This is a genomic window from Paenibacillus sp. NPDC056722, from assembly GCF_042790635.1.
In the GTDB taxonomy this organism is placed as follows: Bacteria; Bacillota; Bacilli; order Paenibacillales; family Paenibacillaceae; genus Paenibacillus_AQ; species Paenibacillus_AQ agri.
On sequence record NZ_JBHTYV010000003.1, the window covers coordinates 1 to 115,343 of the forward strand.

Sequence of the window (115,343 nt, forward strand, 5' to 3'; positions counted from 1 at the left end):
GGGTTTGGGTTTGGGTTTGGGTTTGGGTTTGGGTTTGGGTTTGGGTTTGGGTTTGGGTTTGGGTTTGGGTTTGGGTTTGGGTTTGGGTTTGGGTTGTGATCCAGTAACGGGATTTTCTCCTGTTATTTTGGATAATATTTGCTTTTCGCCTCAATTAACAGGAATTTCTCCAGTTATTCATCCCCTGTTTGGCAAATAAGCCAATACCGCAGCTTATTAGCTGGAGTTTTTCCTGTTAATACTTTCAAAAGTGCCCAGAAGACAAAATTAGCTGGAACTTTTCCTGTTATTTATCTGAACAATATGGCATATGGCTGTATTGCAATCTGCGTTGGAGAATTTCAGAGCTTAGAGCTGCACACATCAGAGTCGGCACACTTCTGTCCTCACACCTGGTCCTCACACCTGAGTTCGTACACCTAGTTCGTACACCTAGTTCGTACACCTAAGTTCGGACAACCAAAGTCCACACACTCGTCTCTGAACGCACAAAAAAACCGGGGCATCACGCCCCGGCTTTCACACATATACCGTATAGTCTCTTTGCTGCAGCAGGATCTTGGCTCGCTCCATGTCCGTCTCCTGACGGAAGGACAGGCGCATGATCCCGGGAACATCTTCCCGGCTCTCAATAATCTGCACGTTGCTAAGGTTGATACCCTGATCGCCCAGTTCGGTCGCAATCCGTCCGATAATACCCGGATGGTCCGGCACATCAATATGAAGGTCGAACAACGGCGTGATGATGCCCTTACGCCGCTCCGGAAGCTGACTGCGGAAGCTGTTCGCTTCGTGAAAAGCCTGTTCAATCCCCGTTCCATCTCCGGCCTCCAGCAAGCCGATAAAAGCATCGACCTCCTGGTTCCAGTCCTTCAATAGGCGCAGCATTACAGAACGGTTGTTGAGCAGAATATCACGCCAAATCACAGGATCACTGGAAGCAATCCGTGTAATATCACGGAAACCACCCGCAGCTAATGTGCTATATAGCGAATCCTTATTGTCATAAGCATGAATTTGGTTCACCAGCGCCACAGCTATGATGTGCGGCAGGTGGCTAATGGCACCAACGATCTCGTCATGGTGCTCCGGGTCCAGCCTTACAATCTGTGCTTTCGTATGTAAAAGCAGAGATGACAATGAATGATAAGCCTCCTCCGGTACATCAGGTGGAGGTGTTAGTACATAGTATGCGTTCTCGAACAAGAGTGAAGAGGCTGCTTCCACCCCGGAACGCTCGGAGCCTGCCATCGGATGCCCACCAATAAAGTGCACATCCGGCAAATCAAGCGTGAGCGCACATGCGGAGATGCTGGCTTTGGTGCTGCCGACATCTGTAATGATGCAGCCTGGTTTCAGTGGGAGCTTACTGAGCTGAATAAGGTATTCCTCCAGCAGTCCTACAGGTACACATAAAAAAATAAAATCGGCATCAAGTGCCGCTTCCTCGACAGAAAGCGTGGCATGATCAACCACGCCTCTGCTAAGGTATTTCTGAACGAGTTCAGGACGGTGGGCATGGCCTACAACGGTCAGGCCCTCCTTGCCTTTAAAGCAAAGGGCCAGAGAGCCTCCGATCAGACCGACACCGAATATTGCTATTTTTGTCGTCATGTTCTTTGAACTACCTGCCTTCTGTGTTTTCAGTTCACTTATATCACGTTATGCCAGTACACCTTGCTCGGACAACACAGCTTCGAGCGCAGCGATTAGGGCTTTATTCTGCTCAGTGGAACCCACCGTAGCACGAATGTAAGTCGGATACACTTGATGACCTGCTCTGACGATGACCCCTTTGCGAAGTAACGCATCAAAGATCTCCAGTCCAGGTTTACGCACATCCACCATAATGAAATTACCGTGCGCCGGGAAAGATTTCAGACCAAGACGTTCAAACTCCCCTTGAAGCTGCACAATGCCGGCACTGTTAAGACGACGACATTCTTGTACATAGTCCTGATCCTGCAGAGCAGCCAGCGCTGCTGCCTGAGAAACTCTGGTTGTATTGAATGGCTCGCGCACCTTATTGATCAACGAAATGATAGCTGGGCTGGCAACACCGTAGCCAATCCGCAGAGCAGCCAATCCGTAGATTTTGGAGAAGGTACGCAGCACTACAAGGTTAGGATAGGTGCCGAGCAGCTTGATACCATCTGTGTAGGACAGATCGGTAACGTACTCGCAGTATGCCTCATCAAGCACAACCATGACATGTGCAGGCACTGCATCCAGGAAGGCAAGCAGAGCATCATGCGCTACAATGGTTCCTGTAGGGTTATTAGGGTTGCAGATCCAGATGATCTTGGTGCGGTCCGTAACACGGGCCAGGATGCCATCTAGGTCATGTGTCCCGTCGATCAGCGGCACTTCAATTGTAATCGCGCTTTCGATGTCCGCATTGCTCTTATAGACAGAGAAGGTCTGATCAGCCATGATCGTCTCATCGCCAGGCAAGAGGAATGCACGAGTGATCAACGCGATGATTTCGTCGGAGCCACAGCCAAAAATAATATTGTCATTCTTCACGCCAAGATGGGCAGCCAGCGCAGTTGTCAATTCAACAGCCGACCCGTCCGGGTAAAGATACAGATTGTCTAGTTCCTTGATAATCGCGGCTTTCGCGCTGGGCGAAGCCCCGTAAGGATTCTCATTCGAAGCCAGCTTAATAACTTCCTTTAAGCCAAGCTCTCTTTTAACATCTTCAATAGGTTTCCCTGGTTTGTAGACTGGCAAGTCTACGATATTCGGTTTAGGATTCATGAACCGTCCTCGCTCTCCATATTGTAGTTATGGTTTTAATTGTGCCACAAATTCACGAATTTGCAACAGCCCCGCCTGGCGAGTGGAAGGGTTATCCAGCAGAGGAATCACATCCTCCACTTTGCGGACGATCGCACTGCCCACCACAACCCCGTCACATATCTTGGCGAAGCGGGCTACCTGTTCACCCGTCGAGATTCCAAATCCCACAGCAACCGGAAGATCTGTCGCTTCGCGTACGGATTGGATAAAGGCATCGACGCCTTCATGAAAAGATGACCGTTCCCCCGTAACACCCAGCGAAGATACGCAATACACGAAACCGCTGGCCCCATTCACGATTCGGGCGATACGTTCGCTAGAGGTTGGAGCCACCAGCGGTACTAGATTAATTCCAGCGGCGCGGCTGCGATTGCGCATATCCTCTGCTTCCTCGATGGGTAGATCGGGAATAATCAGACCACTGATTTCATGAGCGTCGAGTTCGGCAAAGAAGTTGTCCAGGCCCATTTGCAGCACGGGATTGTAGTAGGTGAACAAAATGAACGGCAGCTGGCTGCCGGCTTGACGCGCTTTGAGCGCGGTCTCCATACAAGTGCGGATATTAACCTGTCCGCGCAGCGCCCGTGTGGAAGCCCGCTGAATAACCGGACCGTCAGCAAGCGGATCGGAATAAGGTACTCCCAGCTCCAGGATATCAGCTCCGGCGGCTTCCAGTTCGGCGATAATGGCCAGTGTCGTCTCCAGATCCGGATCACCCACGGTAAGAAAAGGAATCAACGCCGTACGTCCTTCAGCCTTCAGCTTCCGGAACACCAGATCCATCCGGTTCGTCGTTTCGGTTGTCATGCTTTTTCCGCCCCTTCCGTGTACGCCATAATCGATTCTACATCCTTATCGCCACGGCCGGATAAACAGATGACTACGATATCATCCTTCGTCAAGGTTGGCGCAATCTTCACTACCTGAGCAATGGCGTGAGCCGACTCCAAGGCAGGAATGATACCTTCTGTGACACACAGCAGCTTGAGCGCATCCAGCGCTTCAGCATCGGTGATCGGTACATACTGCGCACGCTTGATATCCTTCAGATAGGAATGCTCTGGTCCAACACCCGGATAATCCAGACCTGCCGATATGGAGTGAGCTTCCTGCACCTGGCCATATTCATCCTGCAACAGATAGCTCATCGAGCCCTGGAAGACCCCATGGGTTCCCTTGCTCATGGTAGCTGCATGATAAGGCGTGTCCACCCCTTTACCCGCTGCTTCAACACCAATCAATCCAACATTTTCATCTTCCACAAAAGGATAGAACATCCCGATGGCATTGCTGCCTCCTCCGATTGCCGCGACCAGCAGATCTGGCAGACGGCCTTCGGCCTCCAGAATCTGACGGCGGGTCTCATCCCCGATCACCCGCTGGAAGTTGCGGACCATCATCGGATACGGGTGCGGTCCTACCGCTGAACCCAGTACGTAGAATGTATCATCTACATGACTGACCCAATAGCGGAGTGCTTCGTTACCGGCATCTTTGAGCGTTCGCGTACCGGAGGTTACAGGAATAACCTCTGCGCCAAGCAGCTTCATGCGGAAAACGTTCAAGGCCTGACGGCGAGTATCCTCCTCACCCATGAATACCTTACACTCCATCCCGAGCAGTGCTGCCACAGTAGCGGTAGCAACACCATGCTGGCCTGCACCGGTCTCGGCGATCACCTTCGTTTTCCCCATCTTTTTAGCCAGAATCCCTTGCGCAATAGCGTTGTTGATCTTATGCGCACCGGTATGGTTAAGGTCTTCCCGCTTCAGATAGATTTTGGCTTCGCCCAGATGCTTGCTAAGGCGTTCCGCGTAATACAACGGCGTCTCCCGTCCGGAGTATTGCTTGAGCAGATAATCTATTTCTTCCTGAAAAGCAGGGTCTGCCGAATGCTTGCGGTAGGCTTCCTCCAGCTCAATCAGTGCATTCATCAAAGTCTCGGGTACGAAGCGGCCCCCGAAAGAACCGAAACGTCCATGCTTATCCGGTACCTGTGTCATGATTGCTTCACCCTTTCCACAAAAGCGGTCATTTTGATAATATCCTTGATGCCGTCGCTCTCTACACCACTGGAGACATCTACGCCGTCCGGCGCGTATTGCTCCAGTAGCTCCCCAACATTGCCGGGATGAAGCCCGCCGGCGACAAACAGCGGCAGTCCATGTGCAGCAGCCGCTTCTCGGTAAGCCGGTATCAGTTCCCAGGCAAAGGTTCGGCCGGAACCCCCACTCTGCAAAGGATCGTAGGTATCCAGCAGGAGCGCATCTACACTCCCTGCGTACAATTCAAGAGAAGCCAGACCTTTACCGGCAGCAGCACCGTCCGTCTCCTGCACCGATAGGGCCTTCCATACCTGAGCTTCAGGAAAAGCAAGCTTCACCGCCCGGCAAAATGCCGGGCTCTCATTCCCGTGCAGCTGAATGACATCCAGCTGCACGACATCAAGCAACTCTCTGAGCTCTGCCAGCTCAGGATTGACAAAGACACCGGCAGCCTTGGGAATGCTGCCGGTCTTCCAATTCCGCAGCTCCGCAATCAGCGCTGCGGCTCTTTCCGTCGTCACGTTTCGACGGCTGGGAGCAAAGACGAACCCGATATAATCCAAAGGCAAGCGCTCCATAGATTTTAGCACTTCAACGTCCTGAAGTCCACAGATTTTTACCTTTGTCTCAGCCATGACGGACACGGCCCTTTCCTTCGGGCAGAGGACCCAGCAGAACATTCACTGCAGTCTCTACATCTGGCTGGCGCATCAAGTACTCTCCGACCAGCACACCCTGCGCTCCTGTTGTGGCTAAATAGGCGATATCCGCAGGTCCGGCAATCCCGCTCTCGCTGATCACCGGCACACCCGCCGGAATTTCTCCGGCCAGCTCTGCTGTGGTGGCAAGCGAAGTCTCGAACGTCCGCAGATTGCGGTTATTGATCCCCAGCAGCACATGTGGGGCCGTTCCTTTTCCGGTATCCAATACAGTCGCAAGCTCGCTGCGATCATGCACCTCAATCAGCACATCGAGACCAAGACTTGCAGCTGTATCTGTGAACGAAGCCAGCGCTGTCGGTGTAAGGATAGCCGCGATCAGCAGCACCGCGTCCGCGCCAAGCAGGCGGGCTTCATAGATTTGCTTCTCATCGATGATAAAATCCTTACGCAGCAGCGGTAGTGCAACAGCCTCACGAACCTGCTGCAGATAAGCGCCGCTGCCTTGAAAATATTCCTTGTCCGTCAGCACGGACAAGCAATCCGCGCCTCCTGCTTCATAACCCCTGGCAATGGCAACAGGATCGAAATCAGCACGGATCAACCCTTTGGACGGTGACGCCTTCTTCACTTCGGCGATCAGCCCCATTTCCCGGTTCCTGCGGCTCACCAGGGCTTCACGGAAGCCTCTGGTTCCCGGCAGTGCTGCAATATCGCGTTCAGCCTGGGCTAGCGAAAAGCTGGCCGCCAGCGTCTCTACTTCTTTAATTTTGGTGGCAACAATTTTATCAAGATACATAGTTAAGTTCCTCCGTCATCGCTACAAGCTGTTCCAGCTTGGATAATGCCTGCCCTGAATCTACTACTGCCTTAGCCTTCTCCACGCCTCCGGCCAGCGTATCGGCAAGACCTGCTACATAGATGCAGGCTCCCGCATTTGCCAGAACAATATCCCGGTATGGGCTGACTTGGCCTTGCAGTACCGATGTAATAATTGCTGCATTCTCAGCTGCATCTCCACCCAATACGTCTTCCAGCGGATGCATGGTGAGACCCAGCTCCTGTGGCGTCACCTCATAGGTGCTAACCACACCATTCTTTAGCTCCGACACCAGTGTCGGTGCCGAGATACTGATCTCATCCAGACCATCCAGGCTGCTGACGACCATAGCCCGCTTGGAGCCAAGCTCCTTCAGTACAGTCGCTATGGTTGCTGTCTTGCTGCGGTCATAGATGCCAAGAAGCTGGCGGTCTGCACCAGCGGGGTTAGTTAGTGGACCAAGCATGTTAAATACTGTACGAACACCCAGCTCACGGCGTGGTGCCGCCGCATGCCGCATGGAGGGATGATAGATCTGTGCGAACAGGAAGCAAATGCCGATACTGTCCAGACATTGACGTGCCTGCTCGGCATTGAGATGGATATTAACGCCCAGAGCTTCCAGCACATCAGCACTGCCAGCGCGTCCTGAGGCCGAACGATTGCCGTGCTTGGCGACCCTTACAGACGCTGCAGCCGAAATAATCGCCGAGACTGTGGAAATGTTGAACTTATGAATACCCGAGCCGCCTGTGCCGCAAGTGTCCAGTAGACGGGCACTCTCTGTAGATACATGCGTACCGAAGCCGCGCATCGCTTCCGCAAACCCGGTAATTTCATCTACGGTTTCCCCTTTAATCCGCAGTGCGGTTAGTAGGCCACCAATCTGTGCAGAAGATGCCTTTCCGTCCATAATCGCGCCCATAATGTCCCGCGCCTCGTTACGGGAAAGATCCTTGCCTTCTATCAAACCGGCGAGTCCCGATTGTATCAATTTCGTTGCCTCCATGCTCTCTTCCTCCTGTTCAGTTGAATGATTCTATCAAGGGGTATATTCATACATGTAATCCTGATTGATTACCTGTTTCTCTTTGACTTGTGCCGGAAACATCGCTTCTGCCATCCGGATCGCCTTCAGCATGCCTTTCGCCTTGTTCATTGTTTCTTCGTACTCTTTCTCGGGAACGGAATCCCACACAATTCCCGCCCCAGCCTGCACATAGGCTCTGCCTTCACGGAAAATAATGGTGCGGATCGTGATGCAGGAGTCCATGTTACCGGAAAACCCGAGATAACCTATAGCGCCTGCATAAGCGCCCCGTGCTTCCTGTTCCAGCTCCGCGATGATTTCCATCGCCCGTAGCTTCGGTGCGCCAGAGACTGTTCCCGCTGGCAAGCAGGAAAGGAAGGCATCGAAGAAATCTTTGTCCTCGGCCAGTGTGCCCGACACTCCGGAGACCATATGCATAACATGCGAGTATTTCTCAATCTCCATGAATGAATCGCATTTTACGGTGCCGAATTTCGAGACCCGCCCAAGATCATTACGTCCAAGATCGACGAGCATCAGATGCTCGGCGCGCTCTTTTTCATCCTCCAGCAATTCGGCAGCCAGCGCACGGTCCGCAGCTTCATTTGCACCTCTGGGACGGGTTCCGGCGATCGGCCGTGTCTCCACCCTGCTGCCATCCACTTTAACCAATGCCTCTGGCGAGGTGCCGACGATGATCTCCTCATCCATTTTCAGATAATACATATATGGTGAAGGATTAAGTGTTCTCAGCAGACGGTAGACATGAAGCGGTGAGACCTCAGTTTCAATATGCAGCCGTTGTGACAGCACCACTTGAAAAATATCTCCGGCCCGGATATACTCCTTGGCCTGCTCCACATTGTTCATATACTGTTCCTTCGTCAGATTTGAGTGGATATCTCCCAGCTCAATATCTTCAGGAAGACTGCGCTTGTTAACGTTCTCCTTGGGCCCTTCTTTCTGCAATTCTTCGGCCATTTCCTCCAGACCCGCACTAAGAGCCTCATAACTTACGCGAATGTCTGCATCAGTGTCGCCGTCCTTAATATGCAGATTGCCAATCAGCAGAAGCTGCTGTTTCACATGATCGAACACAATAATCCGGTCGCAAAACATAAAACGAATATCATCCATCTTCAGATCATCATTAGCATGCGGGGAGAGCTTCTCGTAATACTGCAGCAGATCATATCCGAAGAATCCGATAGCTCCACCTGTAAACGGAGGCATCTCAGGCAGCTTGGGACTACGGTAGGAACGAAGTAGCGCCTTAAGCTCCTCTATCGGCTTGCCTTTCAGGTGCTTTTTCTCACCGCCAACCTCTACCTCGATCACTCCCTTTTTGCCGGAGATCAACAGGAACGGGTCGCTGCCAATGAAGGAATACCGGGCCCACTGGATGCCGCCCTCCACACTTTCAAGCAAAAATGCGTGGTCACGTGAAGCAAAACGCTGGAAGAGCCGGATCGGCGTCTCCATATCGGCAAGCAGCCGTTTTACGACAGGGATCAGATTATAGTCCCGCGACAGTGCCACTACTTGTTCAACACTCGGATTCGTCATTGGGTTACCTCCTGAGGGAATGGTTGGTTTATAAAAATCAAAAAAACCTCTACCGAAGTAGAGGTTTGTGTAAGTAAGTATATGAAATAGAGCATAGGACAATCAGCAGCGCATTTACAGAAATATCCCTAAATGGCTGCACTGAATACACTTATCCCGTAATCAGTCAACTCAAAAAAAGAATCTTTCTCACTCTATGCTCTCAGCTAATCTCATCTAAATCCTGTACTCAACTCAGCTATACTCATCTCAACTAAACTAAACTCTGCTATACTCGGCTAACTACACTATACATGATGACAGAGGTCACTGACAACCCCGAATCATTAATTTATGACTTGGTCTGTGATAAGTCTGGACGAAGCTTGCGCGCTTCATTCAAATAAACATGATGGATCTCACGCTGTGCCTTCTCCGTATTAACCTGTACCATCAGACGGATACATTGGGGCAGGCTGCCCTTGACCGGAATCTCAACGGCACACATCAGCGGCACCATTTCCCAGCCTTCCATCTCCCGAATGGCTCGGGCCGGGAATGTAGCATCCAAGTCCTCAGTCATCGTAATCCAGACACTGCAAATATCCTCGGCAATAACATCATTGCGTTCTACGATCTCCCGCAATAGCACAACGGTCTCCCGCAGAATCTCTGCCTCTTCATTGCCCGTCACGGTTGTTGCTCCGCGAATCCCCCGGTTTACCACGGGCTCCCCTCCTTCTTGAGCTGTGCAATAACCTCGCGTACCAGCGATGCCTGCACATCATCCACAATACTTACCGCCCCGATATCATCCGGTACGATAAAGGTCATTCGACCTTCTTTGAATTTCTTGTCATGCATCATCGCTTCCATCAGCTCGTCCTCACTGTACTCGGCAGGAAGAGTGACTGGAAGTCCAAGTGACGTCAGCATGGAGACCGTCTCATCATAGATAGATTTGTCACGACCCAGCTTCACAGCCAGAAGTGCCGAACCTGCCATTCCAATAGCAATGGCTTCCCCATGCAGGAATACTCCATAGCCGCCAACCGCTTCAATCGCATGGCCAATTGTGTGTCCAAGGTTCAGAATGGCACGCAGACCCTGCTCACGTTCATCGGTTGACACAACCTGAGCCTTAATGGCACAGCCGCGTTCTAACGCATAACCTAGAGCTTCAGGCTGCAGTGCCAGCAGTTCAGCCGCATGCTCCCGACACCAGTAAGCAAAATCCTTATCCAGGATGAGGCCATGCTTCACTACTTCCGCAAGGCCGGAAGAGACTTGACGTGCCGGTAATGAAGCCAGCGTATCCAAATCATAGAGCACCATTGACGGCTGATAAAAAGCACCGATCATATTCTTCGCCAGCGGATGATTCACTGCCACCTTGCCGCCTACACTACTGTCATGTGCCAGAATCGTTGTAGGAATTTGGAGGAATCCGATTCCCCGCATGTAAGTTGCGGCCACGAAGCCTGCCAAATCACCAACAACACCACCGCCCAGGGCCAGCACCGCCGAACGGCGGTCCAGTCCAGCCTGGATAGCTGTAGTCATTACCTCTTCATAGACGGCCAGCGACTTGGAAGCTTCACCAGCTGCAATAATGTGATGAACAACAGTATATCCATAGTCCCTCAAGGCAGCTTCCAATGCTGGAAGGTAGCGCGGGGCTACTTCTGAATCGCTGACGATCAGCAGCGGGCTGCGAACCGGGAATCCGGCCTCCGCACATCGCTCGCCAATCTCTGCCAGCAGGCCGCTGCCGATATGAATCGGATAAGAACGTTCACCCAATTCCACCCTGATGCTGCGCATGACTAGTAACGCTCCAGTTGGGCGAGGTAGTTGTCATAGTTGGCCTTGATTTCTTCCATGGAATCTCCACCGAATTTGTCAAGGAAGCCTTTCGCAATCTCCCATGCCACAACATTCTCCAGAACTACACATGCTGCTGGCACTGCACAGGCATCCGAACGTTCAACTTGGGCCGTGAACGGCTCCTTCGTGTCAATATCCACGCTTTGCAGTGGCTTGTAGAGCGTAGGGATTGGCTTCATAACGCCGCGAACCACTACCGGCATGCCGTTGGTCATGCCACCTTCAAAACCGCCCAGACGATTGCTCGCCCGGTAGTACCCTTTGGAGGCCTCGTAGGCAATCTCGTCATGCACCTGCGAACCGCGCAGCTTGCCTGCTTCAAAGCCGATACCGATTTCCACGCCCTTGAACGCATTGATGGACATTACCGCTCCGGCAATGGCACCATCCAGCTTGCGATCAGACTGAACATGGCTGCCTAGTCCGATAGGAAGACCTTCAACAATACACTCGACGATACCTCCGATGGAGTCGCCTTCTTCTTTGATCTTGTCTATGTAGGACTCCATTTTTTGTTCTGTCTCTTTATCCACAACTCTTACAGAGGATTCCTCTGTACGGGCGATCAATTCATCGATAGGCAGATCATTCGCAGGCGCTTCAATCTCGCCGATTCGAATAACCTGTCCAGCAATTTTCACGCCAAACGCCGCCAGAAACTGTCTGGCTACCGCGCCGCAGGCCACTCTTGCTGCCGTCTCACGTGCGCTGGAGCGCTCCAGTACATTACGAAGGTCGGTATGGTTGTACTTCAAACCACCGTTAAGATCCGCATGACCTGGACGTGGGCGATTAACCCGGCGTTTCTCTTCGTCGCTGCCAGGAATCGGCTCGATGTTCATGATATTTCTCCAGTGCGTCCAGTCCTTATTCTCTACAACTAGCGCTACTGGCGCACCTGTGGTGTAACCATGACGTACCCCCCCAACAATCTGGGCGGTATCTTTCTCAATTTGCATCCGCCGGCCACGGCCATATCCTTTTTGACGGCGCTGCAATTGGAAATTCAACTCTTCAAAATTCAGTGTAAGATTGCTTGGCAATCCCTCGATAATGGCAGTAAGCTGGGGGCCGTGCGTTTCCCCCGCTGTTAAATAGCGTAAACTCATGCTGCGTTCCCCCTTCACACTTTTAAACTGTAAACCGCTAAAATGTTGATGATCTTTGCTCATTATAGTATAGGGAATCCGCTTTGACAAGGAAGTCAGTTCCTTGTAGAGATCCTTCCAGGAAGTTAAAAAGCGCCGCCTATACCCTTTTGGGTATAAACGACGCCGCTCTGGGCCCGGATGATGCAGATCAGCTTCCGACACGCCGTCTGCCCTCGGGCAAGACTTTATTGTCCGCCTCTAGCTGTAACAGGGTCTTAAGCTGCACATCATCCATGCCGAGAATTTGCCCGCACTCACGAACGGTAATGAAACCGCGCCGATAGGCGGCAATAACCTTACTTTTGTCCATCAGTTAAACGACCTTTCGCTTCGTACTGAGAATGCTATCTAAGATCCAGTATCGCTGGAACCAGTGCAAACTATACGTACAGGCTGCTTAAAAGATGGAAAAGAAGATTTTATTTTTTCCGGTAGAAGAACGTTTCCGTCGTTTCAAAGCCATACTGGCCCGGGGTGAAAATCTGCTCCGTGCTGCCGACAAAAAGATACCCGCCGGGACGAAGGCTTTGCGCGAATTTGTGATACAGCTTATGCTTCGCTTCCTCCGTGAAATAAATCATCACGTTGCGGCAAATAATGAGGTCGAACCCGTCATCGAACTTGTCCAGCAGCAGATTCTGCTTGCGGAAATCAACATGCTTCTTCAGAGAATCGCTGACCTTGAGAACCGGACCTTCCGGTGCAAAATAGCGGGCCGCCACATCCTGTGGCACATCCTTAATGGAACGCTCCAGATACAGCCCCTGCTTCGCCTTTGCTAAGGCACCATCATCAATGTCTGTAGCAAGAATACCCGTCTGCCCCAGAATGCCCTTATCAGACAAGATCATCGCCAGCGTATACGGCTCTTCCCCGGTCGAACAGGCAGCGCTCCACAGCTTCAGCTTGCGGCTGGAACGTTCCAGTTCTGGAAGGATGACATCCCGTAACACTTCCCAGCGATTAGGATTACGCCAAAATTCGGAGACATTGATCGTCATCCGATCCAAAAATTCGTAGAATAAGGCCTTGTCCTTAAGCATCGCCGCATAGAAATCGGTGAAGCTTCTATAATTATTTTTCATCCGCAACGTGGTCAGACGACGCTTCATCTGCGCTTCTTTGTACTGAGCCAGGTCGATACCTGTGCTCTGCTTGACGTTATGAATAAACCCGAGATAATCCGGGTCTGTTGTTACTGTTTGATTATCAAGATCAGACATTCTATCTCCTGCCTCCCGCCCGAAACTTACATCCAGACTGCGATGTCTTTGTTATACTGCACCAATTCTTCGGGAGCAAAGAAATTGGCGATTTCCCGTTCCGCACTTTCCGGCGAATCGGAGCCATGAATCAAGTTAAGCGGGGTGTGACTGGCAAAATCACCGCGGATTGTTCCCGGCAATGCCTCCCCAACCTTGGTCTTGCCGATGAGCAGACGGCTCAGGGCAATCACATCATCGCCTTCCCAGACCATTGCAAATACAGGACCAGACGTAATGAAGCCCACCAGCTCATGGAAAAAATCCTTGCCTTCATGTTCTGCATAATGTCTCTTGGCCTGCTCTTCCGTAACTTGAATCAGCTTGGCAGCAGCCAGCTTAAAGCCCTTATCTTCCAGACGGGCTACAATCCGCCCGATCAATCCGCGCTGAACACCGTCCGGCTTAATCATCAGATATGTTTTTTCCATAGGTCACTCTCCATTTTCCTATACATAGGATGGGTGTTTATGAGAATTTAAGGAAGTATATACTTTCTGATATTAGCAGAAACCGGGCAATATGTGAACGCTTAAATCATTTAATAAGCCCGACCTGTTACGAAAAAAGCAATATCACGAAGGCTTCGCTTCGTCTTGTTATTCGGCAGTGCTTCAAGCGCAGTCAGAGCCTTCTCAATATAACGGGAAGCCAGATCCTCGGCCCTGGTAATCCCCTCTCCCGACAGAATCAGGTCGATGGCACGGCCTACCCCTCTTTGACCTTTGCGAATAGCATCCAGCTCTTCTAGCAGAGGAAGCCGCAAGCGCTCATCCTCCAGGCTATAAATGACAGGAAGCGTGATGTTGCCCTGTCGCATATCACTACCCGGCGGCTTTCCGATTTGTTTCTCCGTCCCGGAAAGATCGAGCAGATCATCACGGATCTGAAACGCCATACCGACGTTGTATCCGTAATTATAGAGCAGCCGCGCCACCCCTGGCTCCGCATCTGCAGCAAGCGCGCCAAGCTGGCAGCTGATCGCAATCAGCAGCGCTGTCTTACGGCGGATGCGCCGCAGATAATGGCGTACACTCTGCCCGCTGTTAAAAAAATCCCGGATCTGCTCCATCTCTCCGATAGACATTTCCACCATCGCTCTGGATAAAATCTCATGAATGCGCGGATTCTTCAGTTCAGTAGTCATCACAAGCGCCTTGGCGTAGATATAATCCCCTGTGTACATGGCAATTTTATCATCCCACTTGGCTTTGACCGTTTGCTCACCGCGGCGCAGCTCGGCATCATCTATGACATCATCATGTACCAGTGAAGCGCTGTGAATCAGCTCCAGAGGAACAGCCACCCGCTTCAGCTTCTCCAGGTCATAGGCTCCGAATTTGCCGCCCATGAGTACAAAGACAGGGCGCAGGCGTTTGCCCCCAGCCTTCAGCAGATGCAGCGAGGTCTCGGTCAGCAGTTCGTCGTCACCCTGAACACTGCGGTACAGTTCTTTTTCAATCTGGTCCATATCCTTATTTAGCATGCCAAATATTTGCAGTCGTTTCATTCCTTCACCCGTGTCAGCAGATTGTGGCTCCAAAGCTCCATCTTCACTTCCTGCGGCAGCAGGCCCATTTCATAGGCATAGCGGAAATAGAGGTTCAAACCTTCCTGCTGCCTTTCTTCAAAGTCATAACACAAATTGCGGAAGTATCCGTACCAGTAAGCCTCCGTACCGCCAACCGTACGCATGGCTTCGGACACAATCGGAGCAAGATCACGCACCCCACGCCGTTTGCTCTCAGCAAAGGCTTCTGCGATCTCCGCGACCGCAGCGAATTTGTTACGCGCCGCATCCCGGTTCACAGCCCAGACTGCAAAGGTCATGCCAAGTCCGGTCCACTTTTTCCAGAACTCACCGAGATCTGTCACCAAATACCCCTTATTCTGCCAGGAAGCCTTGATGGCATTATCACCGATCAAGAGACAGGCGTCGGCGACCTCCATCATTGCGTCCAAATCAGGTTCTGCACTTATGTACTGCGGGCGTCCTCCGATAGCCTTCTGCATAATTATCTTCAACAGATTGGTCGAAGTTGCCGATGTGTTGGTAACCGCTATGATTCCATCCGCAATTTCTTCCAGCGGCTTCTTGGAGAACAGCAGGATGGACCTTACAGGTCCGTCTGAACTGACCGACAGAGAGGGAAGCAACAATAGACGGTCACTGGCCTCAGCATAGGCGAAGGAGGAAAGTGCACCCACATGAATGCTCCCCTCACTCATGCCCCGGTTCAGGACGGCTGGCACTTCACTGACCATTGTCGCCGGATGTTTCAGGGAAGAAGGATGAAAGTTGTGAAAGACCGGCCATGAGTTGGTATAACTTATTTTTCCAATTACAGTAGCACTGTTGCTCATCTCTTTACTCCCCCCATCTACGGAATAGATGATGTTCAATATTTAAGTTATCCAGTACCTTGCCGACCATGAAGTTAATCAGATCGTCCATGCTCTGCGGTCCGTGATAAAATGCCGGCATGGCCGGAATGATGCGAACACCCAAACGTGCCAGTTTCAGCATATTTTCCAGATGTATCGCATGCAGTGGCGTCTCGCGTGGTACCAGCACCAGCGGCCGTCCTTCCTTCAGCATGACATCCGCCGCACGACTCATCAAGTTATCAGAAGCGCCATTGGCTACTGCGGAGAGTGTGCCCATGGAGCACGGCATTATAATCATGCCTTCCACACGAAAAGATCCGCTGGCGATCGAAGCTCCGATATCGGCAACAGGGTGATAATGCAGAGAACCGGGATGGCCTTTGAACGTATCGTTCAAAAAACCTTCCCGGTCTGTGACGGCGAAGCCCAGCTCCTCCTTAAATACACGCCAGCCGGCAGTACTTACCACAAGATGTACGGTATGCCCCATGGACAGCAGGGTCTCCGTCAGGCGAACGCCGTATACCGCGCCGCTCGCCCCCGTAATGCCCACAACAAAACTTTTAGGTGTAGAAGTAATCATTTATAGTATTGCACCACCAGGTCAATCAATGTGAATGAGAAGACGACGATGCTGAGCACGCCGTTCATGGTGAAGAAAGCAGTCTGCAAACGACTTAAGTCATTTGGGGTAACAATATAGTGCTCATAGAACAGTATAATGTACGCAATAATCATTCCAGCTGCATACCACCAGCTCAAATTGGTCATGAAGAGCAAAGAAATGAAGCCAACACTGGTCAAAATATGAAATACGCGGGCGATAACCAGCGCCTTAGCCACGCCAAACCGCACAGGAATGGAATGCAGTCCTTCCTTCTTGTCGAACTCCACATCCTGACAAGCATAGATAACATCAAAGCCTGCAAGCCAGAAAACAATCGTAAAATAGAATACCATGGAGGTAATATCAACAGTTCCTGTTACTGCCACCCAGCCGCCGAGTGGAGCTAGCGCCACAGTCAATCCAAGAATAAGATGACATGCCCAGGTAAAACGTTTGGTAAAAGAATAAAAAACAAGTAAAAAGACGGCTATCGGTAATAACTTCATCGACAGCGGATTCAGCTTATAAGCAGCCCAGAAGAGCAAAAAGAACGAAACAGCGATAAAGATGACGACTTCCCCGACCTTGAGCAGGCCTGCCGGGATGGCTCGTCCCGCTGTACGTGGATTTTTGGCGTCACTGACCCGGTCAATTAACCGGTTTAAGCCCATAGCCGCGCTTCGTGCGCCAAACATTGCCACAACAACCCAGCCAATCTGCGCCCAGGACGGCAGCGTACCAAACATAACCACCGAACCGAGTAATGCGCCCATAAATGCGAAGGGCAAAGCAAATACTGTATGTTCAAACTTGATCATTTGCAAAAAGATGCCGATTTTCTTAAACATCTCACTTCTCCTTGAGCCCAATGTGTAGTGCCGCGATGCCTCCGGTCAAGGGGAAGGATTCCACTTTGTTCAGTCCGGTTTCACGGAAAATAGCAGCCAACTGCTCCCGGTCAGGGAACAGAGCCAATGATTCGGGCAGCCATCTGTACTGCTCATAGCGCTTCGCAAACAGCTTGCCCATTAAAGGAAGGATTCTTTGGAAATAAAAATAATACACACCCTTGAAGGGCTGTGTCATCGGCTTGGACAGCTCAAGACACACAACCATGCCGCCCGGCTTCACCACGCGCTGCATCTCTTTCAAGACTTGCACAGGATCAGGCACATTGCGGAGGCCAAAGCCGATTGTTGCATAGTCGAAGGAATTATCGCCGAACGGCAGCTCCATCGCATTGCCTTCGACCAGCGAAATACGGTCCTGCAGGCCGCGCTCCTCTATCTTACGTTGACCAACCGCCAGCATGCCCGCACTGAAGTCGAGACCCATCACAGAGCCCGTTTCACTCTTCTCGGCCAGGGCGATGCTCCAGTCACAGGTACCGCAGCACAGATCTACAGCGGTATCTCCGTGACGCATAGCCATTTTCTTCATTGCAAATTTCCGCCACGACTTGTGGCGCCGGAAGCTTATAATATCATTCATGACATCATATTTGCCGGCAATACTCTCGAATACAGAATGTACAAATTGCTCCTTAGGTTTGACTCCGTCCCCCTGGACGGAAGCCGTTGTCTTCTCCATCGTCATCATTACCCCTCCACGGCTGCTTGTCCCGGAATTTCTATCTGCAGCAGGAAGACATCAAGCAAGGCATTTAGTTCAGTAAGAAGCCCCTCATCCTTTACTCCCTGCAGCAGTCCCTGTATGGACTGGATACATTGATGCAGCTTGTCCGTCAGCAGGGAATCACATTTATACTTCATCATAAGCTTCTTCCAATCCTTCAGATCGAATTCTCTTCCCCGCAACAACCGCTGCTCCTCTTCAGACGCCGTCTCCAGCATCTTCCAGTAGCTGTAACTGTCCAGTGCTTGAGAGAGATCATTGCTGCGTCGCAGTTCCGTAGCCAGCGCCTCACACAGGCTGATTTCGGCGAGTAGCTTCTCCCACAATCCGGCAAGTACGGGCTCGATCTTAGGTGTAAAAGAAAGAAACAGCACCATGTTGAGCTGTGCCTTGTACCGCAAATATTCATCAGCAGAAAGCAGCATGCCCTTCATCTTTCTGTAGAGCTGGGCTTTAGTGATATTAAAGTCGGCAATTGCGTTACTTAGTGTACCGACAAGCTCCACTTCACCGCGCTTTGACAGCAAATGGTAGAACCAGCTGCTGAAATAATCACCAGCCAGCACTTTCAATTGACGAGAGCGCATAAGATCGCCGCCAGGATCATTCTCCGACCGATCAATTCCCTCATGGGTATCAAGACCAAGCTGCGCCAGCGCAGTTACCAGCGTGTACAGCTCACTGTTCTGTCCTTCAGCAGAGGAGCCCCGGTTCAGAAAAATATATAACAAATGACTCCGGCCATCGGAAAACGGCGGCAATTCCGTGTGCCGCTGGATCATGTCGTAGTCAGTGTAGGGTTTAGCCAGTTGCGGTATGCGGTACGGTTTCATTTCAGCCTCCGAAGCCATTGACGTTATTACTATATCTTTGCTCACAATCTTGTCTATTATATCACATGTTTTTTTGTGACGCACGATAAGGCGTCCTAGTTTCTTTTACCCAGATCAGGGAGAAATGAACTGGTTTTTCCACAGGTCGCTTTCGCTAATCCTGAAACTGCTTTTAAGATGTTCCGAGAGGGGACGATTCCCCGTGTTCAGAAGTTCCTTTTGCAGTTCTCCCGACCATTCCCGCCGGCGAATGTCTCCAGCCAACAGTAATCTGCGTGTCTGGGTCCACTTGTCTTCGGCAACGACACGCAGCAGTAGCTGATTCACGTTGGTGGTATCCTGAATAGCAAAAGCAACCGCCTGAGCCATATTACGATACAGCTCCTCTGGATCGTGATCATTGCCTGTTACCATCAGATCCAGGGATAACACCCCGTTCTCCCAGCCAACACTGCCAATGGTTAGCGTCAGGGGGAGCGTACCTATAGCATCCACAAGGTTAGTGTCATCCAGCACCATATCGCTGTCTTCACTGAAGGTCTCAACCGCTCCGCGATCCTGCCGGAGGGATGATTCCAGATCTGCCAGCCGCGGCAGCAGTATAGCCGAGCCAGCAGTCAACAGCAGCAAGGCACCGATCCACCAAGTTTTATTCATAGTCACGCCCCCCTCCTATCCATCGTTTCCGCCTCATTGTCTGTTTATACGAAAAGACATACTGAATCAATTTCATAATGCGGATTCCACTTATGGATTTATGAACTCGATTCATACTTACTTATATTTCGAAAAAAAGCAGGCTATGCCTGCTTTTCAGCTCTCGCTCTCCAGTTGTCCGTGTTTACTCCATATTTCGGCTTTTCCGCGGATTTTCATCGCTGAGGTATGATCGGTAAACTGGGCGATTAGCACCTCGCCTTTATCCAGCTTTTCTGTATGGTGAAACCGTGTGTCCAGACCACGTGTCAATCCAATCACCTGTACTCCGTTTTCCTTAGCCTTGATCACGATGTAGTCGCTTCCTGAGGGAAGCGGGTTCCCGCCATTCTTGTTCTCCGTCATCTCTGATCCTCCTCTGAGCCTATTGGTCTGCCCTAATACTGCTTCCAAAAACAAATGCCGCCTGGGAGGGCGGCATCGTGTTTGTCGAAAAATCGGGTCGATATGTAGAAATCTTTATTTGATTCCGTCTTTAAGCGCCTTACCCGGTTTGAACGCTGGGACCTTGCTAGAAGGAATTTCGATTTCTTCACCAGTTTGAGGGTTACGGCCTTTACGTGCAGAACGCTCGCGCACTTCAAAGTTTCCGAATCCAACCAGTTGAACTTTGTCACCGTTTTGCAGAGCTTCCGCGATGGCTTCAAAAACAGCATCTACCGCTTTAGTAGCATCTTTCTTGGGAAGTTCAGTTGCTTCAGTAACAACATTGATCAAATCAGATTTATTCATATCTTTTCACCTCCCTGGGCAAATTTCCGGTATCATTCACTCTTTCCGTTTCAACGCAAAATATACGTGATAATCCCGTTTATTAAAGTACAATGGCGCCCTTAGACCCTAAAAGCGCAACAAACTTATAGTAATACAGCCCATCCATAATTTCAAGGCGTTACTTAAAAAAGGAGCAGAAAGTATCAGCCGGGATCGGGATGTTGCATGATTTCCTAGCCCTATGCTGACATAAAAGCAACTGTAACAAGCAAAAAAGAGCAGGATGATCCCTGCTCTTTCAGTGTGTCTATTCCGTTAAAGAATGATAGCAATCAGTCCGCCCGAGCCTTCGTTGATGATCCGGCCCAGCGTTTCCTGAAGTTTATAGCGGGCATTGTCCGGCATCATCGCAATCTTGCCCTGAATACCCTCGCGGACGATGGAGTGCAGTGACCGTCCAAAGATATCAGACTCCCAGATCTTGATCGGATCGTTCTCGAAATCCTGCATCAAATAGCGGACCAGCTCTTCACTCTGCTTCTCCGTCCCGATAATCGGCGAGAATTCCGACTCGACATCGACGCGGATCATATGAATGGATGGTGCTGTTGCTTTGAGCCGGACCCCGAAGCGCGAGCCCTGCCGGATCAGCTCCGGCTCATCCAGCGCCATTTCAGCTAGTGAAGGTGCGGCTATACCATAGCCTGTGGTCTTGACCATCTCCAGCGCCTCGGAGAAGCGATCATACTCGCGCTTGGCGTGTGAGAACTCCTGCATAAGCTGCAGCAGATGATCCTTACCGCGAATTTCGACCCCGACCACTTCCACCAGAACCTGATCGTACAGCTCTTCTGGAGCAAACAGGTCAATCTCGGCTACCCCTTGCCCCATGTTCATCCCACTGAGGCCGGCTCTTTCGATAAAATCATATTCCGTGAACTGGGACACCAGCCGATCGACATCGCGCAGGCGGCGAATGTCTTTGACCGTATCGCGAACTGAATTCTCATAGCTGCTGCGCAGCCAGTGGTTCTCGCCAAGGACCATCACCCAGCTCGGCAAATTCACATTCACTTCATGCACAGGGAACTCGTAAAGTACTTCGCGCAGGACGCCGGTCACATCATCCTCCGACATGCTGGCTGCACTAAGGGTCATGACCGGAATATCGTATTTGAGGGCAAGTTCGCTGCGAAGCTGCTGCGCTTCCTCACTGCGAGGACGGGTAGAGTTGATGACAAGCACAAACGGCTTGCCTACTTCCTTCAATTCGGCAATGACGCGTTCTTCCGAATCCACATATGAAATGCGGGGGATTTCGGCGATGGTGCCGTCGGTAGTAACTACTACGCCCAGTGTGGAATGCTCTTGAATGACTTTGCGGGTACCAATCTCCGCCGCTTCCTGGAACGGAATCGGTTCCTCGAACCACGGCGTCGAGATCATCCGCGGACCGTTCTCGTCTTCATAGCCTTTGGCCCCATCAACTGCATAACCAACACAGTCGACCAGCCGGACGTTTACCTCCAGCCCTTCCGCGACCTTGATTTGCACCGCATTGTTAGGGACGAATTTCGGTTCTGTTGTCATAATCGTTTTGCCGGCTGCACTTTGCGGAAGCTCATCAACTGCTCTTACCCGATCTGCTTCACTCGTGATGTTGGGCAAAACAATGGTTTCCATGAAGCGCTTAATAAATGTTGATTTACCCGTGCGGACCGCGCCGACGACGCCAAGATAAATATCTCCGCCGGTTCGCTCGGCAATGTCCTTGAAAATATCGACTTTTTCCAAAAGAGATCCCCTCCTCATATACTTCCGAAGAAAAAATGCCTGCAGAGCATCGACTTCGCGTTCCGCCGGTAATCATGTCCCTAAGCAGGACACTAACCGGACCTTCGTATGCCCGCTCGTAGCTTAGCCGCTTGGCGATACGGAACGTACGGTCCCGCGCTAAACTCCGAATGCTCGGACATGCATTTGGACTAGTATCATCATATGTATCCGGTACGGATTTATGACCTGCTTTCGCGCAATTTCGTATAAAATCATAAAAAGAGGACTCTGCGCTTAGGGTGCGGGCCGGCCAAACGCCCGGAAGCTTTCTCATCAATCATATGAGGAGGGCAACTCTGATAGAACCGTATAACTAAGGTCACAAAAAGAAACAGCCACCCAACAAGGGCAGCCGTATTCAGAGGGCAATTTGATTTGTAATTAAACTCAACCCGGAGGCTGTGGAACAGGTTGACCATTGATCCACTGGTAGGGAAGAGACTTCACAGGGACATAATAGGAGGCCTGCTCCAGTTCAAGTCGCAAATCCTGCCCATCTTTATGTTCTCCACCATTCTTGTCGATAGCGTTCATAATATCGAATACATAATCAACGTACACCGTGCCTTCACGATCCATAATAAATTCAAGAGGCTGGCCGGAGTATACGCTGTTCAGGGTAATGGAGGCCGAGCCCGCCTTCTTGGCATCAATGGTATGCAGACCAGGGTATAACTCCTCTGCTACCGGCAGCTTGCCCCCATGAGAAGACTTGTAGCGGTTCACTTGGCGCTGGACATCATTAACCTTCTGTACGGTCACTAGGTCCATGACTTTCACCTTAGGATCAGTTTCTTCATCCAGGAGTAGAAAATAAGCACTGCCGCCCTTCTCAAAGGCGGTGGCCGGGATGTCGTCCAGATAACCATTTTTGTTCAGCTTGTCCAAATCAATTCTGAACTTCTCATATCTTGGTGTCGTCTCGTCAGCATTCAGGATCGGGAGCAGTTCCTCCTCCTGCTGGTAATCGTCAACCGCAGCTTGTATCCGCTTGACACTCTCACGGTAATTCACCCCTGACTGCCGTTCCGTTTCCCCTGGATACATACAGCCGGAAAGAGGAAAAGACAGCAGCAGCAACAGTCCCATGAGGCTTCCAGCCGCTCTGAGCCCCTTCCTTTGCAAGATGTATTTCAACAGATGTTCCCCTTTCTCTATGAATGTATCTGCTCATTATTACCATAGCTCGTCTTCTTCCCCGCGCCGGGCGGCTTCCAGTTTCCGCCGGACCGCAGCTTTGAACGGGTCCTCCGGCACAATGACCGTGACGTCACCCCATACAGCGGCCTGACAGGCCAGGCGCTGCCCCTGCCCGATGGCGCTTCCAAGCTTTCGCCGTTCCGCCTCTGAAGGCGGTCTTACACCTTCTGCCTGCTCGGGATCTATTGTAACCTTGCACATCAGGCAGCCGGCCTTGCCGCCGCAACGTGTTGCGATCGTTACACCAGCCTTGCGGGCAGCTTCCAGTAGAGTTACACCCCGGTTCACAACCGCATGACGCCCGTCAGGTTGAAACACTACTGTACTTCCTTTTTGCGATATCATGCTGTCCTTCCTTTCCTTACGCATTTGCCCTCGTAATATCCAGTTGCCCTTCCAGTACAGACATGTGGGACGGTCCCCATTGATGATGTTGGATGAGTTCCTGTAAGGGAGGCAAATGGCGCGGCATATCCATTCTCATCACGGAAGAGATGGCTTTATAACGATCTGCACGACTTCTAAGGATATTGAAAACCAACTCGTGCGCCAATGGCATCAGCCTCAGCATTCCGATCTCTGGAATTACTTGCAATGAGGCATGGCGCAATAAGCGGACTGTCTCTACAGAATAACGGGAAAGTCCTCTGTAAATCTGAAAACCGCACACAAGCTCCACACTCATCCCGCCGATCCGGTAATGACTGAGTAAGGAATAGCAGCCGTTGCTACGGTCTTCCACAGGATTATCTACAGCATAAGCGCTCATGGCCTCATGAAGCCGCTCAGCGGCCCCCATGTCGGCATACAGGTCAATGTCCTGCGGCTTTCTCCCCAGCGCCACTCCATGCAGCAGCAGCCCGCAGCTCCCGCCCAGCATCCAGATCGGAGGGTTGTCCTCCCATGTGAAATCCAGTAAATCGGCTACGCTACGTAAGGCCGCCAGCAGTTCCAGAGATATCTCTGTTTCGGCCATATCATCACATCCATCCCTACAAAATCGTGATACGATTCCTTCAGAACTTGTCTATGAAGTTAGTCCATGTTGTTATGTAACTGCTTACATAATTGAAGCTGCCCCGCCTAAAATACCGATCACCATTGTCAGAAAAGCAATGACCGACAGAATAGCCCGAACTACGCCCTTAGTCTTACTGCGGGCGAAGGTAATCAGGAATACAGACAATCCCATCACTAGGATCGCAATCAGGGACAACCACATTTTTGTCATTGGATCCATGGCTGAACTCCTCCCATTCGGCTGCAATGTATAGGGACTATTATATCATGAAAGATATCCAATTCTGCAAAAAAAAGAGCAAAAGTACCGGAATACTGCTGATTCCAGAATCTTTTGCTCTTTTGCCAGGCCATAACGCTATTTTTTCAGGATCAGTTTCATTAAAGACTCCATCGAGCCTGAAGTAGCCCCGCCTTTTTGGACAGCATTAACAATACTCTTTACCGTCTCTTCACTGACCGGTACTTTGGCCATTGATGACACCTGCTTGATCAACTGGCGGAGCTGGGCTTCATTCTGCGTGGTTCCCGGCTTGACAGTACCGGCAAGTTTTTTGATGGCGCCTTCGGTGATGTTTTTCCCCGTCTTCTTGTTAATGGCGTTCAAAGCGTCCTTGGAAAAATTTTTGCTCACTTCTCATCCCTCCTCCGTCAATCCCCAATAACAACATATGAGGATATCCGGCAAAAGGTGAACCTAATCAGGAGTGCCATTGTTCCCAAGTTTCCTGCGAGATAGCTTCCATTTCCGTCTTGCGGTCGCGGCCCATCAGTGCTTCCACAGCCTTACGCGGACTTCTTTCCTTGAACAGAACATGATAGATCTGATCGGTAATCGGCATTTGCACACCGAGCTTCAGTGAAATGGCATAGGCTGCTTCCGTCGTGCGAATACCTTCCACTACCATGCCCATGGAATCCAGCACCTCAGCCAGAGGCTTGCCCTGACCCAGCAGTGACCCTGCACGCCAGTTGCGGCTGTGCTGACTGGTGGCTGTAACCACAAGGTCCCCGATTCCAGCCAGACCAGCAAACGTAAGCGGATTCGCTCCGAGCTCTACCCCGACCCGGGAGATCTCGGCCAAACCACGGGTCAATAGCGCAGCTTTAGCATTGTCGCCAAACCCCAGACCATCAGAAAGACCTGCGCCAAGTGCAATGATGTTCTTAAGCGCTCCGGCCAGTTCTACCCCTACCAGATCACGGTTCGTATATACCCGGAAATCATTATTGATGAACAGTTCTTGCGCAGCGGCTGCACGTTTGTCGTCATTGGAAGCCACGACAACCGTTGTCGGACAAAGGCGCACAACTTCTTCAGCATGACTTGGCCCGGAGAGCACCACTACCTGTCCTTCAGGACAGCCTAGCTCTTCGGATATCACGGTAGACATGCGCTTCATCGTTTCCGATTCGAAGCCTTTGGTCGCATGAACGCAGAGCATATCTTCCTTCCAGAAGGGCTTCAGACTGCGCGCAACCTGCCGCATGCCCGAAGAGGGGGCCACAATAACCACAGCGCTGGAGCCAGTTACGGCGCTCTCCAAATCCGTTGTCGCAATAATGTTAGCCGGCAGATTAATTCCCGGCAAATAATGATGATTGGTATGGGATGTATTAATTTCAGCAGCCTGATCAGGGTTGCGCGTCCACAGATAAACCTCCCGGTGGTTGGCTGCCAGCACACTTGCCAGCGCCGTCCCCCAGCTTCCCGCGACCAGCACAGAAACTTTATCAGACAACGCGGTTTCCTCCTTTAACCTTGGAGCCGATCTTGTTCTCACGGCCCCCGGCGATCTTCACAATGTTGGTCCGATGACGCCAATAAGCAAAGATAGCAATAACAATGCTTGTCCACAGAATCGGCGGCGTATAATCAGTCAACAACAGAAAGAGTGGTGTCAACGCTACAAAAATAAGCGAACCCAGAGATACATATCGGGTAATGACAATAGCTAAAATGGCGATGATCCCGGCGGACAGCGCAGGCCAGAACGCAAACGTAGCCATCACACCGATCGTAGTAGCAATGCCTTTGCCCCCGCGAAAATGAAAATACACCGGCCAATTATGCCCCACAATGGCAGCAATTCCGCAGAGTGCCGCTGCCCAGGTGCCCCAGCCGAAAAGCCAGGTGCCCAGCCATACTGCGGCAATCCCTTTCAGTACATCCAGCACCAGCACCAATATCGCAGGACCTTTACCAAGAACCCGTAAGGTATTGGTTGCACCTGCATTGCCGCTCCCATACTGACGGATATCAATGCCTTTCAGCAGCTTCGCAAGCAGTACACTAAAGCTGACGGAGCCAAGCAAATAGCTGACAACGATAACCAGAATTTCAAGCGCCACGCTTCTTCTCCCCTAACCTTCGTCTGATTTGCGCCGTGTAAAGAGTCTGATCGGCGTTCCTTCGAAATTAAACGCCGCCCGGATTTTATTCTCCAGATAACGTTCATAGGAGAAATGCATCAGCGACGGATCATTGACAAACACGACAATCGTCGGAGGCTTCACGGCAACCTGTGTTGCATAGTTGATGCGCAGACGACGTCCTTTGTCCGTTGGCGGCGGATTAATGGCAACAGCATCAGAGATCACATCATTAATCAGATGCGTCGTAATCCGAAGCGCATGCTGCTGTGCCGCGTGTTGAACTACAGGCAGCAGCTTTTGCAGACGCTGTTTGGTCAGTGCGGACAAGAAAACTACAGGAGCATAACTCATGAACAGGAAATGATCGCGAATCTTGTTCTCAAAGTTCTGCATCGTCTTGTCATCTTTCTCTACCGCATCCCACTTGTTCACTACAAATATAGATGCTTTACCCGCATCATGAGCATAACCGGCAATATGCTTGTCCTGATCAATAATGCCCTCTTCGCCATTAATAACGACGAGCACAACATCCGCGCGCTCAATCGCACGCATTGCACGCATTACGCTGTATTTCTCGGTATTTTCATATACCTTACCGCGCTTACGCATACCCGCAGTATCAATCAGCACGTAACGCTGTCCGTCCCGTTCAAATGGCGTATCGATCGCGTCCCGCGTTGTACCAGCAATATTGCTGACAATAACGCGCTCTTCTCCCAGGATGGCATTGACCAGCGAGGACTTACCAACATTCGGACGGCCGATCAGAGCAACACGAATCACATCGTCATCATATTCCTCTTCCGTTGGCTCTGGGAGGCGCTCCGTAACCGCATCCAGCAAGTCTCCCAGACCGGTACCATGGCTTCCCGAAATACCGATTGGATCGCCAAATCCGAGGCTGTAGAATTCATAGATATCTTCCGTACGCTTCATGTTATCCACTTTATTGATGGCTAGCACCACCGGCTTGCCGGAACGGAACAGAATTTGAGCAACTTCCTCATCGGAATTCGTTAATCCGCTTTTGGCCTCGCACATAAAGACGATGACATCAGCTTCCTCAATCGCCAGTTCCGCCTGAACGCGGATCGATTTCAGAATTGCATCTTCACCGTCAATTTCAATCCCACCAGTATCAATTACACTGAACGAAGTACCGTTCCAGTCCGAAATACCATAGATCCGGTCACGTGTAATCCCCGGTTTATCTTCTACAATGGCTAATCTGTCGCCGATCAACCTGTTAAAAATCGTCGATTTCCCGACGTTAGGCCTCCCAACGATCGCCACTACGGGTCTTGCCATATTCATTCCTCCTGTCTTCCTTACGTTACTCATCATAGCAAAAAACTATAAAATTGGCTAACCGTATCTTCGGGTAGTATCCACTTCTACCGTTCAGCCAAAAGCACCAGTAAAAACACAATCGGCGAACCCCCGTATTGAGGGTTCGCCGATTACTTTACCCGGTTAGATTCCCCATCCCTGAAAAGACGGGGTATCCGATTCTTTCTGGGTTAAGGGATTAGTTGCCCTTGAATTTGTCCAACTTGTCGCCGAAACGCTCAGCAAGTGTGAAGCTGAGGCCTTCGTTGCTCAGAGAAACATTTGGATTGTTAAGCACTTCTTTAGGTGCTCTGTCTCTGCTTGGTCTTTCCGGTTTAGCGGAAGGAGCAGGAGCTTCCTCAGTTTCTTTGATGCTCAGGCTAACGCGTTTTTCGGACGGGTTGAAGTCAAGTACTTTCACTTGAACTTCTTGTCCTTCTTTCAGCACTTCATGTGGAGTGCCGATATGTTTGTGGGAAATTTGCGAGATGTGAACAAGACCTTCAACACCTGGAAGCAATTCCACGAATGCGCCGAAGTTCACCAGACGTTTAACTTCGCCGGTAACAACATCGCCGATATTGATTTTGCCTGCTGCAGAATCCCAAGGACCTGGAGCAGCTGCTTTGATGCTCAGGCTGATTTTTCCTTTTTCAGGATCAACCTTAAGTACTTTAACAGTTACTTTATCGCCTTCGGATACCACGTCAGATGGTTTATCAACATGGTTCCAAGCAATTTCGGATACGTGTACAAGACCGTCTACTCCGCCCACATCAACAAATGCGCCGAATTGAGTCAGACGTTGTACAGTACCTTCAAGTACTTGGCCTTCAGTAAGTTCAGCCATGATTTTTTGCTTGTTGGCTTCGAATTCTTCTTCAAGAACTTCTTTAGCCGACAGGATTACCTTGCTGTTCTCACGGTCAAGTTCTTTGACTTTCACACGCAGGGTACGTCCTTTGTAGTCGCTGAAATCTTCAACGAAGTGACGCTCAACCATGGAAGCTGGAATAAATCCGCGCGCGCCAACATCTGCTACCAGACCGCCCTTAACTACGTCGGCCACAGTAACTTCGAAAGCTTCTTGGGAAGCAAAATACTTCTCAAGATCTTCCCATGATTTTTCGCTGTCGATTGCACGTTTGGAGAGCACAAGGCTTTCCTTGTTGTCGTTGATGCTGACAACTTTGCACTCTACTTCCTGTCCAACTTCGACAGCTGCAGCAGCGTTGTCAAGTTGTACAGAAGAAAGTTCGCGAATTGGAATCACACCGTCGTATTTATATCCAATGCTTACATAAGCTTGGTTATCTTCGATTTTGACGATTGTTCCTTTCACGGTATCGCCTTTTTTCAAAGAAATGATTTCCAAATCTTCCTGGTTAGTCACTTCTTCGTTGTTTCCAGCAGCTTCCACAGCTTCTGTTGTTTCTACGGTTTCGTTGTTCTCAACATTCTCCGCAGCTTCCTGATTTCTAATTTCCTCAGACATGTGATTACCCTCCTCGATTCAAAACCCCATTTATTTAAACCCGCGTAGAGCAGAGTTCAAAACAATCATTACCTTAAAATCTTACCACTAGGATACCGGATTTGAAACCTAGCTTGCGCTTGGTTTTCCAGTCTCCATCATCTCATGAATCCGAGACATAATGACATCAGTAACGGCATCCAGAGAATCGCTTCCTGCTCCCTCGAAGGAACTGAGGTCAATGGGAGCTCCATAAACTACAGTCATCCGGCGAAAAGGCTTGTACTCGCCGATAATCGCCGCCGGAATAACAGCCGCTCCGCTGCGAAGCGCAAAGCTTGCTGCACCTTTCTTCGCAGCTCCAGCATCGGAGTTGCGGGTACCTTCGGGGAAAATGCCCATTACATTACCACTACGAAGTGTAGTAAGGGCTGTCTTAATGGATTCTTTGCTTACACCGCCACGCTTGACAGGAAAAGCGCCCAACTGTCTGATGAGCCAGCCCAGAACAGGAACCTCGAAAAGCTCCGCCTTTGCCATATACTTCACCTTACGCTTCAATTTAATGCCAATCGTCATGGGATCAAGCAGGCTGATGTGGTTCGCGCAGAGTAGTACCCCGCCTTCCTTTGGCACATTGTCTCTCCCTATGATTCTTAATGGAAAGACAATAGCGTAGATCACACGGAGTATTCCAACGCAAATGTTATAAATCATAAATGATTTCTCTCCCCGTCAACATAAGATCTGCAGTGTGACACGATGGCCTCTACAACCTGAGTGATATCCATTAACGTCGTATCCAGAAGAATCGCATCTTCCGCACGACGCAGCGGCGATATTTCCCGTCCTTCATCCAGACGGTCACGCTGGGCAATATCATGTTCAAGCTGCTGCAGAGTCACCTCTTCCGTATCCCTGAGCTCCTTGTAACGGCGAAGCGCGCGCTCCTCCACACTGGCCGTCATGAAAATCTTCACTTCGGCATCCGGCAGCACGGTCGTACCGATATCGCGGCCGTCCATCACAACCCCCTTACGCAATGCCATCTGGCGCTGCAGGTGACTGAGCCTGGATCTTACACCCTCGATCTTGGAATACTGCGACACTAGGCCGCTGACCTGAAGACTGCGGATATATGGGGTCACGTCTTCCCCATTGATCGACACCTTCTGCCTGTCCTTCTCCGGAATCAGTTCCATCTCCATGCCGTTAACGGCTCGGTTGACTTCGCTCTCATCTTCCGGCACAATGCCTTCACGGATCATATACCAGGTTATCGCCCGGTACATTGCCCCTGTGTCAACATAAATGTAAGAAAGATTCTGGGCAACCAATCGGGCAACAGTACTCTTGCCTGCCCCGGCAGGTCCGTCGATAGCGACGTTAATTCTGTCGTTAATATGTGTACCCTGCCTATCCAACGGGGCATTCCTCCTCAAACACGCTTTCATAAGAAAAGCATCTGGCGATGACATTTCAAATCAGCATTGACTTCATACCGGCAAGGTGCTCCCGCCGATATTATCAAGAAAAAAGCAGGCATTGCCTGCGACTTATGAAATTATACCACAGTTTGTACGTCAGTGCAAAACCGCACAGGTCGTATCACACCAGAAAAAAGCCCTATCTGTTGCGGAAATCGAACTGACGCTCAAAGCAGTAGCGGATTATTTTCTGGCGTTCGGTATCGGAAATCGCAGCAAACTTCAGCATCGCCAGACTACGCCCGTTCTCCAGCGTTTTGATCCGCACCACCTCGCCCTCAAAATTCACATGTTCTGATGTACCGTTGCGGTAAGGAACTAATAACCAGCAAGAAAGTTTGTCCTCTACATCGAGCTTTACCTTGGCATCGGTCAGAAAGGAAGTTCCTCCTCCGCCGACATCCTCCGTCCGTACGAGAAAACGGTTGCCATTGCTGCTCTTCACAGCTAGCTCCAATTCTGCGCTTACCCGTAAAAAGCTCCGCCGCTGGATCTTGAAAATGGATTCTGGTGCAGGCTTGCGCACCCGAACCATCCGGATTACATCCTCCTTGAAACCTACAACGTGGGTGTAAAAGTAATTTTTAATGCCGCCCTCAGTCATAAAGTAGACCGAAAGCTCGTCCCCAACCGTCAATTTCTTCAGCCTCCCGCTGCCCTCTTGCATCGGGATTTCAATCAAAAAAGCTTCATCTTCCGTCTCTGCGATTCTCGATCTATATTCAACTTCTGCTTCGACAGCATCACTGGAAGCGACTTGAATGTATAGATTGTCGTTGATTTTGGGATACAAAGGTGTCACCGCCACATGAATTAGTAAGATATTCTAATTCTGATTATAGCATGGCCTTTTGCAGCCCGGGTGAGAAATATATTCGTGATGGCAAGAAAAAAGGGCGGCAGCCCTTTAAGGGTGCGCCCTGCTTGATTGGCTCTCTTTTCCGGAAGGTCATCCGTTATTTTTTCTGAGCCCCAGAGGAGGTTCTGATCTGTTCAACCGATTCTTCGGTACCATCCTCTGCATTCAGATAGATACGGTATTTGGAGCCATTAATCGCTCCGCCGAACTCATAAGTCAGCACTTCTGTGGAATCATCGTTCTTAATCCAGGCTAAGCGGTTATAGCTTTCCTTAAAATCTTTATTCAGCAATTTCCTTGCTTCTGCCAAAGAAAGCTTCGGCTTCGGAATCTCCCGTTTTTCTTTATGTTGATTCACATAGTCACTGGCTTCAAACCCGGTTGCTTCCCCTGTGTCGAGTCCGACACGGACGGTTATTTTCTCCGGATAAATCAGGACGTCACCCTGCTTCGTAACATATGTCAGGTTCCCCATGTTATCGTACTGATCGGCACTTACAGCTGTCATATGAGGAAAGCCCTTCTTATTCAGGAACTGTTCTGCTTTGATCACCGCTTCTTTCATGGAGACCTTAGCAGGCCCTACCTCGCGGTTATTGTGGTAAGAGATCAGCAGACCGCCATTTTTGGTGAAATCCATACTGATGAGCTGTTTTTGATTTGAGCCGGTAACCGTGGCAGTATAAGACTCCCACTCCGTACCCTTCCCATTCTCTCGAACATCCACTTTGGCATTAGACCCGGCATCGGCGAATTTGATCGCCATACTTCGAATCTGTTCAGGGGTTACGGGAGCACCACCCAGTTTCTTGACAGAGCGTTTCTCATAAATACTTGCGACGGAAGGACCCCAATCCAGCTCCGGGTATTCGCCAACCCGCTTGTCCACGGTCTTGAACCCGTCGATAATCGTGTTGTCCTCCGATTTGTTCTCTGTCGCCAGGGCTGTCTCCACATCCATCCAGCGCAAGCGGTTGCTGATAACCTTATTCTGTACGTCCTGCAAGTTCTTCGAGATTTCACCCGAGTTGGTGTAGAGTGTCTTCAAGTTTTGAAGTTCACCATCAGTAAGAGGTTTTTTGGTAAAATCCCGCACGGCGGCTTTATAAGAGAAGTTAGAGATTTTGGAGAGGAACTCCTCCGTCTTGCTGAAAGGCAGTAAGGTCAGCGGCAGTTGGTTGATTTCATTCTGCGCCTCGCTGGTCAGACGCCATACGTTAACAAGACCTTTACGGTGCGTCCCGCTGGATGCAGAGTTGACCGCAAGCGTATTTCCCAGCTCACCGTGCAAGCGTTCCACATGATAAGAAAGGTCGTGAAAGGCCCGCTGATACTGGTTCTCTGCCTTAAGCAAAATTGAGTTCTTCTCCTGATTCTCCTGGTATCCCCACACAAGCGCTCCAAGCAACAGCAGCGCGGTCAAGGGGAACATTACAGCACTTAATCTTTTGTACATATGGCTGCAAGACTCCTTTCGATAGCTAATTGCCGTTAGTTTGACAATAACCGAGAAGTCTTATGCATAAAAAGAACCAGCTTTACCGTTCACACAAAAAAATCCCCGCATAATGTGGGGACCCGGCGCAGCAAAGATAGTTCTATCATAACAGTCTCCTGCCGTTTAAATTCTCTCTTCAATATGAAAGCCACTGCTGTTGCTGCACAGGCATTGCCTGAAGCCGGTTTGAATGACACCCTGCTCTTTGACCCCTCTTAAAATATAGGTCTCCCCGCAGTTTTTGCAAATGATTCGAACCTTTACCCGCAAAAAAAGACACCTCGCTACTCTGTGGAATTCCTTGCTGAGGAATTGCTTTTAGAGTAAGTGTGCCCAAATTTGCTACATGTTAATCTCTTCTTCTCGCTTCAGAACCCGGAATGGGGATCGATTGTTAGCCCGGGCAACCTTGCCCATTCCCCCATACCACAGGAAGGCCATTAGAGGAACGATAAACCAAATCCAGTAGTTTGCTGTTGTGTTCAAAATAAAATCGTAGATCCCATGCCAGATCCATGGGAGAACCAGTGAAATGGCCAGAATCCACCGCGTTCTGGCCCCTTTTGAGAACTTGGCCCTGCCCATGTGATATCCCATAATTACACCGAACATGGCGTGTCCGGAGACAGGAAGCAGGGCGCGCAGAAACATGGAGCCGATGGAGGCATGGCTGTACCAGGCGTACATTACATTTTCTATTGTTGCAAAGCCGAGCGAGATCGCTACGGCATATAGTATTCCATCATATGGCTCGTCAAATTCGGTATGGTTGTAAATCATATGGTACAGCACAAACCACTTCAGGCATTCTTCCACGCCGGCCGATATGAGGAAAGATTCCACATACGGACCGTCGCCCCAGCCCAGCATAAGTCCTCTTTGAATAATCATTACCGGAAAAACGATCAGAAAACCAAGAAGAAACACTTTGATAACCATGTGCAATGGTTCCTGATCATACTTGTCTTTCAGATAGAAAAAAGTTAGCAGAGCTAGTCCTGGCGCCACTGCCGACGAAATAATCGATAAGATAAGCACCGAACAACCTCCCTGCATGTTAAGAACCGGGCACATGCCCAGCTCTGTTAATCCAATTTTCAACTAAAAAGCTACCTGTTCCATAAAGCAAAACAGGGCTGACAAGCAAGCTTCAGCCCTGTCTCTCTCTGATTATTCCTGCCGTTTAAAGTGCGTGCAGAGCACTTCCACTGCATTCTCCGCCATAACAGTCTTACCGTATTCAGCCAGTACAGCGTCTGTAATCGATGACGAATCACCAAATTCAGACAGCACGGCCACTAGACCAGATAAAACAGATTCTTCGTATTCCTTCGGATCGAAGTAGAGATACCATTTATCATTATAAGAATACAGTTTTCCCCCGGAAGTAATGTTGCCGATGAGTACATGGGCCGCTTCAATCAGAACCTCAAAATCGCGGAATGCATATACAATGGAGTCGCTTTGTTCAAGAGTAACTTCCATTTCGTAAATCTCTTCGGGCAATTCATCCTCCCCGGACGCACCGTACTGATGGTGATCATATTTTCCCCGGGTCACAATAACGACCATGCCTTGTGCGGGCAAAGCGAACACTTCCACGGCCAGCGGACCTGTAGCGTCAAAGCCAAGTTCGCTGTACGCCTGATCCATCATCTCCGTAAACAGGTCGTGCACCTTGGGAACTTCCTGCCACATATCTTCCTTCTGGATGCCCCGCTCGCTCAGGTCGTCAAAAGTGAGGAAAATCCGTATCTTATCTTGACCTAATCTCTCTATTCTCATGACAGGATCCTCCTTTGCAAGCTCAATTTATTATAATGTATGATGAGTCCCGAGTAATGAGCCAAAAATGGTTACTATGTATGTATGTTATCATTTTGGCGCCATAAATGCACGTAAATAAATATAAAATCCGCACCCCATTTCCAAGCTATATTCCATGACGAATAAAAAAGAATCATTTTGCGGATATGTGCATCCTCAAAATGATTCTGCAAGAGCCTTTTGCGGTTACAAACCCGGTATGGCAGAGTGCGTATCTTTCAGAATCTTTTCGACTTCATGCTTCACATCAGGGTTGCTGCTGATAAATTCCTTCAGCATTTTCAGATTGGATTCCTTCGACTGGACCGGGGATTCGGACTTTTTATGCTCACCCTTGCCCGATTTGCTATCCGGCTCATGGCCTTGGTCTTGGTCTCCAGATGCCGAGGTATTTCCAAATCCAGTCATAGCCATGCCGAATAATTTTTCTTTGGCCCGATCACCGGCGCCGTGCCCGTTCGCCCCTGATTGTCCTAGCGAAGACATGAGCACGCTGCGTTTTTTCGAGATGATCATACTGGCCGCGGCACCCAGCAAAACTCCGCATAAAAATGACGAAGTATTCATATCCTCAACCTCCTTGTATGGTAAAATCATGTCTAGTGTTCGCGGAAAGAATCCGGCTCATACAGTCTAATAACAGGAAAGCGAGTTGAAAAAAGTGGGTAAAGCAACAATAGCGCTGCTGCTCTCCGCCTTTCTGCTGGCATCATGCAGCAATAATGGGGGCTCTTCTGAAGCAGTGAACAACACAGGGAATTCACCTACAGCAGCTCCGTCGCAGGAAGCATCCACAGTACCGGCGGGAACAAATAATTCTGCAACTAACACCGGGAACTCTGAAGGGAATCTGGCAAGTCCTTCCCCACAGATAAATCATGACGCGGAGAGCAGTACTGGCGGCAATGAACAGGCGGCTGAAGTTCCGCTTCTGTACCATATGAACAAAAATTATGATATCGTCCCGAATGAGGAAGGCACGCCCAAGAAAGTAGTCCTCCTCACCTTCGATGACGGACCCAAGGAAGCTAAAATGATCAATTCGATTATAGATACCTTGGACAAGCACCATGCCAAGGCCATTTTCTTCATGAACGGATACCGGATTAAGGAGCACCCCGAGCTATTGAAGCTTATTCACGAACGTGGCGGCATTCTCGGCAATCACAGCTGGGATCATATCGAATTAAAGAATAAGCCTTATGACACCGTGAAGAAGCAGATTGAAGATGTTCAAACAGCTGTTAAAGACATTACAGGTGAGACACCGCATTTCTTCCGGCCTCCCTATGGGGCGGGTGGCGATGTTGGCAAGAAGGTTGCTGCGGAGAATGGCATGCTCTACATGACCTGGTCCGTAGGCTCTCTGGACTGGGAAATGAAGGAGAAAGACAGCAACAAGACCGAGAAACTGATAGGAAACGTAACGGACCAGCTTCACTCCGGAAGCAACATTCTGATGCATGAGCTGCCATGGACAACTGAAGCGCTGGATAAGCTCCTAACGACTCTAGAGGAGAAAGGCTATAGCTTCGTGGATCCCCGCAGCATTGAACTGAAGATGCGCTGAGAATGGAAGACGATTTGACCGCTTACTGATATTGTGAAAATTAAGGGGTTGTCTCAAAAGTAAATAAGCCCCCTTCAAGTAGGCAGGACAGAGGTAGAAAGTTCAAAAATAGACAGTTCAAAATCAACGCCCCATTGAGCAGCGTTGATTCTAAACGAAGAAGCTCCCCTCTTGGTAGACAGAGATAATGATAAACTCTGCTGCGAATAGGGGAGCTTTTTCATGTTGGCTCAAATAATGGATACGGTAGATCAGGCTCCTGCTCGAACGCAGAATCTGAAGGTCAGGAATTGTTAATGAAGGTCAGTAACTATAAGCATATCGGGACCTTAAACCACCGTCGTTGCGCATGTCGTTCAGAATGGTGGACTGGTCAGAGACCGATGTAAGTCCTTACACACCCTACCTTAGGAGCTAGGCGCTGAGTTGGGCACTGGGATTTGGGTTTGGGGTTTGGGGTTTGGGGTTTGGGGTTTGGGGTTTTACTCTGAGTTTTGCTCTGAGTTGGGCTTTGGGCTCTAGGCATTGTTCTGATAGTTGCTTTGAGATTGGCACTGAGCTTGTTCTAAGCTTGGGCTTCGCTTAACAGGAAAAAGTACCGTTATTTCTCCCCTTTTCTAAGGTTCTATTCGAATTAACGGGAAATTATCCAGTTAATCCCCTCTGTTATAAGAAATTAGAGCAGAACCTTAGAGATTAACGGGAGTTTTTTCCGTTATTTTTGGAATCACTCCCTTTTTCGAATCAATAACGGGAGTATTTCCAGTTGTTCAAGCACCTCATGACATCCACTTTTACTGTACAAGACCGGCACCCCTCAAGGCCAAATGGGTTTGGGTTTGGGTTTGGGTTTGGGTTTGGGTTTGGGTTTGGGTTTGGGTTTGCGCTTTGACTTGCGCTTGCCCATCCTTGCTCCAGAATGTGGTCGTCGGCCACAAATAGAACATGGCGGGTTCAGGAATCTTCCTGAGCACCGCCATGTTTTTTCGCTTTATTTTTAAGTAGATGGACTTCTCATCAAGGAATTCACTTGTTTTGGGACAGTCCCTTTTTCATATGTTACACAGGTTCCTTACAACGTAACGTGAGTACATGCATTTCGGCAGGACTGCCCCAACGAATTGGCAAATGCGCCGTACCGAAGCCACGGCTGATCAGCACCTGTGCAGTTGCTCCTGAACCATCGTTGCGGGGCCACGGATACATCCCAGCCTTGTAGTGATCGTAAAAGCTTTCCACACGCTTGCTGCCGATAAGTGGCAGAATCACCTGACCGCCATGGGTATGCCCCGACAGCACCAATTCACCTGGAACTGTACGCCTTTGTGACAGCCACATCGGATCATGCACCAGAAAGATTCTGCAGACGTCAGGATCTGAACCGGACAATGCCGGCAGTGGGGCATACGCTGTCTTCCCGCCTCGCTTGGGGAAATCCACTCCAGTCAGCCAGAATGCTCCTCCCTTACGTTCAATAAGAACATTCTCATCGAGCAGGAGCCTTACACCGCTGTTTCGGATAATCTCATCTACAAGTTCTATGTCCGCCTTATAGTCATGATTGCCATGAACTGCATAAGTAGGTGCGATGGATACCAACAGTTCCATATTTTCAGCCAGACGATCTAGCGGACTATTCTTTTCGGTCAGGTCGCCGCCCGCAAAAACAGCATCCACTTTGCCTTTTAGTGCCTTCAGCATATCCGAAGGGAGCCTCCGCCTGTGAATATCGGTTATGAACAGAATCCGATAGCCGTCAAAAGATGCGGGCAGCGTCTCCAAAAATATTTCCTCGGCAATAATTCGATTCTTAAATGCATTCCTCACCATCAGCAGCACAAATGTGCCCCCTGCTAAGAGCAAAAGGGATCCAATAATAATGAAGATGGGCAAAATTACCATAGATCACCCAATGGCGGAGCACCCTTAATTCCCCATGTCAAAAGAAACGCTAGCAGCAAAACGAATAGAAAAATCAAGGAATTGACGAACATTTTACTGAGGCGGACACGATCAGAGGAATAAGTTTCGGTGCGGGACGGGGTTGACTCTTCACCAGCGTTCCCTTTATCGGGAGGCGTAGCCGCGCCAGACTGGCGACGACCCTTACGAGAAAGCGTAGCTGGTGGCTTTAGCGTGCTAGGACGAACCGGCTCATCTACAGCAGGATGGCTATTTGTCCCAGTCGACGGTTTGGCTTTGACAGAAGTCTGCTTCCGACTTTTCTTCTGCCGGGATTGAACCCGGCTTAATTGCTCGCTCATGACTCCCTCCTGTAGCGGATGACCAAACCGGAGAAGAGGTCGATCACGAAATGACATAAAATAGGCGCCCAGAGACTTCCTGTATGGATATAAATATAACCTAGTCCATAGCTGCTCAAGAACACCCAGCCCGTAGGTATCCAGTGTCGCAGATAACGTACATGAATCAGAGCGAACAGAATACTAGTCCAATATGGACCAAATGCATGTTGAATCGCTCCCCGGAACAGCACTTCCTCGCATACTGCCACCATGGCCGCGATCAGCACGATATGCCAGATGGGCCGGGCGCGGAATAGCATATCATTGATGCCCCCGTCATCCATCGTTTCCTCGGGCACAATATATGTCATTAAAAAGTCAACAATTAGCATTAACCCAGCCAAACCAAGGCCCCAGTACAGAAATTGTGTGCTTTCGGGCAGATTTATGACTTGAAGCGGATTTCTTTTCTGTAATAAAATCCAGATCAAACCGATAAATAACGTAAGCCCTTGTGTAATGTAGAGATTAAGCAAAAGAAGACGGTCTGTAAGCTGCTGCGGTTCTACCCTTTTTACTTTGATATCACCAATCTTAAATTTTTTTCTCATCTTAACCTGCCTGTTCTATAATGATTTTTCCGGGCAGCTCCCAAAGTAGAGTCCGTCCTTAGCGATTACTGCAAAATACATAACGATTATTTTCCCAGAAAAAGGAGCACTTAATTATGAAAAATCTAACCTCCCGAACCCAAATGCTGTACACTCTTGGATTTCTTTTCTTTCTGATTTCCGCATTCGCCGCTTTTTTTACGGGAGTGAAGGTTGGCGCAGATAAAACTGAAGCAAAATACGAACACCTCCAGGAGGCCAAGAGCCCAGAGGAAACTTCTGGATCATACCAGCAGCAGGATCTTGTTACCTTCTATCATAACGTATTTTTGCCTTATCGGGAATTCAAGCGAAGCTGGAATAGCGAAGTCGACAAGCTCGCTCGAAGTACGGATGCCCGTGAAAACGCCGCCACACTCAAGAACCTGGGTATCCTCGCCGACAAACAGTACAAAAAGGTTACCCAGGACTCTATTTTCACCAACTCACCGCTGCTTCAGCAGTCCCAACTGAATATCCTGAAAAGTCTGACTCTCTTCTCACAGGCCTCCGGCAAGGTATCCGCCAGTGCAGGGGGAACGGAAACTGCCAAGCTGCTAAAAAGTGATCCTTTTACAGTCAGCGCAGTTAAATTTGGCCTGCAGTCACAAAAACAATTCTACGATTCCATGCTGAAGTGGGGAGCCAGAGCCAACAATAAGATACCCGCTACTACCAAGGAGATCAAAACGCTGAGCTTTGTCCAATGGAAGAAGATGCCATTACTACTCAAGAATGCGACAATCGCAGATATGCTGCTGAACCGGGGGATATTTGCGGGGTATGATCCCCAGGACATCACAGCAAAAGTGGACGATATGATTTACTCCGGCACCGCAAGCTCACTCAAGCTCGCAGACGTTCAGTCGTCTCTGACGCTGCTGATTTCCACAGGTGCTGTTCAGGAACAGGATTTCATCAAATGGCGGGAACAATATTATCCTAAGGAAACGATTCCCCAGCTCCCGTTCTTTTATGAATAAGACCAGTTACTGCATCATAACGAAAAATGAGGCTCACTTCAAGCAGACGTAAGACTCATCCTGCAAAAGCCTATTGACACATTTGGCATAGCCATGTTACATTATGAAAAATTAATCAAGCAAAAGCGATGATGGAACAAAGACGATGCTAGTCTACAGAGAGCCGGTGGTTGGTGCAAACCGGTGACGAACAGAACTCTTTAGCGCTCCTGAGATATTGTATCGAACTTTAAGTAGATGCAATCGGATCACTCCGTTACCAGTGTGGCCTATGCAGGCCATTGAGGCTGCTTCTGACAAGAGGCAGTGAATTAGGGTGGTACCACGACAACTCTCGTCCCTTACTACGGCAGTAGTATGGGGTTGAGAGTTTTTTTGTATCTCCAGCATCCCAATATCCTTCTCTCACATGGGCTATTGTCTTATTTTCGCGGGATAGTTGTATCCAATTTCTTTGATGCGACACCGCGTTGCTTCGTTATTTTTGTAGCGTTCTTCTTCATGACTGTAATAAAACAAGATACTACGGGTACTGTGGACCGCCCTTTCGGGGGCATCCTCAACATAAAAAGCTTTCTAATCATAAGGAGGAAGAGAAACCATGTTTAAAGTATTAGTATCGGATCCGATCAGTGATTTGGGGATTCAGCAGTTGATGGATGCAAATGATGTAACGGTTGACAAGAAAACAGGACTTAGCGAAGACGAACTCATTGCGATTATTGGGGATTACGACGGCCTGCTCGTGCGCAGCCAAACAACGGTTACTGAAAAAATTATTGAAGCCGGAAGTAAGCTAAAGGTCATTGGCCGCGCTGGCGTGGGCGTTGACAACATTAAGCTGGATGCTGCTACCCAGCGCGGGGTAGTTGTTATTAACGCTCCGGATGGTAACACAATTACTACTTGTGAGCATGCTTTTGCCATGATGATGGCTCTTGCCCGTCACATTCCACAAGCGTATGCCAAGACTATTGGCGGCACTTGGGATAGAAAGTCTTTCCTCGGCGTTGAGCTGCGTGGTAAGACACTCGGCGTACTCGGTATGGGCCGGATCGGTAGCGAAGTAGCCAAACGTGCCAAAGCCTTCGGTATGAGCATTCTGGCATATGACCCGTTCCTGACAGCTGATCGTGCTGAGAAGCTCGAAGTTAAGCTGGCTTCTGTAGATGATATCGTTCGAAATGCAGATTTCATGACGGTTCATACTCCACTGACACCAGAAACACGTCATATGATTGCCCGTCCGCAGTTCGAAGTAATGAAAAAAGGCATGCGCATTGTTAACTGTGCCCGCGGCGGCGTTATTGACGAGCTTGCACTGGTAGAAGCAATTGACAGCGGGATTGTTGCTGGAGCCGCCTTTGACGTATTTGAGAAGGAACCGCCTGAAGCTGACCACCCGTTCCTCTCCCATCCGAAAATTATTGTAACGCCGCATCTGGGTGCTTCGACCGTTGAAGCCCAAGAGAACGTTGCAATCGACGTTTCTGAGCAGGTACTCAATATCCTGCGTAACGAACCGTTCATTAATGCTGTTAACATTCCGCCGGTAGCACCAAGCGTAATGAACAAGCTGCAGCCTTACTTTAACCTTGGTGAGAAACTTGGTAGCTTTGCGACCCAAATCACCGATGCAGCGATCCGTGAAATTCACGTCGAATATGCCGGAGACCTCTCGGATGTGGATACACAGCCACTGACCCGCTACATCGTGAAAGGTGTGCTTTCCCGTCACTTTGCTGGGGATGTTAATATTGTCAACTCCATGCATCTGGCCAAAACTCGCGATGTGAATGTTGTTGTGACCAAAGCTTCCAAAACAAAAGGCTTCACCAACCTCATCACCGTGACTTTGAAAGCTGAGCATGATGAAGAGCGTCTCGTAGCCGGCACCCTGCTTCAAGGCTATGGTGAGCGGATCGTACGAGTGAATAAATTCCCGGTTGATATTGCGCCGGAAGGTCATCAACTCGTCATCTCGCACAATGACAAACCGGGTATTATCGGTCTGGTAGGAACGCTGCTGGGTGAGAACAATGTCAATATCGCCTCCATGCAGGTTGGACGCAAAATCGTTGGCGGTGCAGCAATCATGCTGCTCACTGTTGACAAGGCCGTTCCACAAGACGTGCTCGTGAAGCTGGCTGGACTTCCAGAGATCAATACTGCTGAGGAAATCGTTCTGCTGTAGGCTTCATGCTACTGCCTTAAATGATATCCATAGATACAACAATAAGCCATCTCCGCTCTTTAGCGGGGGTGGCTTATTGTATTTTACTCAGGAACACAGAATCTCATTTTGCTTAAATTCCATTTTATACATGACATCAACTGACATATTAATATGATAAACTTGAACTATAACGCTCAAGGAGGACAACGGATATGAGAGCTGACCGGCTCGTTTCTATATTACTGCTGCTGCAGAATCGCGGCAAAATGACCTCCCGTGACCTGGCGCAAACACTTGAAGTCTCTGAGCGGACCATATTCCGGGACATGGAGGCGCTCAGCACAGCTGGCATTCCCGTACTGGCAGAGCGGGGACGAGAAGGCGGCTGGATGCTTACCGAGGGCTATCGCACCTCCCTGACAGGCATGAAGCCTAAAGAGATTGCCTCTCTCCTGCTATCTGCTGACTCTACGATTCTTAGCGACCTTGGCATCGAAGGGGATTTCTCTTCTGCCGCCCGCAAGTTGGAGGCCGTAGTAGCACCGCATTCCAGCAGTTCCACGCTTGATTCGGTTCAACGGATTCATGTCGACGGGGCAAGCTGGCATCCCTCAGATGAGTCATATCCTTTTTTGGCGCTACTGCAGGCGGCCCTTTGGCATGATCGTGTTGTCAAAATAACATACCTGCGCAATAACGAAGCTAGCGAACGACTAATTCATCCCCTCGGGCTCGTAACCAAACGCGGAGTTTGGTATGTCGTTGCAGAAAGCAGAGGTGAGCTACGGACCTACCGGGTGTCCAGACTGCAACATGCAGAGCTCACGAATGACTTTTTCAAGCGTCCGGAAGACTTCGATCTTGGCCAGTATTGGCGGCAATCCACCCAGGCTTTCAAATCTGCCTTGCCAAGTTATCCAGCTACCGTGTTGATAAGGGAAGAAACAATGAAGGACTTCGCGCGGGAGCGATATCTTACTGTAAAAAACACTACCCCGTCCTCCCTCGCCGGATGGTTGGAGGTTGAGGCCGATTTCAACGCCCTGGAGTGGGCCTGCCGGGTACTTTTGTCTTATGGGTCCAGTGTCCTGGTCCTTTCACCGCAAGTACTGCAGGAGCAAGTACGACAAGCACTGATAGATACCACCGCATTATATGAGTCTATCGGACAGAATTTAGTCAAAATTTGTCCCGAATAGCATTTATGTCAGTTCTTACAATAGACCTATCCCCCTTTAATCGCCTATAATATTACAATACACAACATTAAAGGGGGACATATTTCCTATGGACTGGATGTACAAGCTGCCTTTGAAGCAAAGAATTGTCGCCGGATGCTACCTCGTTGCCGCTTTATTCTCCATCCCTGTTTTGGTTACTTTTATTATTCTCGGCAAAATTGTTATCGGCATCATTCTGGTCGTCCTGCTTGCAACCCTGACTTACCCTCTTTCCCGCTTTGTTGAGAGAACGCTTACATCGTCGTTCGATGACATCTCCAACGTAACGCATACGATCTCTAAGGGAGACTTTACGCATAGAGCCGACGAGAATGGCTCCATGGGTGATATCAGCCGCTCCTTTAATACGATGATCGACAAATTGAAGACCATTTTGACCGACGCCTCACAGATCACCCGTCAGGTTATGGATGCAAGCCGCGGCATCGAAGACAAGAATCAGAATCTGAAGATCGTCATGTCCCAGGTGGCGACCTCTTCTAATGAGCTGGCTCAAGGTGCCAACGAAATTTCGAGTGATATTGCCGGTATGATTGATTCTATTAAAGATATTGAGACTAAGGTCTCCAATTACGCACATTCAACCAAAGAAATGAACAAGAAATCTATACATACGCTAGAATTGGTGGAGCAAGGTCGCCAATCGGTGGATACCCAGGCAGAAGGCATGCGTAAGAATATCGAAGCTACACAAAAAGTGGCCGATACCATTGATGCCCTTTCCCATAATGCTCGCGGTATCACCATGATTACGAAAACCATCACCGAAATTGCTGAACAGACCAACCTGTTATCTCTGAACGCTTCCATCGAAGCTGCCCGTGCCGGAGAACATGGCCGTGGATTTGCTGTGGTAGCTCAGGAAGTACGCAAACTGGCAGAGGAATCAACCGCCTCGACCAAAGAGGTCTTCGGCCTCGTACGTAGCATTGAAAGTGACATTAAGGAAGCCATTGCGAACATCACCATCAATGAAGAAGTCGTTCAGGTACAGAATGAAATGATCATTCAAACTGCACAGATTTTCGGGCAAATTGTCCAAAGTGTACAGTACATTACCGAGCAAATCGCCGCCTTCTCTTCGGAAAGCGACCTGATGCTGGACAGTGCTCTGAAGATCTCCTCTGCGATTGAGAATATTTCAGCAATTACCGAGCAGACAGCAGCCAGCACCGAGGAAGTCTCTGCATCGATGAGTGAGCAGATCAATGCCCTCCAATCCGTTGCGGATGAGTCTGAAAAAATGACGTCAGCCGTCTTTCAGCTACAAAAAACGATTCATATTTTTAAATTTTAGAACTTGTCATAAAATTTTTATTTTTGTTCCTTTTAACACAAAACAGCCGTATAAGTTCAAACTTTTACGGCTGTTTTGTAACTTATGAAACGTTTGCATTATATCACTTTCAGACCTTTCTAGAAGTTCGTACCCACAAATAAAATTTATCCTCTCCCCTTTCAAACACCCTACTTTTAACCCACTTCCCTCCTGTGCAGTCCAAAAGAAATTGAGCACTTGGATTCATTGCCTTTCATGAAATACATCATCGTAAATTTAACTCCAACTAATTTCTTCAATTAATATCTAATCTTGTCCATTCAGCTGTTTTCATCTAATTTGCATTTTTACACCAATCCCTTTAATACAATCTTGCTTTTTCTCTGAATGATATGCATATTTCAGGCCTATTTTGTAACCGCATTCCATTTTGCAATGCACCCTTGGATACATTTTAAATTAAAACTAAATTCCTACTTTATTTCATATTTTTCGTCAAATTCCGAGTTCGTTTGTGTAAAATATATTGACAAAGACGAGCTAGGAATATAATGTAAAGGAAAATTATTCTTATAATTAGTTATAACATTTATATGGGCAAAATTCCTGAAAAGGAATGACGCAAAGCCATGGATCTACAGCCTCATTTTTTTGGGGGCCATGACTGCCAGGTTGCAGAGAAAACCAGGAGGATCGACTTAATTTCGCGGTCTGATTGGCGGTTTTTTGCTTCCAACCTGTGCTCCATTAATCGAGCACAGGTTTTGTTGTTTCTTTGTACCTGTTTGTATCGTTCTAAACATTTGGCATTACCAGAACGATAATATATTTATCTTTTACTTAACCCAATTCATTTACTTGAGAGGTGTTTTTTTTGAAGACAGTCGCAGATTATATGGCGGAGGCACTACGTAACCTCGGAGTAACCCATTCATTTGGTATCATTGGTAAATCCATTTGCCCCTTAGTTCTAAAGATGGTGGATTACGGTATTGAGTTTATTCCCGGAAGACATGAATCCAGTTCCGGCTTTGAAGCCGCAGGCTATGCCCTTAAGACTGGCGGACTAGGCGTTGCTTTCGGGACATCCGGTCCCGGAGGAACGAATCTGCTTACTGCAGCGGCCCATGCCAAGGCGAATAACATTCCGGTGTTATTTATTACAGGGCATCAATCTATAAAAGAACTAGGTATTCCGCAATGTCAGGATTCTTCCTCATATCTGGCTGATCTTGCCGATATGTTTAAACCCGCTACCCTGTTCAGTAAGCTTGTAGAACGTGGCGATAACTTAAGCACCATTTTCAATCATGCTATCTCAATTGCTCTGAGCGGTAACCGTGGTCCCGTTCATCTTTGCTTGCCATTCGACGTTCAGACTGAACTTCTGGAAGAATTCCCGGTAGTTTATCCAGAGCGTGAAACGCTCGTTAGCATCTCCAATTATGACCGTGTAATCAACGCTATTAACAATGCTGAGAACCCACTGATTATTGCCGGTAAAGGTGTTAACCGTTCCGGGGCTCACAAAGAGCTGATCGAACTGGCTGAAACATTCAACATCCCTGTCGTGACTTCTCCTGGCGGCAAAGGTGCTATTCCTTGGGATCACCCGCTGTATCACGGTCCTGTCGGTGTCGGCGGATGTACACATGGCGATGACATGCTGAATCGTAGTGATTTGTATATCGTGCTGGGCTCCCGTCTGAGCGATATGACCATCTGTAATCTAAAACGCGAGAATCATCCAGAGACATTAATTCAGTTCGATAGTGACCCAACGTTTGTAGGCAAGATTCTGACCTCCAAAACTATACCGGTCACCGGGGATCTGCGTGATAATCTTGTGTATTATCTTGAACACCTGGATAGAGATTCTGTGACCAAACATAATACTCCAAGCTTTAACTATCGGGAAGAACTGCCTGAGCTTCCAGGCCTGTCCCTGGCTTCAGTTATGAGCGTGATGAGTGACTTTATTCCATACAACAACACTCTATTCGTGGATGATGGAAGCCATGGCTTTAATGCCGTTAAATGGTATAACGTTAAAAAACCGGGCAGTTTTGTATTCGATGCCTATTTTGCCTGCATGGGTAATGCAATTGGCATGGCTATCGGCGCCAAGGTTGCATCACCGGATGAAACGATCTTCTGTGTGACTGGCGATGGATGCTTTATGATGCTGGGTGCAGAGATTAATACAGCAGTATGTAAGGATATCCCGGTTATTTTTATCGTTGTAAACAACATGCAGCTGGATATGGCGCTTAAGGGCATGGAGAAGACCACAGGCCGTATCGACGGAACCCTATTCGAAGTCCCAATGGACGCTGTGAAGTTCGGCGAATCGCTTGGAGCAACCGGATATCGCTGTGAAACTTTGGATCAATTCTCCGCTGCGATCGCAGATGCGGTAGCTTTGAACAAGGTCGCGGTAATCGAACTGTTGACAGACCGTGACGAAGTACCACCTACTGCACACCGTGTAGTGAATCTTTAATCAGGGGGCCAATTTATGAGCGACAATTTGAACAAAAATATCAATAGTGGTCTCAACCACTTTGCTAACTTATCTGGGGAGTATGGTGCCAAAGCTTTGGCACCTATTAAAGACCATTTTCCAGATCTGGCTGAATACATTATGGGCGCCGCCTACGGTGACATTTTCCAGCGCAACACGATCGGTGATGACTGGAAAGAAGTTGCCGTGATCTCCGCCTTGATTGCGATGGGACAATACGAACAACTAGGCGTTCATTATGTTATGGCGCTAAGTGTAGGTGTCACTGAGGAACAGCTTAAAGGTGTTCTGCTTCATTTGGTGCCTGCTCTAGGAGCTCCGCGAGTAATCAGTGCCTTTAACGTGTTGCTCGAAGTTTTAGAAGAAGTGAAGTAACATCTGTATAATTCAAAAATTTACATTTTTCGACTTTCTCATTGTAATTCTATCAATCATATGCTATTAATATAGTTAAATTATCCCAAAAATAAGTATATTATCGATTGCCGAAAATAGGGAATCAAAGTTTTTGGATAAAACTAATTTATAGGAGCGATGAAGGAATGGGTAAATTTATTTTGAAGACAGATTCGGTTAAAAAGATTATCAATGTCGAATTGGATGGCACGTTCTCTGAAGAGGATGGCATCAAATCCATTCAAGCTTATCAGCAAACCATTAACCCGATCACTCCAGCAGACTATGAGCTACACTTTGATTGCAGAAAGCTTAACGTTACCGCTCCTAATGTCGTACCTCTGCTGGAAGGATGCTTCATCATGATCAAGAAGGACGGCTTTGCCAAAGTACTCCTAACCCTTGAGAACAACCCAATTCTTAAAATGCAATTGGCTCGTCTGGGCCGCAAATCTGGTCTGGATAACCTGGAAATCATCTCTACAGTTACTGCATAAGACATAACTTCATATTACAGCCTGTATCTTACCTGCTCATGCAACGATCCATCAGCTCATCACTAATAAGGGGGCAATTCAATGGCCGGCATACGCATCAGAGACATCGCTATTTATCATCCGAGTAACAAAATCGGTAATGATTTCTACATCAAACATTTTGACGATAGAGGAATAGAGATTCGTGGACTTCTGGCGGCATTGGGTCGTGAAACCCGCTACAGTATTGATAATGAGGACGAGAATGCACTGACTATGGGATTTGAGGCGGCCAGCAATGTGCTGGAGCAAGCGGGACTTGCTGGTGAAGATATCGACCTTATCGCCTTCTCCAGTCAAACGCCGGAATACATAATCCCGACTAATTCGGTGATCATGCACCGTTTGATTAATGCGGCTTCGCATACCATCTGCATCGACAGCAATGCAAACTGCACAGGGATGACGGCAGCCTTTGAACAGGTCAGCCGTCAGATGATGGCGAACCCCCGTATCCGCCGTGCGCTGGTAATTGGCTCCGACCATATCCTTCCACATGCCGACCGCAATAACCCGGTATACTATGCCGGATTCGGCGATGCTGCCGCAGCGGTCATCCTGGAGCGTGATGAGAACGCAGTTGGATTAATCGATTCTATCTACCAGACGGATACTTGTGTGTTGTACAACTCTGTCTTCCCTGCTGAAGGTTTAGCCAAATTGGGAACGAAGGGCGTCGCTCCTGGCGAATTTAATGTAGAATTCACTCCCTTTGATGATTCCATTTGTGTAGAAGCGGCTGTCGAATCGATCAAAACATTACTTGCCGATTCAGACATCGCTCCGGAGTCCATCAAAGCAGCCTGCTTCTCGCAGCTGTCTCTTCCTAATATACTCAGTGTTGCGGAGAAAGTCGGAATTGATAGCAGCGTAGCCGTGTATGTCGGGGATGAATTTGGTTATACTTCGACCAGCAGTCCATTTATTGCTCTTCATAAGGCTGTATCTACCGGACAAATCGAACGCGGCGATAAAGTATTATTCTGGACTGTCGGTGGAGGCATGCAGAATATTGCAGTTGTGATCGAATACTAAGCTTACTTATATAAGTGTACAAAAGAAGCATTCCAACAGCAGTTTAGTGCTGAGGAGTGCTTCTTTTTCTATATTCGGCAGGCCTACGCAAAACCGATTCTAGGAGACTTCTCTCCGAGTCTTAGGATTATACTCATTTGTCTGTTAAAGGTGTTGCTGAAGACGATAAGGGGCTGTACAGCTGTGTTTTGTTCCACGATGAACAAGATTAATCGGTTCCATTCAACAAAAAAGCACCTCCGAAGATCAGAGGTGCTGTCAGGCTTTGTTCAGAATTACTGTTTTTCGACAGGTAAGCGCAGTGTAAAGGTCGTTCCTTCACTCAATTTGCTCGCAGCCGAGATGTGACCATGGTGAGATTCGACTATATTCTTAACAATGGCCAGACCCAGTCCCGTCCCCCCGGATTCCCCGCGGACACGAGCTTTGTCAGCCTTGTAGAACCGTTCGAAGATGTACGGGAGATCATCCGGCGGAATGCCTACACCTTCATCGCGAATCTCGATCTCAACATAACGGCGGCTCTCCTGTACGGATTGACCAGCGACAATCAGAATCTTCTTCCCGGCAGGGGTATGGCGGAAAGCATTATCCAGCAGGTTCGTGAGAACTTGCTCCAGCTTATCCTCGTCGGCCGCCTTCAGCAACAGTTCCTCACTTAGCTTCCTGTACTGCAGATCAATGCCACGTTCCTTGGCCCTCACAGAAAACTTGCGGTAGACCCTCTCCAGCAATTCACTCATATCAACCTGGGCTTTTAGCATATCCGTATGCCCGGCTTCCATGCGTGCCAAATCCAGCAGGTCCTTCACCAGCCGGCCCATACGCAGTGATTCGTCATGAATGACCTGAATCAGTTCACTGCTCTCCTCGGGCGAAGAAGCCATCCCATCAAGCAGCGCTTCGCTGTACCCTTGCATCATAGACAACGGAGTGCGAATCTCATGCGATACATTCGCTACGAAGTCACGCCGCATTTTCTCCAGCTTGACCTCCTCAGTCACATCACGCAGTACCGCTACAGCACCCCGAATATGGTTCTCGGAATACAGCGGAGCCATATGTACAGACCAGACACCCTGCCGGACATGCACATTGGAGCGCTGATCGCCCCCTTCCTGCAGTGTGCTCAGAAAGAGCGGACGAAGCGGTAGCGGAACCTCTCCCTTGCTGATGATCTCCTCACCGGGTTCGGGGTCACTTTCCTGCTCCCACTCCAGGTTACGCCAGGTCTCCAGCAGAGATTGTCCATGCGGATTAGTCAGAATAATGTGACCATCAATGTCAAAGGTGACCACTGCATCACTCATACTGCGCAGAACACTGGACAGATGACCCTTCTCATGATTCAGACTGCGAATATTCTCTTCCAGCTCCGCCGCCATGTGGTTGAAGGAGGTCGCGAGCTGTCCGATTTCGTCACTGGTGACTAGGGTCAGCCGGGTTCCGTATTCGCCTTTGCGAATGTTGTTAGCGGCCTCGATCACCTGCTGCATCGGCTGTGTGATCTTAGTGAACAGAAATAAGGCAAAGAACGTCGTCAGAGAAAACCCAATCATGCATGTGTACAAAAATAAGCGCTTGATCGCCCCGGAATTGGCAAAATTACTGTCGATGTAAGGCAACAGGAATAATCCCAGTGTCATCAGTACGACAGCAACCAGACAGATGATCGTGACCCACAGCTTGCCGACAAGGCTTCTCCAGAAGTTCACCTATTTAGGCACCTCAAGTTTGTAGCCTACGCCCCAGACGGTCGTGATCATGCTTGCAGATTCCGGCGATACTTTATTCAGCTTCTCACGAAGACGCTTCACATGCGTGTCTACAGTACGCAAATCTCCGAAAAATTCATAATTCCAGACGTCCTTGAGCAGTTCTTCACGTGAGAACACCTTGTCCGGCGAAATCGCCAGGTAATGCAGCAGTTCGTATTCCTTAGGGGTCAGGCTGACTTCCTGGCCGCCTGCAGTTACACGGTGTGCATCATGTTCGATAATAAGGTGCGGGAATACAATGTTGTTGCTGGAATTGCTCTCCTTAGATAGAAAAGCTGTGGCCGAGGAGCGGCGCATAATCGCCTTCACCCGATAGATGACCTCACGCGGACTGAACGGCTTGACGACATAATCGTCTGCCCCCATCTCGAAGCCCTGCACCCGGTTGATCTCCTCGCCCTTTGCGGTAAGCATTAACACCGGTGTCGATTTAACGCCGCGAAGTCTAGTCAATACTTCAATCCCGTCAATGCCGGGCAGCATTACATCCAGCAGAATCAGCCCGTAATCATTGGCTGTTGCTTTGCGAAGGGCGATTTCGCCGTCCTCCGCCTCATCGATTTCATAGCCTTCTTTTTCGAGATACATCTTAAGCAGGCGGCGGATACGTTCTTCGTCATCCACGACCAGAATTCTGTTCAAATGATCTGCCATTTCACTACAACCCCTTCATCAAATACAGTAGAACGTTACCCTTACTATCGGCTGTTTTGGCAGATTTACTTACCGCTTAATCCGTTCCTGCATAGGAATGAAGTCCGGCAATGACCAGATTAACGCCAATCAGGGTAAACATTACGACCAAAAAGCCGAGTACGGCGAGCCATGCGGACTTGCGTCCCTGCCATCCGCGAGCAAGCCGTAAATGGAGATAGGCGCTATAAAACAGCCAGGTGACAAGAGCCCAGACCTCTTTGGGGTCCCAACCCCAGAATCTTCCCCAAGCCACTTGAGCCCATATCATTGCAAAAATCAAAGCCCCCAGTGTAAAAATCGGGAAGCCTATCGCTATCGCCCGGTAGGTGATCTCATCAAGATCATCAGCGTCGATACCCTCCATTGTGGGATGCAGGGCTGCTCCCAGCGGTTTGCGGACAATTAGCCGAATCAACCCGTAGAGAATTAGCCCGGAAAGGAGCGACCAGATTACGGTATTAAACTTCCGGCCCGCGTTCACGCCATTCATCCAGGAAGGCGCTTCGAACAACGGTTTTTTCATGCCCAGGAAGGGCTGGAAGCTCTCAATTTCGCTATGGTAAGGTGCCACAATCGGCGGCATTTTATAACTCACTCTCTCTATTGTACTATCTTCCTGCCCAGGGCTGTCAATCGTAACGTTCTCGCGGACAAAAATCGATTCGTATCCGGCTCCCCGGAAAGCAAAAACCGACCCCAGAAAGGCTATGATGACAATAATAGAGAACAAAGTAAATTCAACAAGCCGTTGCTGCTTCCGGTCGTTTTTCTCCTTGCTAGTGAAGTTCACAGTACGCAGAAGATACATGAGTCCCGCGGCAAAACCAACAGCAAAGAACGACTCGCCCAGCGCTGCCAGCGTAACGTGGATGTTCAGGTAGATAGATTTCAGCGAGGGGATCAACGGCTGAACCTCCTGCGGGAACACAGCAGCATAAGCCATAATAATAATCGAGATAGGAACTGCGAACAGTCCCAGCAAAATTTTACGATAAATAGCGAACATCACGGTAAACGCGACCATCACCATCATCGACAGGAAGGTCATGAATTCATACATATTGCTAACCGGGATATGACCTGCCCCTGCCCAGCGGGTAAAGAAATAAGCCATGTGGCACAATAGTCCCAGTGAAGAGGCGATAAAAGCAATTCGGCCCCAGCGGGCAGTGTGTTCCTCCGGTTTGCGGCCAGACCACTTCCGGCCCATAATGGCAATCGTGAATAGCATGAACGAACCGCTGTATAAGAAAAAGGCGGCTATAAAAACATCACTGCTGAAATCGAGTAAGCTCATGCTTGACCTCCCCCGTTGTCCAATGATTTTTCATCCACTACCATGTCTACCTTCTCCAGAATGGATACGATCTCACGTCGAAATCCGAACCAGTTCTTGTTCGTATGTCCTCCTAGGATTAGCTCTCCGTTCTGGACGGTGAGCCAGATGCGTCTGTGCTGCCAGTAGAAGCCCAGTACAAGGCCTAACATCACTATACCCGCACCTATCCATACAAAAGGCATGGCCCGGTCCACACGCACATTCAGGTATGCCGTAGATTCGGAAAAATCGACATCCTGCATGCTGCTGACTTCAAGCTCCAGGAAGCGATCTGCCCCGCCCAGCTTGTCATTGATGCCTTCCTGCTGGAATTGCACCTTGTCAACCTGCTTAGGGAAATAGAAATACTGTTGACCATCTGCCGGCAGGCCCGGTCCCTTAATCAGGAAGAGAAAGGCCGGTGCATTGGGATATGGCGTTTTGGACACTGGCTGCCCACTCTCGTTCAGACCAAAGTCCATATACTTCTCTTTCAGGGTAAGCGTATAAGGTCCTGCCTCGAAGCTGCGCTGCGGATTCTTCATCTCCAGCTTGAATTTGCCGTACGCTTCCCCGGTCACCTTATTCTTAAGTTCCGGCTGTACTGAACGCAGGACAGGAGTGAGATCATAATCAAACTGATACGCTTTCAAACCATTGTAGCTCAAAGGAGAGTTGACCTGAATATCATGTGCGGCCACTTCTTTTAGCTGCGGTGTACGCGTCGGATCCCCACAGTCTGCTATACATTCGTACAGGACCGCCTTGGTTTCGTACAGCTTGGGCAGCACTTTTTTGCCCCGGAATTCTTCCGGCATTTCAGCTTCGGAGTAGAATTCTACGGTGAATTTCTCATTTTTAAGATAAAAGGTCGTATCCGGAATTGGCGTGACCTCCCCTTGCGGAAAGGCAAGGTGCTGATCCATATTTAGACCCGGCAACCCTCTGGCAAGTACGGCAAGTAAAAAAATAATCAGGCCGATATGTATGACGTATGGCCCCCAGCGGCTGAAGCGGTGCTTCTCGGCGAGTAGCGCCCCGCCCTCCGTGATGACACGGTAACCACGCTTCTTCAGCGGCTGAGATATCCGGCCGACCCATTCCTCCGGCTCTTCCCCCATTTCCGTGACCAGCACGACCTTTTGCCGGGTCAGGAACTGTCGGTGTTTGCGGATTTTCTGTCTTGTTAGCGCTTTATAAAGTGGAAGCACGCGGTCAAGGCTACAAATCACGAGCGAGGCCCCGATCATTACCAGTAGCAGGACGAACCACCAGGATTCATATGTATGGGATAGTCCGAGCTTATAGTAGATGTGCCCTGCTGTTCCGTATTGCTCCTTGTAATACGTTGAAGCATCGATGTTGAGAAAGGTACTCTCCTGCGGAAAGATGGTTCCCAGCATGGAGCCAAGCAGTGTTAAAACGATCAGATAAATGGCAATTTTGACGGATGAAAAAAAGTTCCAGACGAGGTCGATCACATTCGGATTGGAACGTTGTGAACGGCGGGCTACACCGTCATAACGCATTTCAAGGTTTTCACTGGAATTCCCGGTTTCGTCCAGCGGCTTGCCGCAGGCTTCGCAGAGGACTGTGCCTACCGGATTCTGATGACCGCATTCGCATTTGGTGTTGGTAATTAACGGCGTCCGTCCGCTCATGGGCCCACCAACTTCCCGATTTGTGAATCCAGCGTATCCAGATCAAGCTGACCGATATGAATACTGTCCACCTTGCCCTTTTTATTAATGAAAAAAGTCGTAGGCATCGGCGAAATCCCGTAGCTGCGTACTGCATCCCGCCCCGGGTCCATAACAATCGGAAAATTGATGTTTACCATCTTCACAAAGTTTTCCACAGTCATTTGGTCTTCGCCTACATTTACGCCTACGACAACAACGCCTTGATCCTTCCATTTCTCCCACTGCGCCTGGAGAGCTGGCATTTCCTTCACGCATGGCGCACACCAGGAACCCCAGAAATTCAACACGACAGCCTTACCTTTGTACTCATCCAGCGTATGAGCTTTGCCGTCCAAGCCCAACAGTTCAAAGGCTGGCGCCTTGCTGCCTTCCTTGGGTTTCCCGTCCCCTCCAAATACGGAGGTAGCGATGGCATAGCCGCCAAGCAGGACTACCAGTAATAAAATTACAATCTGAACCGGTTTTCTAGCTTTGCCCACACATGAAGCCCCCTTCTGTGACGCAACTCGTTACTTTAGTTGTTAGGTGTGAACATCCTATGAACATTATAACGAATATTGTCACAACTTTAGGGCGCCAAATTGTGAACTTTATGTGTCCTTGCGTGGTGTTTTTGACTTAAGCAATCCATTTTTGGCAATTTGCTGAAGATGGTTGATTTCATCCTTAGTCAAATGGCGATAAGAGCCACGTTTGAGATTCTGCAGCAAAATATCTCCGAACGAAATCCGTTTCAAACGAATAACGGGATGAGACACAGCCTCGAACATCCGGCGAACCTGACGGTTACGGCCTTCGTGGATCGTGATGCTGATTACCGCTTCCTTGTTGGCTTCATCGATGTCCTTGTACTCCACTTCTGCCGGAGCTGTCATGCCATCCTCAAGCTTGATGCCCGCCTTGAGCTTGTCCAGCGCGCTGCCATGTGGTACACCCTTGACCGTGGCCAGGTACGTCTTGGGAACATGATGCTTGGGATGCGTCAGCAGATTGGCGAATTCGCCATCATTGGTCAGCAGCAGCAATCCTTCCGTATCATAGTCCAGGCGGCCAACAGGATATACCCGCTCGTTGATACCCTTCAAATAATCCGTAACGACCTTGCGGCCTTTAGGATCGGAAGCACTTGTGATTACGCCCTTGGGTTTGTTGAACATAATATAGATTTTATTCTCGCCCCGGATTTCCTTGCCGGAGACCTTGATAATATCTTGGGCGGGGTCCACCTTCGTACCCAGTGTGGTTACGAGTTCCCCGTTAACCTCTACTTTGCCGGCCAAAATCAATTCCTCGCATTTGCGTCTGGATGCAACGCCAGCTTGTGCCAAAACTTTCTGTAATCTTTCCATTTTCGACTAGTCACCTCAGACTAATGATAACCACCCGAGGGATAAATCACAAGTTCATTCCACGGAAAAAATGCACCAGGGCAAGAATTGCTGTGGGGTTCGATAAGAAGTGGGGTCATTCGGTAGCGCGAGGTCAGCTCCAGAATCAGTTTGCCTGTGGCAAACAGCTGGTCCTTTCTGCGCTGTGGCTCCGGCGCACTTTCGGCTGTACTGTAATCTCCCTCCAGACAGAGATGAATATAATTTGGATCGGTGAGCAGCGGGGCGGCATAAATGGACCCGTCTTGCCCAACCCAGAAATCGAAGCCTTTACCGTTAATTGACGAGCAGCGGGAATGGTGTAAAATAAATCCTTTGTACGTCATCAGCAGAATCTCTCCCTCCACACATTGCTGCAATAGCATATGCCCAGGAGAAGAGCTGCGTGACGATCTAGCGGTGAATATCTTGTACTTTGCAAAAGGGGGATTAGTGCGGGGGAGATTACGGGTAGGGGAGATAAGGAGAGATACTGACAGAGAACAAAAGTGATGAATTATTCATTTCATGGGACTCACAGGAACTTATCGAGGACTGACCGAGAACTGACTTGGGAACTGAAGTGACGCGCACAATGTGGAGCTGACACGCAATTTCAGTGAATCAGAAAAACCCAGCTTTCACTTGGTCGCCTGTGCCACTACAGTTGCCATCCCCGCCGTTTTCGTTCATGTAACGTTTCTTTTTCTAAAGTCTACTCAGCGTCAAAATAACGTCATTTTTGTACCTTAAATTCATGATTTTAGAGTGAAAAAGGGAATTAAGTGCATTATTGTACCTTATTTTTCTACATATCACTAAAAAGGTGGTATACCCGAATAATTAACATACAAAAATGCCCTTAATTGATTCCCCCCCTTTCTTGCCATCTAACTAAGGTACAAAAATGCTCTTACTTACATATTCCCGAGGCTGGAAGCAACCCGACGCTGAGCGAGAGAGTCCCTGCCATGTTGTTCAAAGAGTCTTACTGGAGACTCCACCTCTCCTGCCCATCACCATGCTGCTCGTACCTCGCTCGCCTCACCCTTTAGACCAATGCTGCTTGAATACCCCATTATCCGAATAAGAGCAGGCAAATGGCAATGGCAGCCACGAAGCCGACGACATCAGAGAAAAGACCTACCTTGAGCGCGTAGCGGCCGTTCCGGACCCCGACGGCCCCGAAGTAGACGGTCAGCACGTACAGTGTGGTGTCCGTACTCCCCTGAATGGTGGAGGCAATCATGCCGATCAGCGAATCCGGGCCGTGTACACGGATCAGGTCGGTGGTGTAAGCCAGCGACCCGGTCCCGGTCAGCGGCCGCAGGAGACCTAGCGGCAGCACCTCCGACGGTACCCCAAGCCCCTGCATCAGGGGGGCCACGAAGCCCATCAGGTAATCGAGCGCTCCAGAAGCGCGGAATACACTGATGGCAACCATCATCCCGACCAGATGCGGGATGATGCTGATGGCGGTGCTGAATCCGTCTTTGGCACCTTCTACGAAAGACTCATAGACGGGAACTTTGCGCGAGAAGGCGTACAGCGGTATGAACGTGATCAGAACCGGAATCGCCCAGGCCGAGATAAGGCTGATAAAATGCAGCACGACACGTTCACCCTTTCAATGAGGAATGAGGAAGTATTCTACTCCCGCGAATGGACTTATTCGTCCCCTGTGCAGGCGGTTTGGGGGGCTTACGCATTAAGGTCAGCCGCCTGAACATCCGGTCAGCCACGATGGCGGCCAGAGTAGCTACCGCCGTAGCAGCAAGCGTCGTGCCGACGATCCCTGCCGGATCGGTCGATCCATAGTTAAGCCGGATTGCGATCAGTGTCGCCGGGATCAGTGTGATACTGGCCGTATTCAGGGCCAGTAAGGTACACATGGCCGGCGTGGCCGTGTCCTTATCCGGGTTGAGACTTTGCAACTCCTGCATCGCCTTGATGCCCATCGGGGTCGCAGCATTACCAAGACCGAGCAGATTCGCGCTCATGTTGGAGAGAATATAGCCGATGGCCGGATGACCTTTGGGCACATCGGGAAACAGAAAGGCTACGACAGGGCCGAGCACCCTGGCGATTTTTTTCAATAATCCGGCGTCTTCTGCAATCCGCATAATGCCCAGCCAGAACACCAGTACACTGATTAATCCGAAGCTTACGGTAACCCCGTTCTTCGCCCCATCGAATACCGCTGCCGTAAATTCATCCATGCGGCCATTGACCGCCGCAAACAAAAAGCCAATGACGATCATCCCCAGCCAGATTCCGTTAATCATGGATAAGCCCCTCCCTCTCCCACTTTCAGCTTCCCCTATTCGTGATGGACCCGGCCAAACAACGCTCGCAGCGCACTGCCAAGGGCTTGGAACCAAGTATGTGCCGGGTACTCCGCTGCCATAACCGAGTTGAATTTCTTCGTATATGGTGTCTGTTCGGGAGGGATCGTGCCCGGTTGATAGACCGGAATCCGGCCAATCTCTTGGCCGCCCAATTGGAGAACCAATACACCGCGCAGTCCAAAATCTATACTTCGAGCCGTTTTTGGGGACGATGTTGCTGTTGAAGGCTCGTTCAGTATCAGCTTAGTGACCAGTCTTGCCTCTTCCCCCGAGCTGAATGGATACGCAAAATCCTGCCCAGTTACATATTCGTACCCCTTGATCTTTTCTCCGCGCTCAACGACAGTTTTAAGCGGATAACGTTTGAAGCCAAAATCAAGCAGCGCCGCATGATCATTCCAGTCATTCCCATCGTTAAGTGTCACAGCGACGAGCTGCTGTCCCCCCCGAGTAGCGGAGCTGACTAAGCAACGCAGCGCTTTTTTCGTATACCCGGTCTTTACCCCATCCGCCCCTTCGTACAGGCGCAGCATTTTATTTTTGTTGAGCCACTTGTAGTCCCACTTCTCATAAGGATTATCTGCAGTCTTCACTTCAGTCTTAACGATCTGCTTGAAAACAGGATTATGCATCGCGTATGCGGTCAGCCTCGCCAGATCATTGGCACTGGAGTAATGCCCTTCGGCATCCAGTCCATGCGGATTTGCAAAATGGGAGTGCGTAAGCCCCAGCTCCTCCGCCTTGGTGTTCATCAGGTACACAAAGCCTTCCTCTGAACCTCCCACATGCTCAGCAATAGCAGTCGCCGCATCGTTGCCGGAGCGCAGCATCAAGCCGTATAGCATATTTTCCAGCGTCATCTCTTCTCCGTTCTTCAGGAACAATGAAGACCCTTCCTTGGCAAAAGCGTTCTTGCCTACCTTCACCTTATCGCTTAATTTCCCGTTCTCTATGGCCACGATCGCCGTCATGATCTTCGTCAGGCTGGCAATCAGCATCGGCTCGTCGCCGCGGCTGCTATACAGAATACGTCCGGACTCTACATCTATCAGGGCCGCTGCCCTGGCATGTGTGGAAATGGAGCTGTTCTCCGCCTGAAGTGACGGCAGGGGCGCCAGAAGCGCCACAAGGCATACTATTAAAGCAACTGAGCATATACGGTTTATTGTCTTCATGTTTATCCTCCGGCTTCTTAGCGCTTATATAGTACAAGTGTATGCGGACAGGCGGGAAGGTATGTCCTTCAACACGGCTTATCCTTCTTTGAAATCCTCATTGAAGCCCTCTCATCCTGCTTACATCTATCCTTATTCCAAAAAAAGGGACACCGCCGATAAGGCGATCTCCCTGATTCAGCCAAGCTTGATGTGCAATCTTACAGTAGATGTGATATTTAATGGGTCGATGGCGTAGTGTCGCTCTTGGTTACAGTTTTTTCAGTTGTCGTTGTAGCGACGGAGGCGTTGTACTGGAACATGGATTGGATTTTATCGATCAGCCCCGGGGTCGCATCGATGAGCTTCTCGAACAGATGGGTTTGATTATCCAGCGGAACAATATGCACACCGCCCTTACCTACAACGAGAAAAGCAATCGGCCGGATGGATACCCCGCCACCGCTACCGCCACCAAAAGGCAACAGCTTGACTCCCGCTTGCGATCCAGTGACACTGCCTGATGAGCCGTCGTCCTCGACACGGTAATCACTACCACCTGCAGCAAAGCCAAACGCGACCTTACTGATGGGCAAAATCACGCTACCGTCCGGTGTTTCTACTGCATCACCTACAATCGTATTGACATCAACCATGCCTTTGATATTTTCCATAGCAGTCTGCATTAGACCTTGAATGGGATGATCACTCATATTCTTGTCCTCCTTTGGCTTCTGGGAAAAGTCATTATTCTACAGCGATATCATCCCCATCATCGCCCGTTTGTATGTAAGCCGGTATCGTTCAGGAAGAATGATGCCCTTTAGCTGCACGTGATTTGCTAAGCAATGCTTTCCACTGCCGCAGACCGCCTGTTTCCTTGGAGATTCGGCGCAGTAGTCCTACCCCGGCATAAAGCATATAAGCGATAGACACTTTTCCTGTACAGACCAGTTCTGAAGAAAAGCTAAAGTTATCCTCGAAGACGGGTTTTACAAAAAGCCGCGGTCCTTGCTCCATCCTCATCCACTGCGACAGCCAGCCGGCTAAGCTCCATTTCAAGCCCCATAACGCGCCCGCAGTGGTAGCTGTCAATGCCGCATCTTCCAGCGAGAAATCTGTGGACCAGTCTAATTTGGTTATATGAACATGGGAGGCTGTTTTCTTGAACCATTTTTTAAAGTAGCGGGTCGCTTTCAGCACCTTCTTGATCGAGTCCAGCCAGTTATCAACAGTCTCCTTATCAATATCCCCTTCTTTGTCCTGCTCACTTCTGACGGGCGCAATACCGCTCTGTTCCAGCTTTACCCGTACCCCCCGCTCAATCCCCGCATAGATCACCTTGGGAAGCTCATAATGATACTTTAAAAGTCCAAATAGAGTCGTCACGTCGAGCTCAACTCTGTCGTCCTTGCCCACCCTGCACAGCCGGAAATGAAAATGGAGGGAGGAGGACAGGATCAGTACAATCACAAGAAGCAACAAGACAAGGGGAACTACGATCCATAATGTCACGAATTAACCTCCAGGCATCCTTAATCATGGGAACTATTGGTTTAGTATGGGAAGGAAGGTTGGAAAAAATTCGGTGCAGCCCAAAAATATCATCCGTTCCGGCTAAGCACAGCAAAAAGCACGGTTCATTCCAGCCCCGAAGGATGAATAAACCGTGCGTCACGGGAAAACAAAACGTCCAAACCGGAAGCTTACCCAGTCTCGGAACTTGACACGCCAACTCAACAGCCGCCTAAAACCCAAGCAAGTTTCTTCAATGATATCCTTCCTGAATGTGAATTTTAAAAGTTCATTCTATTTGGCACACATGCTCAAGAGCCGTCTGCAGATCAGCAATCAGATCATCCGTATCTTCAATGCCAACGGACAGGCGAATCAGGTTGTCGTAAATCCCGATTTGCTCCCTAGTCTCTTCGGGAATTGAAGCATGAGTCATAACGGCCGGGACTTCGATCAGGCTTTCGACACCGCCCAGGCTTTCCGCCAAGGTGAACAGTTGAGTCTGTTTAACGACTGTGGCTGTTTCCTTCGCTCCTCCTTTGACAAAAAAGGTCACCATTCCGCCGTAGCCCCGCATTTGTCCTTTAGCCGTCTCATGATACGGACTTGCCTTCAGTCCGGGATAAATCACCTTCTCGACCTTCGGATGACGCTCCAGAAATTCAGCAATGGCAAGGGCATTGCGGCAATGAGCCTCCATCCGCACGGATAGGGTCTTAATGCCTCTAAGCAGCAGAAAAGCATCAAATGGCGGGAGCGGGGAACCGGTAGCATTTTGCAAAAAACCAATCCGTTTCGCTACTTCATCATTCTGTTTCGTCACAACGATCCCTGCGATCACATCAGAATGCCCGTTCAAATATTTGGTTGCGGAATGTACAACAATGTCAAAGCCCAGCTGCAGCGGCTGCTGAAGATAGGGGGAGGCAAACGTATTGTCGCACACGCTGATCAGTTTATGCTTGGCGGCAATGGCCGCAATTTTGCGCAAATCCACTATTTTCAGCAAGGGGTTCGTTGGTGTCTCCACCCAGATTAATCTGGTATTGCTGCGAATGTGAGCCTCCACGGTCTCCGGCTCTGATAAATCAATGTAGGAAATGTCCAGCTCTAGTGCATCCTTTTTCACCTTGTCTAGCAGGCGGAAGGTACCTCCATACAGGTCATCGGTCACAATCAGATGGGAGCCGCGCGGAAGGGTATCGAGGATCGCTGCTTCAGCGGCGAGTCCCGAAGCGAAGGCGAAACCAATCTCCCCTTCCTCCAGTGCAGCCACACATTTTTCCAATGCGGTTCTTGTGGGATTGCCACTTCTGGAGTAGTCATAGCCTTTATGCTGTCCGGGTGCTTCTTGAGCGAAAGTGGACGTCGCATAGATTGGGGTAATTACCGCTCCGGTCGTAGGATCAGGCGCCTGCCCCGCATGGATCGCTCTCGTGGAAAATCCGTAATCGCTCATCTTGGATACCTCTCCTCTGTCCCTCAAGATAATTTGCGGCGCATATAATGAATGTAATCACTTTTAGTGATGACGCCATAAAACTCCCCTTCTTTCAAAACAATTACAAGCAGCCCTCTCTTCAAAAGAGATATCACCTGAGCCAGACTGTCTTTAACCGAGACGGAGGCAACATCAGTAGACATATACTGCCGGACCTTATCTTTGAGGGCGTGTTCTTGACGACTTTCGGTAGCGGTTAGAATATCCCATTCATCAATAATGCCCACAACTTCCCCTTCCTGTAGCACCGGTATCTGCGAAATCTCATACAGACTCATCTTGGCATGGGCATTCAAAAGCGTATCCTCCGGCCCTACTGTAATCACACTGCGTTCCGAATGTTGGCGGGTGACGATATCTGCAATGCTACCATGCTGCTTCTTCGGTATCAGCCCCCGGTCAATCATCCAGAAATCATTGAACATCTTGGTAAGATACTTGTTTCCGCTGTCACAAACGAATGTAACGATATTCTTAGGCTCACGCTGTTCCCTGGCATATTTTACAGCAGCGCTGATCAGCGTCCCTGTTGAGGAACCGCCCAGTATACCTTCATGGCGCAGCAGAGTGCGGGCAGCCGCAAAACTTTCCTGATCAGTGACGCTGTAGGCCTTGCTGATTAGCGACTGATCGAACTGTGGGGGGACGAAATCCTCACCAATGCCCTCCACGAGCCAACTTCCGGGAGAAGACAGCGGATTGCCCTCTACAACGTCGACGAGGATGGATCCCGCCGGATCGGCAAGCACAATTTCTAGTTCCGGCTTCACCTTGCGAAAATAGTTAGTCAGCCCCTTCAGCGTACCTGCTGAACCGACACCCACAACGATAGCATCCACCTCCTGCCCCGTCTGTTGCCAAATCTCCGGCCCGGTCGTGAGTTCATGGGCTAGGGGATTGGCCGGGTTATTGAATTGATTCACAAAATAACTCCCCGGCGTCTCCTGCGCGATCCGCTGTGCATAATCCTGATAGTATTCAGGATGTCCCTTCTCCACATCAGACCGGGTGAGAATGATCTCCACTCCTAGTGCCCGCAGATGGTTTACTTTCTCTGTACTCATCTTGTCGGGGATGACCAGAATCAATTGGTAACCCTTCGTTATCGCTGCGAGCGCCAGACCCAGCCCTGTATTGCCAGCCGTGGCTTCCACCAGAGTATCTCCAGGCTTAATCAGCCCCTGCTGCTCCGCATGATTGATCATTGCCAGGCCGATCCGGTCCTTAATCGATCCCCCCGGGTTTTGATTCTCCAGCTTGAGGAACAATCTCGAGGGCCCCACATCAAAACAGTGCACTTCAATCAACGGGGTATTGCCGATCAGGTCAATGGCAGTCGGTATGTTCTGCATCCTTCATCCATCCTTCACGGTTAATAATCATATAGAAATAGTATGCTTTCAGGTGATAAAGGTGCTTCAGACGATACCTCTCATAATCGAAGCAATTTAAAAGGATGATCGGTTCAAGCTCAATACTACGTATATCGCACGGCATGGTGGACTGGTTCAGAGCCTGACAACTGCTGCTTCCGCGCAAAAAAATAACCGCCGCCCTAGTGGGCAACGGTATATTTGCAATCATGGTCGGAGCACAGAAACTGTGCAGCTGCCTATTACATTTCCTCGAAGGTCATTTGAGTGTCCAGCTTACTGAACAACAGTTGTGTCTCCTCTTCCAGAGTATCCGGACTCTCGAAGCTGGATGGTTCCGGCAATTCCTTCAGACTGGCCAGCCCAAAGCTGTCCAAGAAGGACTTTGTCGTGCCATACAGAATGGGCCGGCCCACGGCCTCAGCCCGTCCGACCTCATGAATAAGATCCTTGTTATTCAATGTATGAATCGCCCGTTCCGACTTCACGCCGCGGATCTCTTCAATCTCCACACGAGTGATCGGCTGACGATAAGCCACAATCGCCAGCGTCTCCAGCGCTGCCTGGGACAAGGATGCACGGGACGGCGAGTAGGCCAGCCGCTCGAAGTAAGGCGCATGAGCAGGCAGTGTGGCCAGACGGTAATTCCCGGCGATCTGCACGACCTGAAGGCCGCGTTCCTGTGTGCTGTAATCATCCTTCAGCTCATCTAGCGCTCGTGATGTCAGATCCGGACGCTGCTCCGTAATCTCGGCAATTTGCCGCACAGACAAACCTTCATCCCCGGACAGAAAGAGCAGGCCCTCAATAACTGATTTCAGTTCCTTGTAGTTCATCTAATTGTTCCCCTCCTCTCCACTCCATCACGATGTCTTCGAACAATTTTTCTTGGTAGCAATAGATCGCCTTCATCTTCATTAACTCCAGAATCGCCAGAAATGTCACCACGATCTCATGTCGTGCCATCTCGTCGTCCAGCAGAGCCGAGAAGCGCAGCTTATGGCCACGGCCACCCCGCCGCAGTGCATCAGACACATCCCGTATCCGATCCTTCACTGAAATCTCATCCCTTGTGATCCGTTGATAGGAAGATCGTCTGGCAGCTTTACTGAGCGCCTTGCGGAACGCCGCGATCAGGTCAGCGGTATGTAATCCCTTAAGCGGATGATCCTGCTGGGTCGGAACGAAAGGCCCCAGATCTTCCGGCTCCTTGGTGAAAATCAGGCTCCGCTCGCTTTCCATATCCATCAATTGGACCGCAATACTCTTGAACTTGCGGTATTCCACCAGCCGCTGTACGAGTTCGGCACGTGGATCAAGATCATCGTCCTCGTAGTACTCAAAGTCATCGATCTCGATGACCGGAGGCTTCGGCAGCAGCAGCTTGCTTTTAATAGACAACAAGGTCGCTGCCATAACGAGAAATTCGCTGGTAATGTCCAGTTCAAGCTCCTGCATGGTCTGCAGGTATTCCATGTACTGTTCGGTGATCTCGCTGACCGGAATGTCCTGGATGTCGATTTCCGCCTTATCAATCAAATGCAAGAGCAGATCCAGCGGACCTTCAAACGTTTCCAGCTTGTACAATACAGTCACGAGGCTTCCTCCCGCCAAAAAAAAGTAAAGTGCAGCGCCGCAGGGACGCTACACAAGTAGAAAGATTCATATCATTCATGCTTTCTTCTTATACATATAAATAAGCACGATTTTAGTAGATTCGTCAATAGGTGTTATTTAAGCAGTTTGTTCAGATTCGCCATTTCAATAGCCGCCGTTGCAGCATCCCAGCCCTTGTTGCCCGCTTTCGTTCCGGAGCGTTCAATGGCCTGCTCGATATTTTCGGTCGTTACTACACCGAAGATGGTTGGTACGCCTGTCTTGAGGTTGATCGCCGCCACACCCTTGGCCACTTCATTGCACACATAATCGTAATGCGTTGTGGAGCCGCGAATTACTGTACCCAACGTGATCACTGCATCATATTTTCCGCTTTCGGCCATTTTTTGGGCAATCAGTGGAATTTCGAATACCCCAGGAACCCAGGCAACATCCACTTCGTCATCAGCCACGCCATGGCGCTTGAAAGCATCCAGCGCACCGGACAGCAGCTTGCTGGTAATGAATTCATTAAAACGTCCTACAACGACTCCATATCTTAACCCTTCGGATACTAAATGTCCCTCAAAATAATTCGGCATATTGTTCATCAACCCTTCATTATATAGTTATTTTAAATTTAGTTATTTGAAATTTGGTAATTATTTTGGCAATTTTATTAATGAAGATGCTACTCCCCAATTAACGGCATTTTTGCACCTTATTTTCCTCGTTCTATGCCATTCCAGGAATTTAAGGGTATTTTTGTATGTTATTTTCGGTAAATGCACCAAAATAGGGAAAGTTCGGAGGAATTAACATACAAAATTGCCGTTATTCTCAATTAAGATGGTTTTACGTGCCATTTAAGGTACATAAATGCTCTTATTTCAACTTGGGAGGTGGTGCCCATCATCCCTTTTCGCCTTTGTTTTTCCATTCATTCTTGCTTCTTTCGGACTAGCCGAGTTTCTTTCGTTCAATAGTGTTTATTTCATTGATTCTTGTTTCTTTGTTTCAGTCTTGCTTTTTCATTAAGTCTTGCTTTTTCATTAAGTCTTGCTTCGTTCGTCTATTTATCAACGGTTTAAGCTTTAGTGGTCTCGTTCTGTTCAATGTCGTCAAAAGAAAGCAGATGTCCAAGTTTAGCCTGCTTCGTGTGCAGGTAGTTTGTATTATCCTCATTCTCCGGCATCTGAATCGGCACACGCTCCACAATCTCCAGGCCATACCCCTCCAGCCCCTTAATCTTGCGCGGGTTGTTGGTGAGCAGCTTGATGCGTTGTAAACCGAGATCCTTCAGAATCTGGGCGCCGATGCCATAATCCCGCAGGTCTGCCGGAAAGCCGAGCTTCAGGTTGGCGTCAACGGTGTCGAGTCCTTCTTCCTGCAGCTTGTAGGCCTTCAGCTTATTGATCAGCCCAATGCCCCGGCCTTCCTGGCGCATGTAGAGCAGGACTCCTCTGCCGGCAGCATCAATCTGACGCAATGCAGCTTCGAATTGCGGACCGCAATCGCAGCGGTGGGAATGGAAGACATCCCCCGTCAAACATTCGGAATGGACACGCACCAACACCGGCTCGTCACCGGAGATATCACCCTTGACCAGTGCAATATGCTCCTTATCATCGACTACATTGGAGTAGGCAATCGTCTGGAATTCACCGAAATCGGTTGGCATGCGCACCGCTACCTCGCGGGTAACGAGCTTCTCCTTCTCATTCCGGTAGTGAATAAGATCCTTGATGCTGATCAGTCTCAGATCATGCTTGCGGGCAATCTCAATGAGATCCGGCAGACGAGCCATAGTCCCGTCTTCCTTAATAATCTCGCAGATCACTCCAGCCGGATACGCACCGCTCATCTGGGCCAGATCTACAGCGGCCTCCGTGTGTCCAGAGCGACGCAGCACACCACCTTTTTTGGCTATCAGCGGGAACATATGACCCGGTCTGCGGAAATCGGATGGCTTCGCCTCAGGGTCCATAATTGCTTTAACTGTCATGGAGCGCTCCGCTGCGGAAATGCCAGTAGTCGTATCTTTATGGTCGATCGAGACCGTAAAGGCCGTACCGTGGAAATCCGTATTTTGACTGACCATCGGCTTCAAATCCAGCTCTTCCGCCCGTTCCGCCGTTATCGGCAGGCAGACCAGTCCGCGTCCCTCGGTAATCATGAAATTGATCACTTCAGGGGTTGCGCGTTCCGCCAGGGCGATGAAGTCCCCTTCATTTTCACGGTCCTCATCATCCACAACAATGACCACCTTGCCGCGCATCAAATCATAAATCGCAGATTCTATGGAATCCAGGACTACATCCTGCTTCGATTGTTCGCTCATGATTCTATCCTCCTCATCGTTTACAGAAGCTTCATTGCTCTGCATCACGTCATTGTGTAATAATCACGTCTTCGTTCCGCAATTACGTAATTTTGTCTCAAATAAATCCGTTGGCTGCCAGGAAATCGTGACTTATGCCGGAGCTGATATCCTCTGCTTCCTCTTCTCGTCCCGCAGATCCGTAACGCAACAGATGGTCCACATACTTGCCGAGCACATCACATTCGATGTTCACGCTATCTCCCGCCCGTTTATGCCCAAGCACCGTCTCGCCCAAGGTGTGCGGGATAACCGACACAGTGAATGATGATGTTCCTGTCGTGACTACTGTCAGACTGATGCCATCAATCGTGATAGAGCCCTTTGGAATGATGTATTTGTACAGCGACTTGCGGTCTGCTGCGATCTCAAACACTACTGCATTCTGGTCCCGCTTGATGCTTTTAAAGGTGCCCGTACCATCTACATGCCCCTGTACGATATGACCGCCAAATCGACCACCGGCTGCCATCGCCCGTTCCAGGTTGACCTTGCTGCCGATTCGCAGCTCCTTCAAATTGCTGTTCCGGAAAGTCTGTGGCATCACATCAGCTGTAAAATAATGATCCCCCAGCGTGGTTGCTGTAAGGCAGACCCCGTTAACCGCGATACTGTCACCAATCTTCAGGTCATCCATAATCACGGAGGCCCCGATGTTCAGCACCATCATTTCACCACCAGTGGAGATGCCGCGCAGAACACCGACTTCCTCGATTAAACCTGTGAACATCACTATCCCTCCTCAGGCGTTAGCGTACCGGAGTACCGCTGATACAGACATTATCCCCGAGCACTTCTACTTCCAATCCCTCTAGCGTAATGGCTTCAGCCATCTTCTCCACACCCGGGAAAACGAAGGTGCCTTTGGCTTCTGCACCACCGCCCACAATCTTAGGAGCGAAGAACAGCACTACCCGATCTACCAAACCACTCTCCAGCATCGCACCGTTCAGGGTTCCGCCACCCTCCAGCAGAATGGAACCAATCTCCATCTCGCCAAGAGCCACCATAGCTGCTGATAGATCCACTCGCGGCCCTGTGCCACAAACCACAATCTGCACACCCGCTGCTTGCAGCACAGCCTTCTTCGCCGCGTCAGCCGAGCCTGTAGTCACGATAATTGTTGGGGCCAGCCCGTCGCTCACTACTGCAGCATCCAGTGGAATTCGCAAAGCCGAGTCAATAATGATCCGCACTGGATTGAAGCCAGGAACCGCCATACGCGTCGTGAGCGATGGATTATCAGCGATCACCGTATTGACCCCGACCATAATACCCTGGTGCCGATGACGCATGGTGTGTACGATTTCCCGTGCAGCCTCGCCGGAGATCCATTTGCTGTCGCCTGTTTTTGTAGCCAGGTTGCCGTCCAGCGTGCTGGCACTCTTCAGCGTGACGAAGGGTTGTTTGGTCAAAATATACTTGATAAACTTCTCATTCAACCGAAGTGCCCGCTCGCGCAGCAATCCCACTTCTACTTCAATGCCATGATCACGCAGCATTTGAACACCTCGTCCTGCCACCTGCGGGTTAGGGTCTTCACAAGCCACTACCACCCGTGCCACGCCTTCGTCAATAAGACGCTGACTGCAAGGTGGCGTAATGCCATAGTGACTGCAAGGCTCCAGGGTAACGTAAGCAGTGCTTCCCGCCGCTTTTCCGGCCGCCATATTCAGTGCATGCACCTCAGCGTGGCCTGTCCCGCGTTGCAGATGCGTGCCCAGTCCGATCATGGCCCCGTCCTTCACCACAACACAGCCTACAACAGGGTTGATTCCAGTCTGTCCTTGAGCGCGTTCTGCCATGTCCAGGGCAAGCGACATGTAAAACTCGTCGTTCATAATATCCATTTCTCTGTCCTCCGATCTGTAAGTTGCACTTCTTGTATGCAGCATCTGCTGCTTCATAACTAAAAAACCCACCTCAGACTCCAGGAGGAGACTAGATGGGTTGTTGAGAGTTAGTTTACTGAGAGCTTCAATAAAACTGTGCGCAAATAACCGTTATATAAACAACGGAATTGTGAAATAACGCACATGATATTAATGTACACTTCAGTACGCCTGCCCGTTAACGGACAAACGCCAATCTCTCCTTCTTCCATCCAGACTATACTGTCGGTCCCGGAATTGCACCGGGTCCACCGTCCGCGTTGTTGCGCGGTCCGGGTAGCGGACTAAGCACTGCAAGACTAACTTGCAGCAACATCACCGCCGGTAGGGAATTTCACCCTGCCCTGAAGGATTGATACCTTATTCATTTTGAAGTATCAAGCTGTTGCTTACAACAAAATTAACACTTACCCCTGCAAAATGCAAGTATAAATTGTACATTAGCTTATTTTTCGTAACTTCACAACTTTTTGATCCTCATATAGAAAAAACACCCGGCAAATGCCGGATGTCAGACACAAAACTTGTCCCCTTTACTTAACGATTGTCAGGACCCTTCTGAAGCATTTCGACCACCTTATCTACCTGAGCCTCAACGGCAATAGGGTCATAAGGCCAGAAGAAGTCCGGATCGAGAAAGAAAACACGGTTATTCTTCACGGCATCCAGTGATTTCCACACTGGATTGTCAGGATCAAACTTTGCGTCCCCAGAGACATCAAAGAAAATATAGTCACCAGCGTACTCCGGCATTTTTTCCAGTGAAATGTCCATGGCATCCCTGTCCTTGTCGATCATATCCTTCTTCACGGATGCTGGGGGCGTCAGACCGAGCTGCTGATAAATGGCTTGTCCACCTCTGTTGACTCCATCGCCATAGACATAATACTCCTTCCCGAACGCCCCCAGAATGGAATACGTTTGGTCAGGCTTCACAATATCTTTGATGGCTTCACGAGCCTTCCCCACCTTCCCGTCAAACTGGGTTAGCCACTCCTCTGCTTCTTTTTCCTTGCCCAGGATCTTGCCGAAGGCAGTCATTTCAGTATGTACATTGTCAAAGGTACCGTATGGAAAAACAACTGTCGGTGCAATTTTACTGTACTGCTCATTGAGCTTCTGATCCCCGCCTACGGTGACGATCAGATCGGGCTGCAAGGCTAATATTTTCTCAACCGACTCGCCGGTAATCTGTCCGATATCGTCAATGCCTGATACCATATCCGGCTTCAAATGAGGACTTTCTAACTCCCAGTAAGGCGCACCGACAGGTTTCACCCCGAACACCAGGAAGTTAGCAAGATAACCTTGTGTCACGATCTTCTGGGGGTGGGCAGGAATTTCAACATCACCGTTTATGGTGTTGATAATCTGAGTGTCCCCCTGTCCTTCAGCAACTGCGGATGTGGACTCCTCCACTGCCTTGGTACTGTCAGATGGTGGCGTGTTCGCCGCCGTCTCCTGGGTCTGGACGGTGTTCCCTCCGCACCCTGCGAGCAACAGAGCCAGAATCACGACGCCCACAATCAGGCGAAAGCTTATTAAGCGTTGGCGCATATGACCTCTCCTTTTTTCGATAATGATTATCTTTCTCAATAACTTCTTAATCATCTTATTCATTCTCCGCTATTTCGTCCATTTCGCAATGTGACCAATTGTCCATGGACAATTGTCACTCTCTGGTGAGCCAGTCCACTTGGATTTGTAATTGTCTCTCCAATGCCAAGCCGTCACTGCACCAGAACTCTTCCAGCGCCAACGGATAAATTCTGCGCCTGCTCCCTCTAGTTGCTATCTCCCAAGCAGGGTACTCCTCAAGCAAATTCTCGGCAGTATAGCCTCCGCTTAAACCATCCACAACGACAAACATGTGATCGGCCGTATAATCGGGCAAATCTTCGAGGATAATCTCCAGATGTTCCCCAGGCTTCAGAACCTCCTGCCTGATCCGCTCCGGCGGTGTTAATTGCAGAGCACTGTACAGATTATAGGTACCTCTGCTCGTAACATTCCAGATCCACACCCTATCTTCACCACGCAGTTCATACAGACCAACAGTCTCACCACTCTCAATCAAACCTGATAAACGCCCTTTACCTGCTTCAACCTGTTCATGGTAACGCCCGATCCACTGCTCCGCCTCCTCTTCTCTGCCAATGATACGCCCTACAAGACGTAGCTCTTCCAGCCGATCGAGCTTATCCCAAGGCAAAGTCATCACAGGCCCAATCTGCTCGTACCTCTCCAGCCTGCCACGGGAGTGAAAGATATACTGCGGTGCAAGAACCAGATCAATATTCAGCTCATGCAACCGTCCCCACTCCTCGCCATTTTCCAGGTTCAATGTGCCGACGAGTTCATCCCTAAGCAGCTGCGACGTCTCCCATGGCACTTGACTGGCTGCCACAGGCTTTACTCCCAGTGCGAGCAGATGTCCGGTGAACTGGATCGCAGCGATCCGCTGCGGCTTCGGTGCAGCACGGAACGCATTTGGAGAGAGGCCTACGGTCTGCTTGAACTTGCGGCTGAGGTAGAGACCGTCAGAATAGCCAATCCGCTGAGAGATATCGTTCAAGGTCAAGGCTTCAGTGCATAAATATTCCTTAGCTTTATTAATCCGAACCTTGGTTACATGCTCAGTGAAGCTTCTACCGATATATTTCTGAAACAGCCGGGAAAAGGTGCCTTCGTGAAATCCGGCCATCTGCGCCATAGACGCACGAGTAAGCGGAGTATGAAAATGCTCATTGATGTACCGCACAGCTTCCTGCATCGTCTCTCCAGTGGAAAAATCACGCCGTATCTCAATCCGTTGCAGCACTTGCCGGAGTAATTCTCCAAGCACCCAGTCTTTTTCCGCTTGCTCCATGCGGTTCGCTGGATTCATCAGTTTCTGAAATAACTGCCAGCCCTTTGGAGACAACTGATCAGCCACATAACCCACTTCCGGAAGCTTGTCATGGCTGCGCATGTACACCAAGGTTTCTTCCGTATGTTCTACCAGACGATAACACTCAAAGGAAATCACTTTCAGCACCTTGGATTCCTTGTTCTCTCTGCGAATCACCGCAGAAATATTCTCTCGCAATAGCAGTACGCTGCCCTTGTGAAGCTCAAAGCTCTGTGCCTCAAAAGAAATGACGGCTTCACACTCACTAACCAGCAGCAGAGGTAACTTCGTCCTAATTTCCATCCATGACCGCTCAAACTCCCACTCCCAGATTTCTGCTTTCCTCATGACATCCATGCTTGAATTCCTTTCCAGAAAACTCGTATTTAAAAAAACAAGCACCGAGGAGTTTACCCTCGGCGCTTGTCCTATGTAAGTGCAACTTACACACCACGTTCCTGCCGCTTCAGCAAGTCGCGAATTTCCGTGAGCAGTGCCACCTCGGGAGCCGGTTCCGGGGTCTCGGCAACCTCCGCCTTAACTGCTTCCTTCTTCTTGAACTTGCTGGCCAGCTTGATTGCCATAAAGATCGAGAATGCAATAATGAAGAAATCCACCACGGTCTGCAGAAACACTCCGTATTTCAAAACAGCATTCCCATAGGTAAAGGTCAGGTCGCTTAAGTTGATACCACCAATTATCAATCCGATAATAGGCATAATGATGTCTTCCACCAAGGAGGAGACAATCTTCCCGAACGCTGCACCGATAATGACCGCGACCGCAAGATCGAGCACATTTCCTTTCAGGGCAAAGCTTTTAAATTCTTTCCACATTTCTAAACCCTCCCCAAAGCTTGGAATTTTAAAACATTATAGCATCACTTTTACCGACACTTCAAAGAATTTTCAGAAACTGTCGGCTTACTGCTGTAAATCTTGTGGCAGAACAAACTTCTATATCTGACTGAAAATGAGAATAATTGCATAATCCTCTTCCAACACCTCCCGGAAATCAGCTATGATGAAACCATAATAGATTTTCTTTCTAGAAAAAAACTTCGTCTTAAGGAGCTGCCTATGAGCTATTCCTCTTTCTTTGGACGCAGCCGCGATGCCGACTTCTCCATGTTTTCAGCCTCACATTGGATCGCTCTGGCATCGGTGCTCGTTGTTTGCCTGCTGCTGTTCGGATGCAGATTTGCTCTGCGCACCCGGAGACGGCTGCGTTTGTCCGTTCGTCTGCTGCTTGCCGTTATTCTGCTCTCCTCGGAGGCTGGGCTTCAGTGGTGGTATATCTCGCAGGGAATCTGGAAAACGGACTCCTCGCTGCCTCTGGAGCTATGTGGGCTTACTGTGCTGTTGTCAGCCATCATGCTGCTTACCCGCAGCCGGATACTATACGCCTTTCTTTATTTTGCCGGAATCGGCGGCGCGTCAATTGCTCTGCTGACACCTAACCTGGTATATCCTTTTCCGCACTTCCGTTTCCTATTATTCTTCATCTCACATGGGGCTATCATTCTCGCCTCTTTGTATATGACCTGGGTTGAGGGGTTCAAGCCAAGCTGGAAATCCCTTGCCTTCACGATGCTCAGCCTGAATCTTACCGCTGCCTGCGTTTGGGTTGCTAATTCTATGCTGGGTTCCAACTACATGTTCCTTATGCGAAAGCCAAGCACGTATTCCGTTCTGGATTACTTTGGGCCGTATCCCTATTATCTGCTGGTGGAAGAACTCTTCGCGTTCGTTGTGTTTCTGTGTATGTACTTAGCGTTCTTTTGGCTGCCGGAGCGAGTAAGGTCCCGCAACCAACGTATGAATCGTCTTCCCTACTGAGTCGTGTCAGGAAGGCTGGGAAGTCAGTCCATCGAGCATATGACGCAAGGTGGTTAGCGGATGGCTCCAGATCATACGCGGACCGGCGTAGCGCATGACAGTCTTGATCTCGCTGCGACGGTCCGGCTTATAGCAGTGCACCGGGCAGCGCCCGCAGGTGGTCTTATTTTCACCAAAACAGCAGTGTTCAAGCCGCTTCCATGCGTAGGCCAGAAGCTCTCCGCATTCCACGCATACTCCTTGTTCCTCCACCTTTGCCTTGATATGACCGGTTCCCAAATGTCCATGTCCTTTGCAGTATTTTACAATCATGATCCTTACTGTAGTTTTTTCCCTGCTAATTCTGGGCCCAATATTAAGCGTCCGGGCTTGTCTTTTACTTGTCGTCGGTTCTGTAGACATGCCACACATTCCTCCGTCACTTTTCCATAAGTTTACAATGAGAAGCCGCACTGTTCAATACTATCTCTAGAGAAAAGATACATTTATGCGCAAAAAAGCCTGATCCACGGTGGATCAGGCTTAACGCTTCAGGCGGCTGCTGAACGCAGGCCTAAATTCACAAATATATTACGCTTCGATAATTTCTACGGAAGTCATTTTGTCGCGACCTTTGAAAGTATCTACAAGATCCATACCTTCAACAACTTTACCAAATACGGTGTGTACGCCGTCCAGGTGTGGTTGTGGAGCGTAGCAGATGTAGAACTGGCTTCCGCCGGTGTTCTTGCCAGCATGCGCCATAGCAAGTGTACCGCGCTCGTGCTTGTTAGGGTTGATCTCACAGTTGATAGTGTAGCCAGGGCCGCCTGTGCCTGTACCGTTCGGACAGCCGCCTTGTGCTACGAAACCAGGGATAACACGGTGGAATACCAGACCGTTGTAGAAACCGTCGTTTGCCAGCTTTTCAAAGTTGGCTACAGTGTTCGGAGCATCTTGATCGAACAGATCGATCAGGACTACACCGCCGTTTTCAAGAGTAATTTTCGCTTGCTTTGCCATATGTAAATGACCCCTTTCAAAATTCCAAATGGTAAACACTTTTCTTAGTTTACTATGAAATCACGCACAAAGCAAAACAAGCGGAGACTAGCCCGCCTGTTCTGCAATGCATGTTATTCCTCTTGCTGCGAACTCTTCTGTTACTTCGCAACCGCCTGTTTGGCAATACGTTCAGGCACAACATCATTAACAATAATGTCCTGGTAGCTCTCACGGCGTACGACCAGATCACTCTGACCATTTTGCACGAAGACCATAGCGGGACGACGAATCCGGTTGTAGTTGCTGGCCATGGAATAGTTGTATGCACCAGTGGAAGCTACAGCCAGCAGATCACCGCTCTCAGCCTTAGGCAGTTCAACATCCCAGATGAGCATATCGCCACTCTCGCAGCATTTACCAGCAATGGAGACCTTCTCTGTCGCCGGATCATTAGCGCGGTTAGCGAGCATTGCCTCATACTTGGATTGATACAGAGCAGGACGAGGGTTATCAGTCATACCACCGTCAACTGCAAGGTACTTGCGAACGCCTGGAATATCCTTCTCCGTACCCACGGTGTACAAAGTAGTACCCGCTTCAGCCACGATACTGCGGCCTGGTTCTGCCCAGATCTCTGGCAGAGAGCTGTAGATTCCGGTAAAGTAAGTTTTCACCGCATCGGTGATGGCTTTTACATATTCGGATACTTGCAGTGGTGTGTCCCCTTCGACATAGCGAATACCAAAACCGCCACCCAGATTCACAACCTTGAATTCGACATCCAGTCCTTCTTTGACGGTGCGGGCAAAGTCTGCTACACGCTCAACAGCAAGCTGGAAGCCTTCGGTCTCGAAAATTTGTGAGCCGATATGTGAATGCACACCCAGCAGATTCAGGTTGGCCTTGTCGTTTGTAACTTTAACAGCTTCATAAGCTGCACCATTGCCGATGTCAAAACCGAACTTGGAGTCGGTCTGACCGGTAGCGGTGTATTCATGGGTATGCGCTTCAACACCTGGAGTCACGCGCAGCAGAACGTTAACGGTAACTTCCTTGCGTGCTGCAATAGCTTGCAGGAGATTCAATTCAACGAGATTGTCAGCGACGAAGCAGCCGATCTTGGCATCAATTGCCATTTCGATTTCTTCAGCCGTCTTGTTGTTGCCATGGAAGTGAATACGCTCTGCAGGGAATCCTGCTTGCAACGCTGTGTAAAGCTCACCATCCGATACCACGTCAAGAGACATGCCTTCTTCGTCAGCCAAGCGCACCATAGCCATGATGGACAAAGCCTTGCTCGCATAAGCTACCTGAAAACCAAGTCCAGATGCCTTGTAAGCCTCCATATATTCGCGGCAGCGGCGACGGACTAGCTGCTCGTCCATTATATATAGCGGTGTTCCATACTCCGCTTTCAAATCCGTTACATCACATCCACCAATCTCCAAATGACCCGCATCGTTAATCCGGCTCGTCCCGTGTAAAAACATTCTCAGTCCTCCAGTTTCTATGGAATACGCATTCCATCTGTCTATTGTATGCTCAGGGTCCCCGCAACGTCCCTGCTCTTAAGCTTCGGACAAAAATCCACATTGTGGGGGCTGGTTAGTATATTCAGTATACCAGACAGAAGGAACTACATAGAATGGACTAATTTGCAGTTGATTTGTATTATCCTTATGTTTGTTGTTCGTTGTCCTGTACAGGCGGCATTCTTGTATTATCCCTGGTTTTATTGAAAGAAGGCCTCGTTTTCGAATTCAGAACAGGTTGACGAAGCAGAATTTCCCCCATAGCCTTTGCATTAAAAGGTATAAAAGGCCACAAATATGGAGAGTTGTACGACCGGTGTATTGTCAACAACACAATTAGAAGTGTAGTCCCAATCATAAAGCCAGGCACCTGAAATGCAGCCACCGCGAGCAGGAGTACAAGCCTGATAATCCGGTTCGCAAGTCCAAGCTCGTAGCTCGGTGTAGCGAACATCCCGATGGAAGCAACCGCCATATATAGCACTACCTCGTTAACGAATAGCCCTGTCTTCACCGCAATGTCGCCAACCAGAATAGCAGCGATCAAGCCCATCGCCGAGCCTAAAGGTGTCGGTGTGTGTACCGCTGCCATCCGCAGCAAATCTACCCCAAGCTCCACAATCAGAAACTGGGCCAGCAAGGGAATCTTGGCCACTTTTTGTGGCCCAATAAAGTCCAACATAGGCGGTTTCAGCTCGGGATGGATAACCAGCAGCAACCACAACGGCAACAGAAACATCGAAGCGAAAATTCCAAGGAAGCGGACCCACCGCAAGTAACTGCCCATAAAAGGGGTTTGACGGTTCTCCTCGGCATGCTGGCAAAGATCGAAGAAGGTCGTTGGGAGCACCATTACACTGGGAGAGGTATCCACAAAAACGACCACCCGCCCCTCCAGTAAATGGGAGGATACATTATCCGGCCTCTCCGAATAGCGGACCAACGGATAGGGGTTCCAGCCTCCGTCTACGATCGCCTCTTCCAGCTGCTTATCGGCAAGAGGGATACCATCAATATCCACACTTGTGATTTTATCCGTAACTGACTTCACTAACGCCTTGTCTACGATGTCGTCGATGTAAGCCACACAGACATCGGTTCGCGTCCGGCGGCCGACCTGATGCATCTCGAATTTCAGACCGGGATCACGCAGCCTCCGTCTGACTAGTGCAATATTGCTAAGCAGAGTCTCTGTAAATCCGTCTCGCGCACCACGCACCACCCGCTCAATGGAAGGCTCTTCCGGATTTCGGCTGGGGTAGCTCCGGGTATCCATCACGATGACCTGGGTCTCTCCCTCAATGAACAGTGCGCTCATGCCTGACAATACCTTATTGATAGTTTCGCTAAGCAGTTCTCCCTTCTCCACTTGTATGTGAGGAATATAGAGGTCCATGAAACTCACCAGCACATCCGTCGACAAATGTTCAGGCGTGAGATAGGTCAACCGCTTCAGGATTTCATCCAATATGTTATCTTTGGCAAATCCACTGATACAGAACAGGGCAGCATTAGCGCCCCCAAACTTCATCTCCCTGAAAACAATATCAAAGGAAGACCCCAGTCCTATAACCTCTGTCAGTGTATCCTTAATACTTTCTAGCGAATCCGGGATATCATCCTTCCCCTGCCAGTAAACCACAGACTCCTCCAGGGAATCAGACCGTTCGTTCTGGCGTTTTAATTGCAGCGGATCCTGCTCTTTACCTCGATCCTGACCTTTAGTCTGAGCTTGATCCTGACCCTTAGCCTGAGCTTGATCCGTACTTTTCCCTTTCTTGCCAGAAGCACCTTCTTGAGTCTGTGGACCCTGCCTACCCTGCCCGTTTCCAACCGTATCTACTTTCTGCTGTTGATCGTTCCGGGCTGATTTTTGGTGCGAATTGTTAGCTGCTTGTTGTTGGTCTTTCACTTGCTGCTCTTGGCCTTGGCCTTGCACTTGCTGCTCTTGGCCTTGCTCTTGCTGCCCTTGTTGCGCTTTACTTTGCTTGCCTTGACCCTTCTGTACCTGACCACTCGAAGCGGCGGCTTGTTGTTGTCCTTGCGAATCTTGCGACTGTCCGCCGCTTCCGTCATCTCCGCCTTGGTCGTCTTGATCGGAATCCTCTTCATCATCTGCGAAGAATCCGAAAAGTCTTGCGAACAGCCCTTTGCCCCCGTTCTCCTGGTCCTGCTCCTGATCTCCTAGCTCACCGGAGACCTCTACATCCTGTGAGCTTCCTGCGCTGTTACTGCCACTACTGTCATCACTGTCATTACTGTCATTACTGTCATTACTGCTATTACTCTCATTATTGCTATTACTGCCACTACTGCTATTTGGATTAGCGTCTACCTCTTGTTCCTCATTTTGTTCAGAGGAGGACCCAGGCTCTGCCGTCTTTGAATCCTTCCTGGATGTCTGGGAATCCGTCTGCTGCTTAGTCTCCGAAGAATTTTGGGAGCCAGAGTCACCTAAGTCACTACCTGCAGTCTGGCCTTGCTCACCGCCGCCGTTGTTCCCGTTAATCCATGCCGGATTCACTCGGGAAGCCTCCGCCTCGGCGCTTGTCTTGCTGGAGGCTAAGCCTGATTCCATGGCAAACTCCACTTCTGTATGCCTGTTTCCAGTTCCACCGCTAGCAGCACTACTAGTGGTACCAGAGGTAGCACCGGCAGCACCCCCTGCAGTAACATTATCAGCGGCTGCATGATCATCATGACTGGAAGGGTCACTGCTGAATCCTTCCGTAGCCTGATGCTCAGCCGTGGAACTATTAAGCTTAGAATGCTCGTTTGCTGAATTATTGCTGCTGAAGTCAGCACCAGTTGAGTCTTCGCTCTCGGTGCTACCACTTGTTAATTCACCGCCTGTCGCACTTTCACCCCTAGCACTGTCGCTTGTTGATCCTTTACCAATAGCTCCTTCGCCGCTGGTACTGCCACCACTGGTCGATCCGTCTCCAGTAACACCTTCAACTCCAGTGCTGCCACTAATTGATTCTTCACCAGCTGGACTTTCGCCCCTAGCGCTATCGCTGATTGATCCGTCACCAGTTGCACCTTCCCTTGGGAGGCCACTTGTTGCATTGCTTGCTTCTCCTGCCTCTGTTGTTTCTTCAGAGTTCCTCTCCTCAGCACCCAACTCCCCGGAGGCCTCAAGCTCCTGATTCTTACTTTTCACATCATCTGCGGACGAAGTCTTTGTTTCTTCTATCGATCCCGATTCCTTTACCGGCACGCTTTTCTCTACCGAATCCCCGCTGTGAATAAATTTGTTCATTCCATACCCTCCTTTACTTTAAATACACAAACCAGTCAAATAATGAGCCCATGACCTTACCGGCAGTCATTGCCATCAACAGCCCGAACAGGCGATGAACCATTTGCAGGCGTTTCGCCAGAATCGGGAGCACATTCAATACTTCAGTTAATGCGGCGGCTAACATACCGATAAAGATACCGTCAAACAAGCCCACGGCTATTTCTACCAATGGACCCGAGGTTATTTTCCAGTTCCAGAAATCACTGATGGTACCCAGCAGCGACCCTGCAACCATCGCTCCTTCATACCAGTGCACTTTATCGTAAGAAGAGGTCAGTTGCGCCAGCCGGGGGATGATGTCCAGCACAACGAAGAGAGCAATCACTCCACCACCGACGGCGATTCCTCCCGCAATGCCCAGCAACAGATTAATTCCCAGTGATATCGGTGCTGTCATTGCCCCCCACCCTCCGTGTTCTCCGGTATAATGGCTTCACGCCGCCTCAATTTGGCGTATTCCTCGTTAACCACATATTGGTCAATATTTTTCTGGTACAGGAACATCTCGACTTCCAGCGGGGTTGGCTCCTCATTCCATTTTTTCTTGAATAAATGGTTGAAGAAAATCACCATCCCCAGCCCAATGCCTACGGAATAGGCAATCTGGAACAGATAAGGATGTTCATCCTTATGCCCTGTTAACATCTCTACAATGCGGATCTGGACCTCCTGCATACTTACATCCGCATGAAAGTTCATAATCGTCAGTGCTGAACCAAAGAACAACAACAGCCACACAAGCACGAACATCGCCGTTGACGGAGGCCGTGACTCCACCGGTCCTATAATCTGTACAATCGTCCTGCCTTCGCCGATAAGCTGGATTTCTACGCCTGGCAGAATCTCGTGAATTCGCGGAATCACCATTAGCAGATCAATCAGAATCAAGTTGCCATCACTTAGCTTGGGTTGAATCAACATTAGAGAGTACAGCGCGTCCTCCCACTCCGGGGCCGTAATGAGATTGGCAATATCCCGGAGCATCACCCCCTGACCTTTGGGAACTGACACCCGGTTTTTGAGCTGTATGAAAATGGTGGCCGCCGAATGGTGTGTCATCCATATTCCTCCTAAAGGGGATCTGGAGCTGCCTAAGGTGGGCAAGACTCCATAGGGGTTGAAGAAAAGAATAAGGGTAGTATGGGAGAAAAGGCTGAATTTTACTCTTGTAATGGGAATTGGAGGATTTCACGTAGCGCCGTTCTGCTTTCAGTCACATAAAAAAGCACCTGTTCCACTGGATGATCCAGGGAAACAGGTGCTTTTTAGACGAAGCTTAGCCCTGGGGTATGTCCCCTCAGGCGTACAACAAACATGCTACTGAAACAAGATATGTTATCCGAGGCTTTGCTGCCTGGACTGTTGGTTTGAGATAAAGAATAGCGCGGTCCAGATTAGTGCAAACCCGATAATTTGCGGTAGGGTGACCAGTTGGTTGAACACCACCCAGTTAATGACGACACCGGTCATTGGAAAACTAAGTTCGGCTAGTGTCGCAAAAGAAGCCTTGGTTGTGCTAAGTCCCTTGTAATACAATAACATACTTAGTAGTCCCGGGAGTAGCGCCTGCAGCAGCAGATTGATGGCCACAGCAGAGGTTGCTCCAATCCCACCCTGGAATTGCCAAGGCGCCCGTTCCAACGCCGTAACGACGAACAATAAAGGCAGGGCCAAGATGAAACGCAGTGATGTTACCGTCTCATATTTCATAGAGCCCAGCAGATAGCGGCCCATTACAGTGGACCCTCCCCATAGCGCAGCCGCTCCCAGCGCCATAACACTGCTGATGCTAATAAAATTGTTCACATGACCGAAAGGAATGCTCCAACCGAAGGTAAGCAGATACGTTCCCGCCAAGGCTACGATCATCAGAGGGGCAAAATGCTTCGGCAATCTCTCCTTGAGCAGGAGGGCCGCAAGCCCGATAGCGAACAACGGCTGCAGCTTCTGCAGCAGCAGTACGGCATTGAGATCGCCACTGGACAATGCCATGGTGAACAGAATCGTAGCAACTGCTGAGCCGCCCCAGGAGACGATCAACAGCGCTCCCGCTTGACGGAAGCGGATAGCTTTCAGTTCAGCGCGGTGGCGCCAAAGAACCGGAAAAGCGGCCAAAAACAACACAACATGCTCCAGCAATACAATTTGCGAAGAGGTCAACGACTTGAGCAGGATGATGCGAAAGAGCGGGTCTACACCCCACAGCGCCGCCCCCATGACAACCAGCCAAAAACCGCCCCGCAGACGCGCCGGACGCACTACGGATGATGAAGCAGATACATTACTCATCTTACATTCTCCTTGTCGATACAAACCCTCGATTAAGAGACCAAAAACCCCCGATATGCCTTAGAACAGGCAATACTCGGGGGTATTATCAATAAAAGCGTACAGGAAACAGGCCCTGCGCCTTTATCTTATGATCCTCTCCCATCCGGACTTTACCGTCGGCTCTGGAATTGCACCAGATCAGTCGCCTCTCCTGCTAACAGGTGGAGACGAGTCGCGGGCTTTGTTCACTCTGAACATTACCGCCGGTTAGGAATTTCACCTACCCCGAGAATCTTGTATTCCGTTATTATTTTCACAACCAACAATAAACCTTCTGTAGCCATTCGTCCAGCCTTTTATGAAAATATTCATATTTCTTTCATACAACAAAAGCAATTTCGTCTCTGAAAACGAGAGATTTCCCACTACATAAATGGGATATTTAAGGTATAATCCAATTAATTACATTATTCTTATTTTCAAGATAAAGGAGCATCCCTCACTGTGAAGGAATCATTCTGGACAAAGTTGCTATTCTCCGTCGTTGCCGTAGGCGGTATCACCCTGATCGGATTTATCACTACCCTCATAACCGCTCTGAATCTCGGCCTCAAATTCTATGTGCCGCTTCTGATCACTGCCACTGCTTTCTTGGCCGCCTACTCTGTCATCACGATATTCCAAATATTGAAGCGGCGGACCAGGCACATCGTACTGCTCTCATTCGCCGGGCTCTGCCTACTATCTACTGCTGGCTTTGAGCTTAGCAAAGTGTATGTGAACAGCTTTGGCGAGATCAACGAGCAGGAGGTCAACCTGGCACAGTATGCCCCTTTCGTCCCGGATTCCAAAGCCGCTGCACTCACCAAACCTACGACCTTTACTATTCGTGAAGATCTTCCGCGTCTTGACGGGGCCACTGCTCTTTATCCGCTATATGCGTCCTTTGCCCAGGCTGTGTATCCTTCAGGCGAGTACCAGCCTTATGGCGCAGACAGCTTAATCACCTGTTCAACAACTCCGGTGGCCTATAAACGCTTGCTTGAAGGCGAAGTCGATATGATCTTTGCCGCGGCCCCATCCCAGTCTCAGCTGAAGGAAGCACAGCAAAAAGGCGTACAGCTCAAGCTGACGCCGATTGGCCGGGAGGCCTTCGTATTCTTTGTGAACCGGCGCAATCCGGTCAAGGGGCTTACCATTGAACAAATAAAGCATATCTACTCGGGAAAAATCACAAATTGGAAAGAGGTAGGCGGCAGCAACAACGGGATTCGGGCCTTCCAGCGCCCTGAGGACAGCGGCAGCCAGACCATGCTGCAGAAGGTCATGGGGAACACGCCGCTTATGACCCCTCCGCAGGAGGATGTCGCCGACCTTATGAGCGGTATAATAAGCCGGACTGCAAACTACCGCAATTTCCGAAATGCGCTAGGCTACAGCTTCCTGTTCTACGCCTCCGAGCTAAACCGTGATGGAGAGATTGCACTACTGGAGATCGATGGGATACGCCCGGAGAGAACCACAATTCGTAATGGTGAATATTCTTTTGCCACCGAGTTTTATGCCGTCACTGCCGGCAGCAGCAATCCTAACATTGAGCCGTTTCTCGACTGGATCACCTCACCACAGGGACAGGAACTGGTGGAGAAGACAGGTTATACTTCTTTGAAATAAGACTCGCTGGATGTTCCATCCGCTTGGAACATCCATTGATTTATTCAGCTGCAACTGTAGGTGACAGTAGCTTTGAAAGCAATCCATGCTTCGGGGAGGCCAGGAAACTGATCATGAACAGTACCCCGGTAGCAAAAGCCATCGAACCCGATATCGACGTATCGAGCCAAGCTGCGGTATAGTATCCTGCGACTGCAGCCAGGACGCCAAAGCCCCCACTGAGCACAAACATCAGGGACAAGCGGTCTGTCCAAAGATAGGCTGAAGCTGCTGGAGTGATCAGCATGGCGACGACCATAATGGCCCCTACTGCATCAAACGCTGCCACTGTAGTAATCGACAGCAACGACATGAACGCATAGTGCATAACGACAACCGGAATCCCGATGCTGGCAGCCAATGCAGGATCAAAGGATGTTATTTTCCATTCTTTATAGAATCCAATTACGGCCGCTAGAACCACCAACAATACAATGGATAGGATGAAGGTGGCCTCGGGAATGTCGCCAATCCATGGCAAATGCACCGTCGTCCAAGGCACAAAGGTGATTTCGCCCATCAAAGCATGCTTCACGTCCAAATGGGCGTTGCCCACTTTCGTAGCGATCAGGATCACTCCCACTGCAAACAAGGTCGTGAATACCACCCCAATCGACGCCTCACCCTGTACTCCGCGCGACTGCAGCCACTGGATCAATATCGAAGTCAATAACCCCGCCACGACAGCGCCGATCAGCATGTGATAGCCGCTCAATTCACGGGTGACCAAAAAAGCAACAACAATACCCAGGAGCACGGTATGACTGATGGCATCTGCCATCATCGCCATTCTGCGTAAAATCAACAAGACGCCGATAGTGCCGCATGACAGACCTACCAGTGATGCGGTAAGCAAAATCCAGCCTGTATAGCTCATCAGTATCCCCCCTCCTTCACGACTATTTTCTCTCTCTCGGCCGGAACCGACACTTCACTCTTTATTCTGCTGCGCTGCTGCAGGTGAACAATCACTAGACCTTTCTGGGCACCGAACAGCAGAGAAACCACGAAGAAGGCCGCAGATGAAACAACAATGAAAGGACCCGTAGGCCATCCTTTACCCATCGTACTTATCACCGTTCCAATAACGCCTGATCCGCCCCCGATAAGTGCTGCACCGATCAGCATCCATTTAAAGGAATGCGTCCAGTACCTTGCGCTCACCGCTGGAATAATCAACAAGGCGGACATGAGAATAACCCCAACGGCTTGAATACCTATAACAATCACCAGTACCAACACACCTGAATAGAGACTGTTCATCAGCCGGACCGACAGACCAAGACCTTTGGCAAAGGCAGGGTCAAATAGAAACAGCTTCCATTCTTTAAACCCCAGCCAGACGATGGAGATGACCACCAGGCCCAGCGCACTCATAGTGTAGACATCGGTGCGGACCATGGAAGCTGCCTGCCCGAAGATGAATCCGTCGAGACCGCTCACATTACCGCCCCCAGTCCGGTTCACAATTGTGAGCAGCATAATCCCAAGACCGAAGAACACGGACAGCACGATACCCATCGCTGTATCTTCCTTGATCCGGCTGGAGGAAACAACCCATTGCACCAGGAACGCACCGATCAGTGCGCTGATGGCCGCTCCCAAGATCAGAACAGGCAGTATTTTCACACCGGTGATGGCAAAAGCAATAACTACGCCCGGCAATGCCGCGTGGGACAGCGCGTCGCTCATCAGACTTTGCCGCTTCCAATAGGCAAGACAGCCAATCATTCCTGAGGCGACACCGAGCACGAGCATGCTAAGCAATACCCACCAAGCATTCGGTGACAGTAGGAGCGTCATGACGGCACCTCTTGTCTCCAGCGCAGGCCCGCCCCGTAGGTCCGGTACACATTGTCTTTCGTGAACACATCCGCTGTCTCCCCGTAATTCATCACCGTGCGGTTAAGCAGCAGCACATGATCAAAGTAATCCTCCACGGTCTGGAGATCATGATGCACGACCATAACTGTCTTACTACGCCCTTTCAACTCTCTTAGCGTAGTCATGATCGCCTGCTCCGTGGCTGCATCCACGCCTGCGAGCGGTTCATCCATAAAATAAAGTTCGGCATCCTGGACCAGTGCACGGGCCAGAAAGACCCGCTGCTGCTGTCCACCAGACAGCTGGCTGATCTGGCGGCGGGCATAATCCGCCATGCCCATCTGCTCCAGTGCCGCCATCGCCTGTTCGCGATGCCGTGCTTTAGGTGACTTCATCCACCCCACATTTCCATACAGCCCCATCATTACGACATCCAGCGCATCTGTAGGGAAATCCCAGTCCACAGAGCCACGCTGCGGGACATAGCCGATTTTTTTGCGCATCGTCTTTAGCGGCTTTCCAGCAAAGTGAACCGTCCCCCCGAGCTTCGGATGCAGCTCCAGCATCACCTTCAGCAGGGTCGACTTGCCCGCGCCGTTGGGGCCGACAATCCCGGTTAGCGATCCTTTAGGCAGCTTGAAATTAACTTCGTCCAGGACTTTACTTTTCCGATAAGCGGCCGACAAACCTGTGACACTTAGTCCTTGCATATTAGTTACCTCCCCCACCAAGCGCCGTAGCGATGGTCTTGACGTTATGTCGATACATCCCGATATAAGTTCCTTCCGGGGTCCCGCCATCCCCCATCGCATCCGAGAACAATTCGCCGCCGAGCTTCACCTTAAGCCCTCTGCTGCCTGCGCCCTGGATCACCGCATTGATGGAGTTCTGGTTGACACTGCTCTCTACAAACACAGCAGGAACCTTATACTCCAGAAGCAATCCTATGGTATCATCAACATCCGTGATGCCAATCTCATCTTCAGTGCTAAGTCCTTGCAGGCCAACCACCTTCAAACCATGCATCCGTCCAAAATAGCCAAAAGCATCATGGGCGGTTACCAGCACTCTCTGCTTTTCAGGAATGGTGCTCATCATGTCTGCTGACTCTGTCTTCAACTCATCCAGCTTTTTCAGATAGTCATTCTTATTGGCTTCAAACAGCTCGGCATGTTCTGGAAAATGCTCCTTCAGCCCGTCTGTAGCGGAACCAAGCGCCGTTCCCCAAAGATCAATGTCAAACCAGACATGGGGATCGATATCCCCCTTCTCATCCTTCAGCCGCAAATCCTCAGGAATGGCTTCAGCAATCGCCTTCACCGGCTTAGTTTTGCCTATCTGCTCAAAGACCTCCGTCATATTGCCCTCCAAATGGAGCCCGCTGTAGAATACGATGTCCGCCGAAGCCATCTTCTTAATATCCCCCTGCGTCGCGTTATACAGGTGAGGGTCCACACCAGGGCCCATCAAACTGCTGACGCTAACCTTATCCCCGCCAATAATAGATAGCGGCTCAGCAATCTGTGCGATAGTGGTAACAATAGCGATTTTCCCATCCGCCGCTGCTCCCTTGCGTTCCTGACCTTCTGCTGAACATGCCGATAATACCAATGACAACACCAAGGACAGAGCAATGCCACACCTTGCCTTCCTGCCCTTCAGTCTCTCTCTCATTTTGTTTCCTCCTCTTGCAACCTGATGATCAGGTAATTTTTTGAAAAATAAATAAATGACCTCACGAAAATGTTTTTCCCTAGGGAAACAATTGTTTCTATAACCAAAATTAATTCCTTATCGCTGATTTGTCAAGAAATTAATCATACACTCTGTACACTTCTTCATTATATTTTTCGATATAAATATCATTATGTTTACCCATAACGTTGATTTAACAACGATTTCGGGCTCCGTTTTCACATAAACTTTACACATACTAAAAAAATTAAATGAATGAAACACTTTTCACTTTATTGCAATCGATATCTTTCTCTTACTTAAAAAGCACTTCACGTTGCCATATGAAAGTGAAATATTTTATACCGGATTCACTGCAACTTTTGGAAACTTTTGTCGTCTAACATATATATATGCCGTCATAGGCATCGCAGATAGATAAACTGTGTCCATACATAGGATCAATACACAAGGATGGTGAGATGGTGAAATGAAGAAGTACGGTTTGTGGGCAGTGCTGCTGATTCTTACGCTCGTACTGGTATTTCCCGTTACGGGACATGCCGCCACGCCCAGCACACACATTAATCTGGATGGCAGCGACTTGGCGATGCCTGGGGATGTGCAGGTCCAGATTGTGAACGGAAGTGTTATGGTACCGCTTCGTCTCGTAACGGAGCAGCTAGGCTATGGGGTTAAATGGGATAATATCTCGAAGACAGCGACGATTGAGCAGGGAGGACGTATGCTGACGCTGGTTGTGAACCAGAAAGAAGCAGACGCGGATGGTGTGAAGATCCAGCTGGATAATCCATCCTTCCTCAGTAAAGGAACCACGTTTGTTCCGTTAAGATTTATCGGAGAACAGACGGGTGCCACAGTCGGATGGGACAATATTACCAAGACCGTATATTTAACCTCTCCGGCTCAGGAGATTGGCGTTGGTAATGGAGGATCGCCTTCTCCCACGCCTGCACCTGGAGGTACACCCTCTCAGGCACCGGACAATGGAAGCGAGGTCACCACGCCGGGAGGAAGCGCCACTCCTCCGGTAAATACGACAGCAGCATCCTTGACGGATATGAGCTTTAATGACAACAAGCTGATCATCTCTTTGAACGGAAATGTAAATCCGAGCATCTTTGCGATGACCGGTACTGACCGGATCGTTATCGACCTGCCTAATACTATCTTTGGACAAGCCTTCAGCCAGCGGCTGCCGCTGACTGCTGGACAAAGTGGACAAGTGCCAATAACAGGTTATCCTGATGTCACCGGAGTCCGGTATTCCTTGTTCAGCAGCACACCGTCAACGATACGTGTTGTTCTCGACTTGAATAGCGCTAAAACGTACGGTGTGACCAATGCTAATGACGGTCTGCTGATTATTGATTTGAACGGGACTGGTGGCTATATCCCTGACCCGGGTGCAACTCCTATCCCGACACCAACGCCCGATACATCTGTTACTCCACTGCCTGGCGATTCTGGCAAGAAGGTGATCGTACTAGATGCCGGACACGGCGGCAGCGACCCTGGAGCCGGCAGCCTGAACAAACTCAAAGAGAAGGACTTCACACTTGCAGTTGTCCTCAAAATCGAGGCACTACTGAAGAACGAGCCGAATACTCAAGTCGTGCTTACCCGCAGTGGAGATACATATCCTACGCTGCAGGAAAGAGCCAAGCTAGCTAATAATCTTAATGCTTCTTTGTTTGTTTCCGTACATGGCAACAGTCCTCCAGTTGGGACCAAAACCAGCCCAAGCGGAACGGAGACCCATTATTCTCGTAAAGAAAGCCTTCAATTTGCTCAGATCGTCCACAAATATCTGATTCAGGCCACTGGCCTGCCGGACCGTGGCATCAAACAGACCAGCCTGCATGTGACGAGAGAAACCAAAATGCCAGCTATCCTGTTGGAAGTTGGGTTCCTCACCAATGCGAAGGATGAAGCTTTGATGTACTCAGATGATTTCCAGCAAAAAGTTGCTGAGGCGGTTGTCGCCGGCATCAAGGAATATTTGAACATGTAGTCAGATGGAGAGGTTCCCTTGTGAAACTAACCAGCTGCCTAAAGTCAAAAAATCCAGTCCCTACAACGGGCTGGATTTTTTATTTATATTCTATTAGGCCTGTCGATTGTTCAAAATAAGTAATTGGGCGATTTGGATTCATGATAAATTTTCTTTATACCATGAAGCCGTCCAGGTTAGCGGAAATTTTTTGAGATAACGATATTAATAGCTTCCGCTCTTCTTCTGAAAGATCTTGGGACGCCGCTTTCTCCATTTCCGTCCAAACGGCAGTAGCCTTATCCACGAGTTCTCGGCCAACCTCCGTTAGTTTAACAAGTGTGACACGCCCATCCTTGGGTGAACGGGAGCGAGTGACTAGCCCTGCTTCCTCCAATCGTCGAACTGACTTGGCAACCGTAGAATGATCAAGTCGCATAGTACGTCCAAGACATTGTTGTGATTGTCCATCCTGCTCTCCTAACTGCATCAGCATAATCTCTTGACCTGCAAACAAACCAGCCTCACGTAACAAATTCGCGGCCAAACCACGGTGCGATCTAGCCATAGAAAAAATGGCGAAATTAATGGGAAATCGCTGGATGACCTGCGTATCCTGCTCAGCCTTAGGTGTACAGCCGCTCTGCTCGCTCTCTTCAAAGTTATTCATCTTTCTTATCACCTTTCCGCTTTTACTTATTATTAAGCGTAGAGAATTATTCTACACTTGTAAAGAAGCGGATGGATACATAAAAATTGCGCCATAACACAGCTTCAATTCTGCTGTACTATGGCGCCGCACAAATGAAAATTATAGATCAAAACTTATTTCAAAGTCGGATAATCGATATAGCCGTGGCTGTCACCGCCATAAAAGGTGGTAGGATCAGCTTCATTTAAGGGTGCTCCTGATTTCAAACGATCTACCAAATCAGGATTGGCCAGCGCCCAGGTTCCTACCGAGACAATATCAGCCAAATTATCTTTCAAGTCTCTGTCCAGTTCTTCTAAAGGACGTCCAGGACGATTAACGATCAGTACCGTTGGCCAAGCCGAACGTATAGCCTTAAGCCTTTCTTCATCACCACCATGTAGAATGTGAAGATAGGCTAAGTTAAGTTCAGCCAGTTTAGATATCAGGTATTCATATACTTTAGGACCTTCTGTGCCTTCAATAAGATCTCCAATAGGAACCCCTGGAGAAAGTCTGATTCCTGTACGACTAGCTCCAATTTCCTCAGCTACTGCTGCCGCTACTTCGAGAGCAAATCTAGCGCGATTTTCAATCGAACCTCCGTACGAATCTGTGCGTACATTTGCATTCTCGGAAATAAATTGATGTACAAGATAACCGTTTGCCCCATGGATTTCCACTCCATCAGCACCTGCTTGTATGGCCGCTGCAGCTGCTCTGCGGAAATCACTAATAGTTTCTTGGATTTCTTCCAAACTTAACTCACGCGGAACAGGAACATCTTGCAAGCCTGTTGCCGTGTACATTTGTGTCTTTGGAGCAATGGCTGACGGTGCCACTGGCTGACGGTGATGAGGTGTATTGTCTGGATGTGACATGCGGCCTGCATGCATAAGCTGAATGAACAAGTGCCCACCAGCTTCGTGAACACGATCAGCTACCTGTTTCCAACCTGCAATATGTTCTTCTGTATAAATTCCGGGTGAAAATAAATAACCTTGTCCATCCTCCGAAGGCTGTGCTCCTTCACTAATTAGAAGGCCCATTGATGCTCGTTGTGCATAATACTCCGCACTATATGTTCCTGGAGTTCCGTCGAATTGAGCGCGTGATCTTGTCATTGGCGCAAGTGCCAAACGATGCTGCAAATTTATATCCCCAACTACTACTGGTTTCCAAATTGTACTCATTAAAAAAACTCCTCTCAATTCAAATAAATGTTGCCGGCAACATAAATTTAACAGGAGGACATTCGGATGTCAACACAAATATGTTTCCGGCAACATATTTAAATGAACTTTTGAATAAAGGGACATTGAAGTAGCACTTTGACAGCAAATTGCATCACATACCTGAACCTAAACTCAATGTTTAGTTTGTCATATTTTAGGAATGGGTAATGCAAGGTAGTGGGGGAAATCGAAACAAATATCCGCCAGTTTAAGCCTGGTGATTTGTGTTCGGAAGTCGGGGATTCGGGAATGTGATATACGCGTTAAAGGTGCGTACCATATACAAAACGTACATAGATACCACAGCCGGTTACAACGTTGGCTGGATCGCTTTAACAGAGTAGCGACGAAATATTTGGAACACTCTCTAGTTTGGTTTCAACTCTTATAGGAAAAGGAATACGAAAATACCACAGCGAATAAAAAATGTTAGTGACTTTTGCTTATATACGATCAAAGTTTGGAGGGGATTTATTGAATCTTCGCAGAGTTGCATTATCTATGCTCTTAATCCTATCGTGCGTTATGTCCAGCACAACAGCATCTGCCGATTGGGCATTCCGGTTCGTTGTGTATAATGGGACTGTCTATGCCCATCAAGGTACATATACACCTGTTGAGAAAATAGGAAAGAAAATAGGCGAAGTGACGTTCTATTCCGCTCGTGAAGGGACGTATTCCGGCAATTTTTCGAATACCTATCCAAAAGGAACACCCTACTACCGTATCCTCGATGTCAGTGATTCCGCAGGCATCGCGGTACAAGAAAGCGATGGTCGGTACGCAACCTTACTCTATCACGGCAAATATGACGGTAAACCAGACTATGCCAAGCCGATCATGCTATTCCTCATTGGCTTTGTCGTCGTTGGTTGTGTCACTTGGCTATGGGTACGAAAACGTCGATTACAGTAAAAAACCGCCTCAAAGGCGGTCAGAGTGACGAGAAACACATTCTCTACGATTGTTGAGGAGGAATAGCCCTATAAATCAGGCTCAGCTTCATCATCAGTGATTGCCAAACCAATTACTTCAAAGGTTGAAACTTATACCTGGGGGCTAACGGACCCTATCGTCGTTATTTGTACATCAAGCAGCTTCTAGAACATGTAACGGACTCAGGTGCCGCTATTCCCTCCCAAACCGTGGATTTCACACAGTATTTCTGCTCATAACGTCTCTGGAGTCCGTTAATTTTCTGAAACGGTCGGTGGTTAGGAAATAACCTCACTGGAGTCCGTTACCAGATGCAAAAGAAGCAAGTACTGATTTCGAGATGGGTCCAACATTAGAACTCAACATAGCCAGAAGAATAGAGGACTTCAGAAATCTTATGAGCAGATTATCTGGCATAATCCTTATAATCGGATTGTTATAGAAAGTGCTGACTATTACGTTGAAGCGTGATATTTTAACTGGATGTTATTTCCACACAGTCATACGTTCCTGCAAGTTGGAGGTGTGCAGCTCCAGCTGAACTCCATCCGGGTCAAGAAAGTTCACCGACCAGCCCTTGCCGCGCAGGACTGGGCCTCGGACGATAGGCACCTTATGACTCTTCAGAATCTGTACCGCTTCAGCAAAGTCTTCCTCTGCAATTGAAAAAGCAATATGATCAACACCATTTATTTCCCGGACAATATTTGAAGGATCTGTCTGTTCATTAGTTTCAGTAACGTCCCCATCTTCTCCCGACTTCTCAGTAACAGCACTTACCTCGATCAAGCAAATCCAGGCACTGCCCCATTCCAGGTAAGCATCACTCTTGCCTCGATGAATCAGTGCCAAACCGAGAATGGATGTATAAAAGTTCAAAGAGTCCGCCAAATCCTTCACCTTGAGTGTCAGATGATTAAAGCCTGTGACCTTCATTCCGCATCCAACCTAGCGAACAGGATAAAGTCTGTATTCACTGGTTCAAGTCCACCCTGCCGCAAATAGGTTGCGATTTGGCCCCGATGATAACTCCCGTGCAAGGACACATGGTGTAAAATGTCCGAAACGGCAGACGTGAACTCGACTCCCTTACTGGAACGGTAAGTCAGTAGACTGTCCAGATCTCCATCCTTGAGGTCTGTGATGAATAGACGATATCCTGCGGCATTCTCTTGCAGAAGCAATTCGCAGTCCTCCAGCGAGTACATAGGCCATATGCTCGGAACTGTGCTATCCCTCTTGTTTAGCCGTTCCAGCCACACCTTCTCTGCCGTCAGTAGATGACTGAACAATGCCATGAGCTTCCCGGATACGACCTCGGAATCTTGCAGCGCCTTGAGTATCTCTTCATTCGCCCAATGGGCATGACTGAATAGACGCAGCAGATCATCCCGTCTGCCTTGCGGTTGTACGGTCATCAGTGTTCACCCCTAGCAGCCGCCAGTTGCTTACGCTTCAGTGACTCGGGATCTAGCACCACCTGCGGAGTTTCGGCAAAAAGAAGCGTAGCACGGTCACCCGGATGATACCGCGGCCATGATAGCTTAGGTGTGCTTGGATCTCCCCGGTGAGCGAAAGCCAGCCAGGCTTCCTGCATAGCATCCGCCAGGGCAGTCATGTCTGGGCTAACCTCCGCTCCCAGACGCTGCAAGTGCTTCAGATTGTGGAACACATACGGAATCTCTGCGCCGTGTACCGCTTTGCCAAATAGCGGATGCCCGGGAACTTTGAGATCGAACCTATACATCCAAACTGGGGCATGAATCTCTTGGTGTTCCGCCAAAGAAATGGAGCTGCTCCAGAAGTAGAAATCGGTCAATATTTCTGCCTGCCCCTCCCAGGAGGGAGTATAGCCGCCGACATGCTCTCCCAGGCCGCTGACACCCATCAGCATCTCCAGAGCCTTTAAGGAATCGGCGAAGTCTGGCACCGGCATGTTCTCGCGGAAGAACAGATTTCCTTCATCCAGATTGGTCCCGATCAGCAGCGGAACTCCTTCCGCCGCTCCCTTCGAGATCGCAACCGCCGGGTCTTCTGGCAGCGTTGCTCCGTCAATGACCGGCTGGAATGGCATGCTCAGCGAGCCGCCAGGCAGCTTCAGGCTCATTCGCCCGGCGGCGGCCATAATCTCCTCCGCCGGGATGGATTGCAGCGCGCCGGGATCGCCGCCAGGCGTGATCCCGAGCTCGGCGAGCAGGGCTGCTGCAATCTCGCTGCCTTGCCGGGGCGGCAGAGTCTGCGCCGCCCCGCTCTGCATGATCGCCCCCGCGAAGAGTCCCTTCGCGGCAGGCATAGCCAGCAGGGCAGCGATGCTCATGCTGCCCGCCGATTCCCCGAACACGGTTACCCGGTTCGGGTCGCCGCCGAAGGCGGCGATGTTGCCGCGCACCCATTCCAGCGCGGCAATCTGGTCAAGCAGGCCCTGGTTGGAGGCCAGCCCGTCGCCAAGCGGCGACAAATGCAAAAAGCCGAAGGGCCCTAGACGGTAGTTGATCGTCACGACTACAACCCCGCCCCGGGCTGCCAGACTGCTGCCGTCGAACAGCGGCTGGCTGCCCGCTCCAGTAATAAAGGTTCCGCCGTGAATCCAAAACATCACGGGCAGCCCTTCTCCACCTTCCGCGGGTGACCAAATATTCAAGTATAAACAATCCTCTGAATGCAGCGGATGCTCTCCGCCAAACCGGGTGCCCCGCGTATCCGGCGGCTGATGGCTGACCGGACCAAAGGTCGCCCCTTCCCGGATACCAGTCCATGATTCCGGCGGCTCCGGTGCCCTGAACCTGAGCTTGCCAACAGGAGGAGCGCCATATGGAACTCCCCGCCAGACACTCACATCACCGGACTGCTGCCCCCGTATTCTGCCATAGTTGGTTACTGCTACTGGCCCCTCCATTGCATTCATCTCTCTTTCATCTACTCTTCTGTTTTCTCTACCAAGCTTTTGTATAAACCTGACTCTATCTGGAACCATTCGAATAAGTGGGTGAATACCACTTTTAGTACTGCATAACCAGGAACCGCAAGGATAATACCGACGATACCGAACATTTTCCCTGCGAACAAGATCACAAATATAATGGTGATTGGATGAATCTTAAGCGTCTTGCCCATAATTTGCGGCGAGATGAATTTACCTTCGATCAGTTGGACCGCTGTCCAGACGATGACCATTTTCAGCAGCATGAACGGCGAAGTCACCAGCGCTACAATCAGAGCCGGCGTAATAGCAATGGCTGGTCCAAGATACGGAACCACCGCAGTACACGCAGCCGCAATAGCCAGCACAAGGGAGTAGTCCAAACCGATGATCAGATAACCAATGTACAGCAGCGCTCCAATGCAACAGCTGACAATAATCTGCCCGCGTATGTAAGAAGCCACCTTGCCATTCATCTCGGACATTACTTCTTTAGTCTGCGGACGGAGCCGGAACGGTATGAACTTCAGGATATAATCCGGAAGCTTTTTACCGTCACGCAGCAGATAGAACAAGATAAACGGTGTGGTTACGACGGCTAGCACCACCTCCGTGAGCGCTCCCACAAAACTGCCTACGCCAGTCAAGGCATTATTCAGAAAAGAGGTAGCCCAGCTCGTGGCTTTTCTCGTAATATCGGTAAAATCGAGTCCAATGCTTTGCTGCATCTGCCCAAAGAACTCACTGCCGGTCAGGTTCATGAATTCATCCTGAATTTGTTGGCTGTACCTCGGGAAATTATCAATCAATCCCAGCAGCTGACTGCGGAGAATCGGGATGACCGTTAAGAGGATGAGCGTAATGATCCCCACGATCAGCAGATATAGAATAACAATTCCGTAGGCGCGTTTGATATTGCTCCGCTTTTCTAATAGGTCAACCAGCGGATTGAGCAAATAATAAGCGACACCTGACAGTAGCAGCGGCAGTGCCACCGTGTGGAACAAGACCTTAAGCGGCTTGAAAATAAACGGTATCTTCGCAAAGATCAGAATATTAACCCCGATCAACAGCAGCACCAGCAAAAACACAACAAATTTATTATTCAAAAAAAACTTTTTAAACCTCTCTGGCCATACTTGCAGCCTCTCCATAACACCTTCCCCCTTACGATGAACATTCTGACTGAATTCCATTTGAATGATACTTATCAAATAGCATAGTCAACGTACGGGTAACAAGTCAAATTTCGGAAGAAAGGCCCTCCAGAAAGCCGCTTACTTTCCGCCGATTACTGAGAACAATCACGTTTTTCTCTTCATTGCTCTTCTTCAAGGTACTGACGATCTTATCCCGGCTACGTTTAGGAAAATTCCAGACCCAAAGGACAAAATCCAAGTCCAATTGCTCCGGACAGCCCTCATCCAGATCTGGACGAGTTCTGCCGTGATACTGAATACGCCGCTTGAAAATACGGTATAGACACAGCCAGCGCGGTATATCCAGAAAAATAACCGTGTCTGCTCTTTCGATCCGCAGGTCCAGTGTCCCTGAATAGTTGCCGTCCATAATCCACTGTTCCTTGCGCGTCTCCTCAACTACAATTTGGTACCATTCCTGCTTCTCCGTGGCCACCCAACCTGGCTTCCAATAATGCTTATCGAGATGAACCACCGGAATGCCTAGAACTTCACCCAGTTTCCGGCTCAATGTCGATTTTCCGGCCCCGGCAGAGCCCACAATCAGAATACGCTGCATCCCTGACCTCCTTGTCGTTCTCGTTCAGATCATAGCAGGTCATCTTAATCAGTCGAATTTCAGATCATTCATCCTACCTGCATTTACAAAACCAATGCTCTGGTACACTTTGTTGGCAGCAGGATTATGGCCGTCTGCATACAGCATCGGGATGAGTCTCTCCTCCAGCACCCGCTCGCATATTGCGGCAACAATGGCGCTGGCATATCCCTTTTTGCGTTGATCGCGTGGGGTATAGACATCATTGATCCGGGCATGCCGAGGTGAACGGTGTGCGATTTTAGCCATGGATACCGGAGTGCCGTCCACCACCCACAGGTACATCTGACCGGAAGCAGCATCGCCCTCGGCTGTAGACAGCATATCTTTAGGATCCACCGGTTTACCAAAAGCGTCCTCCGAGAAGCCCGCCAGGAACTTGGCAATCAGCGGCGCATCTTCGATGCTTGCCTGTACTACATGTCCTTTGACGTTAATAGGTTTATGTACAGCCGGGCAATGATAGACTTCCAGCATCAAATGGGTATGAAATGATGTCCCCTTACCTTGACAAAAGACTTCCGCAAATCGCCTCGCTATATCTGGCTCCGATATGATACCTGGAAGTTCTTCATCTTTCAGATGCTCCGCTAATTCTTGTATCAAAGTTTCCTTCTCACTGTGACTGACCTCAGACGAAATCCACAGCCAGGGACGAAAACCCTGGGAGTAGGCAAGCACCAGTGTATTCTCCGGTGTCTTCAACCTCACATTGCCTTCAAATCCTGTGATCATATGAATCAGGTTGAATTTTACCTCATCTCTTACAAATGCTTCCCCAAGCAGAACGCCATCACCAGCTGAAAAATGTTCAAACATCGTGCTCCCCTCCCGATATACTTTTTCTTCCATCATTATCTTCTTACTTGTAAAAATAAACCGCCGCGCCCCGTTATTCGGGTGCACGACGGAATTGCCAACAGTCGGCCTTTTTTAATTCAGGCGCTGATTATAAGCCCCTTCAGGGAATTTAGCTAACCGTTCTGTTGACCGGATGAAATCCCTTGCTGAAATGTAGCCATCCCCTATTGCCAGGGCCTATTCCCAGTAAAACGGTCCATTATTTTTCAGCCTTGCAAGTCCTTCAACATAGAAGAAATCGCCATAAATCAGCGGCACATCAATATTTTGACCAGCTGGATAATGACTGGTTCCATGCAGAATAAGACCTTCCTCTTCATTATTGCCCCATGTCCCGTAATTGCGGTAAAGCGATTCCAAGATCTTGATCGCAGGCTCACGGTACACGGCGGCCTCAGCGCCACCTATCTTCTCAGCCAAAAGCAGCAGTCCACTAGCCGCACAGGCTCCAGCAGAGGAGTCCCGGAAGCTGCGCGCCTCCTCTGGCGCACGGAAATCCCAATGTGGCACATAATCCTCAGGCAAGCGGGCCAGGAAGAAATGGGCCACTTTTTGCGCGGTGTGCAGATACTCGATCTTACCCGTATGATGATATGCCAAGGTCAGACCATAGATCGCCCAGGCAGTCCCCCGCGACCAAGCCGAACCGGCATCGTAACCTTGCCCGCCGATGCCTTCAACGAATTCACCGGTCTCCGAGTCAAAACGAACGATATGATACACCGATCCGTCAGGACGGACAAAATGCTTCACAACCGTGTCCATATGCGCCTCAGCGACATGACGATAGCGTGGATCACCAGTGACCTCTGTCGCCCAGAAGAGCAATGGCATATTCATCGCACAGTCTATAATAGCAATCCCACTATTGTCGTCTCCGTTTGACCAGGGATTCCAAGCTCGGATGAAGTTGCCCTTCAGATTGAAGCGGGCAGAGAGGAAATTTGCCGCTTTTAGCGCCCGGATCTTTGAGTGTTCGTTGGCCAGCAATTTGTAGGAAGCTACGCTCGTCAGCGTCCACATGAAGCCAAGATCATGGTCCAGTCGCACATATTCGTTCAGGACCTCATCCAGCCGCTGCTCGCACTGTTCGGCAATAGCCCTTAGCGATTCATCCCCGCTAACATTATACAGCAGCCATAATTGCCCCGGCCAGAATCCGGCTGTCCACCAACCAGGCTCTTCCAATATGTATTTACCGCCCTGACTGGCATGCGGGAATTCCGCTCCAATACGCAAGCTGTTATACTGTGTCTTCTCTAGCGCTTTACTCCATGCTTCCTCTACCCAGTCCAGCTTTGTCTCTGTAGTCATCACTAGCACCGCCATTCTGTAGTTTAGAAATTGATTGTGCATCCTGGTGTGAAAATCCCTTAAATTAGGAAGGAGGCACTTATATAAGCATTCAATATCGGATCATGCATATCCTGCCAGCTAGCCAAGGTTTCCCAAATCAAGGAGTCAACAGAAACATCACCTGAACACTTGCCTCCTGAGACCAGTAAAATAAAAAATACCGTCAGCTCTTGACGGTATAGTGTCCCCACTTCTTGCTAGCTCTGCTTGTTGACAATTGTGGTTGCAATTCGCAATAGAGCTATCTCTTCTTTTTACCGCGCATCCCTCGTTCAGAGCTAGCCTTAAGCTCCTTGTCGAACTTGTAGACCATGTTCTCCTTTAGCCGTTTTCCCTTTAAGGCTTTGCGGACCAACACTTTGCCTAATTTCGGAGTAATGCCTCTGTACCATACACCTTCAGGATAGGCAATGACCACACAGGCGTCCGAGCATCTTCCGTTGCAAGCGGTCTTCGTTGTATGAAAAAAACTGCCTGCATCCTGCTTCTCAATCTCTTTCTCAATAGCTTCCGCTACCTCTTTCCCTCTATGCTTCTTGCAGCTGCTTCCGTTGCAGATTAGCAAATGGCACTGGGTTCCTTGCAAATTCCAAGTCGTCACTTCAGCGTTCCTCCTCCCTGTATATATAGTAATTCCCGGCCTAGGGGAAATCGAATATTCTACACTCTACTAAACCGGATACTTTGCGTCAAGATGAAGGACTATGATTCCCTGTTTTCTTTCGTTATAATATAATTGAGAATTATTATCAATATAAGAAAGTGAGCTTTCATCATGACTACCCGCTATTCCAACGGTCTCAATCAGCACGGCCATTGTTTTTATATGCCCATCCGGGTGACTGTCCTTAGTCATCTTAGTGCTGACGAAAATTCAATAACACAATCCTCCTATTCCATCCTCATTATGGTGCAGGGCGGAGACGGCTATATTGAGATCAATAATGAACGTCTGCATCTTACCCCCGGCTGTGTCCTCTCCTTCCCTGGGTCTGCAACCTTCAAACTTCCTCCCCAGTCCGGCCTGCACGGGGTTTGGATTGAGTACACAGGCGTCATGCCAGACGGGTTAATGAAGTCCCCATTGGACAATGACCTTATCCCCCAACTGCGGAAATGCCCTTCTCAAATAACAGGATTGGGAGGAGAGCTGCACAGCGCCTGGACCAAGCCCCAAGCAGACAAGCCGTTTGCAGTGCAGGCGTTGTTCACCGATCTAATTATGAAGGTAAACAGCACTCCCATGGTGACCAGCGTTGTAGAGAGTTCCAGCGGTTGGCTCCCCCTTGTTCTGCAATACATAGACGAGCATTATTCCGAGGATTTGACGCGCTCACAGATGGCCGGATTGGCAGGAGTAAGCCCGGAACACTTCTCCCGCTCCTTCCGCAATACAACTGGGCAGACCTTTAGTGCTTATCTTTCGCTGCTTCGGATACGTAAAGCCCAGGAGCGTCTCCTGACTGGAACGCCAAATCTGAGTCATCTGGCACTCGAGGTCGGTTATGGCGAGGGCACATATCTCAGCCGGAAGTTCAAACAATTCGTGGGACTCTCTCCCACTGCCTACCACAGTAAAAATAAGCGGATCGTCACACTGAATTATAACCATACCGCCAGCCTGAGGGCACTGGAGATCACACCGCAATTGGGACCCTACTCCGCGTGGTTGGAAAGCCTGAACACTGTACCTACAGCCCGGAAGCTGTCGCTGGAGGCACGGCGTGCTTCTGCGGTCTTCCATTCTGTAGCCTCTGCCCGCCCAGATGTTATTATCAGCTACTCGTTGTACGGTGAGAATAAACAACTGCTTGCCCTTGCTCCGGTCATTGAGCTGCCCTTCATGCAAATGAGCTGGCGCGAGCAGTTTACCCTCATCGCTGAGGTTGCTGGCCGAAGGCTACAAGCTGAAGAATGGCTTCAACGCTATGATCAGCGCTGCCATGAGGCCAACTTGCAGTTGGACAGGAATATGGGAGCAAGAGGCACGGCGATCGTCTGGGAGATCGGCCACGGCTGTGCTTACTGCTTCAGCAGTAGTTACGGACGAGGTTGTCAGGTGCTATACAACGATCTGGGCTTTAAGTTACCACAAGCAATTATAGATCAAGATATCTCTAACAGAGGATTTATCAAGGCAGCTATTGAAGACATACCAGACTATCCTGCTGACCATATCATTATTACCGGCCTGCCAGACGATCCCCAAGGGCTTCAGCAGATTGACCGTCTCTTTCATTCCGAACAGTGGCGGCAACTCGAAGCTGTCCGCACAAGCCGGGTCCATATTCTGGACCAGCCGGATATGTTCTACGGATTCGATCCCCTCTCCTCTCAGGCACAGCTTCATGTCTTACTCCGGGTATTAACATCATAAATATACATAGGACAAGATCATTTCAGGTCATGGAAATTAACAGGTGAAGTCTGTACAGTTATATTGAGAATGATAATCGTTATTCATAAGGAGGATATACATCTTGCTCGACCTACACAAAAGCCGCAGAAGCCGAAGACTATCGTTTCCTATATCTCTGCTGCTGACACTAACCCTTATTTTATCGGCTTGTAGCAATGCCGCTCCAGCTGCTGAAGGCACTAGTGGCAATGCTGCCAATACGCCAGGGACTTCAGAGGCGCCAGCTTCCGCCGAGAGCAGCACGCCGGAAGCTCCGGCCACCAAAACCGTAAAAACTATGAACGGTGACATTGAGATCCCTGTCCTGCCCAAGCGGATTGTCGCAGAAGAATATATCGGCAGTCTGATTCCCTTAGGCACCATCCCTGTTGGGGCTCCCGGCCTGACTCTGCAGAATATGTATTTTCAAGAAGCATTACAAGATGTCACTGACACAGGTACCTATGGGAAAATGAACGCAGAGAAGATCTTCGCGCTAGACCCGGATCTGATCATAACAGGCAACAACGACAGCTATCCGACGTTAAGTAAAATAGCTCCTACGATCGTCGTGCCTTACGGGGAACTAAAGAACGCCCACGAAGAGCTTACCTATTTTGGACAGCTGCTGGGCAAAGAAAAAGAAGCGGCAGACTGGCTCACTGAATACGACGAGCGGATTGCCGCCGCCAAAGCCAAGGTGGACAAGGCCATTCCTGCAGAGGCTACCTTCAGTATTATGGAGAATGCCGATAAAACCACCTATGTCTATGGTGACAATTTTGGACGAGGCGGCCAACCCATCTATCAGGCACTGGGCCGCAAACCTCCGGCAGAAGTCGCTGACGAAATTATGGAAAAGCAGTGGGCTGAATTATCCGCAGAGGTCATCAGCAAATACGCTGGAGATTACATCATCCTAACCTCCAATACACGCACAGTCGAGAGTTTCAAAAGTGATCCCCTCTGGGGCAGCTTGCCTGCCGTGAAGAATGATCGTCTCTATGTCTGGAAAGAGGAACGGTCCTGGTACTACGATCCTCTTGCCGTTCTCTCCCAGACGGAGGAACTGGCAGACTGGCTTACAAAAAGCAAATAGTAGAACGAAAGCCAAGCAACGGTTACTGGTTACTACCGGGTCGCTGCTTGGCTTTTGCATATGCACAGAAATCTCACTTTTATAAGAAGGATCAAAGTGCAATTAACGGCATTTTCGTACCTTAAATCCTCCGCAACTATGGGATATCGGAGATTAAGTGCAATATTGTATCTTAAATATTCCAGAATACCCCGTCCAGTGTGCTTTTTCGAAAAATAAGATACAATAATGCCCTTATTTACCTCATTTGCCTATATTGAAGAAAAATAAGGTACAAAAATGCTGTTAGATGGGGAGATGCCCCCTTTTTTCACTGTTAAGACGACTGATGAAGGGGAATATACCCCTTCTAGTGGTTGAATCTGTCGACAGTCTATGTCCTAGTGATAGATTTCCTATGGAATGCTTTCAGACAGGAACGCCTTGCGCCCTATTATGCTGACATTGTTCAACCGGATTTTGCGACAGTTCCTATGAAAAGCTAGCAGGGCGAGACCTTTGCACCTACAGTTCCAAATTTCCCCGTACGCTCATCATCGCTTTTTGCTAACTTCTTTTGTTCGGTTAATATAATTCTTTCATTAAATGCAGCATGAATCCAGGCTGCAAGCAGCTCCAAACGTGTGCATTCGTGTAGTAAAAAAGTAAGCGTACAAGGAAAATATCCAACCGGATACTTCCCTGTACGCTTTTGTTTGAAATGACTATGCTGATAAGCTGGATTTAGATGATTTAGATGATTTAGATGATTTAGATGATTTAGATGATTTAGATGATTTAGACTATCTAGACATCTAGACGCTCTTAATGATCGTCTACGACCCCAAGGGCTTTGTTCTTTTCCTTGAACCTGTCGTTGTGGGAGGAGACATAAGCTACCTTATCCGCAGTCGGATCGATGTACAGCTTGGCACTGTTCAGGGCCAGAACCGCATCGGTGAAGGTACCCGCGATCAGGCGGACCTTGCTGGAATAATCCACAAAGTCTCCTGCAGCGAAGACACCGGGCAGGTTCGTCTCCAGCTTATCGGAGACATTGGCACACCACTCGCCCATATCCAGCCCCCATTCACGCAACGGGCCGAAGTCGTGTTTTAGACCATGATTGACAATAATAGCATCTACCGCAAAAACCTCAGTCTCACCAGTCTCCACATGGCTGATCGTCACTTGATCAATCGTCTCGCCATTGCTGCTGTGCAGCTGTGTCAAAGCATAAGGAACACGAACCTCTACAGAAGAAGATTTCATGCGAGCAATATTCTTCTCATGGCCCCCGAACCGTTCGCGGCGGTGCACCACTGTCACACTTGCTGCAATCGGCTCCAACTCGTTGGCCCAATCCACAGCAGAATCCCCGCCACCGGAAATTAACACATGCTTGCCGCGGAAAGGCTCCAGCTCCTGAACCGTGTAATGAAGATTCGTCACTTCATAACGGTTCGCACCTTCAATCTCCAGCTTCGCCATTTGCAGGATACCATACCCGATCGCCAGGATGACTGTCCGTGTCCAATGCTTCTCACCACTGGCAGAAGTCAGAATATAAGTTCCGTCCTCCTGCAGCTCCTGACCCGTGATCTGTTGTCCCAGTACAATGGTTGGCTCAAAGGTCATCGCCTGCTCCTTCAGCTGTTTAATCAACTGATGACAAAGAGTTGGAGTGACACCGCCAACATCCCAGATCATTTTCTCCGGATAAATCAGCATTCTTCCGCCGAGTTCTTCCTTGGCTTCGATCAACTTGGTCTTCAGATCTCTCATACCGCTGTAAAACGCTGTATACATCCCAGCGGGTCCACCGCCAATAATCGTAACATCATATAATTCCAGTTGGTCGCTCATGCTAACCTCCGCAAATGTATTTATATTAGACAAACTTAAGATCTTTACTTAGGATTACATCGTCACTACGGTAAATGTTTTGACTTCTGGCACCGCCATGGCTTTATGCTCCGAACTGCGCCTCGTGCAGACGACTATAAATCCCCGGATTTCTTAGCAGTTCCTCATGCTTGCCCTGCTCGGCAATCCCGCCTTCTGCCACAACCAGTATGCGGTCCGCATGTTTGATCGTTGCCAGACGATGGGCGATCACGAGAGTCGTCCGACCCTGCGACAATTCAGCAAGAGCCTCCTGAATGGCCTGTTCTGTCTCCGTATCGAGCGCAGATGTTGCTTCATCCAGAATCAATATACTCGGGTTCTTCAGGAACATCCGGGCGATGGAGAGACGCTGCTTCTGACCACCGGAGAGCTTCACGCCGCGTTCACCGATCATCGTGTCCAGACCGCCAGGCTGTGATTGGATCAGTTCCACCAGCTGGGCCCGCCGGGCAGCTTCCCAGATCTCATCATCCGATGAGCCCAGTTTGCCGTAAGCAATATTTTCCCGAATGGTTCCATCGAACAGGAAGACATCCTGCTGCACGATCCCAATGTGGGAACGGAGCGATTCCAGTGTCATCGAACGGATATCCATACCGTCAATGGCAATACTGCCTTCATTCACATCATAGAAACGAGGCAGCAAGCTGCACAGCGTTGTCTTACCGGCGCCTGATGGGCCTACAAGCGCTACTGTGTCCCCCGCATTGATCGACAGGTCGACATTCCGGAGGATCTTCTCCTTGTTGCCATATCCGAAGGTAACTCCCTTGAACTCAATATTTCCGGTAAGCTTCTGGACAGACTTGGCATCTTTGGCATCATCGATGTCTGGCTCTGTCTCCAGTAGTTCCAAATAACGCTTGAATCCGGCGATGCCCTTAGGATAAGTCTCAATCACAGAGTTGATCTGTTGCAACGGACCAAAGAATACATTAGACAGCATCACAAAGGCGATAAACTCCCCATAGGTCATCTTGTCCTGAATGACAAACCAGGTGCCACATAGGAGTACAAACAACGATACAAACTTCATAAGGATAAAACTGAAAGAAGAGTTCCAGGCCATAATTCGGTATGTCAGTAGTTTTGTAATGCGGAAACGTTCATTGTTTTCGGCAAAACGGGAAATCTCATGTTTTTCATTGGCAAAAGCCTGCACTACACGAATCCCGCTCACATTATTTTCAACTCTTGCGTTGTAATCAGCAATATCGGAGAACATTGTCTTAAAAGCTGCCGACATTTTACGGCTGAAGTACATGGACAGATAGATCATCAGCGGCACAATCACAAAGGTCAGCACCGCAAGCTGCCAGTTAATATTCAGCATGATGGCGAACACGCCGATCAGCGTCATGATGGCAATGAAGAAGTCCTCAGGTCCATGGTGGGCAATCTCCCCGATATCCATAAGATCATTAGTCATCCGGGAGACCAAGTGCCCGGTCTTCGTATTATCAAAAAAGTTAAAGGACAGCTTCTGCACCCGATCGAACAGTTTTTTTCGCATATCCGATTCGATATTAATACCCAGCTTATGTCCCCAGTAAGTAACTACAAAGTGCATGAATGAACTAATTACATAGATACCCAACAAGCCTAGGCAGGAATATAAGATCACTTTCCAGTTGCCGCTTGGGAGAAGATCATCTACCACCCGGTTGACCGCAAGCGGGAATACAAGCTCCAGCAGAGCAGCGGCGATGGCACAAGAGAAATCTAAAATAAACAGCCCCTTATACGGGCGATAGTAGGCAAAAAAACGACGCAGCATTTCCGGCTACACTCCTTACCGATGGTCCGAAGAACAGGGAGCTGTAGGCTCCTGTCTGCTTCATCCGGACAGAATAATTACAGCAACTGTGAGGCTTAAGCCCCTCTAGGAATTTTTGCGTCCCAGCAAATACAGGAAGTACGGGGCGCCAATAACGGCAACCACAATACCCGTTGGAATTTCCGAGGGCTGCAAAATCCAGCGGCCAATCGTATCGGCTGTAATGACGAGCAGCGCCCCCAGTAGGGCTGAGGTTGGCAGCATATACTGGTGCTTCGGACCAACTAGACGTCTAGCCAGATGGGGAGCCACCAGACCGACAAAACCGATCCCCCCGCTCACAGCCACACTGGCTCCAGCAAGGCCGACTGCAGCAGCCAAAAGACGGAACTGTTCCTTATTGACAGGCGCCCCAAGGCCAGTTGCTGTCTGTTCCCCCAGATTAAGAACATTCATGACCCGCGACTTGTAGAATACGTAAGGAAGCAAGATCAGTACCCATGGCAGCAGGGAAAGTACAAACTTCCAGCTTGTTCCCCAAATACTGCCGGCAAGCCAGGTTGCGACAAACTGATATTTGTCCGGGTTAAGACGAAGCGTAAGTACAATCATCGCTGCGCTCATTCCTGCGGCAACTGCAACCCCTGTTAACAGCAAACGCGTAGGTGACAAACCTTGATGGCGCTTGTAAGCAAGGGCATAAATCAAGGCCGCAGTTAAACTTGCGCCGACAAAAGCCACAACAGGCAACAGAAATACCGGGGCAGCTGCGGTAGTCGGATAAAAGGAAATCAGCAGCATAACCATCAGTCCTGCTCCCGCATTTATACCGAGAATACCGGAGTCCGCCAGTGCATTACGTGAAATCCCCTGCATAACTGCACCACATACAGCCAGTGAAGCTCCAATCAACAGGGAGATGACAATACGCGGCAGCCGGAAATCAAATAAGATCAGGCTTTGCTTGTCTGTACCTTGTCCGAACATCGTCCGCAGCAGATCCATAGGACTCAAGCGTATGTATCCAGTGTTAACACTGATTATAAAGACAATCACAATGAGAATAGACAAAACAGTCATGACAAAGAGTCCACGTCGATGTCTGATTTGATCAAAAGATGAGAATACGGATTTCTCCATCACTACAGTTCCCTCCTTTCTTTACGCGCCAGATAGAGGAAGAACGGCACACCAATCAGAGCAATGATCGCGCCAATCGGCGTCTCATGCGGCGGATTGATCATTCGTGCGGTAAGATCGGCAAAAACCGTTAGCAAACTGCCTAGAATTGCCGAGCATGGAATAATCCAGCGGTAATCCACGCCAACCAAATACCGGGTTAAATGCGGAATAATCAGTCCGATGAAACCCACCGTACCGACCACAGCAACCGAGGAGCCGGCCAAGATCAGCACAATGATGACACCTGCCAATTTAACAAGACCCGTTCGCTGCCCAAGACCTCTGGCGATATCCTCACCCAAGCTGAGCATCGTAATTGAGCGGGACAAAATAATCGCCCCAAGAATGGCAGCGCCAACCCAAGGGAACATGATTTTGAGTTGCAGCCACTTTGTTCCCGCTACACCGCCTGCATACCAGAAGGCCAAGTCTTGTCCAATACGAAAATATAGAGCTATACCTTCGCTGAGTGCCTGCAGCAGCAAGCTGAATGCAGCACCGGCAAGAACGAGACGTGAAGGTGTTAATCCACCTTTACCCAGTGATCCGACCCCATATACGGCAGCGGCGCCCATTCCGGCTCCGATAAAGGCATACATAATCAAATACATAAACGAAAGACCCGGGAAAAAGGCAAAACATAGTGCCAACGCAAAACCGGCTCCAGCATTTATCCCCATCAACCCTGAATCCGCGAGCGGATTTCGGGTCATCCCCTGCATAACAGCCCCTGCCACTGCAAAGCTCGCACCAACCATGGCACCGCCAAGCACCCGTGGCAGACGTAAATCCTGAATAATCTGATGATCCGTCAGGTTCGGATTAAAATGGAAGATAGCTTGCCATACCACGGAAAGCTTGATGTCTGCCGCACCAAATGAAACCGATATCGCGATCCCCAGCGCCAGCGCGATCAATCCGCCAATCAATATCAGCGTTGCTGCCCATGGACGTGAACGGATTTTTTGCTTTTCCGCCTCGTTAGTGGCCTCTATTCTACCTGTTGCCTGTAAACTCATGCATGTCACCCGTTTTCGTATGAAATTGATTCTCATTATCATCTTTGTATTGTAAATGAAATCTCTTCCTTTTGGCAATGGATAATTGTGATCTTATTATTTATCTTTTCTGCATGAGCGTACATTTCTCCATCCCTTTTTCTGAAATCAAGTCAATTTCGTTGACAGGTTCACAAGTAATTTGGTAGATTCTAAATTGATATTCAAATGATAATGATTATCATTGTCTAATTTGTATCCACTATTTATACTGGGAGGTCCATCATGTTAAAGAGAAAATCCCTACTGTCAGCCGCCGTACTGATGATGCTGTTCACGATCATTTTGACGGCTTGCGGAGGAACCAGTAATACTGCTTCGAGCCCTGCTCCGGCTGCGACTGCGGAAGCTTCAGCACCAGCGGCATCAGAACAACCGGCCGCTACCGATACTCCGGCAGCTGAATTCCGCGATTACGAGACTCCTAAGGGAACTGTTAAAATTCCTGCGAAGCCGAAGCGTATCGTGACCGACTTCTACGGGGGTGAACTGCTATCGGTAGGAGCCAATGTTGTTGGCGTTGAACCTAGTGCTTTTGAGAATCCATTCCTGACCGATCTGCTCAAAAACACCAAAGACGTTGGTTATCCTATCAACGTGGAGAAAACCCTGGAGCTTGCTCCTGACCTTATCGTTGTTATGTACGACGGCAACTATGACGCATTGTCCAAAATCGCTCCGACAATATATATACCTTACGGAACCGCCACTAACATCTATGAGACCGTCAAACTGTTCGGCGACATCGTTGGCGCACCTGACAAAGCGGAAGCTTTCCTAGCCGACTTTGACAAAAAAGCAGCCGAAGGCCGCGAGAAACTAAAAGGCATCGTCAAAGAAGATGACACCTTCGGAATCTATGAGTTGACTGACAAAGGTGAGCTCTGGATCTTCGGAGACAATGCTGGCCGTGGCGGACAAGTCCTCTACAATGCCCTCAAGCTGAAGATGCCTGAGAAGAACAAAAATGATAACCAGACACTTCAGCTCTCCATGGAATTACTGCCGGAGTACGCTGCAGATTATATGTTCCTGACCACCTATGATCCTGAGAAAAAAGGCGACAAGCTTAAGGAGCTGAAAGATTCCCCAGTGTGGAAGGGACTTCCGGCTACTAAGAACAATCACTTGTTCTACAATGATTTCGATACCTACTACCGCTATGACCCTATCGCCATCACCTCGCAAATCGATCTGTTTGTGGATATGATCGTTGCACGGAATGTGGAGAACAAGAAGTAACTGAGTGGAATGGTGCTTATGAAGGAAAGGGGGTTTTTGAACTGTCGCGCGATGTGCTTGCCTGGATGTCTTCCATAGGAAAGCTTCCACTCGTACCCGGGCGCATAGGCTGTCGACAGATTTCATCCGCTAGAAGCGGTACATTCCCCTTACTAATCGCCCTAACAATGAAAAATAGGGTCGCCTCCCCAACTAAGCGCATTTTTGTACCTTATTTTTCTTTAATGCAGATAAATAAGGAAAATAAGCGCATTTTTGTATCTTATTTTTCGAAAAAGTATGCTAACCAAGGATTCTGGAAGATTTAAGATACAATATTGCACTTATTTTTACGATCGCCCCTAGTTTTAGAAGATTTAAGGTACAAAAATGCCGTTAATCACACTCAAGACTCTTATGATAAGCCCTCTTTTCTCTTGGCTTTCTGGTTATTTTCATACGATCTATATAGAGGTTTATTACAGAAAGTTGGAGCAACCGCGTCCAGTGCGAATGGGCAGTTCTAAACTAGGTATACTCCTTGGTGCGAAGCCTACCTGTCGGAAAAATCATACAAAAAAATAGGAAATGGCAGTGCTCAGGAAGATTTCTGAACCCGCCATTTCCTTTTTTCCTTCTACGCGCATCTGTTTGAGCAAGTGATGCGCAAACAAAAGCCATCCGGCCTCCGGGCGCAGGTACGATTCTATTCTATTTGTAATTTCTAAGCTTCATGCACTACGTTTAAAATAGAAACCTACTCTACCGCATCAACTTTTTGATACCTTCCATTGTTAAATTCGCGGAGTAACGACGATCTAAAACTTCTGGATTCCCCAAGATAAACCAATAGTTTACTTCATCATATCCTATGATCTCTGCCCTAACTATTAAGTCCGTATGCATATTAGCTTTTTGTGAGTTTTTGGCACATTCATCATAATCAGCTACTCCCAATGCCTCATGACTTGGGATGCTCACCATCACCCCTTGCGGATAAAAAACTTCAATATAGCCTTCTACTTTGGTTCCAAGGGGGAGCAGCTCTTTCAGCTCAAGCCATGTTTCCAATTGATTGATATTAATGTCATTCCATACTTTTTCGAACTCTTCCTTAGGGATTCTTTTCAAATCTGGATCATCTAAAGACAACTCCTGATCTGATAAGAAAAAATTAAACTTCTTCAGATTAGAAATCTTACTTTCTTGCCCCTCTTCGATTAAAACCTGTCTGAATGCGTTTCCCTCTGCATCTACTTCAAAGTACCATGTTTGTTTAGCATAACAATCAGTTAAATAAATCATTTTCTTTCCTCCATGCTCAATTACATCTCTTCATTTAAAATGCCAATTGGAGAGTCCTTTTAAATAATTTAAATACTTTAGACTAGGGGCAACACTAAAAACAAACCAAAGAATATTAGGTATGAATTCCCCCGCTTTTAATGACATCTTACAGCTTATGTATGTGAGAATTATTAGAATCGAATAGACTAGAATATATGGCTGTACTTTCCCGCTGCCCCATTCTTCTGACTCGGAATATAGCAAGGAGATCGCCAGAACGTGTATAACAACCACAACGAGAACTTGTATTATAGATATAATCTTTACTCTTCCTTTCAAAACTCCTCCCCCTTGTAATTAATCTGAAAATATAAAATTGGAAAAATATCTCATTAATGAAAAAATACCCTTTAAGTATAATTATCGGATAATTCAGATCAACTGTTGATTCTGATAAGAAAAAAGACAGTCCTTCTATAAAGAAGAACTGTCTTTTACACTTTCTACACGCCTTTCAGATCTTACAACAACTTCCCAATCACAGTCCCACTCAAGATCTGCCCCAGCGTCTTATCCAGCGGCAACGGCTTGTTGCCGAGGCAAGTACGGACTGCGGTCAACAGCACACGAACGTCGTACTTACTTGGATGCACAGGAATCACTTCTTTTTCGAGCTTCAACAGCCCGTACACCGCCATCATAGCCGTGCGGACAGAGTATTCGACGGTGAAGACGCAATCGTCCGGCACTTCGGCGAACTGGCCGAGGAAGGCCAGGTTGGTGCTGCCTTGCGGGATAACCTGCGGACGGTCGCCCATGACGCGTGGCATGAACTGTGAAGTGATGTATGGCATCATGCACGGAATGACGTTAGTCGTGTGGTCCAGAATTTCTGGAATGCGATTTCCCAGTCCCATGTGATGCAGCAGTTCCTCGAACAGCTCGCGTCCGGTACAGTCGGACATTTTCTTCTTAATGTAATCGCCCTCTGCATCCGGGAACAGGCCATATGCCCATAATACCTTGACGTTCTCAGGCTGGTTGATAAAGTGCGGCTGAGTTGGTGCAGTCCAGGACATGAGCCAGCTGGAATCCTTAATTGTGACTACGCCACCCATGCCCGGTTTGTCGCCAGTCCATTCCAGCAAGTGCGGGAACAAAATGTCGTCATCGGTAAGGGTGATGGTGAAGGACAGCCATTTCGTTTTGTCGATGTCGCCGCAGAAGACTTCAGGACGGCCGAAGTCTGGGGACTTCGCGGCCATTTTCTCCCATAGACTCCAACAGCCCCGTTCGGACACGGAACGGTTGAGGATCGCCGGATGATTGAAATCGCCTAACGTTGAATTTTCAGTCATGGAGCCGTTGGTGACCAGCACCAGATCGCTGCGCGAGACTTTGATCAGCTTCGATGCGCCGCCCACAAGTACATGAATCCCCGTTACGGTCTTCTCCCCACTGGAAAGGTCCAGGTCGAGATCCACCACCTGATGACCTTTATCGAAGTTGACGCCTTTCCCTTCCAGCCATTTGATCAACGGCAGAATCAGCGAATCGTATTGGTTGTATTCCGTATGCAGGATGCCTTTGAGTTGGTTCATCCCGCTAATAAGGTGCATGAAACGCTCCATGTACCGCTTCACTTCAACTACGCTGTGCCAGTTCTCAAAGGCAAACATTGAACGCCAGAAGTACCAGAAATTTGTCTCCAGAAAGCCCGGATCAAAGAATTCTTCAATCGTGGTCGCCCCCAGCCGCTCCTCGGTCAACATGGTCAGCTTGCCAAGCTGCAACGAATCGGCAGTAGAGAGACCCAGTGTGGAGAAATCGGCCTTCTGTCCGGCATTCTCCACCAGACGGCAATGCGACTCTACCGGCTCGGCCAGATTGAATTCACGGAATTCGTCCAGCACACTGCGGTCGGGATTTTTCAGGGATGGAATGAAGCCATACAGCTCCATAAAACATTCGAAATGCTCCTCAATCTCCCGTCCGCCGCGCGCGCTGTAACCATCTTTAGCGTTGCCTGCTCCGTCCATAGAGCCGCCGTACACTGGCGATTCCTCCAGAATGTGAATGTTCTTGCCGGGCATATGCCCGTCGCGGATCAGGAAAGCCGCTGCCGATAGCGAGCCAATCCCTCCACCGACCAAGTAAGCTTTTCGTGAAGCAATACCTTCTGGCATTACAGGGTGAATCCGTTGATAAGTTCCCATGTTCATCTTCCTTTCGAGGTTGAAGTAGTAAGGTTACTCTTGAGCTGCCCTCACTATACCTCCACCGCGAAAAGAAGCCTATGGACAGCTTCCGCCATCTGTACAGAGATTACACAATCACTCTCTTTTGTGTTCATTATGAAGAGTCTATGACATACAAAAGCACCTCATCCCGGGTAACGTTCCGGAAATGAGGTGCCTCTGCTGCTTATCTGGTCAGAATGGCATTTACATCCTTCGCCAAAGCATCTAAGCCTTGCTGAACATCTTTATTATCTGTAAGAATATCACCTAAGCGGGACACTACCAGTGTCTCAACCTCGTGATAAACCCCGGTCGTCGGTCTCTTTTTACTGAACTTCAGTTCATCTACCGCGACCTTATAGCCCGGGAATTCAGCCATTGTCTTTTTCATAAGATCTGTGTCCAATGAAGAGAGCCTTGTTGGTAAATATCCGGTGTTAGCTGAAGCATAAGCAGCCTGTTCTGTGTCGGACAGCCATTCCATGAATTCAAAGGTGGCCGCTTTCTCCTCTTCCGTACCTGTGTTGGACATATAGACGTTTGAACCACCTACTGGTACGCCACGGGTTCCTCCCTTGCCTTCAGGAATCATGGCTACCCCAAGCTCATATTTACTTTTGGCAGCCAGACCCAGGAAGATTTTATAGCCGCCAATACTGGAGAATGTAAGCAGGGTATCAGGATCGGACACAGCCCCGACAAAATCGTTCAACTGTGTTGGATTAAATACTTTAATCAGGCCCTTGGACACCCCATCACGCAGAAATGAAATCAGTTCTACTGCACCCTTACTATTAATATTCGTAGCCGTTTCCTCATCATTTAGCATATTCGTATTAGAGTAAGAAGACAGTAGCGCCTCCAGAATCCAGAGGTCATTATTAAGCAGGTACATCGGAGTTTTGCCTGTTGCTTTATAGGCAGTCTCCATATAAGACTCCAACTCGTCAAATGTGGCTGGACCATTTTCATTCAAGCCTACTTTTTTAGCCAAAGTCTTGTTCACATACATCACTGGCAGACTCCGCATATGCGGGAAGGCATACATATCCTTGTCTACATAAAGGTTATCGAGATCACCGATCTTGAAATC

Annotated in this window: 111 protein-coding genes, 1 pseudogene, 3 riboswitches and 1 other annotated feature (1 of these 116 running past the window's edge); of the genes and pseudogenes, 18 read left to right on the forward strand and 94 right to left on the reverse strand. The window is 49.3% G+C overall.

What is annotated here, in order from left to right; genetic code table 11:
• A partial coding sequence (locus ACFRAM_RS08525; RefSeq protein WP_379465545.1) for a hypothetical protein occupies positions 1 to 199 on the forward strand: 199 nt, incomplete at its 5' end.
• Positions 200 to 519: 320 nt separating this feature from the next.
• On the opposite strand, the gene ACFRAM_RS08530 is transcribed toward ACFRAM_RS08525, so the two are convergent.
• From ACFRAM_RS08530 to ACFRAM_RS08725, 40 genes are all read right to left on the reverse strand, one after another.
• Positions 520 to 1,614, reverse strand: a complete 1,095-nt coding sequence (locus tag ACFRAM_RS08530) for a prephenate dehydrogenase (RefSeq protein WP_379465546.1) — start codon at positions 1,612 to 1,614, stop codon at positions 520 to 522.
• A gap of 48 nt (positions 1,615 to 1,662) precedes the next feature.
• The gene (gene hisC / locus ACFRAM_RS08535) at positions 1,663 to 2,760 is read right to left on the reverse strand and encodes a histidinol-phosphate transaminase (RefSeq protein ID WP_379465547.1); all 1,098 of its coding nucleotides are present in this window, start codon (positions 2,758 to 2,760) and stop codon (positions 1,663 to 1,665) included.
• A 27-nt stretch (positions 2,761 to 2,787) separates the two neighbouring features.
• Positions 2,788 to 3,609 (reverse strand): tryptophan synthase subunit alpha, encoded by an 822-nt coding sequence (trpA, locus tag ACFRAM_RS08540; RefSeq protein ID WP_379465548.1) that lies wholly within the window; start codon positions 3,607 to 3,609, stop codon positions 2,788 to 2,790.
• The gene (gene trpB, locus ACFRAM_RS08545) at positions 3,606 to 4,805 is read right to left on the reverse strand and encodes a tryptophan synthase subunit beta (protein ID WP_379465549.1); all 1,200 of its coding nucleotides are present in this window, start codon (positions 4,803 to 4,805) and stop codon (positions 3,606 to 3,608) included. Before trpB ends, trpA begins: the two co-directional genes overlap by 4 nt.
• On the reverse strand, positions 4,802 to 5,482 hold the full coding sequence (locus ACFRAM_RS08550) for a phosphoribosylanthranilate isomerase (protein ID WP_379465550.1): 681 nt from the start codon (positions 5,480 to 5,482) through the stop codon (positions 4,802 to 4,804). The genes trpB and ACFRAM_RS08550 overlap by 4 nt, the downstream gene beginning before the upstream one ends.
• Positions 5,475 to 6,305, reverse strand: coding sequence for an indole-3-glycerol phosphate synthase TrpC (trpC, locus tag ACFRAM_RS08555; protein ID WP_379465551.1), 831 nt, complete (start codon positions 6,303 to 6,305; stop codon positions 5,475 to 5,477). The genes ACFRAM_RS08550 and trpC overlap by 8 nt, the downstream gene beginning before the upstream one ends.
• Positions 6,295 to 7,335, reverse strand: coding sequence for an anthranilate phosphoribosyltransferase (trpD, locus tag ACFRAM_RS08560; protein WP_175373689.1), 1,041 nt, complete (start codon positions 7,333 to 7,335; stop codon positions 6,295 to 6,297). Before trpD ends, trpC begins: the two co-directional genes overlap by 11 nt.
• 33 nt (positions 7,336 to 7,368) lie before the next feature.
• Complete coding sequence (gene trpE, locus ACFRAM_RS08565; RefSeq protein ID WP_379465552.1) at positions 7,369 to 8,922, reverse strand: anthranilate synthase component I; 1,554 nt, start codon at positions 8,920 to 8,922, stop codon at positions 7,369 to 7,371.
• A gap of 331 nt (positions 8,923 to 9,253) precedes the next feature.
• The gene (gene aroH / locus ACFRAM_RS08570) at positions 9,254 to 9,628 is read right to left on the reverse strand and encodes a chorismate mutase (protein WP_379465553.1); all 375 of its coding nucleotides are present in this window, start codon (positions 9,626 to 9,628) and stop codon (positions 9,254 to 9,256) included.
• Positions 9,622 to 10,725 carry a 3-dehydroquinate synthase gene (gene aroB / locus ACFRAM_RS08575; protein ID WP_379465554.1) on the reverse strand — a complete coding sequence of 368 codons (1,104 nt, stop codon included), beginning with the start codon at positions 10,723 to 10,725 and terminating at the stop codon, positions 9,622 to 9,624. Before aroB ends, aroH begins: the two co-directional genes overlap by 7 nt.
• 2 nt (positions 10,726 to 10,727) lie before the next feature.
• Positions 10,728 to 11,897 carry a chorismate synthase gene (gene aroC, locus ACFRAM_RS08580; protein ID WP_175373692.1) on the reverse strand — a complete coding sequence of 390 codons (1,170 nt, stop codon included), beginning with the start codon at positions 11,895 to 11,897 and terminating at the stop codon, positions 10,728 to 10,730.
• A gap of 190 nt (positions 11,898 to 12,087) precedes the next feature.
• Positions 12,088 to 12,249, reverse strand: coding sequence for a hypothetical protein (locus ACFRAM_RS08585; RefSeq protein WP_175373693.1), 162 nt, complete (start codon positions 12,247 to 12,249; stop codon positions 12,088 to 12,090).
• 109 nt (positions 12,250 to 12,358) lie between these two features.
• Positions 12,359 to 13,162, reverse strand: coding sequence for a CheR family methyltransferase (locus ACFRAM_RS08590; RefSeq protein ID WP_379465555.1), 804 nt, complete (start codon positions 13,160 to 13,162; stop codon positions 12,359 to 12,361).
• A 26-nt stretch (positions 13,163 to 13,188) separates the two neighbouring features.
• Entirely contained in the window at positions 13,189 to 13,632 is a 444-nt protein-coding gene (gene ndk, locus ACFRAM_RS08595; protein WP_175373695.1) for a nucleoside-diphosphate kinase, read from the reverse strand.
• Between the two features lie 110 nt (positions 13,633 to 13,742).
• Positions 13,743 to 14,711, reverse strand: a complete 969-nt coding sequence (locus ACFRAM_RS08600; protein ID WP_379465556.1) for a polyprenyl synthetase family protein — start codon at positions 14,709 to 14,711, stop codon at positions 13,743 to 13,745.
• Positions 14,708 to 15,565, reverse strand: a complete 858-nt coding sequence (locus tag ACFRAM_RS08605) for a menaquinone biosynthetic enzyme MqnA/MqnD family protein (RefSeq protein ID WP_379465557.1) — start codon at positions 15,563 to 15,565, stop codon at positions 14,708 to 14,710. The genes ACFRAM_RS08600 and ACFRAM_RS08605 overlap by 4 nt, the downstream gene beginning before the upstream one ends.
• 4 nt (positions 15,566 to 15,569) lie before the next feature.
• Positions 15,570 to 16,172 (reverse strand): UbiX family flavin prenyltransferase, encoded by a 603-nt coding sequence (locus ACFRAM_RS08610; RefSeq protein WP_379465558.1) that lies wholly within the window; start codon positions 16,170 to 16,172, stop codon positions 15,570 to 15,572.
• The gene (locus ACFRAM_RS08615) at positions 16,169 to 17,044 is read right to left on the reverse strand and encodes a UbiA-like polyprenyltransferase (RefSeq protein ID WP_379465559.1); all 876 of its coding nucleotides are present in this window, start codon (positions 17,042 to 17,044) and stop codon (positions 16,169 to 16,171) included. Before ACFRAM_RS08615 ends, ACFRAM_RS08610 begins: the two co-directional genes overlap by 4 nt.
• A 1-nt stretch (position 17,045) precedes the next feature.
• A complete protein-coding gene (locus tag ACFRAM_RS08620; RefSeq protein WP_175373806.1) occupies positions 17,046 to 17,792 on the reverse strand; it encodes a demethylmenaquinone methyltransferase in 747 nt (248 codons plus the stop codon).
• A 2-nt stretch (positions 17,793 to 17,794) separates the two neighbouring features.
• Positions 17,795 to 18,664, reverse strand: a complete 870-nt coding sequence (locus ACFRAM_RS08625) for a heptaprenyl diphosphate synthase component 1 (protein WP_379465560.1) — start codon at positions 18,662 to 18,664, stop codon at positions 17,795 to 17,797.
• A gap of 114 nt (positions 18,665 to 18,778) precedes the next feature.
• On the reverse strand, positions 18,779 to 19,321 hold the full coding sequence (locus ACFRAM_RS08630) for a hypothetical protein (protein ID WP_379465561.1): 543 nt from the start codon (positions 19,319 to 19,321) through the stop codon (positions 18,779 to 18,781).
• 156 nt (positions 19,322 to 19,477) lie between these two features.
• Positions 19,478 to 19,726 (reverse strand): trp RNA-binding attenuation protein MtrB, encoded by a 249-nt coding sequence (mtrB, locus tag ACFRAM_RS08635; protein WP_175373702.1) that lies wholly within the window; start codon positions 19,724 to 19,726, stop codon positions 19,478 to 19,480.
• A gap of 114 nt (positions 19,727 to 19,840) precedes the next feature.
• Positions 19,841 to 20,113, reverse strand: coding sequence for an HU family DNA-binding protein (locus ACFRAM_RS08640; RefSeq protein ID WP_066363296.1), 273 nt, complete (start codon positions 20,111 to 20,113; stop codon positions 19,841 to 19,843).
• Between the two features lie 297 nt (positions 20,114 to 20,410).
• A complete protein-coding gene (spoIVA, locus tag ACFRAM_RS08645) occupies positions 20,411 to 21,889 on the reverse strand; it encodes a stage IV sporulation protein A (RefSeq protein WP_379465562.1) in 1,479 nt (492 codons plus the stop codon).
• A gap of 429 nt (positions 21,890 to 22,318) precedes the next feature.
• Positions 22,319 to 23,068 carry a hypothetical protein gene (locus ACFRAM_RS08650; protein WP_379465563.1) on the reverse strand — a complete coding sequence of 250 codons (750 nt, stop codon included), beginning with the start codon at positions 23,066 to 23,068 and terminating at the stop codon, positions 22,319 to 22,321.
• A gap of 39 nt (positions 23,069 to 23,107) precedes the next feature.
• A complete protein-coding gene (locus ACFRAM_RS08655; protein ID WP_379465564.1) occupies positions 23,108 to 23,476 on the reverse strand; it encodes a 2Fe-2S iron-sulfur cluster-binding protein in 369 nt (122 codons plus the stop codon).
• A 16-nt stretch (positions 23,477 to 23,492) separates the two neighbouring features.
• Positions 23,493 to 24,107, reverse strand: a complete 615-nt coding sequence (locus ACFRAM_RS08660) for a nucleotidyltransferase family protein (protein ID WP_379465565.1) — start codon at positions 24,105 to 24,107, stop codon at positions 23,493 to 23,495.
• Between the two features lie 84 nt (positions 24,108 to 24,191).
• Positions 24,192 to 24,371 carry a DUF2768 family protein gene (locus tag ACFRAM_RS08665; protein WP_066363310.1) on the reverse strand — a complete coding sequence of 60 codons (180 nt, stop codon included), beginning with the start codon at positions 24,369 to 24,371 and terminating at the stop codon, positions 24,192 to 24,194.
• A gap of 138 nt (positions 24,372 to 24,509) precedes the next feature.
• Positions 24,510 to 24,785, reverse strand: coding sequence for a stage VI sporulation protein F (locus ACFRAM_RS08670; protein WP_175373706.1), 276 nt, complete (start codon positions 24,783 to 24,785; stop codon positions 24,510 to 24,512).
• Positions 24,786 to 24,852: 67 nt separating this feature from the next.
• Entirely contained in the window at positions 24,853 to 25,893 is a 1,041-nt protein-coding gene (locus ACFRAM_RS08675; protein WP_175373707.1) for an NAD(P)H-dependent glycerol-3-phosphate dehydrogenase, read from the reverse strand.
• The gene (gene plsY / locus ACFRAM_RS08680; RefSeq protein ID WP_175373708.1) at positions 25,886 to 26,503 is read right to left on the reverse strand and encodes a glycerol-3-phosphate 1-O-acyltransferase PlsY; all 618 of its coding nucleotides are present in this window, start codon (positions 26,501 to 26,503) and stop codon (positions 25,886 to 25,888) included. The genes ACFRAM_RS08675 and plsY overlap by 8 nt, the downstream gene beginning before the upstream one ends.
• A 12-nt stretch (positions 26,504 to 26,515) precedes the next feature.
• Positions 26,516 to 27,838, reverse strand: a complete 1,323-nt coding sequence (gene der, locus ACFRAM_RS08685) for a ribosome biogenesis GTPase Der (RefSeq protein ID WP_066363333.1) — start codon at positions 27,836 to 27,838, stop codon at positions 26,516 to 26,518.
• A 220-nt stretch (positions 27,839 to 28,058) separates the two neighbouring features.
• The gene (rpsA, locus tag ACFRAM_RS08690; protein WP_175373709.1) at positions 28,059 to 29,354 is read right to left on the reverse strand and encodes a 30S ribosomal protein S1; all 1,296 of its coding nucleotides are present in this window, start codon (positions 29,352 to 29,354) and stop codon (positions 28,059 to 28,061) included.
• Between the two features lie 108 nt (positions 29,355 to 29,462).
• Positions 29,463 to 30,050, reverse strand: coding sequence for a lysophospholipid acyltransferase family protein (locus ACFRAM_RS08695; protein WP_379465566.1), 588 nt, complete (start codon positions 30,048 to 30,050; stop codon positions 29,463 to 29,465).
• Positions 30,047 to 30,757, reverse strand: a complete 711-nt coding sequence (gene cmk / locus ACFRAM_RS08700; protein ID WP_246317366.1) for a (d)CMP kinase — start codon at positions 30,755 to 30,757, stop codon at positions 30,047 to 30,049. The genes ACFRAM_RS08695 and cmk overlap by 4 nt, the downstream gene beginning before the upstream one ends.
• 202 nt (positions 30,758 to 30,959) lie before the next feature.
• Positions 30,960 to 31,613, reverse strand: a complete 654-nt coding sequence (locus ACFRAM_RS08705; protein WP_175373712.1) for a flagellar brake protein — start codon at positions 31,611 to 31,613, stop codon at positions 30,960 to 30,962.
• 163 nt (positions 31,614 to 31,776) lie between these two features.
• Positions 31,777 to 33,135 carry a germination protein YpeB gene (gene ypeB / locus ACFRAM_RS08710; protein ID WP_379465567.1) on the reverse strand — a complete coding sequence of 453 codons (1,359 nt, stop codon included), beginning with the start codon at positions 33,133 to 33,135 and terminating at the stop codon, positions 31,777 to 31,779.
• A 384-nt stretch (positions 33,136 to 33,519) separates the two neighbouring features.
• Entirely contained in the window at positions 33,520 to 34,215 is a 696-nt protein-coding gene (gene prsW / locus ACFRAM_RS08715) for a glutamic-type intramembrane protease PrsW (protein ID WP_175373714.1), read from the reverse strand.
• Between the two features lie 132 nt (positions 34,216 to 34,347).
• On the reverse strand, positions 34,348 to 34,962 hold the full coding sequence (locus ACFRAM_RS08720; protein ID WP_175373715.1) for a genetic competence negative regulator: 615 nt from the start codon (positions 34,960 to 34,962) through the stop codon (positions 34,348 to 34,350).
• Positions 34,963 to 35,190: 228 nt separating this feature from the next.
• Positions 35,191 to 35,571, reverse strand: coding sequence for a hypothetical protein (locus tag ACFRAM_RS08725; RefSeq protein ID WP_379465568.1), 381 nt, complete (start codon positions 35,569 to 35,571; stop codon positions 35,191 to 35,193).
• 94 nt (positions 35,572 to 35,665) lie between these two features.
• Between ACFRAM_RS08725 and ACFRAM_RS08730 the strand changes: the two genes are divergently transcribed.
• Positions 35,666 to 36,574 carry a polysaccharide deacetylase family protein gene (locus ACFRAM_RS08730; protein ID WP_379465929.1) on the forward strand — a complete coding sequence of 303 codons (909 nt, stop codon included), beginning with the start codon at positions 35,666 to 35,668 and terminating at the stop codon, positions 36,572 to 36,574.
• A gap of 1,059 nt (positions 36,575 to 37,633) precedes the next feature.
• Here the strand turns inward: ACFRAM_RS08730 and ACFRAM_RS08735 are convergent.
• The 3 genes from ACFRAM_RS08735 to ACFRAM_RS08745 all read right to left on the reverse strand — a co-directional run bounded on the left by ACFRAM_RS08735 (position 37,634) and on the right by ACFRAM_RS08745 (position 39,431).
• Positions 37,634 to 38,404, reverse strand: a complete 771-nt coding sequence (locus ACFRAM_RS08735; protein WP_379465930.1) for a metallophosphoesterase — start codon at positions 38,402 to 38,404, stop codon at positions 37,634 to 37,636.
• A 65-nt stretch (positions 38,405 to 38,469) separates the two neighbouring features.
• Positions 38,470 to 38,838, reverse strand: coding sequence for a hypothetical protein (locus ACFRAM_RS08740; protein WP_379465569.1), 369 nt, complete (start codon positions 38,836 to 38,838; stop codon positions 38,470 to 38,472).
• The gene (locus ACFRAM_RS08745) at positions 38,835 to 39,431 is read right to left on the reverse strand and encodes a CPBP family intramembrane glutamic endopeptidase (protein ID WP_175373719.1); all 597 of its coding nucleotides are present in this window, start codon (positions 39,429 to 39,431) and stop codon (positions 38,835 to 38,837) included. Before ACFRAM_RS08745 ends, ACFRAM_RS08740 begins: the two co-directional genes overlap by 4 nt.
• A gap of 116 nt (positions 39,432 to 39,547) precedes the next feature.
• On the opposite strand from ACFRAM_RS08745, the gene ACFRAM_RS08750 reads away from it, so the two are divergent.
• From ACFRAM_RS08750 to ACFRAM_RS08785, 8 genes are all read left to right on the forward strand, one after another.
• Positions 39,548 to 40,453, forward strand: a complete 906-nt coding sequence (locus ACFRAM_RS08750) for a hypothetical protein (RefSeq protein ID WP_379465570.1) — start codon at positions 39,548 to 39,550, stop codon at positions 40,451 to 40,453.
• A 119-nt stretch (positions 40,454 to 40,572) separates the two neighbouring features.
• Positions 40,573 to 40,798 (forward strand) — a binding site (T-box leader).
• Between the two features lie 256 nt (positions 40,799 to 41,054).
• A complete protein-coding gene (serA, locus tag ACFRAM_RS08755) occupies positions 41,055 to 42,647 on the forward strand; it encodes a phosphoglycerate dehydrogenase (protein ID WP_379465571.1) in 1,593 nt (530 codons plus the stop codon).
• Between the two features lie 194 nt (positions 42,648 to 42,841).
• Positions 42,842 to 43,828, forward strand: coding sequence for a helix-turn-helix transcriptional regulator (locus ACFRAM_RS08760; protein WP_379465572.1), 987 nt, complete (start codon positions 42,842 to 42,844; stop codon positions 43,826 to 43,828).
• Between the two features lie 88 nt (positions 43,829 to 43,916).
• Positions 43,917 to 45,167: a methyl-accepting chemotaxis protein gene (locus ACFRAM_RS08765; protein ID WP_379465573.1), complete on the forward strand. Its 1,251-nt coding sequence runs from the start codon at positions 43,917 to 43,919 to the stop codon at positions 45,165 to 45,167.
• A 568-nt stretch (positions 45,168 to 45,735) separates the two neighbouring features.
• A riboswitch (cyclic di-GMP riboswitch) is annotated at positions 45,736 to 45,829 on the forward strand.
• Between the two features lie 185 nt (positions 45,830 to 46,014).
• Positions 46,015 to 47,652, forward strand: coding sequence for a thiamine pyrophosphate-binding protein (locus ACFRAM_RS08770; protein WP_379465574.1), 1,638 nt, complete (start codon positions 46,015 to 46,017; stop codon positions 47,650 to 47,652).
• Between the two features lie 15 nt (positions 47,653 to 47,667).
• Entirely contained in the window at positions 47,668 to 48,048 is a 381-nt protein-coding gene (locus ACFRAM_RS08775) for a carboxymuconolactone decarboxylase family protein (RefSeq protein WP_066363379.1), read from the forward strand.
• 167 nt (positions 48,049 to 48,215) lie between these two features.
• Entirely contained in the window at positions 48,216 to 48,566 is a 351-nt protein-coding gene (locus ACFRAM_RS08780; protein WP_379465575.1) for a hypothetical protein, read from the forward strand.
• A gap of 81 nt (positions 48,567 to 48,647) precedes the next feature.
• The gene (locus ACFRAM_RS08785) at positions 48,648 to 49,640 is read left to right on the forward strand and encodes a 3-oxoacyl-[acyl-carrier-protein] synthase III C-terminal domain-containing protein (protein ID WP_379465576.1); all 993 of its coding nucleotides are present in this window, start codon (positions 48,648 to 48,650) and stop codon (positions 49,638 to 49,640) included.
• A gap of 275 nt (positions 49,641 to 49,915) precedes the next feature.
• Here the strand turns inward: ACFRAM_RS08785 and ACFRAM_RS08790 are convergent, their stop codons facing one another.
• From ACFRAM_RS08790 to mscL, 23 genes are all read right to left on the reverse strand, one after another.
• A complete protein-coding gene (locus ACFRAM_RS08790) occupies positions 49,916 to 51,355 on the reverse strand; it encodes a HAMP domain-containing sensor histidine kinase (RefSeq protein ID WP_379465577.1) in 1,440 nt (479 codons plus the stop codon).
• Positions 51,356 to 52,072: a response regulator transcription factor gene (locus ACFRAM_RS08795; RefSeq protein WP_066363404.1), complete on the reverse strand. Its 717-nt coding sequence runs from the start codon at positions 52,070 to 52,072 to the stop codon at positions 51,356 to 51,358.
• Positions 52,073 to 52,148: 76 nt separating this feature from the next.
• On the reverse strand, positions 52,149 to 53,411 hold the full coding sequence (gene ccsA / locus ACFRAM_RS08800; protein WP_379465578.1) for a cytochrome c biogenesis protein CcsA: 1,263 nt from the start codon (positions 53,409 to 53,411) through the stop codon (positions 52,149 to 52,151).
• The gene (gene resB / locus ACFRAM_RS08805) at positions 53,408 to 55,093 is read right to left on the reverse strand and encodes a cytochrome c biogenesis protein ResB (protein ID WP_379465579.1); all 1,686 of its coding nucleotides are present in this window, start codon (positions 55,091 to 55,093) and stop codon (positions 53,408 to 53,410) included. Before resB ends, ccsA begins: the two co-directional genes overlap by 4 nt.
• Positions 55,090 to 55,614, reverse strand: coding sequence for a thiol-disulfide oxidoreductase ResA (gene resA, locus ACFRAM_RS08810; protein ID WP_175373730.1), 525 nt, complete (start codon positions 55,612 to 55,614; stop codon positions 55,090 to 55,092). The genes resB and resA overlap by 4 nt, the downstream gene beginning before the upstream one ends.
• 111 nt (positions 55,615 to 55,725) lie before the next feature.
• The gene (locus ACFRAM_RS08815; protein ID WP_175373731.1) at positions 55,726 to 56,484 is read right to left on the reverse strand and encodes a pseudouridine synthase; all 759 of its coding nucleotides are present in this window, start codon (positions 56,482 to 56,484) and stop codon (positions 55,726 to 55,728) included.
• A gap of 20 nt (positions 56,485 to 56,504) precedes the next feature.
• Positions 56,505 to 56,849, reverse strand: a complete 345-nt coding sequence (locus tag ACFRAM_RS08820) for an N-acetylmuramoyl-L-alanine amidase (RefSeq protein ID WP_379465580.1) — start codon at positions 56,847 to 56,849, stop codon at positions 56,505 to 56,507.
• Between the two features lie 731 nt (positions 56,850 to 57,580).
• Positions 57,581 to 58,114: a spore maturation protein gene (locus ACFRAM_RS08825; RefSeq protein WP_379465581.1), complete on the reverse strand. Its 534-nt coding sequence runs from the start codon at positions 58,112 to 58,114 to the stop codon at positions 57,581 to 57,583.
• A 7-nt stretch (positions 58,115 to 58,121) separates the two neighbouring features.
• Positions 58,122 to 58,787, reverse strand: a complete 666-nt coding sequence (locus ACFRAM_RS08830) for a nucleoside recognition domain-containing protein (protein ID WP_379465582.1) — start codon at positions 58,785 to 58,787, stop codon at positions 58,122 to 58,124.
• 35 nt (positions 58,788 to 58,822) lie between these two features.
• The gene (locus ACFRAM_RS08835; protein ID WP_379465583.1) at positions 58,823 to 60,025 is read right to left on the reverse strand and encodes a D-alanyl-D-alanine carboxypeptidase family protein; all 1,203 of its coding nucleotides are present in this window, start codon (positions 60,023 to 60,025) and stop codon (positions 58,823 to 58,825) included.
• Positions 60,026 to 60,243: 218 nt separating this feature from the next.
• Positions 60,244 to 60,717 (reverse strand): GerW family sporulation protein, encoded by a 474-nt coding sequence (gene ytfJ, locus ACFRAM_RS08840; RefSeq protein ID WP_175373735.1) that lies wholly within the window; start codon positions 60,715 to 60,717, stop codon positions 60,244 to 60,246.
• A gap of 91 nt (positions 60,718 to 60,808) precedes the next feature.
• Positions 60,809 to 61,519, reverse strand: coding sequence for a DUF2953 domain-containing protein (locus ACFRAM_RS08845; RefSeq protein WP_379465584.1), 711 nt, complete (start codon positions 61,517 to 61,519; stop codon positions 60,809 to 60,811).
• Positions 61,520 to 61,808: 289 nt separating this feature from the next.
• Positions 61,809 to 62,978, reverse strand: a complete 1,170-nt coding sequence (locus ACFRAM_RS08850) for a cystathionine gamma-synthase (protein WP_379465585.1) — start codon at positions 62,976 to 62,978, stop codon at positions 61,809 to 61,811.
• A 23-nt stretch (positions 62,979 to 63,001) separates the two neighbouring features.
• On the reverse strand, positions 63,002 to 64,372 hold the full coding sequence (locus ACFRAM_RS08855) for a pyridoxal-phosphate dependent enzyme (protein WP_379465586.1): 1,371 nt from the start codon (positions 64,370 to 64,372) through the stop codon (positions 63,002 to 63,004).
• A gap of 263 nt (positions 64,373 to 64,635) precedes the next feature.
• Entirely contained in the window at positions 64,636 to 65,229 is a 594-nt protein-coding gene (gene scpB, locus ACFRAM_RS08860; RefSeq protein WP_379465587.1) for an SMC-Scp complex subunit ScpB, read from the reverse strand.
• Positions 65,198 to 65,989, reverse strand: coding sequence for a segregation and condensation protein A (locus ACFRAM_RS08865; RefSeq protein WP_175373740.1), 792 nt, complete (start codon positions 65,987 to 65,989; stop codon positions 65,198 to 65,200). The genes scpB and ACFRAM_RS08865 overlap by 32 nt, the downstream gene beginning before the upstream one ends.
• 134 nt (positions 65,990 to 66,123) lie before the next feature.
• Positions 66,124 to 66,591, reverse strand: coding sequence for a 6,7-dimethyl-8-ribityllumazine synthase (ribH, locus tag ACFRAM_RS08870; protein ID WP_066365462.1), 468 nt, complete (start codon positions 66,589 to 66,591; stop codon positions 66,124 to 66,126).
• 485 nt (positions 66,592 to 67,076) lie between these two features.
• Positions 67,077 to 68,330: a bifunctional 3,4-dihydroxy-2-butanone-4-phosphate synthase/GTP cyclohydrolase II gene (locus ACFRAM_RS08875; protein ID WP_175373741.1), complete on the reverse strand. Its 1,254-nt coding sequence runs from the start codon at positions 68,328 to 68,330 to the stop codon at positions 67,077 to 67,079.
• Positions 68,331 to 68,427: 97 nt separating this feature from the next.
• Positions 68,428 to 69,099, reverse strand: a complete 672-nt coding sequence (locus ACFRAM_RS08880; protein WP_379465588.1) for a riboflavin synthase — start codon at positions 69,097 to 69,099, stop codon at positions 68,428 to 68,430.
• Between the two features lie 19 nt (positions 69,100 to 69,118).
• Complete coding sequence (ribD, locus tag ACFRAM_RS08885; protein WP_379465931.1) at positions 69,119 to 70,219, reverse strand: bifunctional diaminohydroxyphosphoribosylaminopyrimidine deaminase/5-amino-6-(5-phosphoribosylamino)uracil reductase RibD; 1,101 nt, start codon at positions 70,217 to 70,219, stop codon at positions 69,119 to 69,121.
• 238 nt (positions 70,220 to 70,457) lie between these two features.
• A riboswitch (FMN riboswitch) is annotated at positions 70,458 to 70,617 on the reverse strand.
• Positions 70,618 to 70,798: 181 nt separating this feature from the next.
• Positions 70,799 to 71,818 carry an ABC transporter substrate-binding protein gene (locus tag ACFRAM_RS08890; RefSeq protein ID WP_379465589.1) on the reverse strand — a complete coding sequence of 340 codons (1,020 nt, stop codon included), beginning with the start codon at positions 71,816 to 71,818 and terminating at the stop codon, positions 70,799 to 70,801.
• Between the two features lie 115 nt (positions 71,819 to 71,933).
• Positions 71,934 to 73,508, reverse strand: a complete 1,575-nt coding sequence (locus tag ACFRAM_RS08895) for a helix-turn-helix domain-containing protein (protein ID WP_379465590.1) — start codon at positions 73,506 to 73,508, stop codon at positions 71,934 to 71,936.
• An 86-nt stretch (positions 73,509 to 73,594) separates the two neighbouring features.
• A complete protein-coding gene (gene mscL, locus ACFRAM_RS08900) occupies positions 73,595 to 73,987 on the reverse strand; it encodes a large conductance mechanosensitive channel protein MscL (RefSeq protein WP_379465591.1) in 393 nt (130 codons plus the stop codon).
• Between the two features lie 243 nt (positions 73,988 to 74,230).
• On the opposite strand from mscL, the gene ACFRAM_RS08905 reads away from it, so the two are divergent.
• Positions 74,231 to 74,989 carry a YwaF family protein gene (locus tag ACFRAM_RS08905; protein ID WP_175373746.1) on the forward strand — a complete coding sequence of 253 codons (759 nt, stop codon included), beginning with the start codon at positions 74,231 to 74,233 and terminating at the stop codon, positions 74,987 to 74,989.
• Positions 74,990 to 74,995: 6 nt separating this feature from the next.
• Here the strand turns inward: ACFRAM_RS08905 and ACFRAM_RS08910 are convergent, their stop codons facing one another.
• The 7 genes from ACFRAM_RS08910 to ACFRAM_RS08940 all read right to left on the reverse strand — a co-directional run bounded on the left by ACFRAM_RS08910 (position 74,996) and on the right by ACFRAM_RS08940 (position 83,098).
• Positions 74,996 to 75,391 carry a nitrous oxide-stimulated promoter family protein gene (locus ACFRAM_RS08910; protein WP_379465592.1) on the reverse strand — a complete coding sequence of 132 codons (396 nt, stop codon included), beginning with the start codon at positions 75,389 to 75,391 and terminating at the stop codon, positions 74,996 to 74,998.
• A gap of 168 nt (positions 75,392 to 75,559) precedes the next feature.
• Complete coding sequence (locus ACFRAM_RS08915) at positions 75,560 to 75,991, reverse strand: peptidylprolyl isomerase (RefSeq protein WP_379205516.1); 432 nt, start codon at positions 75,989 to 75,991, stop codon at positions 75,560 to 75,562.
• Between the two features lie 140 nt (positions 75,992 to 76,131).
• Positions 76,132 to 77,463, reverse strand: coding sequence for a diaminopimelate decarboxylase (gene lysA / locus ACFRAM_RS08920; RefSeq protein ID WP_379465593.1), 1,332 nt, complete (start codon positions 77,461 to 77,463; stop codon positions 76,132 to 76,134).
• 187 nt (positions 77,464 to 77,650) lie between these two features.
• A complete protein-coding gene (locus ACFRAM_RS08925) occupies positions 77,651 to 79,417 on the reverse strand; it encodes a spore germination protein (RefSeq protein WP_379465932.1) in 1,767 nt (588 codons plus the stop codon).
• Between the two features lie 1,363 nt (positions 79,418 to 80,780).
• Positions 80,781 to 81,206 (reverse strand): stage V sporulation protein AB, encoded by a 426-nt coding sequence (locus tag ACFRAM_RS08930; protein WP_379465594.1) that lies wholly within the window; start codon positions 81,204 to 81,206, stop codon positions 80,781 to 80,783.
• Positions 81,203 to 81,868 carry a stage V sporulation protein AA gene (locus tag ACFRAM_RS08935; RefSeq protein WP_379465595.1) on the reverse strand — a complete coding sequence of 222 codons (666 nt, stop codon included), beginning with the start codon at positions 81,866 to 81,868 and terminating at the stop codon, positions 81,203 to 81,205. Before ACFRAM_RS08935 ends, ACFRAM_RS08930 begins: the two co-directional genes overlap by 4 nt.
• A 276-nt stretch (positions 81,869 to 82,144) precedes the next feature.
• Complete coding sequence (locus ACFRAM_RS08940) at positions 82,145 to 83,098, reverse strand: DMT family transporter (protein WP_379465596.1); 954 nt, start codon at positions 83,096 to 83,098, stop codon at positions 82,145 to 82,147.
• 129 nt (positions 83,099 to 83,227) lie between these two features.
• Positions 83,228 to 83,377, reverse strand: a riboswitch (FMN riboswitch).
• Positions 83,378 to 83,584: 207 nt separating this feature from the next.
• On the opposite strand from ACFRAM_RS08940, the gene ACFRAM_RS08945 reads away from it, so the two are divergent.
• Positions 83,585 to 84,754, forward strand: coding sequence for a PstS family phosphate ABC transporter substrate-binding protein (locus ACFRAM_RS08945; RefSeq protein ID WP_379465597.1), 1,170 nt, complete (start codon positions 83,585 to 83,587; stop codon positions 84,752 to 84,754).
• 40 nt (positions 84,755 to 84,794) lie between these two features.
• On the opposite strand, the gene ACFRAM_RS08950 is transcribed toward ACFRAM_RS08945, so the two are convergent.
• The 4 genes from ACFRAM_RS08950 to ACFRAM_RS08965 are packed head-to-tail and all read right to left on the reverse strand — an operon-like array spanning position 84,795 to position 88,291.
• Positions 84,795 to 85,670 (reverse strand): metal ABC transporter permease, encoded by an 876-nt coding sequence (locus tag ACFRAM_RS08950; protein WP_066363472.1) that lies wholly within the window; start codon positions 85,668 to 85,670, stop codon positions 84,795 to 84,797.
• The gene (locus ACFRAM_RS08955) at positions 85,670 to 86,596 is read right to left on the reverse strand and encodes a metal ABC transporter permease (RefSeq protein ID WP_379465598.1); all 927 of its coding nucleotides are present in this window, start codon (positions 86,594 to 86,596) and stop codon (positions 85,670 to 85,672) included. The genes ACFRAM_RS08950 and ACFRAM_RS08955 overlap by 1 nt, the downstream gene beginning before the upstream one ends.
• Positions 86,593 to 87,327 (reverse strand): metal ABC transporter ATP-binding protein, encoded by a 735-nt coding sequence (locus tag ACFRAM_RS08960; RefSeq protein ID WP_175373755.1) that lies wholly within the window; start codon positions 87,325 to 87,327, stop codon positions 86,593 to 86,595. Before ACFRAM_RS08960 ends, ACFRAM_RS08955 begins: the two co-directional genes overlap by 4 nt.
• 1 nt (position 87,328) lies before the next feature.
• A complete protein-coding gene (locus ACFRAM_RS08965) occupies positions 87,329 to 88,291 on the reverse strand; it encodes a metal ABC transporter solute-binding protein, Zn/Mn family (protein ID WP_379465599.1) in 963 nt (320 codons plus the stop codon).
• Positions 88,292 to 88,781: 490 nt separating this feature from the next.
• Between ACFRAM_RS08965 and ACFRAM_RS08970 the strand changes: the two genes are divergently transcribed.
• Complete coding sequence (locus ACFRAM_RS08970) at positions 88,782 to 90,326, forward strand: N-acetylmuramoyl-L-alanine amidase family protein (RefSeq protein WP_379465600.1); 1,545 nt, start codon at positions 88,782 to 88,784, stop codon at positions 90,324 to 90,326.
• Positions 90,327 to 90,480: 154 nt separating this feature from the next.
• Here the strand turns inward: ACFRAM_RS08970 and ACFRAM_RS08975 are convergent, their stop codons facing one another.
• Positions 90,481 to 90,975 carry a MarR family winged helix-turn-helix transcriptional regulator gene (locus tag ACFRAM_RS08975; protein WP_379465601.1) on the reverse strand — a complete coding sequence of 165 codons (495 nt, stop codon included), beginning with the start codon at positions 90,973 to 90,975 and terminating at the stop codon, positions 90,481 to 90,483.
• A gap of 155 nt (positions 90,976 to 91,130) precedes the next feature.
• Complete coding sequence (locus tag ACFRAM_RS08980; protein ID WP_379465602.1) at positions 91,131 to 92,189, reverse strand: alkene reductase; 1,059 nt, start codon at positions 92,187 to 92,189, stop codon at positions 91,131 to 91,133.
• A gap of 301 nt (positions 92,190 to 92,490) precedes the next feature.
• On the opposite strand from ACFRAM_RS08980, the pseudogene ACFRAM_RS08985 reads away from it, so the two are divergent.
• Positions 92,491 to 92,619 (forward strand): annotated as a pseudogene (locus tag ACFRAM_RS08985) (IS1595 family transposase); the annotation flags it as partial.
• An 86-nt stretch (positions 92,620 to 92,705) separates the two neighbouring features.
• Positions 92,706 to 93,146: a hypothetical protein gene (locus ACFRAM_RS08990; RefSeq protein WP_379465603.1), complete on the forward strand. Its 441-nt coding sequence runs from the start codon at positions 92,706 to 92,708 to the stop codon at positions 93,144 to 93,146.
• Between the two features lie 507 nt (positions 93,147 to 93,653).
• Here the strand turns inward: ACFRAM_RS08990 and ACFRAM_RS08995 are convergent.
• The 8 genes from ACFRAM_RS08995 to ACFRAM_RS09030 form a co-directional block, all read right to left on the reverse strand.
• Positions 93,654 to 94,103: a VOC family protein gene (locus ACFRAM_RS08995; RefSeq protein WP_379465604.1), complete on the reverse strand. Its 450-nt coding sequence runs from the start codon at positions 94,101 to 94,103 to the stop codon at positions 93,654 to 93,656.
• On the reverse strand, positions 94,100 to 94,585 hold the full coding sequence (locus ACFRAM_RS09000) for a DinB family protein (protein ID WP_379465605.1): 486 nt from the start codon (positions 94,583 to 94,585) through the stop codon (positions 94,100 to 94,102). The genes ACFRAM_RS08995 and ACFRAM_RS09000 overlap by 4 nt, the downstream gene beginning before the upstream one ends.
• Entirely contained in the window at positions 94,585 to 96,063 is a 1,479-nt protein-coding gene (locus tag ACFRAM_RS09005; RefSeq protein ID WP_379465606.1) for a carboxylesterase/lipase family protein, read from the reverse strand. The genes ACFRAM_RS09000 and ACFRAM_RS09005 overlap by 1 nt, the downstream gene beginning before the upstream one ends.
• 20 nt (positions 96,064 to 96,083) lie before the next feature.
• The gene (locus ACFRAM_RS09010) at positions 96,084 to 97,241 is read right to left on the reverse strand and encodes an AI-2E family transporter (RefSeq protein WP_175373763.1); all 1,158 of its coding nucleotides are present in this window, start codon (positions 97,239 to 97,241) and stop codon (positions 96,084 to 96,086) included.
• 88 nt (positions 97,242 to 97,329) lie between these two features.
• Positions 97,330 to 97,845: a DNA topology modulation protein gene (locus ACFRAM_RS09015; protein WP_379465607.1), complete on the reverse strand. Its 516-nt coding sequence runs from the start codon at positions 97,843 to 97,845 to the stop codon at positions 97,330 to 97,332.
• Between the two features lie 48 nt (positions 97,846 to 97,893).
• Positions 97,894 to 98,703, reverse strand: a complete 810-nt coding sequence (locus ACFRAM_RS09020) for a GNAT family N-acetyltransferase (RefSeq protein WP_379465608.1) — start codon at positions 98,701 to 98,703, stop codon at positions 97,894 to 97,896.
• Between the two features lie 219 nt (positions 98,704 to 98,922).
• On the reverse strand, positions 98,923 to 100,059 hold the full coding sequence (locus ACFRAM_RS09025) for a glycoside hydrolase family 88 protein (protein ID WP_379465609.1): 1,137 nt from the start codon (positions 100,057 to 100,059) through the stop codon (positions 98,923 to 98,925).
• Between the two features lie 283 nt (positions 100,060 to 100,342).
• Positions 100,343 to 100,702: a (2Fe-2S) ferredoxin domain-containing protein gene (locus ACFRAM_RS09030; protein WP_379465610.1), complete on the reverse strand. Its 360-nt coding sequence runs from the start codon at positions 100,700 to 100,702 to the stop codon at positions 100,343 to 100,345.
• 174 nt (positions 100,703 to 100,876) lie between these two features.
• On the opposite strand from ACFRAM_RS09030, the gene ACFRAM_RS09035 reads away from it, so the two are divergent.
• The gene (locus ACFRAM_RS09035; protein ID WP_379465611.1) at positions 100,877 to 102,478 is read left to right on the forward strand and encodes a helix-turn-helix domain-containing protein; all 1,602 of its coding nucleotides are present in this window, start codon (positions 100,877 to 100,879) and stop codon (positions 102,476 to 102,478) included.
• 103 nt (positions 102,479 to 102,581) lie between these two features.
• Complete coding sequence (locus ACFRAM_RS09040) at positions 102,582 to 103,598, forward strand: ABC transporter substrate-binding protein (protein ID WP_379465612.1); 1,017 nt, start codon at positions 102,582 to 102,584, stop codon at positions 103,596 to 103,598.
• A gap of 804 nt (positions 103,599 to 104,402) precedes the next feature.
• Here ACFRAM_RS09040 and ACFRAM_RS09045 read toward each other — a convergent pair.
• From ACFRAM_RS09045 to ACFRAM_RS09060, 4 genes are all read right to left on the reverse strand, one after another.
• Positions 104,403 to 105,443: an NAD(P)/FAD-dependent oxidoreductase gene (locus ACFRAM_RS09045; protein ID WP_175373770.1), complete on the reverse strand. Its 1,041-nt coding sequence runs from the start codon at positions 105,441 to 105,443 to the stop codon at positions 104,403 to 104,405.
• A gap of 103 nt (positions 105,444 to 105,546) precedes the next feature.
• The gene (locus ACFRAM_RS09050) at positions 105,547 to 107,262 is read right to left on the reverse strand and encodes an ABC transporter ATP-binding protein (RefSeq protein WP_379465613.1); all 1,716 of its coding nucleotides are present in this window, start codon (positions 107,260 to 107,262) and stop codon (positions 105,547 to 105,549) included.
• Between the two features lie 105 nt (positions 107,263 to 107,367).
• The gene (locus ACFRAM_RS09055) at positions 107,368 to 108,342 is read right to left on the reverse strand and encodes a FecCD family ABC transporter permease (RefSeq protein ID WP_379465933.1); all 975 of its coding nucleotides are present in this window, start codon (positions 108,340 to 108,342) and stop codon (positions 107,368 to 107,370) included.
• Between the two features lie 62 nt (positions 108,343 to 108,404).
• Positions 108,405 to 109,463, reverse strand: coding sequence for a FecCD family ABC transporter permease (locus ACFRAM_RS09060; RefSeq protein WP_175373772.1), 1,059 nt, complete (start codon positions 109,461 to 109,463; stop codon positions 108,405 to 108,407).
• Between the two features lie 264 nt (positions 109,464 to 109,727).
• Between ACFRAM_RS09060 and ACFRAM_RS09065 the strand changes: the two genes are divergently transcribed.
• Entirely contained in the window at positions 109,728 to 110,744 is a 1,017-nt protein-coding gene (locus ACFRAM_RS09065; protein WP_379465614.1) for an ABC transporter substrate-binding protein, read from the forward strand.
• Positions 110,745 to 111,485: 741 nt separating this feature from the next.
• On the opposite strand, the gene ACFRAM_RS09070 is transcribed toward ACFRAM_RS09065, so the two are convergent.
• The 3 genes from ACFRAM_RS09070 to ACFRAM_RS09080 form a co-directional block, all read right to left on the reverse strand.
• A complete protein-coding gene (locus tag ACFRAM_RS09070; protein ID WP_379465615.1) occupies positions 111,486 to 112,028 on the reverse strand; it encodes a hypothetical protein in 543 nt (180 codons plus the stop codon).
• A gap of 503 nt (positions 112,029 to 112,531) precedes the next feature.
• On the reverse strand, positions 112,532 to 114,226 hold the full coding sequence (locus tag ACFRAM_RS09075) for an oleate hydratase (protein ID WP_379465616.1): 1,695 nt from the start codon (positions 114,224 to 114,226) through the stop codon (positions 112,532 to 112,534).
• Positions 114,227 to 114,434: 208 nt separating this feature from the next.
• Positions 114,435 to 115,343: the 3' portion of an extracellular solute-binding protein gene (locus ACFRAM_RS09080; RefSeq protein ID WP_379465617.1), read on the reverse strand. The gene runs 417 nt beyond the window's last position; the window shows 909 of its 1,326 coding nt (coding positions 418–1,326); its start codon lies beyond the right edge, outside the window — the gene reads right to left on this strand; the stop codon is at positions 114,435 to 114,437.

What these genes read in the sequence shown, in the direction of transcription:
- ACFRAM_RS08895 (WP_379465590.1), bottom strand. Translation starts at nt 73,508, where the DNA reads ATGGATGTCATGAGGAAAGCAGAAATCTGGGAGTGGGAGTTTGAGCGG.
- der (WP_066363333.1), bottom strand. Translation starts at nt 27,838, where the DNA reads ATGGCAAGACCCGTAGTGGCGATCGTTGGGAGGCCTAACGTCGGGAAA.
- ACFRAM_RS09075 (WP_379465616.1), bottom strand. Translation starts at nt 114,226, where the DNA reads ATGGGAACTTATCAACGGATTCACCCTGTAATGCCAGAAGGTATTGCT.
- ACFRAM_RS08905 (WP_175373746.1), top strand. Translation starts at nt 74,231, where the DNA reads ATGAGCTATTCCTCTTTCTTTGGACGCAGCCGCGATGCCGACTTCTCC.
- ACFRAM_RS08795 (WP_066363404.1), bottom strand. Translation starts at nt 52,072, where the DNA reads ATGGCAGATCATTTGAACAGAATTCTGGTCGTGGATGACGAAGAACGT.
- ACFRAM_RS08600 (WP_379465556.1), bottom strand. Translation starts at nt 14,711, where the DNA reads ATGAAACGACTGCAAATATTTGGCATGCTAAATAAGGATATGGACCAG.
- ACFRAM_RS08745 (WP_175373719.1), bottom strand. Translation starts at nt 39,431, where the DNA reads ATGAGAAAAAAATTTAAGATTGGTGATATCAAAGTAAAAAGGGTAGAA.
- ACFRAM_RS08665 (WP_066363310.1), bottom strand. Translation starts at nt 24,371, where the DNA reads ATGGATCCAATGACAAAAATGTGGTTGTCCCTGATTGCGATCCTAGTG.
- aroB (WP_379465554.1), bottom strand. Translation starts at nt 10,725, where the DNA reads ATGCGCAGCATCAGGGTGGAATTGGGTGAACGTTCTTATCCGATTCAT.
- ACFRAM_RS08880 (WP_379465588.1), bottom strand. Translation starts at nt 69,099, where the DNA reads ATGTTCACAGGTTTAATCGAGGAAGTCGGTGTTCTGCGCGGCATCTCC.
- ACFRAM_RS09000 (WP_379465605.1), bottom strand. Translation starts at nt 94,585, where the DNA reads ATGACCGTACAACCGCAAGGCAGACGGGATGATCTGCTGCGTCTATTC.
- ACFRAM_RS09060 (WP_175373772.1), bottom strand. Translation starts at nt 109,463, where the DNA reads ATGAGTTTACAGGCAACAGGTAGAATAGAGGCCACTAACGAGGCGGAA.
- ACFRAM_RS09010 (WP_175373763.1), bottom strand. Translation starts at nt 97,241, where the DNA reads ATGGAGAGGCTGCAAGTATGGCCAGAGAGGTTTAAAAAGTTTTTTTTG.
- ACFRAM_RS08775 (WP_066363379.1), top strand. Translation starts at nt 47,668, where the DNA reads ATGAGCGACAATTTGAACAAAAATATCAATAGTGGTCTCAACCACTTT.
- ACFRAM_RS08630 (WP_379465561.1), bottom strand. Translation starts at nt 19,321, where the DNA reads ATGAATAAAACTTGGTGGATCGGTGCCTTGCTGCTGTTGACTGCTGGC.
- ACFRAM_RS08875 (WP_175373741.1), bottom strand. Translation starts at nt 68,330, where the DNA reads ATGAGCGAACAATCGAAGCAGGATGTAGTCCTGGATTCCATAGAATCT.
- trpD (WP_175373689.1), bottom strand. Translation starts at nt 7,335, where the DNA reads ATGGAGGCAACGAAATTGATACAATCGGGACTCGCCGGTTTGATAGAA.
- ACFRAM_RS08890 (WP_379465589.1), bottom strand. Translation starts at nt 71,818, where the DNA reads ATGCGCCAACGCTTAATAAGCTTTCGCCTGATTGTGGGCGTCGTGATT.
- ACFRAM_RS08585 (WP_175373693.1), bottom strand. Translation starts at nt 12,249, where the DNA reads ATGGACAAAAGTAAGGTTATTGCCGCCTATCGGCGCGGTTTCATTACC.
- trpA (WP_379465548.1), bottom strand. Translation starts at nt 3,609, where the DNA reads ATGACAACCGAAACGACGAACCGGATGGATCTGGTGTTCCGGAAGCTG.
- ACFRAM_RS08995 (WP_379465604.1), bottom strand. Translation starts at nt 94,103, where the DNA reads ATGAAGGTCACAGGCTTTAATCATCTGACACTCAAGGTGAAGGATTTG.
- trpC (WP_379465551.1), bottom strand. Translation starts at nt 6,305, where the DNA reads ATGTATCTTGATAAAATTGTTGCCACCAAAATTAAAGAAGTAGAGACG.
- ACFRAM_RS08815 (WP_175373731.1), bottom strand. Translation starts at nt 56,484, where the DNA reads ATGGAAAGATTACAGAAAGTTTTGGCACAAGCTGGCGTTGCATCCAGA.
- hisC (WP_379465547.1), bottom strand. Translation starts at nt 2,760, where the DNA reads ATGAATCCTAAACCGAATATCGTAGACTTGCCAGTCTACAAACCAGGG.
- aroC (WP_175373692.1), bottom strand. Translation starts at nt 11,897, where the DNA reads ATGAGTTTACGCTATTTAACAGCGGGGGAAACGCACGGCCCCCAGCTT.
- rpsA (WP_175373709.1), bottom strand. Translation starts at nt 29,354, where the DNA reads ATGTCTGAGGAAATTAGAAATCAGGAAGCTGCGGAGAATGTTGAGAAC.
- mscL (WP_379465591.1), bottom strand. Translation starts at nt 73,987, where the DNA reads ATGTGGAAAGAATTTAAAAGCTTTGCCCTGAAAGGAAATGTGCTCGAT.
- ACFRAM_RS08955 (WP_379465598.1), bottom strand. Translation starts at nt 86,596, where the DNA reads ATGACGCTCCTACTGTCACCGAATGCTTGGTGGGTATTGCTTAGCATG.
- ACFRAM_RS09020 (WP_379465608.1), bottom strand. Translation starts at nt 98,703, where the DNA reads ATGTTTGAACATTTTTCAGCTGGTGATGGCGTTCTGCTTGGGGAAGCA.
- ACFRAM_RS08850 (WP_379465585.1), bottom strand. Translation starts at nt 62,978, where the DNA reads ATGAGCGATTACGGATTTTCCACGAGAGCGATCCATGCGGGGCAGGCG.
- ACFRAM_RS09065 (WP_379465614.1), top strand. Translation starts at nt 109,728, where the DNA reads ATGTTAAAGAGAAAATCCCTACTGTCAGCCGCCGTACTGATGATGCTG.
- trpE (WP_379465552.1), bottom strand. Translation starts at nt 8,922, where the DNA reads ATGACGAATCCGAGTGTTGAACAAGTAGTGGCACTGTCGCGGGACTAT.
- ACFRAM_RS08695 (WP_379465566.1), bottom strand. Translation starts at nt 30,050, where the DNA reads ATGATTTATAACATTTGCGTTGGAATACTCCGTGTGATCTACGCTATT.
- ACFRAM_RS08835 (WP_379465583.1), bottom strand. Translation starts at nt 60,025, where the DNA reads ATGAAGACAATAAACCGTATATGCTCAGTTGCTTTAATAGTATGCCTT.
- ACFRAM_RS09005 (WP_379465606.1), bottom strand. Translation starts at nt 96,063, where the DNA reads ATGGAGGGGCCAGTAGCAGTAACCAACTATGGCAGAATACGGGGGCAG.
- ACFRAM_RS08640 (WP_066363296.1), bottom strand. Translation starts at nt 20,113, where the DNA reads ATGAATAAATCTGATTTGATCAATGTTGTTACTGAAGCAACTGAACTT.
- ACFRAM_RS08785 (WP_379465576.1), top strand. Translation starts at nt 48,648, where the DNA reads ATGGCCGGCATACGCATCAGAGACATCGCTATTTATCATCCGAGTAAC.
- ACFRAM_RS08930 (WP_379465594.1), bottom strand. Translation starts at nt 81,206, where the DNA reads ATGACAGCACCGATATCACTGGGAATTAATCTGTTGCTGGGCATTGCG.
- lysA (WP_379465593.1), bottom strand. Translation starts at nt 77,463, where the DNA reads ATGTTTTTACACGGGACGAGCCGGATTAACGATGCGGGTCATTTGGAG.
- ACFRAM_RS08550 (WP_379465550.1), bottom strand. Translation starts at nt 5,482, where the DNA reads ATGGCTGAGACAAAGGTAAAAATCTGTGGACTTCAGGACGTTGAAGTG.
- ACFRAM_RS08910 (WP_379465592.1), bottom strand. Translation starts at nt 75,391, where the DNA reads ATGTCTACAGAACCGACGACAAGTAAAAGACAAGCCCGGACGCTTAAT.
- ribD (WP_379465931.1), bottom strand. Translation starts at nt 70,219, where the DNA reads ATGGATATTATGAACGACGAGTTTTACATGTCGCTTGCCCTGGACATG.
- ACFRAM_RS08940 (WP_379465596.1), bottom strand. Translation starts at nt 83,098, where the DNA reads ATGAGTAATGTATCTGCTTCATCATCCGTAGTGCGTCCGGCGCGTCTG.
- ACFRAM_RS08760 (WP_379465572.1), top strand. Translation starts at nt 42,842, where the DNA reads ATGAGAGCTGACCGGCTCGTTTCTATATTACTGCTGCTGCAGAATCGC.
- ACFRAM_RS08655 (WP_379465564.1), bottom strand. Translation starts at nt 23,476, where the DNA reads ATGATATCGCAAAAAGGAAGTACAGTAGTGTTTCAACCTGACGGGCGT.
- resB (WP_379465579.1), bottom strand. Translation starts at nt 55,093, where the DNA reads ATGAGCGGACGGACGCCGTTAATTACCAACACCAAATGCGAATGCGGT.
- ACFRAM_RS08950 (WP_066363472.1), bottom strand. Translation starts at nt 85,670, where the DNA reads ATGAGCTATACAGGCTGGATTTTGCTTACCGCATCACTGGTAGGTCTG.
- ACFRAM_RS09045 (WP_175373770.1), bottom strand. Translation starts at nt 105,443, where the DNA reads ATGAGCGACCAACTGGAATTATATGATGTTACGATTATTGGCGGTGGA.
- ACFRAM_RS08975 (WP_379465601.1), bottom strand. Translation starts at nt 90,975, where the DNA reads ATGAATAACTTTGAAGAGAGCGAGCAGAGCGGCTGTACACCTAAGGCT.
- ACFRAM_RS08625 (WP_379465560.1), bottom strand. Translation starts at nt 18,664, where the DNA reads ATGAAACCGTACCGCATACCGCAACTGGCTAAACCCTACACTGACTAC.
- ACFRAM_RS09070 (WP_379465615.1), bottom strand. Translation starts at nt 112,028, where the DNA reads ATGATTTATTTAACTGATTGTTATGCTAAACAAACATGGTACTTTGAA.
- ACFRAM_RS08965 (WP_379465599.1), bottom strand. Translation starts at nt 88,291, where the DNA reads ATGAGAGAGAGACTGAAGGGCAGGAAGGCAAGGTGTGGCATTGCTCTG.
- ACFRAM_RS08855 (WP_379465586.1), bottom strand. Translation starts at nt 64,372, where the DNA reads ATGCAGAACATACCGACTGCCATTGACCTGATCGGCAATACCCCGTTG.
- serA (WP_379465571.1), top strand. Translation starts at nt 41,055, where the DNA reads ATGTTTAAAGTATTAGTATCGGATCCGATCAGTGATTTGGGGATTCAG.
- ACFRAM_RS09055 (WP_379465933.1), bottom strand. Translation starts at nt 108,342, where the DNA reads ATGACTGTTTTGTCTATTCTCATTGTGATTGTCTTTATAATCAGTGTT.
- ACFRAM_RS08620 (WP_175373806.1), bottom strand. Translation starts at nt 17,792, where the DNA reads ATGACGATGGAGAAGACAACGGCTTCCGTCCAGGGGGACGGAGTCAAA.
- ypeB (WP_379465567.1), bottom strand. Translation starts at nt 33,135, where the DNA reads ATGTACAAAAGATTAAGTGCTGTAATGTTCCCCTTGACCGCGCTGCTG.
- ACFRAM_RS08590 (WP_379465555.1), bottom strand. Translation starts at nt 13,162, where the DNA reads ATGTCTGATCTTGATAATCAAACAGTAACAACAGACCCGGATTATCTC.
- ACFRAM_RS08725 (WP_379465568.1), bottom strand. Translation starts at nt 35,571, where the DNA reads ATGAATACTTCGTCATTTTTATGCGGAGTTTTGCTGGGTGCCGCGGCC.
- ACFRAM_RS09050 (WP_379465613.1), bottom strand. Translation starts at nt 107,262, where the DNA reads ATGCTGCGTCGTTTTTTTGCCTACTATCGCCCGTATAAGGGGCTGTTT.
- scpB (WP_379465587.1), bottom strand. Translation starts at nt 65,229, where the DNA reads ATGAACTACAAGGAACTGAAATCAGTTATTGAGGGCCTGCTCTTTCTG.
- ACFRAM_RS09025 (WP_379465609.1), bottom strand. Translation starts at nt 100,059, where the DNA reads ATGACTACAGAGACAAAGCTGGACTGGGTAGAGGAAGCATGGAGTAAA.
- ACFRAM_RS08980 (WP_379465602.1), bottom strand. Translation starts at nt 92,189, where the DNA reads ATGAGTACAATTTGGAAACCAGTAGTAGTTGGGGATATAAATTTGCAG.
- ACFRAM_RS08735 (WP_379465930.1), bottom strand. Translation starts at nt 38,404, where the DNA reads ATGGTGAGGAATGCATTTAAGAATCGAATTATTGCCGAGGAAATATTT.
- ACFRAM_RS09035 (WP_379465611.1), top strand. Translation starts at nt 100,877, where the DNA reads ATGACTACCCGCTATTCCAACGGTCTCAATCAGCACGGCCATTGTTTT.
- ACFRAM_RS08615 (WP_379465559.1), bottom strand. Translation starts at nt 17,044, where the DNA reads ATGTTTAAGAAAATCGGCATCTTTTTGCAAATGATCAAGTTTGAACAT.
- ndk (WP_175373695.1), bottom strand. Translation starts at nt 13,632, where the DNA reads ATGGAAAAAACATATCTGATGATTAAGCCGGACGGTGTTCAGCGCGGA.
- ACFRAM_RS08820 (WP_379465580.1), bottom strand. Translation starts at nt 56,849, where the DNA reads ATGACGTACAAAGGATTTATTTTACACCATTCCCGCTGCTCGTCAATT.
- ACFRAM_RS08935 (WP_379465595.1), bottom strand. Translation starts at nt 81,868, where the DNA reads ATGACACACCATTCGGCGGCCACCATTTTCATACAGCTCAAAAACCGG.
- ACFRAM_RS08740 (WP_379465569.1), bottom strand. Translation starts at nt 38,838, where the DNA reads ATGAGCGAGCAATTAAGCCGGGTTCAATCCCGGCAGAAGAAAAGTCGG.
- ACFRAM_RS08660 (WP_379465565.1), bottom strand. Translation starts at nt 24,107, where the DNA reads ATGGCCGAAACAGAGATATCTCTGGAACTGCTGGCGGCCTTACGTAGC.
- ccsA (WP_379465578.1), bottom strand. Translation starts at nt 53,411, where the DNA reads ATGAGCTTACTCGATTTCAGCAGTGATGTTTTTATAGCCGCCTTTTTC.
- ACFRAM_RS08750 (WP_379465570.1), top strand. Translation starts at nt 39,548, where the DNA reads ATGAAAAATCTAACCTCCCGAACCCAAATGCTGTACACTCTTGGATTT.
- ACFRAM_RS08830 (WP_379465582.1), bottom strand. Translation starts at nt 58,787, where the DNA reads ATGATTAACGGAATCTGGCTGGGGATGATCGTCATTGGCTTTTTGTTT.
- ytfJ (WP_175373735.1), bottom strand. Translation starts at nt 60,717, where the DNA reads ATGAGTGATCATCCCATTCAAGGTCTAATGCAGACTGCTATGGAAAAT.
- ACFRAM_RS08610 (WP_379465558.1), bottom strand. Translation starts at nt 16,172, where the DNA reads ATGATTACTTCTACACCTAAAAGTTTTGTTGTGGGCATTACGGGGGCG.
- trpB (WP_379465549.1), bottom strand. Translation starts at nt 4,805, where the DNA reads ATGACACAGGTACCGGATAAGCATGGACGTTTCGGTTCTTTCGGGGGC.
- mtrB (WP_175373702.1), bottom strand. Translation starts at nt 19,726, where the DNA reads ATGACGGAGAACAAGAATGGCGGGAACCCGCTTCCCTCAGGAAGCGAC.
- ACFRAM_RS08970 (WP_379465600.1), top strand. Translation starts at nt 88,782, where the DNA reads ATGAAGAAGTACGGTTTGTGGGCAGTGCTGCTGATTCTTACGCTCGTA.
- ACFRAM_RS08605 (WP_379465557.1), bottom strand. Translation starts at nt 15,565, where the DNA reads ATGAGCAACAGTGCTACTGTAATTGGAAAAATAAGTTATACCAACTCA.
- ACFRAM_RS08765 (WP_379465573.1), top strand. Translation starts at nt 43,917, where the DNA reads ATGGACTGGATGTACAAGCTGCCTTTGAAGCAAAGAATTGTCGCCGGA.
- ACFRAM_RS08530 (WP_379465546.1), bottom strand. Translation starts at nt 1,614, where the DNA reads ATGACGACAAAAATAGCAATATTCGGTGTCGGTCTGATCGGAGGCTCT.
- ACFRAM_RS08915 (WP_379205516.1), bottom strand. Translation starts at nt 75,991, where the DNA reads ATGGCAAAGCAAGCGAAAATTACTCTTGAAAACGGCGGTGTAGTCCTG.
- ACFRAM_RS08720 (WP_175373715.1), bottom strand. Translation starts at nt 34,962, where the DNA reads ATGAGAATAGAGAGATTAGGTCAAGATAAGATACGGATTTTCCTCACT.
- ACFRAM_RS09015 (WP_379465607.1), bottom strand. Translation starts at nt 97,845, where the DNA reads ATGCAGCGTATTCTGATTGTGGGCTCTGCCGGGGCCGGAAAATCGACA.
- ACFRAM_RS08780 (WP_379465575.1), top strand. Translation starts at nt 48,216, where the DNA reads ATGGGTAAATTTATTTTGAAGACAGATTCGGTTAAAAAGATTATCAAT.
- ACFRAM_RS08960 (WP_175373755.1), bottom strand. Translation starts at nt 87,327, where the DNA reads ATGCAAGGACTAAGTGTCACAGGTTTGTCGGCCGCTTATCGGAAAAGT.
- ribH (WP_066365462.1), bottom strand. Translation starts at nt 66,591, where the DNA reads ATGCCGAATTATTTTGAGGGACATTTAGTATCCGAAGGGTTAAGATAT.